98 protein-coding genes are annotated in these 115,343 nt (G+C 71.7%); 32 read left to right on the top strand and 66 right to left on the bottom strand.

What is annotated here, in order from left to right:
* The first annotated feature begins 16 nt into the window (after positions 1 to 16).
* Entirely contained in the window at positions 17 to 904 is an 888-nt protein-coding gene (thyX, locus tag IVW53_04485) for an FAD-dependent thymidylate synthase (GenBank protein MBF6604823.1), read from the top strand.
* A 31-nt stretch (positions 905 to 935) separates the two neighbouring features.
* Here the strand turns inward: thyX and IVW53_04480 are convergent, their stop codons facing one another.
* Together IVW53_04480 and moaA are read right to left on the bottom strand one after the other, a co-directional pair.
* Positions 936 to 1,826 (bottom strand): purine-nucleoside phosphorylase, encoded by an 891-nt coding sequence (locus IVW53_04480; protein ID MBF6604822.1) that lies wholly within the window; start codon positions 1,824 to 1,826, stop codon positions 936 to 938.
* Between the two features lie 366 nt (positions 1,827 to 2,192).
* A complete protein-coding gene (gene moaA, locus IVW53_04475) occupies positions 2,193 to 3,245 on the bottom strand; it encodes a GTP 3',8-cyclase MoaA (GenBank protein MBF6604821.1) in 1,053 nt (350 codons plus the stop codon).
* A gap of 161 nt (positions 3,246 to 3,406) precedes the next feature.
* On the opposite strand from moaA, the gene IVW53_04470 reads away from it, so the two are divergent.
* The gene (locus tag IVW53_04470) at positions 3,407 to 4,837 is read left to right on the top strand and encodes a hypothetical protein (protein ID MBF6604820.1); all 1,431 of its coding nucleotides are present in this window, start codon (positions 3,407 to 3,409) and stop codon (positions 4,835 to 4,837) included.
* Between the two features lie 9 nt (positions 4,838 to 4,846).
* Complete coding sequence (locus IVW53_04465; GenBank protein ID MBF6604819.1) at positions 4,847 to 6,085, top strand: AAA family ATPase; 1,239 nt, start codon at positions 4,847 to 4,849, stop codon at positions 6,083 to 6,085.
* Between the two features lie 33 nt (positions 6,086 to 6,118).
* On the opposite strand, the gene IVW53_04460 is transcribed toward IVW53_04465, so the two are convergent.
* The 6 genes from IVW53_04460 to IVW53_04435 form a co-directional block, all read right to left on the bottom strand.
* Complete coding sequence (locus IVW53_04460) at positions 6,119 to 6,778, bottom strand: hypothetical protein (GenBank protein ID MBF6604818.1); 660 nt, start codon at positions 6,776 to 6,778, stop codon at positions 6,119 to 6,121.
* A gap of 166 nt (positions 6,779 to 6,944) precedes the next feature.
* Positions 6,945 to 7,907 carry a mechanosensitive ion channel family protein gene (locus IVW53_04455; protein ID MBF6604817.1) on the bottom strand — a complete coding sequence of 321 codons (963 nt, stop codon included), beginning with the start codon at positions 7,905 to 7,907 and terminating at the stop codon, positions 6,945 to 6,947.
* Between the two features lie 38 nt (positions 7,908 to 7,945).
* Positions 7,946 to 8,716 carry an IclR family transcriptional regulator gene (locus IVW53_04450; protein ID MBF6604816.1) on the bottom strand — a complete coding sequence of 257 codons (771 nt, stop codon included), beginning with the start codon at positions 8,714 to 8,716 and terminating at the stop codon, positions 7,946 to 7,948.
* Positions 8,717 to 8,733: 17 nt separating this feature from the next.
* Positions 8,734 to 10,101: an aspartate aminotransferase family protein gene (locus IVW53_04445; protein MBF6604815.1), complete on the bottom strand. Its 1,368-nt coding sequence runs from the start codon at positions 10,099 to 10,101 to the stop codon at positions 8,734 to 8,736.
* Positions 10,102 to 10,333: 232 nt separating this feature from the next.
* Positions 10,334 to 12,016, bottom strand: a complete 1,683-nt coding sequence (locus tag IVW53_04440) for a DUF885 domain-containing protein (protein MBF6604814.1) — start codon at positions 12,014 to 12,016, stop codon at positions 10,334 to 10,336.
* Between the two features lie 97 nt (positions 12,017 to 12,113).
* On the bottom strand, positions 12,114 to 14,951 hold the full coding sequence (locus IVW53_04435; protein ID MBF6604813.1) for a hypothetical protein: 2,838 nt from the start codon (positions 14,949 to 14,951) through the stop codon (positions 12,114 to 12,116).
* 154 nt (positions 14,952 to 15,105) lie between these two features.
* Here IVW53_04435 and IVW53_04430 point away from each other — a divergent pair, with 154 nt between their 5' ends.
* Genes IVW53_04430 through IVW53_04420 form a run of 3 tightly spaced genes read left to right on the top strand, consistent with a single transcriptional unit; the run spans position 15,106 to position 18,825 of the window.
* Positions 15,106 to 16,080, top strand: a complete 975-nt coding sequence (locus tag IVW53_04430) for a MoxR family ATPase (GenBank protein ID MBF6604812.1) — start codon at positions 15,106 to 15,108, stop codon at positions 16,078 to 16,080.
* Positions 16,081 to 16,117: 37 nt separating this feature from the next.
* Positions 16,118 to 17,338 carry a DUF58 domain-containing protein gene (locus tag IVW53_04425; GenBank protein ID MBF6604811.1) on the top strand — a complete coding sequence of 407 codons (1,221 nt, stop codon included), beginning with the start codon at positions 16,118 to 16,120 and terminating at the stop codon, positions 17,336 to 17,338.
* Positions 17,335 to 18,825, top strand: a complete 1,491-nt coding sequence (locus IVW53_04420) for a DUF4129 domain-containing protein (protein ID MBF6604810.1) — start codon at positions 17,335 to 17,337, stop codon at positions 18,823 to 18,825. The genes IVW53_04425 and IVW53_04420 overlap by 4 nt, the downstream gene beginning before the upstream one ends.
* Before the next feature lie 3 nt (positions 18,826 to 18,828).
* On the opposite strand, the gene IVW53_04415 is transcribed toward IVW53_04420, so the two are convergent.
* From IVW53_04415 to IVW53_04395, 5 genes are all read right to left on the bottom strand, one after another.
* Positions 18,829 to 19,686 carry a tetratricopeptide repeat protein gene (locus IVW53_04415; protein ID MBF6604809.1) on the bottom strand — a complete coding sequence of 286 codons (858 nt, stop codon included), beginning with the start codon at positions 19,684 to 19,686 and terminating at the stop codon, positions 18,829 to 18,831.
* 464 nt (positions 19,687 to 20,150) lie between these two features.
* The gene (locus IVW53_04410; GenBank protein ID MBF6604808.1) at positions 20,151 to 20,990 is read right to left on the bottom strand and encodes a hypothetical protein; all 840 of its coding nucleotides are present in this window, start codon (positions 20,988 to 20,990) and stop codon (positions 20,151 to 20,153) included.
* Positions 20,962 to 22,854 carry a DNA polymerase/3'-5' exonuclease PolX gene (gene polX / locus IVW53_04405; protein ID MBF6604807.1) on the bottom strand — a complete coding sequence of 631 codons (1,893 nt, stop codon included), beginning with the start codon at positions 22,852 to 22,854 and terminating at the stop codon, positions 20,962 to 20,964. The genes IVW53_04410 and polX overlap by 29 nt, the downstream gene beginning before the upstream one ends.
* A gap of 28 nt (positions 22,855 to 22,882) precedes the next feature.
* On the bottom strand, positions 22,883 to 24,256 hold the full coding sequence (locus tag IVW53_04400) for a GGDEF domain-containing protein (GenBank protein MBF6604806.1): 1,374 nt from the start codon (positions 24,254 to 24,256) through the stop codon (positions 22,883 to 22,885).
* Positions 24,257 to 24,342: 86 nt separating this feature from the next.
* Complete coding sequence (locus IVW53_04395; protein MBF6604805.1) at positions 24,343 to 26,601, bottom strand: diguanylate cyclase; 2,259 nt, start codon at positions 26,599 to 26,601, stop codon at positions 24,343 to 24,345.
* A 545-nt stretch (positions 26,602 to 27,146) separates the two neighbouring features.
* Here IVW53_04395 and IVW53_04390 point away from each other — a divergent pair.
* Positions 27,147 to 28,418, top strand: coding sequence for a CBS domain-containing protein (locus IVW53_04390; protein ID MBF6604804.1), 1,272 nt, complete (start codon positions 27,147 to 27,149; stop codon positions 28,416 to 28,418).
* Positions 28,415 to 29,788 (top strand): Nramp family divalent metal transporter, encoded by a 1,374-nt coding sequence (locus tag IVW53_04385; protein ID MBF6604803.1) that lies wholly within the window; start codon positions 28,415 to 28,417, stop codon positions 29,786 to 29,788. The genes IVW53_04390 and IVW53_04385 overlap by 4 nt, the downstream gene beginning before the upstream one ends.
* 46 nt (positions 29,789 to 29,834) lie before the next feature.
* On the opposite strand, the gene IVW53_04380 is transcribed toward IVW53_04385, so the two are convergent.
* Positions 29,835 to 31,484: a hypothetical protein gene (locus tag IVW53_04380; GenBank protein MBF6604802.1), complete on the bottom strand. Its 1,650-nt coding sequence runs from the start codon at positions 31,482 to 31,484 to the stop codon at positions 29,835 to 29,837.
* Between the two features lie 172 nt (positions 31,485 to 31,656).
* On the opposite strand from IVW53_04380, the gene IVW53_04375 reads away from it, so the two are divergent.
* The 7 genes from IVW53_04375 (at position 31,657) to IVW53_04345 (ending at position 39,805) form a co-directional block, all read left to right on the top strand.
* Positions 31,657 to 33,369 carry a hypothetical protein gene (locus IVW53_04375; protein ID MBF6604801.1) on the top strand — a complete coding sequence of 571 codons (1,713 nt, stop codon included), beginning with the start codon at positions 31,657 to 31,659 and terminating at the stop codon, positions 33,367 to 33,369.
* A 435-nt stretch (positions 33,370 to 33,804) separates the two neighbouring features.
* Positions 33,805 to 35,667, top strand: coding sequence for an HlyD family efflux transporter periplasmic adaptor subunit (locus IVW53_04370; GenBank protein MBF6604800.1), 1,863 nt, complete (start codon positions 33,805 to 33,807; stop codon positions 35,665 to 35,667).
* A gap of 2 nt (positions 35,668 to 35,669) precedes the next feature.
* Positions 35,670 to 36,344, top strand: coding sequence for an ABC transporter ATP-binding protein (locus IVW53_04365; protein ID MBF6604799.1), 675 nt, complete (start codon positions 35,670 to 35,672; stop codon positions 36,342 to 36,344).
* Positions 36,341 to 37,552, top strand: a complete 1,212-nt coding sequence (locus IVW53_04360) for an ABC transporter permease (GenBank protein MBF6604798.1) — start codon at positions 36,341 to 36,343, stop codon at positions 37,550 to 37,552. Before IVW53_04365 ends, IVW53_04360 begins: the two co-directional genes overlap by 4 nt.
* Positions 37,553 to 37,564: 12 nt before the next feature.
* Positions 37,565 to 37,876 (top strand): hypothetical protein, encoded by a 312-nt coding sequence (locus tag IVW53_04355; protein MBF6604797.1) that lies wholly within the window; start codon positions 37,565 to 37,567, stop codon positions 37,874 to 37,876.
* Entirely contained in the window at positions 37,866 to 38,582 is a 717-nt protein-coding gene (locus IVW53_04350; GenBank protein MBF6604796.1) for an RNA polymerase sigma factor, read from the top strand. Before IVW53_04355 ends, IVW53_04350 begins: the two co-directional genes overlap by 11 nt.
* Positions 38,579 to 39,805 carry a hypothetical protein gene (locus tag IVW53_04345; GenBank protein MBF6604795.1) on the top strand — a complete coding sequence of 409 codons (1,227 nt, stop codon included), beginning with the start codon at positions 38,579 to 38,581 and terminating at the stop codon, positions 39,803 to 39,805. The genes IVW53_04350 and IVW53_04345 overlap by 4 nt, the downstream gene beginning before the upstream one ends.
* A gap of 337 nt (positions 39,806 to 40,142) precedes the next feature.
* Here the strand turns inward: IVW53_04345 and IVW53_04340 are convergent, their stop codons facing one another.
* The 6 genes from IVW53_04340 to IVW53_04315 form a co-directional block, all read right to left on the bottom strand.
* On the bottom strand, positions 40,143 to 40,805 hold the full coding sequence (locus IVW53_04340) for a Fic family protein (protein ID MBF6604794.1): 663 nt from the start codon (positions 40,803 to 40,805) through the stop codon (positions 40,143 to 40,145).
* Positions 40,802 to 41,140 (bottom strand): hypothetical protein, encoded by a 339-nt coding sequence (locus tag IVW53_04335; protein ID MBF6604793.1) that lies wholly within the window; start codon positions 41,138 to 41,140, stop codon positions 40,802 to 40,804. Before IVW53_04335 ends, IVW53_04340 begins: the two co-directional genes overlap by 4 nt.
* Before the next feature lie 395 nt (positions 41,141 to 41,535).
* Entirely contained in the window at positions 41,536 to 41,838 is a 303-nt protein-coding gene (locus tag IVW53_04330) for a DUF2283 domain-containing protein (GenBank protein ID MBF6604792.1), read from the bottom strand.
* 24 nt (positions 41,839 to 41,862) lie between these two features.
* On the bottom strand, positions 41,863 to 42,135 hold the full coding sequence (locus IVW53_04325; GenBank protein MBF6604791.1) for a DUF433 domain-containing protein: 273 nt from the start codon (positions 42,133 to 42,135) through the stop codon (positions 41,863 to 41,865).
* A 288-nt stretch (positions 42,136 to 42,423) separates the two neighbouring features.
* The gene (locus tag IVW53_04320) at positions 42,424 to 44,790 is read right to left on the bottom strand and encodes an EAL domain-containing protein (protein ID MBF6604790.1); all 2,367 of its coding nucleotides are present in this window, start codon (positions 44,788 to 44,790) and stop codon (positions 42,424 to 42,426) included.
* Between the two features lie 210 nt (positions 44,791 to 45,000).
* Positions 45,001 to 45,357, bottom strand: coding sequence for a hypothetical protein (locus IVW53_04315; protein ID MBF6604789.1), 357 nt, complete (start codon positions 45,355 to 45,357; stop codon positions 45,001 to 45,003).
* A gap of 195 nt (positions 45,358 to 45,552) precedes the next feature.
* Between IVW53_04315 and IVW53_04310 the strand changes: the two genes are divergently transcribed.
* Positions 45,553 to 46,137: a hypothetical protein gene (locus IVW53_04310; GenBank protein MBF6604788.1), complete on the top strand. Its 585-nt coding sequence runs from the start codon at positions 45,553 to 45,555 to the stop codon at positions 46,135 to 46,137.
* 233 nt (positions 46,138 to 46,370) lie between these two features.
* Positions 46,371 to 46,541, top strand: coding sequence for a Flp family type IVb pilin (locus IVW53_04305; protein ID MBF6604787.1), 171 nt, complete (start codon positions 46,371 to 46,373; stop codon positions 46,539 to 46,541).
* Positions 46,542 to 46,881: 340 nt separating this feature from the next.
* On the opposite strand, the gene IVW53_04300 is transcribed toward IVW53_04305, so the two are convergent.
* Positions 46,882 to 47,673: a polysaccharide deacetylase family protein gene (locus IVW53_04300; protein ID MBF6604786.1), complete on the bottom strand. Its 792-nt coding sequence runs from the start codon at positions 47,671 to 47,673 to the stop codon at positions 46,882 to 46,884.
* A gap of 692 nt (positions 47,674 to 48,365) precedes the next feature.
* On the opposite strand from IVW53_04300, the gene IVW53_04295 reads away from it, so the two are divergent.
* Positions 48,366 to 48,782, top strand: a complete 417-nt coding sequence (locus tag IVW53_04295; GenBank protein MBF6604785.1) for a hypothetical protein — start codon at positions 48,366 to 48,368, stop codon at positions 48,780 to 48,782.
* Between the two features lie 301 nt (positions 48,783 to 49,083).
* On the opposite strand, the gene IVW53_04290 is transcribed toward IVW53_04295, so the two are convergent.
* From IVW53_04290 to IVW53_04275, 4 genes are all read right to left on the bottom strand, one after another.
* The gene (locus tag IVW53_04290) at positions 49,084 to 51,465 is read right to left on the bottom strand and encodes a hypothetical protein (protein MBF6604784.1); all 2,382 of its coding nucleotides are present in this window, start codon (positions 51,463 to 51,465) and stop codon (positions 49,084 to 49,086) included.
* Positions 51,466 to 51,665: 200 nt separating this feature from the next.
* A complete protein-coding gene (locus tag IVW53_04285; GenBank protein MBF6604783.1) occupies positions 51,666 to 53,279 on the bottom strand; it encodes an Ig-like domain-containing protein in 1,614 nt (537 codons plus the stop codon).
* Between the two features lie 104 nt (positions 53,280 to 53,383).
* Positions 53,384 to 55,924, bottom strand: coding sequence for a hypothetical protein (locus IVW53_04280; protein ID MBF6604782.1), 2,541 nt, complete (start codon positions 55,922 to 55,924; stop codon positions 53,384 to 53,386).
* A gap of 179 nt (positions 55,925 to 56,103) precedes the next feature.
* Complete coding sequence (locus IVW53_04275) at positions 56,104 to 56,892, bottom strand: zf-HC2 domain-containing protein (GenBank protein ID MBF6604781.1); 789 nt, start codon at positions 56,890 to 56,892, stop codon at positions 56,104 to 56,106.
* Between the two features lie 201 nt (positions 56,893 to 57,093).
* Between IVW53_04275 and IVW53_04270 the strand changes: the two genes are divergently transcribed.
* The gene (locus tag IVW53_04270) at positions 57,094 to 58,506 is read left to right on the top strand and encodes an ATP-binding protein (GenBank protein ID MBF6604780.1); all 1,413 of its coding nucleotides are present in this window, start codon (positions 57,094 to 57,096) and stop codon (positions 58,504 to 58,506) included.
* A 143-nt stretch (positions 58,507 to 58,649) separates the two neighbouring features.
* Here the strand turns inward: IVW53_04270 and IVW53_04265 are convergent, their stop codons facing one another.
* The 5 genes from IVW53_04265 to IVW53_04245 form a co-directional block, all read right to left on the bottom strand.
* Positions 58,650 to 59,285 (bottom strand): DUF5615 family PIN-like protein, encoded by a 636-nt coding sequence (locus IVW53_04265; GenBank protein ID MBF6604779.1) that lies wholly within the window; start codon positions 59,283 to 59,285, stop codon positions 58,650 to 58,652.
* Positions 59,286 to 59,289: 4 nt separating this feature from the next.
* Positions 59,290 to 59,508, bottom strand: coding sequence for a DUF433 domain-containing protein (locus IVW53_04260; protein ID MBF6604778.1), 219 nt, complete (start codon positions 59,506 to 59,508; stop codon positions 59,290 to 59,292).
* A 174-nt stretch (positions 59,509 to 59,682) separates the two neighbouring features.
* Complete coding sequence (locus tag IVW53_04255) at positions 59,683 to 60,384, bottom strand: nucleotidyl transferase AbiEii/AbiGii toxin family protein (protein ID MBF6604777.1); 702 nt, start codon at positions 60,382 to 60,384, stop codon at positions 59,683 to 59,685.
* Entirely contained in the window at positions 60,381 to 60,842 is a 462-nt protein-coding gene (locus tag IVW53_04250; protein ID MBF6604776.1) for a hypothetical protein, read from the bottom strand. The genes IVW53_04255 and IVW53_04250 overlap by 4 nt, the downstream gene beginning before the upstream one ends.
* A 207-nt stretch (positions 60,843 to 61,049) precedes the next feature.
* The gene (locus tag IVW53_04245; GenBank protein ID MBF6604775.1) at positions 61,050 to 61,781 is read right to left on the bottom strand and encodes a sigma-70 family RNA polymerase sigma factor; all 732 of its coding nucleotides are present in this window, start codon (positions 61,779 to 61,781) and stop codon (positions 61,050 to 61,052) included.
* Positions 61,782 to 62,077: 296 nt separating this feature from the next.
* Between IVW53_04245 and IVW53_04240 the strand changes: the two genes are divergently transcribed.
* Positions 62,078 to 63,055 (top strand): helix-turn-helix transcriptional regulator, encoded by a 978-nt coding sequence (locus IVW53_04240; protein MBF6604774.1) that lies wholly within the window; start codon positions 62,078 to 62,080, stop codon positions 63,053 to 63,055.
* A 367-nt stretch (positions 63,056 to 63,422) separates the two neighbouring features.
* On the opposite strand, the gene fabG is transcribed toward IVW53_04240, so the two are convergent.
* The 16 genes from fabG to IVW53_04160 form a co-directional block, all read right to left on the bottom strand.
* The gene (fabG, locus tag IVW53_04235) at positions 63,423 to 64,169 is read right to left on the bottom strand and encodes a 3-oxoacyl-[acyl-carrier-protein] reductase (GenBank protein MBF6604773.1); all 747 of its coding nucleotides are present in this window, start codon (positions 64,167 to 64,169) and stop codon (positions 63,423 to 63,425) included.
* A gap of 65 nt (positions 64,170 to 64,234) precedes the next feature.
* Entirely contained in the window at positions 64,235 to 65,554 is a 1,320-nt protein-coding gene (locus IVW53_04230) for a DUF1501 domain-containing protein (GenBank protein ID MBF6604772.1), read from the bottom strand.
* A gap of 26 nt (positions 65,555 to 65,580) precedes the next feature.
* On the bottom strand, positions 65,581 to 66,798 hold the full coding sequence (locus tag IVW53_04225) for a DUF1800 domain-containing protein (protein MBF6604771.1): 1,218 nt from the start codon (positions 66,796 to 66,798) through the stop codon (positions 65,581 to 65,583).
* Between the two features lie 100 nt (positions 66,799 to 66,898).
* Positions 66,899 to 68,113 carry a ketoacyl-ACP synthase III gene (locus IVW53_04220; GenBank protein ID MBF6604770.1) on the bottom strand — a complete coding sequence of 405 codons (1,215 nt, stop codon included), beginning with the start codon at positions 68,111 to 68,113 and terminating at the stop codon, positions 66,899 to 66,901.
* On the bottom strand, positions 68,110 to 68,718 hold the full coding sequence (locus IVW53_04215; protein ID MBF6604769.1) for an acetyl-CoA carboxylase biotin carboxyl carrier protein: 609 nt from the start codon (positions 68,716 to 68,718) through the stop codon (positions 68,110 to 68,112). Before IVW53_04215 ends, IVW53_04220 begins: the two co-directional genes overlap by 4 nt.
* Positions 68,715 to 69,977 (bottom strand): beta-ketoacyl-ACP synthase II, encoded by a 1,263-nt coding sequence (gene fabF / locus IVW53_04210; GenBank protein MBF6604768.1) that lies wholly within the window; start codon positions 69,975 to 69,977, stop codon positions 68,715 to 68,717. Before fabF ends, IVW53_04215 begins: the two co-directional genes overlap by 4 nt.
* A 25-nt stretch (positions 69,978 to 70,002) precedes the next feature.
* Entirely contained in the window at positions 70,003 to 70,749 is a 747-nt protein-coding gene (locus tag IVW53_04205; protein ID MBF6604767.1) for a metallophosphoesterase family protein, read from the bottom strand.
* On the bottom strand, positions 70,746 to 71,189 hold the full coding sequence (gene fabZ / locus IVW53_04200) for a 3-hydroxyacyl-ACP dehydratase FabZ (GenBank protein MBF6604766.1): 444 nt from the start codon (positions 71,187 to 71,189) through the stop codon (positions 70,746 to 70,748). Before fabZ ends, IVW53_04205 begins: the two co-directional genes overlap by 4 nt.
* Positions 71,190 to 71,361: 172 nt before the next feature.
* Positions 71,362 to 72,735: an acetyl-CoA carboxylase biotin carboxylase subunit gene (gene accC, locus IVW53_04195; GenBank protein MBF6604765.1), complete on the bottom strand. Its 1,374-nt coding sequence runs from the start codon at positions 72,733 to 72,735 to the stop codon at positions 71,362 to 71,364.
* Entirely contained in the window at positions 72,735 to 73,367 is a 633-nt protein-coding gene (locus IVW53_04190; GenBank protein ID MBF6604764.1) for a hypothetical protein, read from the bottom strand. Before IVW53_04190 ends, accC begins: the two co-directional genes overlap by 1 nt.
* Positions 73,368 to 74,342, bottom strand: a complete 975-nt coding sequence (locus IVW53_04185) for an acetyl-CoA carboxylase carboxyltransferase subunit alpha (protein MBF6604763.1) — start codon at positions 74,340 to 74,342, stop codon at positions 73,368 to 73,370.
* Positions 74,343 to 74,346: 4 nt separating this feature from the next.
* Entirely contained in the window at positions 74,347 to 75,393 is a 1,047-nt protein-coding gene (locus tag IVW53_04180; protein ID MBF6604762.1) for an acetyl-CoA carboxylase carboxyltransferase subunit beta, read from the bottom strand.
* Positions 75,393 to 75,833, bottom strand: coding sequence for a hypothetical protein (locus tag IVW53_04175; GenBank protein MBF6604761.1), 441 nt, complete (start codon positions 75,831 to 75,833; stop codon positions 75,393 to 75,395). The genes IVW53_04180 and IVW53_04175 overlap by 1 nt, the downstream gene beginning before the upstream one ends.
* Positions 75,830 to 76,489, bottom strand: a complete 660-nt coding sequence (locus tag IVW53_04170) for a sigma-70 family RNA polymerase sigma factor (protein MBF6604760.1) — start codon at positions 76,487 to 76,489, stop codon at positions 75,830 to 75,832. Before IVW53_04170 ends, IVW53_04175 begins: the two co-directional genes overlap by 4 nt.
* A gap of 4 nt (positions 76,490 to 76,493) precedes the next feature.
* Positions 76,494 to 77,450: a biotin--[acetyl-CoA-carboxylase] ligase gene (locus tag IVW53_04165; GenBank protein ID MBF6604759.1), complete on the bottom strand. Its 957-nt coding sequence runs from the start codon at positions 77,448 to 77,450 to the stop codon at positions 76,494 to 76,496.
* Positions 77,447 to 78,712: an aspartate kinase gene (locus IVW53_04160; protein MBF6604758.1), complete on the bottom strand. Its 1,266-nt coding sequence runs from the start codon at positions 78,710 to 78,712 to the stop codon at positions 77,447 to 77,449. The genes IVW53_04165 and IVW53_04160 overlap by 4 nt, the downstream gene beginning before the upstream one ends.
* A 624-nt stretch (positions 78,713 to 79,336) precedes the next feature.
* On the opposite strand from IVW53_04160, the gene IVW53_04155 reads away from it, so the two are divergent.
* Complete coding sequence (locus IVW53_04155; protein MBF6604757.1) at positions 79,337 to 80,131, top strand: dienelactone hydrolase family protein; 795 nt, start codon at positions 79,337 to 79,339, stop codon at positions 80,129 to 80,131.
* Here IVW53_04155 and IVW53_04150 read toward each other — a convergent pair.
* The 4 genes from IVW53_04150 to IVW53_04135 form a co-directional block, all read right to left on the bottom strand.
* Positions 80,095 to 81,147 carry a DUF4349 domain-containing protein gene (locus tag IVW53_04150; GenBank protein ID MBF6604756.1) on the bottom strand — a complete coding sequence of 351 codons (1,053 nt, stop codon included), beginning with the start codon at positions 81,145 to 81,147 and terminating at the stop codon, positions 80,095 to 80,097. The two genes, IVW53_04155 and IVW53_04150, sit on opposite strands and share 37 nt — an antisense overlap.
* Before the next feature lie 158 nt (positions 81,148 to 81,305).
* Entirely contained in the window at positions 81,306 to 82,277 is a 972-nt protein-coding gene (thrB, locus tag IVW53_04145; GenBank protein MBF6604755.1) for a homoserine kinase, read from the bottom strand.
* Positions 82,274 to 83,341 (bottom strand): threonine synthase, encoded by a 1,068-nt coding sequence (locus IVW53_04140; GenBank protein ID MBF6604754.1) that lies wholly within the window; start codon positions 83,339 to 83,341, stop codon positions 82,274 to 82,276. Before IVW53_04140 ends, thrB begins: the two co-directional genes overlap by 4 nt.
* An 88-nt stretch (positions 83,342 to 83,429) precedes the next feature.
* Positions 83,430 to 84,767, bottom strand: coding sequence for a homoserine dehydrogenase (locus tag IVW53_04135; GenBank protein ID MBF6604753.1), 1,338 nt, complete (start codon positions 84,765 to 84,767; stop codon positions 83,430 to 83,432).
* Between the two features lie 82 nt (positions 84,768 to 84,849).
* Between IVW53_04135 and trpS the strand changes: the two genes are divergently transcribed.
* The 3 genes from trpS to surE all read left to right on the top strand — a co-directional run bounded on the left by trpS (position 84,850) and on the right by surE (position 88,143).
* Positions 84,850 to 85,869: a tryptophan--tRNA ligase gene (gene trpS / locus IVW53_04130; GenBank protein MBF6604752.1), complete on the top strand. Its 1,020-nt coding sequence runs from the start codon at positions 84,850 to 84,852 to the stop codon at positions 85,867 to 85,869.
* A gap of 118 nt (positions 85,870 to 85,987) precedes the next feature.
* Positions 85,988 to 87,175 (top strand): AI-2E family transporter, encoded by a 1,188-nt coding sequence (locus IVW53_04125; GenBank protein MBF6604751.1) that lies wholly within the window; start codon positions 85,988 to 85,990, stop codon positions 87,173 to 87,175.
* A gap of 182 nt (positions 87,176 to 87,357) precedes the next feature.
* Positions 87,358 to 88,143, top strand: a complete 786-nt coding sequence (gene surE, locus IVW53_04120) for a 5'/3'-nucleotidase SurE (GenBank protein ID MBF6604750.1) — start codon at positions 87,358 to 87,360, stop codon at positions 88,141 to 88,143.
* 208 nt (positions 88,144 to 88,351) lie between these two features.
* Here surE and IVW53_04115 read toward each other — a convergent pair whose 3' ends face one another.
* A complete protein-coding gene (locus tag IVW53_04115) occupies positions 88,352 to 89,992 on the bottom strand; it encodes an NAD(P)/FAD-dependent oxidoreductase (GenBank protein MBF6604749.1) in 1,641 nt (546 codons plus the stop codon).
* Positions 89,992 to 91,593 (bottom strand): NAD(P)/FAD-dependent oxidoreductase, encoded by a 1,602-nt coding sequence (locus IVW53_04110; GenBank protein ID MBF6604748.1) that lies wholly within the window; start codon positions 91,591 to 91,593, stop codon positions 89,992 to 89,994. Before IVW53_04110 ends, IVW53_04115 begins: the two co-directional genes overlap by 1 nt.
* 149 nt (positions 91,594 to 91,742) lie before the next feature.
* On the opposite strand from IVW53_04110, the gene IVW53_04105 reads away from it, so the two are divergent.
* The 3 genes from IVW53_04105 (at position 91,743) to IVW53_04095 (ending at position 93,625) form a co-directional block, all read left to right on the top strand.
* Positions 91,743 to 91,991 carry a hypothetical protein gene (locus IVW53_04105; GenBank protein MBF6604747.1) on the top strand — a complete coding sequence of 83 codons (249 nt, stop codon included), beginning with the start codon at positions 91,743 to 91,745 and terminating at the stop codon, positions 91,989 to 91,991.
* Complete coding sequence (locus IVW53_04100) at positions 91,988 to 92,365, top strand: PIN domain-containing protein (protein ID MBF6604746.1); 378 nt, start codon at positions 91,988 to 91,990, stop codon at positions 92,363 to 92,365. Before IVW53_04105 ends, IVW53_04100 begins: the two co-directional genes overlap by 4 nt.
* 66 nt (positions 92,366 to 92,431) lie before the next feature.
* On the top strand, positions 92,432 to 93,625 hold the full coding sequence (locus IVW53_04095; protein ID MBF6604745.1) for an aminomethyl transferase family protein: 1,194 nt from the start codon (positions 92,432 to 92,434) through the stop codon (positions 93,623 to 93,625).
* A gap of 21 nt (positions 93,626 to 93,646) precedes the next feature.
* Here IVW53_04095 and IVW53_04090 read toward each other — a convergent pair whose 3' ends face one another.
* A complete protein-coding gene (locus IVW53_04090; protein MBF6604744.1) occupies positions 93,647 to 94,351 on the bottom strand; it encodes a hypothetical protein in 705 nt (234 codons plus the stop codon).
* Positions 94,352 to 94,527: 176 nt separating this feature from the next.
* Here IVW53_04090 and IVW53_04085 point away from each other — a divergent pair, with 176 nt between their 5' ends.
* From IVW53_04085 to IVW53_04075, 3 genes are read left to right on the top strand one after another with little or no spacing between them, the layout of a single operon-like run.
* Complete coding sequence (locus IVW53_04085; GenBank protein ID MBF6604743.1) at positions 94,528 to 95,286, top strand: hypothetical protein; 759 nt, start codon at positions 94,528 to 94,530, stop codon at positions 95,284 to 95,286.
* Positions 95,287 to 95,296: 10 nt separating this feature from the next.
* On the top strand, positions 95,297 to 96,238 hold the full coding sequence (locus IVW53_04080; GenBank protein MBF6604742.1) for a hypothetical protein: 942 nt from the start codon (positions 95,297 to 95,299) through the stop codon (positions 96,236 to 96,238).
* Positions 96,235 to 97,263, top strand: a complete 1,029-nt coding sequence (locus tag IVW53_04075) for a hypothetical protein (protein ID MBF6604741.1) — start codon at positions 96,235 to 96,237, stop codon at positions 97,261 to 97,263. The genes IVW53_04080 and IVW53_04075 overlap by 4 nt, the downstream gene beginning before the upstream one ends.
* 18 nt (positions 97,264 to 97,281) lie before the next feature.
* Here IVW53_04075 and IVW53_04070 read toward each other — a convergent pair whose 3' ends face one another.
* From IVW53_04070 to IVW53_04050, 5 genes are all read right to left on the bottom strand, one after another.
* Positions 97,282 to 97,563 (bottom strand): hypothetical protein, encoded by a 282-nt coding sequence (locus IVW53_04070; GenBank protein MBF6604740.1) that lies wholly within the window; start codon positions 97,561 to 97,563, stop codon positions 97,282 to 97,284.
* Between the two features lie 173 nt (positions 97,564 to 97,736).
* Complete coding sequence (locus tag IVW53_04065) at positions 97,737 to 98,129, bottom strand: cupin domain-containing protein (GenBank protein ID MBF6604739.1); 393 nt, start codon at positions 98,127 to 98,129, stop codon at positions 97,737 to 97,739.
* Entirely contained in the window at positions 98,126 to 99,607 is a 1,482-nt protein-coding gene (locus IVW53_04060) for a phosphoglucomutase/phosphomannomutase family protein (GenBank protein MBF6604738.1), read from the bottom strand. Before IVW53_04060 ends, IVW53_04065 begins: the two co-directional genes overlap by 4 nt.
* Entirely contained in the window at positions 99,604 to 100,680 is a 1,077-nt protein-coding gene (locus IVW53_04055; GenBank protein MBF6604737.1) for an NTP transferase domain-containing protein, read from the bottom strand. Before IVW53_04055 ends, IVW53_04060 begins: the two co-directional genes overlap by 4 nt.
* Before the next feature lie 85 nt (positions 100,681 to 100,765).
* On the bottom strand, positions 100,766 to 102,004 hold the full coding sequence (locus tag IVW53_04050; protein MBF6604736.1) for a methionine adenosyltransferase: 1,239 nt from the start codon (positions 102,002 to 102,004) through the stop codon (positions 100,766 to 100,768).
* Positions 102,005 to 102,108: 104 nt separating this feature from the next.
* On the opposite strand from IVW53_04050, the gene kynU reads away from it, so the two are divergent.
* Positions 102,109 to 103,326 (top strand): kynureninase, encoded by a 1,218-nt coding sequence (gene kynU, locus IVW53_04045; GenBank protein MBF6604735.1) that lies wholly within the window; start codon positions 102,109 to 102,111, stop codon positions 103,324 to 103,326.
* A 138-nt stretch (positions 103,327 to 103,464) separates the two neighbouring features.
* The gene (locus tag IVW53_04040; GenBank protein ID MBF6604734.1) at positions 103,465 to 103,650 is read left to right on the top strand and encodes a hypothetical protein; all 186 of its coding nucleotides are present in this window, start codon (positions 103,465 to 103,467) and stop codon (positions 103,648 to 103,650) included.
* Positions 103,651 to 103,785: 135 nt separating this feature from the next.
* Here IVW53_04040 and IVW53_04035 read toward each other — a convergent pair whose 3' ends face one another.
* The 8 genes from IVW53_04035 to IVW53_04000 all read right to left on the bottom strand — a co-directional run bounded on the left by IVW53_04035 (position 103,786) and on the right by IVW53_04000 (position 115,250).
* A complete protein-coding gene (locus IVW53_04035; protein ID MBF6604733.1) occupies positions 103,786 to 105,075 on the bottom strand; it encodes an adenosylhomocysteinase in 1,290 nt (429 codons plus the stop codon).
* Positions 105,072 to 105,890 carry a GNAT family N-acetyltransferase gene (locus tag IVW53_04030; protein ID MBF6604732.1) on the bottom strand — a complete coding sequence of 273 codons (819 nt, stop codon included), beginning with the start codon at positions 105,888 to 105,890 and terminating at the stop codon, positions 105,072 to 105,074. Before IVW53_04030 ends, IVW53_04035 begins: the two co-directional genes overlap by 4 nt.
* Before the next feature lie 56 nt (positions 105,891 to 105,946).
* Entirely contained in the window at positions 105,947 to 107,101 is a 1,155-nt protein-coding gene (gene mtnA / locus IVW53_04025) for an S-methyl-5-thioribose-1-phosphate isomerase (protein ID MBF6604731.1), read from the bottom strand.
* A gap of 352 nt (positions 107,102 to 107,453) precedes the next feature.
* Positions 107,454 to 107,975 (bottom strand): adenine phosphoribosyltransferase, encoded by a 522-nt coding sequence (locus IVW53_04020; protein MBF6604730.1) that lies wholly within the window; start codon positions 107,973 to 107,975, stop codon positions 107,454 to 107,456.
* Positions 107,976 to 108,051: 76 nt separating this feature from the next.
* Complete coding sequence (locus IVW53_04015; protein MBF6604729.1) at positions 108,052 to 109,503, bottom strand: MFS transporter; 1,452 nt, start codon at positions 109,501 to 109,503, stop codon at positions 108,052 to 108,054.
* Positions 109,504 to 109,540: 37 nt separating this feature from the next.
* The gene (locus IVW53_04010; protein ID MBF6604728.1) at positions 109,541 to 110,542 is read right to left on the bottom strand and encodes an LLM class F420-dependent oxidoreductase; all 1,002 of its coding nucleotides are present in this window, start codon (positions 110,540 to 110,542) and stop codon (positions 109,541 to 109,543) included.
* A gap of 338 nt (positions 110,543 to 110,880) precedes the next feature.
* Positions 110,881 to 114,567 (bottom strand): transcription-repair coupling factor, encoded by a 3,687-nt coding sequence (mfd, locus tag IVW53_04005; protein MBF6604727.1) that lies wholly within the window; start codon positions 114,565 to 114,567, stop codon positions 110,881 to 110,883.
* Complete coding sequence (locus IVW53_04000) at positions 114,564 to 115,250, bottom strand: aminoacyl-tRNA hydrolase (protein ID MBF6604726.1); 687 nt, start codon at positions 115,248 to 115,250, stop codon at positions 114,564 to 114,566. Before IVW53_04000 ends, mfd begins: the two co-directional genes overlap by 4 nt.
* Positions 115,251 to 115,343 lie beyond the last annotated feature (93 nt).

Below are 115,343 nucleotides of genomic sequence, written 5' to 3'. Positions count from 1 at the left end.
GTAGACTCACCGGACGATGACCTCGCGCGCCGCCGACCCGCCTGTTCCCACGCCGCCTGCAGGGGGGCAGCGCGCGAAGACGGCGATCCCTCGCAATCCCGGCCGCCGCGAGCTCGGCATGAAGGCGACCCTCCTCTTCCCGGACCGCGAGATCGTCGAGCGGTACTACGTCCCGCTCATCTACACCGCCTGCCGGACGTGCTACTCGGAGATGGAGCCCGATGAGATCTTCCGCCGCGCCGCCTCCGGCGATATCGAGGCCGCGAAGCAGGAGCGGCTCATCAAGGGGGTGATCGAGTCCGGACACGGCTCGACGATCGAACACATCGTGTTCACGTTCGGCATCAGCGGGGTGTCGAGGACGCTGTCGCATCAGCTGGTCCGCCATCGCGCCGGAGTGGCATTCGACCAGCAGAGCCAGCGGTACGTGAAGTTCAAGGGTGCCTCGACGATGTTGCCGGCGACACTCGAGGACGCCGACCCGGAGCTCCGCGAACGGTACGAGGGCCAGATCGAGGGGTCACTCGAGTTGTACGGCGATCTCGTCGCGGCCGGCATCCCCGGCGAGGACGCCCGATTCGTCTTTCCGAATGCCACCCGGACCAACCTCGTCATGACGGCGAACCTGCGGGCCCTCATCCATATGAGCGGCCTCCGCCTCTGCACGATGGCGCAGTGGGAGATCCGGCGACTCTTCCAGCTCATCCGCCACGAGGTCTTCGCGGTGAGCCCGTTCCTCGGCAGCTTCCTCGCCCCGAAATGCGTGCCACTCGGCTACTGCGACGAGATGGGCAACCGCGACGAGCACTGCCCCATCCGGCCGCACAAGGACCGAGTGCTCGGAGCGTGGGCAGCGTCGGCGCGCGCGGCGCGCACGAGCGGTCGGGAGTTGCCCGTCCGCTGATCCGGCGGGGTCCCCGGGGTGAGGCCGGGGGTCAGTCCGCCGCGCCGAGCTCGCGCACGAACCGTCGGATCACCCTGGCGAGGCGGGGCCCAGCTTCGGCTCCCGCCGCGAGGACCTCCTCATGGCTCAGGGGCAGGCCCGAATAGCCGGCCCCGGAATTCGTCACGAGCGAGACGCCGCATACCTCGAGGCCGGCCCAGCGAGCGGCGATCGCCTCGAGCACCGTCGACATGCCGACCGCATCGCCACCCCACGCTCGGAGCATCCGCACCTCTGCCGGTGTCTCATAGCTCGGCCCGAGGAGGCCGACGTACACGCCCTCCCGCAGCCCCACTCCCTCGGCGCGACCCGCCGCGTGGAGACGGCCGCGAAGCGCCGGACTCCACACGTCCGTCAGATCCGGGAAGCGCGGGCCGATCGCATCCGCGTTCTGTCCGAGGAGCGGCGTTCGGCCGGTCATGTTGATGTGATCGGCGATGACCATGAGGGTGCCGGCACCGAACGTGGGGTCGAGTCCGCCGGCCGCGTTCGTGAGGAGCACGGTGCTGGCGCCGAGTCTGCCCATGAGGAGGATCGGCTGCACGACGAGACCCGCATCGTTGCCTTCGTAGAGATGCAACCGACCCTGGAGCATGACGACCGGCGTCGCGTCGAGCCGACCGAGGAGCAGACGCCCGACGTGTCCGGGCGCTGTGGCCGCGGGCCAGCCTGGCAGCTCGTGGAAGGGGATGGACGTCGCTTCCTGCAGGTCGTCCGCCAGCCCGCCAAGCCCGGAACCGAGGACGATCCCGACCCGCGGCACGAGCGCCGTCCGCGCGCGCACGGCGGCCACGAGGGCGTCGAGCCGGACGGGTTGATCCGCGGGCTGGATCGGCGCGGGAAAGTCGGCGGACAGGGGCGCTCCGGCTGGCCGGTCGGTCATCGATGCAGCGTAGCCCACGGCGGCGCACGGAGGGTGTCGTCCGGGAGCCTCGTCGGCCCGACGGGAGTATCGACACCGGGATGCCGATCGCGTCCCGCCGGGCTGCCACACGCGGGTCGGCGGTGAAGCCGGCGCACACGCGGACAAACGAAGCGCCCGAAGCGACCGCGCTGGCCAGAGGTCCTTGATGTGATCTCGGGGTCTCCGGTCTCGCTGGCCCCTTCGGGCAAGACCAACAGTAGGGCCGACCGGTGGGCCGGGTCAACGCGCTTATCCACGACTTGCGCCGGGCCTCGGCGCAGGTTTCCACGAAGTCGCGGCGACTGTGGACAACTCGTGGATATCGGCGGCCACGTCAGTCCCGGCTCAGCCGCCGAGGGCGAACATCTCCGGGCGCGGCGTGTCCGTCGTCGCAGCGGTCCGCAACTCCGAGTATCGATCGCTCCGGTCGCCCCAGACGGCCGCGATCGCATCGCGCAGATCGTCGTCCGATCCGCCGGCGCGGAGCGGCGCGCGGAGGTCGTGCCCGACAGTGCCGAACAGGCACGTGTAGAGCTTTCCGTCGGCGGACAGCCGGGCGCGGGTACAGGTGCCGCAGAACGGTCGGGTGACGGACGCGATGACGCCGACCTCCGCCGATCCGTCGGCATACCGCCAGCGGTCGGCGACCTCGCCCCGGTAATTCGGCGGCATCGCCTCGAGGGGCATCTCCGCGGCGATCGCGGCAAGGATCTCCGCGGCCGGCACGACATCGTCGAGGCGCCAGCCGTTCGTGTGGCCGACGTCCATGTACTCGATGAAGCGGAGGATGACGCCCGCCGACCGCGCCCAGCGGGCCATCGGCACGATGCTCGACTCGTTGAGCCCGCGCCGGACGACCATGTTGATCTTGATTGGGGTCAGGCCCGCCTCGCGGGCCGCGGCGATCCCCTCGAGCACCCGATCGACCGGGAAATCCACGTCGTTCATCATCCGGAACGTCGCGTCGTCGAGCGAGTCCAGGCTCACCGTCACGCGCCGCAGGCCCGCGTCCGCGAGCTCGGCGGCGAGCCTCGCCAGCGCCGATCCGTTCGTCGTCAGCGTCAGGTCCACCGATCCCCCGTCCGGCGTCCGGATCGTCGCGAGGCGCTCGACGAGGACCGCCAGGTCGCGCCGCACGAGCGGTTCTCCGCCGGTGATCCGGAGCTTCGCCGCGCCGAGGCCCACGAAGACGCGGGCCAGCCGTTCGATCTCCTCGAACGTGAGGACCTGATCGCGCGGCAGGAACGCGAAGTCCCGCCCGAAGACCTCCTTGGGCATGCAGTACACGCAGCGAAAGTTGCAGCGGTCCGTCACCGAGATCCGCAGGTCGTGGATCGGCCGTCCGAGGCGATCGACCGGCCGACGAAGCGCCTCGAGCGGGACGAGGACTCGATCCATCGGGCCATGGTACGCCGGACCGCGGAACCGGCCTGGCGGTACCACTGGACCGGGACCGTGGTACCTCTAGCGGACTGCCCCGGACCACCTCTGCTCCATACGATGCGGCCACGCCCCTGATGACCAGCGGCACCGTCCAAACGTGGAGGCGACCTCCTACCATGGCGACCACCGACCAGCGGGCCGGCTTCCGGCTCCCCTGGACCTCGGAACAGCGATCGACCGCCGACGATGGCGGCTTCGACGGATCCGGCGCGGCCGACGCCGACGGACCTGAAGCTGCCGAGCGTCCAGCCGCGGACGCGATCCCGGTCGCTCTCGAGGAGACCGTCGGATCCGTGCCGCCGGCAAGCGCGACCGCTCCGGCCCCCGTCGGACGGCCTGCCAACCGGCTCCTGGCCGACCTGACCAGGGCGATGCAGGCGGCCGCCGAGACGGCGCGGACCCAGACACTCGGCCAGTTCGCAACCGAGGCGAAGACGTTCGTCGAGGAGATCCACGGTCGCTCCGCGAGCCAGGTGTCGGAGCTCCGCAAGCGTACCGACGACGACGTTGCCTCGATCCGCGAATGGTCCAAGGCGGAGATCGCCCGAGTCCGCGAGGAGACCGAGGTGCGGATCGGCGGACGCAAGACCGAACTCGAACACCACCTCGAGCTTCATGCGGCCGTCATCGAACGCGAGATCGAGCGCATCCACGGTCAAGTGGCCGCGTTCGAGACCGATATGGAGCGCTTCTTCGAGCGACTCCGCGCCGAGGAGGACCCGACCCGGATCGCGACGATGGCCGGAAACCTGCCGGAGCCGCCCACCTTCCTCGCCTCGGCCGTCGATGTCGACGAGATCGTCGCCGGGACCGTCCCGCCGGCCCTCGTTGCCGACGCGCCCGACCGGCAGGCCGAAGCCACCCTCGGCGCCGCTGCGATGGAGCTCGTGGATGCGGGAGACGGACCGGAGACCGCGGTCGTCGACGACGCCCGGGAAGACTCCGAACCTGCGCCCGTGGATGCCGCCGGCGAGGCCGCGGAGGTCGCCGCCCAGATCGCGGTCGGGGCCGCCGAGGTCGCTGTCGACGCATCCGAGGGATCCGTCACGGACAGTGGCGCAGACGCCGGCTGGGACCGCGATCCGCGGCTCGAGGCCCTCGGAGCGTCCGCCCCCGACGCCGCGGAGGCAGAGGCGGCGACAGCCGTCGGCGACAACGGCGACTACGCCGTCATCGACGACGACGCCCTGAGTGCGCGGCTGGCCGATCTCGTCCCGGAGCGCCAGCATCCAGCGGCCGAGCGCCCCGCGGCCGAACGCCAGGCGACCGCCACAATGCCGGTCGAGTCGACCCAGATCGTCGTCGTCGGACTCGTCAGTGTCTCGAGCATCGCGGGCTTCAAGCGTCACCTCACCCGCCTGCCCGGAGTCCGCTCGGTCGGCGTGTCGTCCGGGCCCGACGGCGACTTCCTGTTCGCGGTGAACCACGATCCCGCCCTTCGACTCGGCGACGCGATCCCGAGCCTGCCCGGGTTCGGTGCGCGGATCACGAACAGCGGGGACGGCGTCCTCAACGTCTCCGCCCGCGATCCCGAGTCGGAAGGCTGATCGCCGGCCGTGACACGTCACGCCATCGCGGTCGTCCTGCCACCGGACGAACGTACGCCCGTCACCGCCTACCTCACCGACGCGGGATTCGACGCCGTCGCGGTCGACGGCCCCGAAGGGCTCGAGGCCCTCCTGTCCTCCCGCCGGGACGTCGCGGTCGCGATCATCGACGGCGAGCGCGACTTCGACGCCGCCCTGGACGCTTACGCGGTCCTCCATGACGCCGGTCGCGCCGTCCCGGCCCTCATGGTCGTCGCCCCCGCATCGCTCGGGTCGTCTCGCCTCACCGTCGCGAAGGCCGACGCGGACGAGTACTTCACCCGTCCGTACTCTGTCGAGGCGCTCCGCTGGCGCATCGAGGCGATGCTCATCCGCTCGCAGACGGTCGACGATGGCAGCGGCGGGATCATCGAGTCCGGACCGATCGACAGCGCCGCGTGGAACCGTCGGGCGCAGGTCCTCGCGATCTTCAATCCGAAGGGCGGCGTGGGGAAGACGACGATCGCGACCAACCTCTCGGCCGCCATCCAGGTGAACTGCGGCCTCAAGGTCCTCCTCGTCGACGCGGACACCGTGACCGGCCATGTATCGACGTCGCTCTCCCTCGAGAACGTCCGCACGGTCGTCGACAGCTGGCGCGACGAGGCCGAAGGATCACATGCCGAGTCGCTCGTCGAGCTCGCCGCGTCGCACCCGAACGGGATGCGCGTGGTGTCGCTCACGAACTCCCCGCTCCACACGGAGATCCTCGAGCCCGGCCGCGTCGGCGATGCGATCGCGGCGAGCCGCCGGGGATTCGACTACGTCATCGTCGACCTGCATCCCAGCTACTCGGACCTCAACCGGGCGATCTTCGAGCGCGCCGACCGGATCCTCGTCCCGGTGACGCCGGATGTTCCGGCCATCCGGGCCGCCGTCCAGCTGCGCGACGCGGCCACCGAACTCGGCATCCACGAACGCCTCGCGATGATCGTCAACCGGGCGAACAGCGGTGTCTCCGTCGCGGACATGGAACGGACGGTCGGGATGCCCGCCCTCGCCACGATCCGCTCCGGCGGGATGTATTTCGTGCGAGCCGCGAACGAAGGTCGAACGGTCGTCGAACGCTTCCCCCGCGAGAAGGTGAGCGAGGACTTCGCCGACCTGGCGACACGCCTCGTGAACCCCGCGGGCACGACGGACGGGGGCGTGGCGAAGGCGGCGCTCCGGACGCTCTTCGGGCGGCAGAAGGAAGTCGTCAGGGCCTGACGCTCGCCGCCGCGCGATCCGCGTTGCTCGCCGTCAGCTCGCGCCCCCGAGCGGGAGGCCCGGCAGCGGCACGGCAGCCTGCTTCGTCCGCTTGTCGATCTGCGCCGCGCCGCGAAGGTAGAAGCGATTGACGAGGACGACATCCACGTCCGCGTCGCCCACCTCCCGATCGCCGAGCAGCGCCTGGGCACTCGTCACCGGGAGGAACATCTCGCTGGCGCGATCGAGGAGCCGGTCGGGATCCGAGCCCGGGTAGAGGTAGACCGTCCCGAGGACGCGGAACGGCGGCACCTCGAGCGCGACGTCGTAGGGGATCTTGTGGATCCGATGGGCGACCTTCTCGTCGTCGGACAGGTCCGGCAGCGTCCCCTCGCCGGCGAGCACGATGATGAGATCGTACGGGTCGATGCTCTTGAGCCCGGGCACCGGCGAGAACCCCTCCGACCCGTCGATCGGGGCCCACGACACATCGCTGATCGCGATCGCCTCGCGCCGATTCAGCACGTCCGACAGCCGGCCCTCGACGTGCATGAGCCCGATGAGCCGCCACTCCTCGGTGAGGCCGTCGAAGGCGATGCCACTGGACGCCCGGCTCGCCTCGGACGCTCGCGGAGGAGTGGCGATCGAGCCGCGCGCGGGCGCGGGCGCTGGCTCGGTCGGCTGGATGGGTTTCCGGCGGAACGGGAACGGCACGTCAGTCCTCCGTTCGGCCGGCGGCCCACGGGTCCGACGCGGACCACTCGACGCTCACCGCTGACCTCCTGCCTGCCACGGGCGCATTCTACGCGGCTGACGATGGCCGGCGGCAGGCGGCACGGGCCGCCGGACCGGGATCGCGCGGCGGACGTGGTCGGTCCGCTCAGTCCCCCGTGGGTGCGTCCCCGCCCGGCTCGACCGGGAGGTCCGGCGGCGGATCGGCGGGACGAGTCATTCCGCCGGGGCCGGTGGTCGGGTCGGCGGAGAGAACGACCCGCTGCGGACGCGGGATCTCGATGCCATGGGTTCGAAATGCGACGAGGAGGCGCTTGCGCAGCTCGCCCGGGGCATCCCAGCGCGCCTCCGCCCGAACTGCGCCGAGGACCTTGAGGGTGATTCCGTACTCACCAAGGCCCTGGACGCGTTCGACGCGCGGCGGCTCGAGGACCCGTTCCGCCCAGAGCGGATCGGCGGCCATCTCGCGACCCACCTCGTTGACGATCTCCGTCGCCCGCTCGATGTTCGTGCCATAGGCGACCACGACATCCTCGTTGATGCGAGCCCACAGTCGGGTCAGGTTCGAGGCGACCGTGATCTCCCCATTCGGCACGGAGTGGACGACCCCGTCGATGTCCCGGACGGTCGTCCGGCGGAGGGTGAAGTCCTCCACAACGCCGCTCACGCCGGCGATCTGGACCGCGTCGCCCCGGGCGAACTGGTTCTCGACGAGGATGAGGACACCGTTGAGGTAGTCCTTGACGAGGCTCTGCGCCCCGAAGCCGACGGCGATCCCGACGATGCCGAGGCCGGCGATCGCTGGCCCGATGTTCACGTCGAAGTTGCCGAGGACCGAGATCATCGCGATCGTCACGACGAGGACACGGACGACCGCGACGGCGAGCGACGAGACGGTGTCAATCCGCCGTTCGATCTCGACCGCTGAGAGCTCGCGCGCGGTGCCCTCGCGCCGCTCGCGGTCCATGAGTCGCCGCACCAGGGCCCCGAGATACCGCTCGGCGAGCCACAGGAAGATCCAGGCGACGACGATGACGATGACGATCGGGACGAGCGTCCGCGTGGCGAACGACCCGAGCGCCGGCCACGGGGCGCGATTGAAGTCCGGCATGGCGCTAGCCTACCGTGGACCGCCGACCGCGCGGACGCTCAGGCCGCAGCGCCACCGAGCCGGATCGAGATCGCCGCGGCGGCGGCGCGGGCCTGGGCCGCGATCTCCGGCACCCGGGCCGGGACGACCCGGCAGGCTTCTCCCCACACCCCCACCGCGGCGGCGACCCCACCCCGAGCGTCGTGGACCGGCGCGGAGACCGCGTTCATCCCCGCCTCGAACTCGCCGAACGCCGTGGCGAAGCCGCGACGGCGGACGCGGGCGAGCTCCTCGAGGAGCGGCTCGAGGCGGGTGATCGTCCGTTCCGTGCGCGCCTCGAGGCCGCGTCGGGCGATCCGCAGGACCTCGCGCTCGGCGAGGGCGGCGAGGAGCACCTTGCCGGTCGCGACGCAGTGGAGCGGGCTCGTCCGGCCGGTCCAGTCACCGTCGGGCGCGACACTCGAGCCGTTCGCCTGGGCGATCGTGAGACAGCCGTCGGCGTGGAGGACCGCGAGGCCGACCATCTCCCGAGTGACCCGCGCGAGGCGCTCGAGCTCGGCCATCGCGATGCTCCGCAGGTCGCGCGTCCGCTCGGCGCGTTCGGCGAGACGGATGACAGCGAGTCCGAGGCGGTACTTTCCCGTATCGTCGTCCTGTTCGACGAGGTCGCGACGCTCGAGCGTCGCGAGGAGCCGCGATGCCGTGGACTTGTGGAGGCCGAGCCGTCGGGCGAGTTCCGTGACACCCACCTCACCCGGCGACTCGCCGAGGGCGAGGAGGAGGGTCGCGGCCCGATCCACGGACCGCACGGCGTTGCCGTCGAGGACCACGTGCCGGGCCCCCGGACTCAGCGTGCCACGGCGAGCACATCGTGCGCCCGAGCCGTGAGCGCCGCCTCGAGCGACCCCTCGAAGGCCTCGAGTGCCTTCGCCTCGTCCGCGTCGTCATGGGCGGCGCAGAGGAACCATGGCTCGCGGCTGTCCGGCTCCGGCATCGCCCCGCGAGCGTGCATCCCGGCGGCGATCGCGTCGTAGAGCTCGTGGTCCGTGTCCGCCCAGTCGCGGTACTCGCGGATCTCCTTCTCGGCGAAGACGATCCCGAACATCGCCGGGACCCCGGTGAACGTGTGGGCGAGACCCTTCGCGCGAAGGATGCGGCCCAGCTCCGCCTGGATGCTGCGGCCGCGGGCCCGGATCGATTCGAGGACCGTCCCGTCGCGGAGGATCCCCAGGGTCGCCACCGTGGCCGCCGCGGCGACCCGGTTGCCGGCGTACGTGCCGCCGTGGCTCACCCGATCCGGCAGAACGCTCATCACCTCGGCAGTCCCGCCGAAGGCGGCCGCCGGATAGCCGTTGCCCATCGCCTTGGCATACGTGGCGAGGTCCGGGGTGACCCCGAAGAACTCGGCCGCGCCGCCGAGGGCCAGGCGGAACCCGGTCTTCACCTCGTCGAAGATGAGCAGTGCGCCGAACTCCTTCGTGAGCGCCCGGACGCCCTCGTGGAACCCCTCCCTCGGGAGGATCGCCTGGGCGTTGCCGAGGATCGGCTCGACGATGACCGCAGCGATGTCGTCGCCGTCGCGCTCGAACACCCGGCGCAGCGTCTCGAGATCGTTGAACGGCACGGGGATGACCGTCTCCGCGATCTCCTTCGGGATGCCGCGACCCCAGGCAAGGCGGACCGGGTTGTCACGGTCGCCGAGCTCGCTCATGTCGTTCGGGCCGACGCTGATGAGGGCGTAGTCGTGGACGCCGTGGTACTGGCCTTCGAACTTGACGATCTTCGTCCGACCGGTATATCCGCGGGCGACGCGCATCGCATGCATCGTCGCCTCCGTCCCGGAGACGGTGAGGCGGGCCATCTCCACCCAGCCGGTCATCTCGCAGATGAGCTCGATCGCGCGGACCTCGTCCTCGCTCGTGAGACTGAAGCTCACCCCGCGGCGCATCCGCTCGTTGACGTGGTCGTCCACGCGCGGGTCGCCATGGCCGAGGATGACCGGCCCGTATCCCATCCGGAGGTCGACGTACTCGTTGCCGTCGATGTCCCAGACCCGGCCGCCGCTGCCCCGATCGACGTAGATCGTCTCCTCTCCCCAGGCCCGGAAGTTCGAGTCCGTGCCTCCCGGCAGGACACGGCATGCACGCTCGTACATCGCGTGCTGGCGGGATCGGTCGAGCACGGGGCTCGTGCGGGCGGCGGGGTGGGTGGCCATGATCGCTCCACGATGCGGCGGCGGGACGCGCCGGGATCCGGCGCGGCGCGCCCGCCACGCCGGCAGCGGTGGGTGCGCAGGGTGGGACGCGCCGCCTCGCATGGTGGCACACGTTCCGCCGGTGCGTCAACGCGATATTCGTGGTCCGTGCGCCTGCCAGCACCGGAATCCGTCGGTCGCGCGATGAATGCGACAGGAATGCGTCGGAACCACTCCCGACGGCCGGACGCCCTCAGACGGACTCGGCCACCCAGCGAGGAAGCTCCCGCCGGAGCGTTGCGAGGGGCAGCGAACCGTGACCCAGGACCTCGTCGTGGAAGACGCGGATGTCGAACCGCGAGCCGTCTCGGGCGGTGAGCTCACGGCGGAGCTCCTCGATCACTCGCTGACCGAGCTTGTACGTGAGCGCCTGGGCCGGCCAGACGATGTAGCGGTCCGTCTCGATCGTGGCGTCCGTCATCGACAGCCCGGCCGCGAGGAGCGCCTCGACGGACTGCTCGCGGGACCAGCGGAGCGCATGCATCCCCGTGTCGACCACGAGGCGCGCGGCGCGCCAGGCCTGCGCATCGAGCATCCCGAACCGTTCGGCCTCCGAGCGGAACAGGCCCATCTCGTCGGCGAGCCGCTCGCTGTAGAGGCCCCAGCCCTCGACGTACGCGCCGCCGACCATCCGCGAGCCGAGCTGCCGGAAGCGATTCAGCTGCGGGTTCTCCATCTCGAGGGCGATCTGGAAGTGGTGACCCGGGACCGCCTCGTGGTAGGTCGTCGTGGCGAGCCTGGAGAACGAGCGGCTCGGCAGATCGTAGCCATTGGCGTAATAGATCCCGGTGCGCGATCCGTCAGCCGCCGGCGGGTAGTAGTAGGCGAACGGCGAGTCCGCCTCCTTGAACTCCTCGACCGGCCGAACCTCACAGGCCGTGCGCGGCAGCCTCCCGAAGAAGCGCGGTGCCGCCACCATCGCCCGATCGATGTCCTCCCGCGCCCGGACGAGCATCTCGTCCTTCGTCCGCGGGGTGTTCGACGCGTCGGCGTCGAGGGCCGCCCGGTAGGCGGCCGTGTCGTCGCCGAAGCCGGCCGCCCGGGCGATGACCCGCCGTTCGATCTCGATCGACTCGAGCTCCTCGAGCCCGATCCGGTGGATCTCGCGGGCCGGCATGTCCACGGTCGTCCAGGCCCGGATCGCGGTGCGGTAGAGCGCGTCGCCATCGGGTGCCGACCAGAGGCCCGGTTCCATCCGCGTCGCGCCGAGATACGGGCCGCGGAGGGCCGCGAGATACGCCGCGTCCGCCGGCCGGACCACGTCCCGGACGAGGTCGGCGACGATCGTCCGATCCGCTTCCGAGGCGACCTGGGCGTAGGTGACGATCGGCGACTCCTCGACCGGCGAGGCGAGGACGCGCTCGAGCTGGGCGATCGTCCGCTCCGCCACGATCCTCGTCGCCGTGAGGCCGAGTTCGAGACCCTCGGCGAGGAGGTCGATGGTGGCGGCGATGAACGCCGGATACGCCCGCAGGCGGGCGGCGTAGGCGGCGAAGCGATCCGGCGTGTCCGCTCGCTGGAACTGGGCGACGACCGCGAGGAGCGTCTGCGGACCGTTGATCTGGTCGACCGCGGCGAGGATGTCCGTGCGCTGCTCGTGCTGCTCGAGCCCGAGATCACAGACGACGCCGATCATGTCGAGCGTGATCCGCTCCTCCACGGACCATCCGCGGTCGTCGAGCGTCGCGATCTCGCGGCGGGTCCGCTGCCAGAGGTCCACCGCCCGCGCGCGGCCGGTCGCACTCGGATCCTCGAGCCGATCGGCGTAGCGCTCGTCGCCGTAGACCGTGGCGGTCGTCGGCTGGAGCTCGAGGATCGAGTCCCAGAATCGATCGGCGAAGGCGTCGACGGCGCTGAGGGGCTGGTCGTCGGTCACGATTCGGCACTCCATCGGTGGACGACCGCGGTCGATGGCGGCGAATCCCTCCGCTGCGCCGGTCGTTCGCGGAGTATCGCCTACCGGGGCGGTCCCGTCAGGAGGATGGGCCGCCGAAGAGCGGGAGCTGCTCGCCCGTCCGTTCGACCGCCGGGTCGAGACCGACGAGGGGTTCGAGATCCGCGATGGCCGCTTCGTCGCGGGCGGCCCACGTTCGGAGGTGGTTCGCCTTCAGCACGTGCCAGTTGTCCGCCTCGATCGCCTCGCGGAGGAGCGGCGACCGCTCGAGCTTGTAGCGAACGAGCTCGGTCCGCTCCGGGACCGTGACGAGGAAGCGGACCATGGCCTCCGTCGAGGGGATCCTGGCGTGGCGGCGGAGGAGCGGCTCGCCGAGCATCGCGGTCCATTCGACCTCGAACAGGAAGGCGCCCCGCGAGCGGACGTACCAGACGCAGTCGATCTGCTCGATCTCCTCGGCCGGTCCACGGACGATGAGCGGGAGGTAGGCATTGCGCTCGCGGTCGTCGAGCCAGTCGCCCACGGTCCGGCCGGCGATCCGGCGACCCTGCTCCCGGGCTCCGAGCCAGACGCGGTAGCCGAGCCGATGGCCCAGCTCGGCGAGGACCGTGAGGAGCTCCGTGTGCTCCTGGCTGCGTCGGAGGAGGTCCTCCGACGTGACGAGGCGGTCCGGTGTCGAGGCGAGACTCCGGTACGAGGAGAGGCAGGCACGGACGAGGCCCTCGTCCGGCAGGTCATGACCGCTGAACAGCGCCGCGATCCGGCCGAAGAACGCGGACTCGGACAGGCGGCCCCCGGTAGAGAGCAGGCTGAAGACCGCCCATTCGACCCGATCGGCGAGCGGAAGCGCCGCCCCGGCGACGTCCGCCGGATCGGCCAGCCACCAGCGCCCCGGCTCGATCTCGCGGAGGCGCCGCTGGTCGGGCCGCGACAGCTCGTTGCGGATGAGCGACAGGATGGCCTCGACCTGATCGTTCCCGGCGATCGTCGCCGGTTCGCGCCGCTCGTCGCGCCGGGGCCGGGTCGTGGGCAGCCGCCGCACATCGAAGCCACCGCCGCGCGGGTCCGGCTCGGCCACACCCGTCGCCCCCTCGGAGGAGCGGCCGACCCGCCCCTCCTCGCCGCGACCGACATCGTGCCGGCCGCCGCGGTCCGGGACGTCGACGCGGTCCGCAGCCTCCGTCCCGGCATCCGCGGCGACGAGCCGCCGGAGCATGCCCGCCCGGTCGAGGCCGACGAGGACGTCGCCGAGGATCCGCTCGGCGCGAGCCGGCTCGCCGCGCGCCTGGAGGATCTCGATCGCCGTGGCCGTCACGGTCGCGGCCGCCTCGCTCGAGGAGAAGGCCCGGCGGTCGAAGCGCTCCGGCGGCGAGAAGAGGCCCCGACCCGGGACGACGTCCGGATCCCCCGACCCGCCGGGCGTGTGGGGCAGCTCGACGTTCGCCCGCGTCCGGGGCGACGGAGCGAGTGTTGCCCCGGGCGGCACGAACTCGACGGATCCGCCGGCTTCATCGTCCGGTTCGCCGGTCCGCGCCGCGACGAGGCGATAGCCGGCACGGACGCCGCCGAGTGCGGCCGTCACGAGCGCCTCGGGCCCGCCCGACTCGAGCAGGAGGACCACCCGTCCATCCCGGCTGAACCACGGCGCCACCGCCTCGAGCGATCGCCCGAGCGCGGCGGCCTGCCAGCCCCACGGAGCGCGACCACCGGGTCCGAAGAGCGCCTCGAGCGGGAGGAGCGCCGCGGCCTCCCGGCCGAGGAGCCAGGCGGTGGCCGCATAGGTGGCGGAGAGGCGATCCTGGTTCGGGCGGGCCGGCGGCTGGCCCAGGACGAGCCGGACGCGGGGACGCGCCTGGCCGGCCGCAGCGGGTTCATGCGCCTCCGCCTCGAGCGCCCGGAAGGCGGACGGCGTGCCGAGGCGGACGACCGCCGTCGCCGCTCCCTCGCCGAGACTCCGCACATCGTCGCCGAGCCGGACGTGGGCCGGTCCGCTGGGGCTCCCTTCGAGGCGCTGGATGAAGCCGCGGACGACCCGGTACCCGTCCTCGAAGGCCAGCCACGGATTCCGTTCCCGCCACTGCTCGCCGGACGGGAGCTTCACGCGACCGCCATGGATCCGGATGTTCGCGATCCGACCGGGGAATCCGTTGAGGCGGCTCGCCGGCAGGATCGCATGCAGGAGGGAGAGCCGGAGCGCCGCCTCGACGGACGCCGATCGGAGGTCCGCGTCGATCCGTTCGAGGACCGCATGGAGGCCCTCGAGCTGTCGCGGCGTATGGAGGTCGAGGATCTCGTCGACGAGCGCATCGTGCCCGTCGAGGGTCGGGAAGCGGTCGCGGAGGAGACGGCGGGCGAGCAGGCTCGGCTCCGTCGCCGCCGCCCGGGCGAGATCGTCGTCGTCCACCGGGGCGTGGCGCTGCTCGCCGCCGCCGATCTGATCGCGACAGATCGCGCAGCGATAGTGCTTGCGGACCAGCCGCCCGGCGGTGCCCTCGCCGTCGGGTGACGCCTCCCAGATGAACTCGTCCACGACGGCGGGTCGGCCGCACGTGGGGCAGCGGGTGGCGAAACGCTCGCTGATCGAGACCTTGAGGCTGGACTGGAGGCGGGGCGCGGCGGCGATCGCCTGGAACGCCGCGTCGAGGTGACGGACGTCCGGCGGGCGGAGGACGACTTCCGCGAGGAGCCGCGTGAGCGGGTTCGACTCCAGGGTGACCGCACGGCGCTGGCGGTCGACCGCGGACCGGGCGACCCAGCCGCCTCGGCCGTGGAGGTCCACGACGATGTCGCCGGGGGCAGAGTGCGCCTCGATCGCCGCCTCGACGAGCTCGGGCGGCGGCGGCGGCCCGCTGAGCCGCTCGAACGCCGGCAGCGAGATCGCGGGATCGGCACGGGCGAGCGGGTCGTGGCCGGGCATCGTCGGAGCATTGTGCCACCCCCGCCACGGCGCCGGCCGCCGAGCGTACCATCCGGGCGCGGGCCACCCGGGCGGACGGCCACCCGGGCGGACGGCTACTCGGGCGGATGGCAACCCGGCGGACGGCCACGCGCGGTCCACACGGAGGAACGGCATGGTCGACGGATCGGCGGACACGGTCGAGGCGACGCGGGACGGCCTTCGGACGTGGAGCGCGATCCGCGACGCCGTCTCGGTCGCCGTCGTGGGCGCCGAACCGGCGCTCCGGCTGCTCCTCGTCGCCCTGCTCGCCGATGGTCACGTCCTCCTCGAGGACGTGCCGGGAGTCGGCAAGACGCTGCTCGCCCGCGCCTTCGCGCGCGCCCTCGGCCTCTCGTTCGCACGGGTCCAGGGCACGCCGGACCTCCTGCCCGGCGACATCACCGGGAGCGGCGTCCTCGACGGCGCGGCGTTCCGCTTCCTGCCCGGGCCCGTCTTCCACAACGTGCTCCTCGTGGACGAGGTGAACCGGGCCACGCCGCGGACCCAGTCGGCACTCCTCGAGGCGATGCAGGAGCACCAGGTCTCGGTCGAGGGCGAGACTCGTCCCCTTCCCGACCCGTTCATCGTCCTCGCGACCGACAACCCCATCGAGTACGAGGGGACGTTCGCCCTCCCGGAGGCCCAGCTCGATCGGTTCCTCGTCCGCGTCCGCATCGGCTATCCGGACGAGGCGGGCGAGGCTCGGATCGCCCGCCGCCACCTCACCGCCGCGGAGCCGCTCGACGGGGTCCGCGAGGTCGTGCCGGGGGCCCGGATCGTGGCCATCCGCGAGGCAGTGCGCCGGACCCACGTCGGCGACGAGGTGACGGCCTACGTCGTCGCCCTCGTCCGATCGACCCGGGTCCACCCCGACCTCTCACTCGGCGGCTCGCCCCGGGCGACCGTGGGGCTGTTCCGGGCGGCCCAGGTCTGGGCGTTCCTCGACGGCCGCGCCTTCGTGCTTCCGGACGATGTCCAGGCCGTCGCGCCGGCCGTCCTTGCGCATCGGCTTCGCCTGGACATCGATCGCGAGCTGCGCGGTGCGTCGCTCGCGGCGGTCGTGGGCGACGTGCTCGGGACGACACCCGTCCCGCCGCCCCGCGACTGACGCGGGCGGACTCACCGACCGGCCGTCCGGGACGTCGATGTCCGTCCTCGTCGCGCTCGTCGTCGTGCTCGGCGGAGCGATCCTCGCGATCCCCGGCGTCGTCGCCATCGGCGTCGCGGCCCTCGGCCTCTCGATCACCCGGACGGCGTGGCTTCGATATGGCGCGCGGACGGTGACCTATCGCCGCCGTCTCGCCACCGACCGGGCGGTCGTGGGCGACGAGATCGAACTCGAGATCGCCGTCCGCAACGGCGGCCCCCTGCCGCTCCCGTGGGTCCGGACGGTCGACGGGCTGGGACGCGGGGTCAGCGTGGCCGGACCGCCCGAGGCGGCCGGGAGTGCCGTGCACGGCGAGCTCGTCAACGGCTGGACGCTCGGGCCGTTCGAACTCGTGAGCCGGCGGTTCCGCATCCTCGCGACCCGCCGCGGCGTGTTCGAGCTGGGACCGCTCACGATCGCCGCCGGCGACCTCCTCGGCCGTTCCCTCCCGATCGAGGAAGCGAGCCTTCGGACGCGCTACCTCGTCCGGCCGCGGATGGTCGCGGTCCACGGCCTCGATGACACGCGCGACCGCGGTGGCGAGCGCCGTGCCCGGACGGGCCTCGCGGAGGACCCGAGCCGCTTCGCCGGCGTGAGGCCATACCGGCCGGGCGATCCGCTCCGGCACCTCCATCGACGCGCCACGGCGCGCACGGGCAGGCCCCTGACGAAGCGCTTCGATCCATCGCGACGACGCGACGTCGTGCTCGTCCTCGACCTGCGGGCTCCCGGCGGCCCGGGCGTCGGAGCGACGGAGCGGGATGAGGCCACGGAGGGCCTCATCGTCGCCGCGATGTCGCTCGCCAGATCGCTCCACGGTGACGGTGCGGCGGTGGGACTCGCGGTGGCCGGGTTTGCCGGGGGCGCCCGCCACATCCTCCTCCCACCGAACGGGACGGCGGCAGCCCTCGGCCTCCTCGCCGACCTCCTCGCCCGCCTCGACGCGATCCCGTCGCTGTCGTTCAGCCAGCTCCTCGACGACGTCTCGCGGCGGCTATCGCCGGGCACCACGATCGTGACGATGAGCGCCGTGGATCCGGGCCCCGCGCTCGTGGCGCTGCGACGCCTCTCGCGATCGGGATTCGGCGTCATCCACATCGCGTTCGGTCGAGACGCGCCGGCCCTCGCCTCCCGGGCCACCGCCGTCGGGATCGCGGCGCGGGCGGCCAGACTCGACGGACCATGGGCGACGAGCACTCGCCTCGAGTTCGTGGCGTGACGACGGCATCCCGCCGCTCCCTGCCGGCGTCCTCCCTCCCGGCGCTCGTCGGGCCGACCCTCATCGCCGTCGCGGAGGGAGCGTGGATCGCCGCCCTGTACGACGTTCTCGAGGTCGCCAGCGGCGGGGACCGCACGCTCGGACTCGCCTGGTTCATCGTCGCGGCGACACTCGGCCTCGCGGTCGGCAGCCGGACCCGAGCCGGCCACGACCGCGATAGGACGGTTGGCGCCGGGCTGGTCGTCATCGCCGTGCTCGGCTGGCTCGCTGCGCCCGGTGCGATCGCCAGGGTCGTCGCCGGCGATCCGGGACTGGCCGTGGCGAGTCATCCGGGCGGGTTCCTCCTCGGCGTCGCGGCGTTCCGGGGGGTCCTTCGCGGGCGATCGCTGGCGGACATCGGCACGAGCGACGCCGGGCTCGGCGGTCCGGCCATCTGTCTCGCCGGCGGCTGGCTCTTCGCCGGGGCGCTTGCCGACCCGGGACGGTCGGTCGTCGTCCACGCCATCGTCGGGCCGACGATCCTCTTCCTCATCGCCGGGCCGGGCGGGACGGCCATGAACCGCGTCGCGATGCTCGGCCGGGCGACGGGCTTCGGCTGGACCGCGAACCGGGCGTGGATCGCATCGCTGTGGGCCGGCCTCCTCTTCGTGGGAGGCGTCGCGGCGATCGCCGCGGCGGATGCGGGGGTCGCGATCCGCGATGTCGCGCCGGCGCTCCTCGTGCTGGCCGCCGTCGTCGTCGTGGCGCGGGCCCCATCGCCCGTGGCCCGCCAGGACTCCCGCCGGCGGACCGTCCTCGGCTGGCTCCTCATCCTCGGCGCGCTGTCCCTCGTCCTGTTCCTGCCGCAGTTCACGACCCAGCCTCGACCGACCGACGCCACAGCGGCGACGACCCAGTCGCAGGCAGACACGACCGGGCGGAGCGGTGGGGCGATCCTCGTCCTCGTCGGGCTCGGGATCGCCCTCGCCGTCGCGGCCGTCGTCCTGCGGCGTCGCTGGATCGCGGCCCCGACCGCCCGATCCGGGACGACCGAAAGGCGGCTCGTGGCGGTCGACTGGCACCGCCTCCGCGGAGGCTGGCGCGTCGCGCTCCGGCGGTCAGAGCGCCCGGAGCCGCCCGCCGACGCGGTCGGCGCGTATCTCGCCGCGCTCGCCACGCTCGGCGCCGAGCCGACGACCCGCCGGGCACGCGGCGAGACACCGGCCGACCATGCGCGCCGATTGCGCGCCGACGGTGCGGGCGGTCGCGCGCTCGACCTGCTGGCGGCGGACTATGCGCTCATCCGGTTCGGAGGGCGGGGATTGTCCGCCGTGGAGCACCGCCGGGCGCTCGGACGGTGGCGCCGCATCGCGGCCGAGACCGAGGAGCGGGCGCGACGGGACCTCGCGGCGCGGGCGGCGACGAGCGCTGCCGATGGCGGGGACGGAGCGGCGGGCCGGACGGAGGCCCGCGACGCGGCGACGGCGGCCCGGGAGGGCCGCGTCTGAGCCCTACGGCTCGTCGAGCTCGTCGGGCTCCTCTTCGAACGCCTCGTCCGTCGTCACGTCGGCGGGGAGGACGCGATCGAGATCCTCGATCTCCTCGTCCTCGACGTCATCCTCGAGGTCGTCCTCGAGGTCCATCTCCTCACGGATGAGGGTGCCCTTCGTGTACGGCCGGAGGTCGGTCGACTTGGCCGCGGCCGGGAAACTCACCTTGCCGTAGTTCTGCGGATCCTGGAACGTCTCGCGAATGATGATCCGGACATCCTTGTCGCCGAGCGAGGTGACGCCGGCGGCGTACTTGTTGCCGTCGGCGAGGAGCTTGAGGAGACGGGCCGCGACGCGCGGCTCGACGATGCCGATGCCCACGCCGTTGCTCACCGCGATGAGCCGGTTGCCCTCGGGATGGAGCTCCACGCTGTCGCCCGGGTTCACCTGGGCGAGCTTGCGCGGATCGGGGAGGTCGGTGAGGAACGCGAAGCCGGTCTTGCCGGTCTCCTCGACGAAGATGCTGACCGGCGCCTTGCTCCCGTCCATGGCCGGGACGGTCCGCTCACCGGCGTCCACGAGCAGCGTCCGGAGCCGGTCGATGTTCCGTTCCGCGATCCGGTTCGTCGGGTCCAGGGCGAGCGCGGTCTGATAGTGCTCGCGCGCCTCGCCGAGCTCGCCGAGCTCCCAGAGCGCCTTGGCGAGCCGGTTCTGCGTCTGCACGTCCGGGCCCATCTCGAGGATCCGGCGGTTCGTCTCCGCCGCATCCCGCCACTGGGCGGCGGTCGCCTGGGCGACCGCCTGCTCAGCGAGCTGGCGCTTCAGGCGGACCTGGTTCGTCGCGGTCGTCTTGCTGGTGTCGAGATCGGGGAAGGTCACGGCGGGGATCGTCCTTTCGGGCGGGTTGGCGTGGCGCGCCGGTGGGTGACGCGTCAGGCGTGGCGGGTGGGCGGGCATCCGCCAGGCAGTGGAGCATGGCAGCCGAGCCGCGGCTGGCGGCGACAGCACGACCGCTACTTGTAGCATCAGCCGCCCGAATCGTCAACGCAAGGATCGTCCGGTTGATGGGCGGTGTCGATGGGCGGGGGGACGCGCCTGGACGTCCGCGAGCCCCGGACGGTCTCATCTGCTCACCACGGGAACGTTGGAGGCGCAGCCGGGGTCCATTGCGTCTCCCGTGCTCTCCGGGTGGACGGTTGAGACGGATCGGGGCATCCAGACCCTGATTCTCCTTTCGAACGCTCCGGGGATGAGCGGATGAGAATCCACAGACCGCGCGCGAGGAGGCGACCGGAGGGCCCGCGATTCTAGGCGGCTGTGGAGCCGGCGAGCGCCGATCCCAGTCACGAGCCGCGCAGCCCCAGGTTCCAGGCGACGACGGCGATCGCGAGGAGCGCGAGCAGGCCCGATTGCCACAGGAACCGCGGGTCGCGACGGAGGGACGGGGCGGTGCCGCGGAGCGTGTCCCAGAGGTAGAACACGAGTGTCAGGAGTGCCGGGAAGACGAGGCGCGGGATGGCGATCGCCCGGAGGAGCCCGGCGCCGATGGCGATGGCGGCGGCATAGGTGAGGGCGGCCCACAGCGCATCACGGCGTCCGGCAAGTCGTTCGGCGGAGAACCGGAAGCCGAGGAGACCGGCCACGATCCCGTCCGCCAGGGCGATGATGGCGATGCCGGCCTCGCTCACCGCGAGCCCGCCGCCGGGAGCCCCGCCGCCCGGAGCCCCGCCGCCCGATGGTTCGGCGAGGCCGCCCACGACCATGGAGGCGGCACCGACGAAGGCGAGGAACGCGGCGACGAGCGCGACGGCGAGGAGGATGGACCGGTCGGCGGCCGACATGCCCGTCGGGCGATCGTGGACGCGCGCCTCGGCGTCGAGCGCGAGGTGGATGAGCCAGCCGGCGACGGCGATGGCGGGGAGCACCGCGAGCCCGAGCGGGACGAGGCGGATGGCGCCGAGCGAACCCGCCGCGGCGATCGCAGGGATGATGGACGCCTCGAGCGGGATCGGCGCATAGCCGAGGCTCCCCTCCCCGATGACCTGGCGCGAGCCGAGCCAGACGGCCGCGAACAGGAGTCCGGCGACGAGCCACACGAGCGGCCCGTCGAGGAGCCGCGAGAGGCCGACGATCGTCGCCGCGAGGACGACGAGTTCACGCTGGTGGCGGTGTCGCTGATCCATCCGTTGCGATGGTACGGGATGGCCGCCGCCGGACCCGCTCGGGCTTGCCCGCCGCCCAGGCGAGGAGGTCGGCGCGCGAGCGCGTGTTCACGACGCTCGACGGCTCCACCCAGGCCCGCCGCGCCTGGCCGACACCCCAGCGGAGGAATCCGAGCTCCTCGATGCGGTGGGCATCCGAATCGATGGCGATGAAGCAGCCGGCGGCCACCGCGAGCCTCGCCCGTTCGGCCGAGAGGTCGAGCCGATGGTCCGAGCCGTTCATCTCGAGCGCGGTCCCCGTCGCGGCCGCGGCGGCGAAGACCGCCTCGCAGTCGAGGTCGAGATCGTCCCGGCCCTCGAGCATCCGGCCCGCCGGGTGCGCGATGACATCGACGTGCGGGCTCGAGATGGCGCCGATCACCCGCGCCGTGAGCTCCGCCCGGGATTGCCGGCGGGCGACATGGAGCGACGCGACGACGAGGTCGAACGTGGCGAGGAGCTCGTCGTCGTAGTCGAGACGGCCGTCCGCCCGGATCTCGAGCTCGCAGCCGTGGAGGAGACGGAAGCCATCCGGCGAGGCGCCCTCCGGGAGCCGCCCCTCCGTCTCCTCGCGCTCGAACCGGGCGTTGAGTTCGGCGATGACCCGACGCTCCATGGCGACTCGCTCCGGGGTGAGCCCGTGGGCGATGGCGAGCGACCGGCTGTGGTCCGCGAGCACCTGGTAGGCATGGCCTCGCCGACGGGCCGCCTCCGCCATCGCCTCGATCGGATGGACGCCGTCCGACCAGTCGGAATGGCTGTGCAGATCGCCCCGCAGATCGGCCAGGCGGATGAGGACCGGCAGGCGCCCCGCGAGCGCCGCCTCGATCTCGCCGTCGTCCTCGCGGAGCTCGGGCTCGATGAAGGGCAGGCCGAGGAACGCGTACGCCTCGGCCTCCGTCCCGAACGTCCGGAGCGCCGCGTCCTCGCCGCTGGCCGCCTCGCCGTCCGCTCCGAGGCGGAGGAAACCCTTCTCGGACAGGCTCCAGCCGAGGTCGCGGGCCCGCTCGCGGAGCCGGATGTTGTGGTCGCGGCTCCCGGTGAAGTGGATGCGGTACGTCCCCGCCTCGCCGGGCGGCATGATCATGAGGTCCACCTGCGGCCCGTCCAGCAGGCGGATCGCCGCCTTGTAGCTCCCCCGGTTGAGGATCCGCTCGACGCTCCCGAGCGTCGCGAAGCGCTCGACGAGCGCCGCCGCCTCCGTGGTCTCGGCAAGCAGGTCCAGGTCGCCGATCGTCTCACGACAGCGGCGGAACGAACCGGCCGGCTCGACCGAGCGGACCCCCGGCGCCGCCTCGAGCTCGCCGACGAGCCGGCGGACGATCTCCGCCGCCTCGCCGAGGAGCATCCGGTCCGAGCGGCGTGACAGACCGGCGATCCCTGCGAGGATCGTCTCCTCCGTCTTTGCCGAGAGCCCGCGGATCGTCCGCAGGCGCCCCGCCTCCGCCGCCGCGCGGAGCTCGTCCAGCGTCGCGATCCCCAGCGACTCGTGGATGAGACGGACGGTACGGGGACCGAGCCCCGGGAGCCGGAGCAACTCGACGAGCGTCGGCGGGACTTCGTCGCGCAGCCGGTCGAGGAATCGCAGCCGGCCGGTCGCGACGATCTCGGCGATCTTGTCGCCGATCGCGGACCCCACCCCGGCGATCCGCGGCGGTGTGCCACGCCGGTACCCGCCCGCGACGTCGACCGGGCTGTGATCGAGCGCGTCCGCGGCGCGGTGATAGGCCACGGTCTTGAAGACGAGCTCGCCCTTCAGCTCGAGGAGGTCGCCGATCTCATGGAAGATCCGGGCGAGGTCGCCGTTGGTCGGCGATCCGAGCGGCGGGTCCGGGTCGCGGGGCACGCCGAGATGGTAGCCGGCGCGGGTGGGGTCAGAGCGGCCCGACGACCACCCGATTCCGGCCGGCGCGCTTCGCCGCGTAGAGCGCCCGATCGGCGGCGGCGATGACCTCGTCGATCGGTTCGGCCGGCGCGACGGAGACCGCGACGCCCACCGAGACCGTGACCCGTGAGCCGTGGAGGAGATCGAGGTCGAGCTCGGCGACCGCTGTCCGTACCCGTTCACCCACCTCCGCCGCGATCGACGGGCTCGGGTCCCGGAGGAGGATGGCGAATTCCTCGCCGCCGAAGCGGGCCGGCACGTCGTCCGTCCGGACAGCGGCCGCGATGGCCCCCGCGACGGACCGCAGGACCTCGTCGCCCGTAGCATGCCCGTACGTGTCGTTGAGACGCTTGAAGTGGTCGATGTCGATCATGAGGACGCCGAGTACGTCGTCCGCACGGCGCCGGCGTGCGAGCAGGCCGCAGAACTCATCGAAGTAGCGCCGATTCGGCAGCCCCGTCAGCGCGTCGGTGGACGCGCGCGCCTCCGCCGCCCGGTGCGAGTACGCCCGCTCGAGGGCGGCCGACGCCTCGACCGCGGCCCCGGCCAGGATCCGCCCGGCCGATCCCGTCCAGGGGTCCTCCGAACGCCTCGAGAGGACGATAGCGCCGACCGTTCCGGAGGACGTCACGAGCGGAGCCTCGATCGTGTGCCTGAGGCCGTACACGTCGCGGACGCGACGGGCGATGCGGGCCGCGATCCGCGCCTCAGGTCCGTCCCATGCGCCGCTCGCCGATGGCGGGACGGTCGTCGCCCCGAAGGCCCGGATGGCCGCCACGGCTCCGAGGACCCCCACAATCCCCGGCGGCGCGGCAGGTCTCCCGACGCCCACCGGCTGCAGCGTCCCCACCGGGATCGCGACCGGAAGGCGCTCGAGTCGGATCGGGTTCGCCCCCGGATCCTCGAGATCGGATCGCGGAAGGATCGTGGTCGAACTCGGGACACCGGGGCGCCGGCTGACGAGCGTCGCCTCGAGGGCGTCGGATTCCGGTCGGAGCCGAACGACGACCGTGTGGTCCGCATTCGTCCCCACGCCGAGCTCCTCCACGATCGCGTCGACGATGGCGTCCGGCGAGATGGATCGTGAAAGGCCGCGAAACACCCGGGCGAAGCTCTCCGCCTCCGATCGACGCTCGGCCTCGAGCGAGCCCACGGCCGATCGGTGCATCGCCACGGCGAACCCGGCCACCAGGACGAGGAGGCCGACGAACCAGTCGACCGGACGGGGAGTCCCGGCGAAGAGCCGGATGACGGTGACCAGCCCGAGGATGAGGAACGAACCGGAGAGGAGCCAGGAGGAGCGACGGATCGCCCGATCCTCGACGACATGATCGGACGGACGGCTCGTGGAGGCCTCGCTCACGGATCACAGCATGCGAGGTCCGGGGGCGAGGGTCCAGACGGCGAGGGGGGTACCTTTGGCGGCCCCGCATGGTACGAAGGTACCGCTCAGGCGGCGTCGCCCCGGGGGGCGGCCCGCGCCGGCTCCACGTTTCGACCGCTGTCCTTGGCCCGGTAGAGCGCCGCATCGGCGACCGCGATGAGGTCCTGACCGGTCCGTCCGGCCGCCGGGAAGGTTGCCATCCCGATGGACGCGGCGACCGGGACGGACCCCCGCGACGCGGATTCGAACGCCTGCTCACGGAACGCGGTCCGGATCCGATCGGCGACCGCTGCGGCGGCGGAGGAGTCCGTGTCCGGGAGGATGACCGCGAATTCGTCGCCCCCGTAGCGGGCCGGCACGTCCGATGCGCGAAGGGACGAGCGGATGATGTCGGCCGCCCACACGAGGACCCGGTCCCCGAAGAGGTGGCCGAAGTTGTCGTTCACGAGCTTGAAGTCGTCGAGGTCGATCATGAGGAGGCTGAGCGAGGTTCGCCCTCGCTGGGCGCGGACGATCTCTTCGCCGACCCGCTCGTGGAGAAAGCGGTGGTTGACGAACCCGGTCAGCTGGTCGTGATCGGCGAGCCGACGCGCGGTTTCGTAGAGCTTGGCGTTCTCGAGTGCCATCGCCCCCTCGTTCGCCATCGTCCGCACGAGCGCGAGGCGCCCCGGATCGAATGAAACCGCCTTCGTCGACGTGAGCTCGACGAGGCCGATGGACTCGCCCTTCGCGACGAGCGGGATCATGACGAGCGAGCGCCGGCCCTCGTCGCGGAGGATCGCGACCTCCGCCTGGTCGGCGGCTGGATCGTCGACGTCGACGAACATCGTCTCCTGGCGCTCGAGTACGCGTCGCGTGGCGGGGAATCCCACCAGCGTGTACTCCGTCTCCGGTGCGCCAACCCCGTCGCGGCTGAACGAGCCGGAGGTGAGGATCCGTTCGCCGGGCCGATCCCAGTAGCTGATCGTGCACTCGTCGACATCGAGCGCCTCCACGAGGTGCATGGCGATGAGATGGGCGACGGTCCCGGGATCGAGGCTTCGGGCGAGCTCGCTGCTCATGTCGAGGAGCCGGCGAAGCTCGCCGGCCAGGCCCTGCGTCCGGACGAGGAGCCGCGCGGATTCGACGGCCGTCGCCGCCTGATCGGCGAGGATCGTGAGGAGCTGCAGGTCCTCCTCGCCGAACTGTTCCAGTCCGAGCTTCGAGAGGGTGACCGCGCCGATGACCCGATCGTCGTAGCGCATCGGCACGACGAGCATCGATTCGTCGACATCGTCCGTGCCGGCGATCGTCACGCCCCGAGCATCGGCGTTGGCATCGCCGATGAGCAGCGCCTCTCCATGCTCCGCCACCCAGCCGGTGAAGCCCTCACCGAGGCGGGTCCGAAGGACCTCCATGTCGACCTTCTCGTACTCGCCCACCGAGCCGGCGAAGGCGATCGGGACGAGCAGATCCGGTGGCTCGAGGAGGTAGACCCGGGCGTTGTGGTAGTCGATGATCCCGCGCGTCTCCTCGACCAGGGCACGGCCCACGGACTCCACGGTGTTCTCGCGGTTCAACCGAGCCGAGGCGGCCTGGAGGACCGCCATCCGGCCGGCGCGGGCCTCCGCGCGCTGGAAGAGCTTGGCGTTCTGGATGGCGATCGAGGCGTGCGTGGCGAGCATGGAGACGAACTCCACGTCGGCGGCAGGCCAGTGGTAGGGCTCGTCCCGCACGACGCTGATGGCCCCGATCACTCGACCGTTGCCGACGAGGGGCACCACGAGATCGGCAGCGAACGGGTGCACGTCGACGTACCGGCGGTAGAGCTCCGCGGCGGGTCCGACGGCGGCGGGTCCGGCGGCGGAGACCGTGCGCACGTCGTCGCAGACCCATGGCCGTCCGCTTCGAACGACCTCGCCGAACCAGCCCTCGTTCGCAGCGATGATCGGCAGGCGGCGCGCGACGTGCGGCGCCAGCCCGGCCGTCGCGACCACCTCGAGCCTGTCGCCGTGGAGCATTCGGATCGCCACTCCGTCGCCGCCGAGCACGCGAAGGGTCTCGTCGACCACCGTCTGGATGATCTCGGTCTGATCGAATGTCCGGGTGAGCCGCCCGGCGATGTCGAGCACCGCCTCGATCCGATCACTGATGCCCTCCGCCACGGGAGCGATCGGCGGCGCGGTCGGCGCGGGGGCGGCAGCGGCGTCGGTCGGTGCGGGAGCGACGGCGGTCGGCACCTCCACGATCGCCGACCCCGGGGCGTCGGGTCGCGCGTGCGGCGGCGCGAGGAGACCGCCGAGGGCCCGGAACCCGGCTCGGACCGGATCGAGATGCGCGCTCATGTGGATCGCAGCGTGTCACCTCTGTGGTGCGCCTACGCCTCCGCTGATGTACCACACTGGTGGGTCCGAACGTACCCCGCTTCACGGCGCGTCGCAAGCCGGCGCGCGGCGGGCAGGGGACGTTCGCGGGAGCGGCCGCTCGCAGGCCCGGCGGGCAGGGACCCGCCAGGTGAAGAGTTGTTCATCCGTGAATGGTTCACCGATGCACGATCCTGCGACCCCTCGCAAGCTCGGCGCGCCACCGAGGTGCGGCTACCTTGCGAGCCTCCGGTGCTCGCGGCTACACTCGACGCGGCTCCCGTCGAGCGCGGCTCGCTCCGCCGCGTGCCGTTCGTCGGAGTCGCCCACGTCGTTCGGAGGACCCTCTGCCGGTGGAGACCGGACCCAGTACCGGACCCGAGAGCCCCCGCGTCAACGCTCGAGCCCGCGCGCCATGGACACCCACCCGATCCGTCCACGCTGACGGCTGAACCGCCACCCGGCCCGATCCCGGCCGGCGGCGGACCGGCCACCCCGGCGGGACGGACCCGCCCGCGAGGTGGCACATGCTGTATCTGAGCCAGGCCATCGGCCGGCCCGTCCAGGATCGGCAGGACGAGCCGATGGGCCGCATCGCCGATCTCATCGTCGCCGTCGGCGACCGCTATCCGCCGGTCACCGGCCTCGTCGTGCAGACGGACCGTCGCCGCATCTTCGTGCCGTGGTCGTCCGTCGCCCGGCTCGACGCGTCCGGCGCCCAGCTCCGGACCCGCACGATCGACATCGACAAGTTCCGCCAGCGCCCGAACGAGATCCTCCTCCGGGCGGACCTCATGGACAAGCAGATCGTCGACATCGACGGCCGGAAGGTCGTCCGGGTCAACGATCTCCGCCTCGACGAGGTCGGTGGGGCGTGGCACCTCGTCGCGGTGGACGTCGGCGGGGCCGGACTCCTTCGCCGCCTCGGCATCGAGGGCCCGTTCCGGACGATCGCCCGCAACCTGAGCCGACCGGTCCCCGAGAAGTACATCGACTGGGAGGACGTGGACCCGGTCGAGACCTCGATTGCCTCGATCAAGCTCCGCGTCCCGCACCAGGGCCTCGCCGAGCTCCACCCGGCGGACCTCGCGACGATCCTCGACCAGCTCGCCCCGCGCGACCGGGCCGGCGTCCTCGCCTCCCTCGACGATGAGGCGGCCGCCGACGCGATCGAGGAGATGGAGCCGGAGAGCCAGGTCGAGGTCCTCGAGGACCTGAGCCCCGAGCGGGCGGCGGACATCCTCGAGGAGATGAGCCCGGACGACGCCGCCGATCTCGTGGCGGATCTCGACGAGATCACCCGCGATCGCATCCTCGCCCACATGGAATCCGACGAGAAGGCCGAGGTCGAGGAGCTCCTCGGCTATGCCGAGGACACGGCCGGCGGGCTCATGACGACCGAGTTCGTCTCGGTTCCGGCGACCCTCACCGCGGCCGAGACGATCGACCGCCTGCGCGAGCTCGAGCCGGACGCCGAGACGATCTACTACGTCTACGTGGCGGACGAGGAGGGACGGCTCGTTGGCGTCCTCTCCCTGCGCGACCTCATCGTCGCTCGCCCGGAGGCACAAATCGCTGATGTCATGATCCGCGAGCCGGCCGCAGTGCGGACGTCGGACGATCGGGAGCACGTCGCCGAGATCGTCTCGCGGTACAACCTCCTCGCCGTCCCCGTGGTCGATCCCGACGAGCGTCTGGTGGGGATCGTCACGGTGGACGACGTCATCGAAGCGGTGGTCCCCGACTCCCGAACGCGGCTGCCCCTCCGGCCCGGCAGTCGTGGCGGAGGGACGGCGTGACCGGCGCCGAGCCGAACGGCGGCTCCGAGCTGACCGGCGCCGAGCCCGGTCCGGGTGGGTCCCACCTCGGGCGCATCGGCCCGAACGTCGATTCGGCACGTCGCCGCGTCCTGCCCGCGTTCCGGCGGACGCCGGCATGGCGGATCCGGTTCGCGGCCGTCCTCGGCGTTCTCGGTCCGGGGCTCGTCAGCGGTTTCGCCGACAACGACGCGGGCGGCATCGCGACGTATTCGCTCGCCGGGATCCAGTTCGGCTACGCCCTCCTGTGGGTCATCCTCGCGAGCCAGATCGCTCTCTTCTTCACCCAGGAAGTGGGGGCCCGGCTCGGCCTCGCGACCGGTCAGGGCCTGACCGGCCTCACGCGCGAGCGGTTCGGCGTTCGCTGGGCGACGTTCTTCGTCATCACCATGCTCGTCGCGAACCTCGGCACGATCATCGCCGAGTTCGCCGGCATCGGCGCCGCCCTCGGCCTCTTCGGCGTGCCGATCCCGGTGAGCGCGGCCCTCGCCTCGGTCGCCGTGGTGGCCCTCATCTCGCGCGGCAGCTACGGCCGGGTCCAGTGGGCCTTCGTCGGGATCGGGGTGGCGGTCTCAGTCGCGTATATCGTCTCGGCCATCCTGTCGCGACCGGACTGGGGCGCCGCCGCGTCGGCGCTCGTCGTCCCGCACCTCTCCGCGGCCCCGGCCTACTGGCTCGCCGTCGTCGGCACGGTCGGGACGACCATCACGCCGTGGGGCCAGGCGTTCATCCAGGCGTATGTCGTGGACAAGCGCCTCGGTCCCGAGGACATCAACACGACCCGCCTCGATGTCGGCCTCGGCTCGCTCATCACGAACGTCGTCGCCGGGTTCATCGTGGTGGCCTGTGCGGCGACGCTGTGGGCGTCCGGCCAGACGGGCATCACAGACGTCGCCCAGGCCGCCCGGGCGCTCGGGCCGCTGGCCGGCGACGCCGCGACGGTCCTCTTCGCCGTCGGCCTCCTCGCCGCCTCACTGCTCGGCCTCGGGGTCGTGCCACTCGCCAGCGCCTACACGGCGTGCGAGGCGTTCGGCTGGGAGACCGGCGTGGACTGGCGCTGGCGCGAGGCGCCGGCGTTCTACGGCCTGCTCGCCTTCTTCATTGGGTTCGCGGCCCTCTTCATCCTCATCCCGGGGCTCCCGCTCATCCAGGTCCTCTACCTCTCGCAGGTCCTCAACGGCCTGCTCCTGCCGTTCATCCTCGTGTTCGTCATGCTCCTCGCGTCCGACCGGCGCATCCTCGGCGACCTCGCCAGTGGCCGCTGGCTCCTCGGGATCGGCTGGTCGATCACGGTGGTCATCGCGGTCATGTCCGTCGTCCTCGTCTGGGCGACGGTCAGCGGGACCGCCTGACGAGCGACTGACCGCGATCGCCTGACGACCGATCGACCGCGGCCGCCTACGGGCCGAACACCCCGAGCGTCACCCACCGGCCCGCGACGGCCGCGAGCGCGGGGGGCAACGCGGTCCGGACGGCACCCCAGGCGTGGCCGAGGTTGGTCGGCAGGAGCAGGTAGGGGTAGCCGTTCGCCCGCAGCGCCGCCCCGAACGCGTCGAACTGCGAGCCGTAGAACGGCTCTGCCGAATCGCCCGAGGCGACGAAGTAGAGCGACCGTCGGGTGGTCTGCGGCAGCATCGAGAGGAGCTGGATCGGGGAGTGGTCGGCGATCGCCGCCGCGTCACCGCCGTACGGCCGCCAGGCGTTGAGTGTGGGCCCGGACGAGATCGCGGCCTGGTAGTAGCCGCTGAAGGAGATCGCCTGACCGAACACGTCCGGGTGGCGGAGGAGGAGCATCGGGGCGCAGAAGGCGCCGCTCGAGAATCCGAACAGCGCCCGGGCGGCCGCTCTCGGGATCGTCCGGAAGGTCGAATCCATGTAGCGAACGACGGTCGACGAGAGGTAGGTCTCGATCTGTTGACGCCCGTCCGACGAGTTCACGCACTCCGTGTCGGGTATCGGCGCGCCGTTCGTCGCCGCGAAGGCGACGATGACCGGCGGGATCCGACCCTCGGCGATGAGGGTGTCGAGCATTCCCGCGAACTGGATCGAGCGGTTCCACAGCTCGAACGACCACGGAACCTCGTAGATGACGGGGTAGGAGCGGGTCGAGGCGTCATAGCCCGGTGGCAGGTAGACCGTGAGCGTGGCGTACGGATCGGCACCGCTCGTCCACGGCGGCGGCAGATGGATCTTCGCGATGAGGCGGCCGCTGCCAGACGGGAGACTCGCCAGCCACGGCCGGGCGGAGCTCGTCGCGCCGGGGCCGCTCGAGACCGGCGGCAGGAGGCCGGAGGGCAAGGACGTTGGGGCCGCCGACGCGGTCGCGCCGGGTCCGCCCGCGCTCGCCGACGGACCGACGTTCGCCGAGGGGCCGACGCTTGGGTACGGCGAGCCGGGGAGATACCCGCCCCCGGTCGCGCCGCCGGGAGCCGCCGAGGGCGCTGGCGAGCCTCCCGCGCCACCCGCTCCCCCACCGAACAGCCCGATCGCCGGTGGTCCGCCGACCCGCATGTCCGCATCCGGGGCGTAGTTGAACATGTCGCCGAGCACCGGCACCGCGACCGCCACGACGATGCCGAGGACGAGGGTGAGGAACGGTCGCCAGATCCCGACGCCGCGGACGGTGCGGGCACGGACCGCCGCGACGGCGACGGAGACCGAGGCGGCCACGGCGGCCCGAACCTCGCCCGCGACGACCGCGGCCGCCCACGAGGCCGCGAGCCCACCGAGGACGAGGGCGAGCAGCGTGAGCGACCAGCCGACGGGCGAGAAGTGCCCCTGGTCGCCACCGGACGCCATCGCCGCCCGAGTCTCGGTGAGGAACGTCTGGCTGAAGAGGGCCGCCGCGGCGGCCAGGCCGAGCAAGGTCGCGGCGAGCCGTCGATCCACGACAAGGGTCCCGACGGCCGCGCCGATCGCTCCGGCGAGGAGTGCCGTGATCAACTCCGCCCGATCCGGGTCGAACCCCATGATGACGAGCGTGTCGTGGGTGCCGAGGAGGGCCCCGGTCGCCGCCATGAGGGCGACCATCGCGGCACCGACGGCCACCGTCACGAGCGGCAGGAGGGGGATGAGGCGGGAAAGGCTGGCGCGCAGCGTTCGTGCTCCTGGCGTCGCCGCCGGTCCGCGAGGCGGTCGCTCGAGTCGACCGACGGGCTCGAACGATACACCGGCTCCCCGAATCGATGGTCCGGCCGTTCCCCCGCTATGCTGCCGCGCGATGCACCCCCCGTCGACCCGAACGCCTCGCCGCCGCACGCTCGCCGGCCTCGCCGCCGTCGCGATCGCCATCGGCGCGCTCGTCGGCACGGTCGGGGTCCTCACCCGGACCGAGCAGGCCACGCCCGCGGGACCGCCGACCTTCCCGCCGATCCCGTCGTTCCCGTCGGTCGCCGTCCTCCCGCCCGGCGCCACCCCCGGCCTCGCGGCGACGATCCCGCTCGATCGTCCCGTCTTCCCGTACGTCGGCGACGCGCCGTGGCAGCTGCACCAGCTCCAGGGTGGTGGCCGCGTGGTCGAAGGGTTCGCCTCGCGACCGTCATATCTGCCCGGCGAAACGCTGCGCCTCGCGGTGAGCACGACCGCTTCCACGTACGCCGTGACGATCTTCCGCGTGTCGGGCACCGCTTCGGCCGAGAACCCGTTCGTGGAGGTCGTCCGCCTCGCGTCCCAGCCGGGCGGCCGCCAGGGGGCGCCGATCGTCGACCCGGTGACGAGGATGGTGAGTGCACGGTGGTCGTTCACGACGACCTTCGTCATCCCGTCCGACTGGCCGTCCGGGATGTACCTCGCCCGGCTCGAGAGCGGCGAGAACGTCCAGTCGTACGTCCCGTTCGTCGTCCGGAGCCGCGTGGCGACCCGCTACCTGCTCGTCTCGAGCGCCCTGAACTGGCAGGCCTACAACCCGTGGGGCGGCTCGGACCTCTACCGGACGAAGGTCGGCCAGCCCATCCCGGGCGTCAACCGGGCGCTCGCCGTCTCGTTCGATCGACCGTACGCCGCCGACGGCGGCGCCGGCCAGCTCTTCTTCCTCGAGCTGCCGATGGTCGCGTGGATGGAGCGGCAGGGACTCGACGTGAGCTTCACGACGGACTACGACCTGTCCGTCGCGCCCGAAGCCCAGCCGCTGCCGCGCGCGGTCCTCTTTAACGGCCACAGCGAGTACTGGGGCGTGCCGCTCCGCCTCTGGCTCGAGCGCCATGTGCTCCAGGCCGGTGACATGGGGCTCGGCGTTTTCGCCGCCGACACCGGCTACTGGCCTGTCGCCCTCATCGGGACGAGCGCCGACGGTCCACGGACCGTGACCTGCTACAAGAACGGGCCGCTGCCGGGCGGACTCGCGGACGGCGGGCCGACAGTGGGCGGGCCGACGGACGGCGGCACGGGGGCGAGCGAGCCGGCCGCGGCGAGTCCGGAGGGATCGAACCCGCCGGGCATCGAGAACGAGGGGGCGGCCGGCGCCGCGATCGCGTCGTTTCCACCGAATGGCCCCTACCTCGGGCCGTACGTGGGCCGGTTCCAGGCGCGTTCGCTCTTCGGGGTCGCCTACCAGCATGTGACGACGGCGATGGCGGCGTACACCCTGACCGACCCAGTTCCCGAGCCTGCCCTGCTTGCCGGCACCGGGATCGCGCCGGGATCGCCACTCGGCTTCTTCGCCGGCGGCGAGGTGGATGCGACCGGCGGCGCGGCCGGCGGCGCGAACGGCTCGAACGCGGCGATCGTCGCCGGCGCGTACGGCATCCCGTCGCGAGGCGGCGTCACCTCCTCGGCGGAGGCCGTCTACCGCGTCCTGCCCAACGGCGCCCGGATCTTCGCCAGCGGCACGTTCTACTGGGGCTGGGCGCTCGACCCCCGCTTCGCCGCCGGCCACAACGTCGTATCCGGCTTCGGTCGACTGACCCAGAACATCCTCGAACTCCTCGCCCGGTAGCCGCCGCCCGCGCTGTCGCGGCCGCTGAAGGCACCGGGCGCGGTTGCCGGAACGCAGGATCATCAATGCCACGATTATCCGGGGCCTGGGCCTCCGGATAGGGGGCCGGGCGGCCGGGCGGGGTCACGGGGATGGGCATCGAGGCGCAGCGAGCTCGGAGCGCCGTGCGTCCGCCATGCGCAACTGACCACGAACGTCGTCGCGGGCAGGCTGCTTAGTGCACCTGAGCGTTTCGGCTAATCGTCGGGCCGATATCGATGCACTCGTCGCCACCACTCGCGTGCCGGACCCCCGCCGCGCGGCCGCCGCGCGGCCGCCGCCCGCATCCTCGCGGATTCACGAGCCATTCATCGTCCGTTGCCTAGGCTGCGAACAACGCGCCCGGGATGGATCCCGGTCAGGCCGATGTTCGAGCACCTTGGAGCGGGTCCCAAAATGAAGCTGAAAGCCGCAATTGCGGTCGTCCTCCTCGCGATAGCGGTCGCGGCCGTCGGGTCGGTGTTCGCATCGCCCTTCGGTCCGGCGCCCGCCCAGTACCTGACCGCGGCGGTCGTGAAGACGACGGTCGCCCAGCAGATCGTCGCGAGCGGATCCGTCCGCTCCGCCGCGACCTACGACCTCGCCTTCGGGGCGAGCCCGGTCCTTGAGCTCGGCGCTCCCGCCGCCGGTGGAGCGGGCGGCGCCGTGTGGCTCGTGAGCACGGTCGTCGTGAAGACCGGCGACCGCGTGACCCGGGGTGCCGTCCTCGCCACCGCCGACACTGCCGCGGCGACTGCCTCCGTGCAACTGGCGAAGGCCGGCCTCGCCGCCGCGAAGGCGCGCCTCGCGGTCGACGGCGCCGGGCCGACCGCCGCGGATCGGGCAGCCGCCTACGACGCGATCCTCCAGGCACAGCAGCAACTCGATCTCGCCCGCCAGACGGGCACGGTGACGAGCCAGCAGAGCTCCCTCCAGGTGCGGCAGGCGGAGGCGGCTCTCGTGGCGGCCAGGGCGAAGCTCGCCGCCGATCAGACGGCCGGCCCGGTCACCTCGACGATCCAGGCCGACCAGGCCGCGGTCCTCGCCGCCCAGCAGCAGGTCGACACCCTCACGCTCGAGAACCGCGCAGCGGCCACCCAGGCAGGCGGTGCAGCGCAGGCGAGTGCCCTCAAGGTCAGCCAGGCACAGGCCGCCCTCCAGGCAGCGGCGGCCCAGCTTGCCGCCGACCAGGCCGCCCACGCGTCGGCGGCCACGATCGCCACCGATCGTGCGGCCGTCGCCCAGGCCCAGACGGCACTCGACGCAGCCAATCTCGATCTCTCCACCGCGAGCGCGTCGTCCAGCCAGGCCGCCCAGCTCAGTGCGCTCAAGCTGACCCAGGCCCAGCAGGCGCTCCAGGCCGCCCAGGCCAGGCTCGCCGCGGACCAGGCCGCCGGCCCGCCGGTCGCGACGATCCAGTCCGACCAGGCGGCGATCGCCACCGCCCAGGCACAGCTCGATAGCCTCAGGCTCTCCATCAAGTCATCCGCCACCCAGGCCAGCGGCCAGATCTCGTCCGCCGCGCTGTCCCTCTCGATCGCCCAGAACGGCTACGCGAGCAAGGTCGTCGGCGCGACCGCGGCCACGATCAGCACCGACCAGTCGGCCGTCGCCGGCGCCCAGGAGACGCTCCGCCTCGCCCAGCTCACCCTCGACGGAGCGACCCTCCGGAGCCCGGTGGACGGGATCGTCGTGGCGGTCAATGTCGTCGCCGGTGCGGCCGCGCCGGCGGGCCTCGACGTCGCCGTCTCCGCCGCGTCGCTCCAGGTCACGGCCACCGTCACGGAGACGGACCTGCCCTCGCTCAAGCTCGGCCAGAAGGCGGACGTCTCGCTCACCGCGCTCGGTACCACCGCGACCGCCACCGTCCTGTCCATCTCGCCGACCGGCTCGATCCCCGGGTCCGGTGGCGTCGTCACCTACCCCATCGTGCTCGCTCTCGCCACGCCGCCAGCGGGCACATTCTCCGGGATGAGCGCCCAGGTCACGATCATCACGGCCCAGGCGACGAACGTCCTCGCCGTGCCGTCCATCGCCCTCAACGGCGGGACCGGCCAGTACACGGTCCAGGTGCTCGACGCATCCGGGAAGCCACAGAATCGGCCGGTCCAGGTGGGGCTCATCACCGGGACCCTGGCGGAGATCACGTCCGGCCTGGCGGTCGGCGACCTCGTCGTCACCGGGACCGTCGCTCCGCTCTCGGGCACGAACACCTCCGGTGGCGGACTGCCGGGGCTCCTCCCCGCGGCTCCTGCCGGCGGCGGCCAGGGGGGTGGCTGACGATGAGCGCGCCGATCATCACCATCGATGGCATCAGCCGGATCTATCGGACCGGGCGGATCGACGTGGCGGCCATCCGCCGCATCGACCTCGTCATCCGCGAGGGCGAGTTCGTCGCCATCGTGGGGCCGTCGGGCTCAGGCAAGACCACCCTCATGAACATCCTCGGCTGTCTCGACCGCCCCACCACCGGCCGCTACGTCCTCGCCGGCACGGCCGTGGCGGACCTCGACGACGACGGGCTCGCCGCCCTCCGCAGCCGCGAGATCGGGTTCGTCTTCCAGTCCTACAACCTGCTGCCCCGGATGTCCGCGCTGGACAACGTCGCGGCGCCGCTCATCTATCAGGGTGTGCGGCGTCATGAACGCGAGGCCCGGGCACGAGCCGCCCTCGAACGACTCGGCCTCGGCGATCGCCTCGATCACGAGTCCACGGAGCTGTCCGGCGGACAGCAGCAGCGGGTGGCGATCGCCCGGGCCATCGTCACCGAGCCGGCGATCGTCCTCGCGGACGAGCCGACCGGCAACCTCGACGGCGCGAGCGGCGCCGAGGTCATCGACCTCCTCCATGAGCTCCACCGATCGGGCCGGACGATCATCCTCATCACCCACGAGGCGGAGATCGCCGCGGCAGCCGAACGCCAGGTTCACGTCCGCGACGGGCGGCTGGTCGCATGAATTCGCTCGATCTCGTCCGCCTCGCGCTTTCGCGGCTCCGATCCAACCGCCTGCGAGCCGTCCTCACGATGCTCGGCGTCATCATCGGCGTCGCCTCCGTCGTCTCCCTCGTCGCCGTCGGCGACGGCACCACCCGCGGCATCACGACCCAGCTCCAGAGCCTCGGCACGAACCTCCTCACGATCAACCCGGGCCGGGCCATCAGCGGAGCGAACGCCGGCGAGCCCGGATCGTCCACCTCGCTCACCCTCGCCGATGCGGCGGCGGTGGGCCAGATCCCGGGCGTGGTGGCGGTCGCCCCGGAGATCGCCACGACGCTGCCGGCGATCGCCGGCACGAAGAACACGACGACGACGATCGTCGGCACGACGCCGTCCTACGCCCTCGTCCGCAACCAGAGCGTCTGGCTGGGATCCTTCCTCAGCCCGGTGACCCAGTCGCTCTCGCTGCGGGTGGCGGTCGTCGGGGCGACGACGGCCACGAACCTGGGGCTCGGGGCGAACTCCGTCGGGACGGACATCAAGATCGGCGGCATCCCGTTCCGCGTGATCGGCATCCTCCAGCCCAAGGGCGGCTCCTCCGCCCTCAACCAGGACGACCAGATCGTCGTCCCGCTGTCCACCGTGCGATCCGAGTTCGTCGGTGGGATCAGCGTCCGCACGATCGGCGTCAGCGTTGCTTCCGTGGGCCAGATGGATGCGGTGACCGCAGCGATCACGACGATGCTCCAGGGCCGGCACGGGATCCTGCCTGGCCACCCGCTCGACTTCGCCATCGCCAACCAGGCGCAGCTCCTCGGTGCCGTCTCCTCCGTCTCGACGCTGCTGGCCGTCCTCCTCGCCGGGATCGCCTCCATCTCGCTCGTCGTCGGCGGCATCGGGATCATGAACATCATGCTCGTCTCCGTCCGCGAACGGACCCGCGAGATCGGGATCCGCAAGGCGATCGGCGCCCGGAGCCGGGACATCCTTCTCCAGTTCCTCATCGAGGCGCTCACGCTCTCGGTCCTCGGTGGCGCGATCGGGATCGTCCTCGGCCTCGTCATCTCGGCCGTGATCGGCCAGATCGCCGGCTGGGGGTTCGTCTTCAGCCCACTCATCCTCATCGTCGCGGCCGCCTTCAGCGCGGTCGTCGGCGTCGTCTTCGGGGTCTGGCCGGCGCGCCAGGCCGCCCTTCTCGACCCCATAGCCGCACTTCGATACGAGTAGGAGGCCCAACCCATGTCAGGTCCGTTCGAACCCAGTGCCAGCGTCCCCACCGAGCCGGTCGTCGCGACCGAGCCGGTCACGCCCGACGAACCCATCCTCCCGGCCAGACCCGCCCCGCGGCGGCGGAGCCGGATCGATCTCGTCCTTGCCCTCGCGGGGATCCTCGCCCTCGGCGGGATCGCCTTCGCCGGCGGACGGTACACCGCACCGGCGGCCGCGACAGCGGCTGACCAGAACTGCGGTGCGGGAGGCGGCGGCCCCGCGGCGTCCGGTGCCCCCGCAGTGCCGGACAACGGCGGCCAGCCGGCCGGCGGTGGCGGCTGAGACCCTGACCGGCGGGTCCGGGGCGGCTGTCATCCGCACCATGGCGCTCGAGATCGGCGGTCCGGCCGGCCGGACCGCCGAAGCGGCCGTCCCGCGGCTGGCCGAAGCGGCCGCCGTGCAACTCGCCGGCAGACCGCTCGGAGGCCTCGTGGACCATCGGTGGGATGAGCGTGAGCTGGTCCGACGATGCGCGGAAGGCTCCGCGTCGGCGTACGGCGAGGTCATCCGCACCCACCGACCGCGCCTCTACCTCATGGCCTACCACCTGACCGGCGCTCGGGGGACCGCGGAGGACGTCGTGGAGCAGGCGTTCGTCGTCGCCTTCCGCTCACTCGAGCGCAGCGATCCGCGACCGTCTCTCGAGCTCTGGCTCAACACGATCGTCCTGCGGACCGCGTCCCGGACGGTCGCCCACCGCGACGGGGCGGCCGCGACGCTGCCGAGCGCCGACCTCGCTGGCGCCCTGGTCGAGCTGCCGTTCAAGTATCGTGTAGCCGTCGTCCTGCGCCACATCGTCGGCCTTCCGAGCGCCGAGGCCGCGCGCGAGCTCGACCTGTCGCTCGAAGCCTTCGGGAGACACCTCCTTCACGGGACCTGGCTCATTCAGACCGCCATGGCCGACCGTCTTGGGCCAGCGGACAGCGATGACCTCGAGATCGCGCCTCCCCACGACGAAACCGGAATCAGATCGAAGGTGAACGGATGATCGCCACGCACCACGCCCCCTCTGTGCTGCTCACGGACGAGCCGACCCGTCCGGACGAGGTGCGCCCGCGTCCAGCGCGACGGGGGCGCCTTCGGATGGCTGGTCCGCTCGTCGCGACTCTCCTCGCGGTCGCGGCCTGCGGCAGTCCCGCAGCTGGGACGCCGTCCGCGGGTGTGGGCGGGTCGGCTGCCAGGTCGGGGAGCCCGAGCAGCGTCATCGGCGGCCTCATCGGCAGTTCGCCGGGCACAGGCGCCGGTGCGGGCGCATCGGGGGCGGGCGCATCGGGCCCCGTCGCCACGCCGATCCCACTCGGCGTCACGAGCGTCGCCGCGCCCTTCGCCGCCTCGCTCCTCATCGCCGATCGGGGGAATGGTCGCCTCCTCGTCATCTCGAACAGCGGCCGGATCCTCTGGAAATTCCCGGTCGCCGGGAGCCTCCCGAAGGGCCAGGCGTTCGCCGCGGACGACGCGTTCATCTCGCCGGACGGCAAGACGATCGTCACCAACGACGAGGATCACCAGGTGATCAACCGGATCGACATCGCCACCCGGAAGGTGATCTGGCAGTACGGCACGTACAACCGGGCGGGTTCGGGGAAGGGCCAGCTCCACACGCCGGATGACGCGTATCCCCTCGCCAACGGGGACATCATGGTCGCCGACATCGGCAACTGCCGGATCCTCCAGATCGCACCGGACAAGACGATCCGCCGGATGTGGGGCCGGACCGGCGTCTGCGTCGCGAACGCCCCGCATACCTACGGCGCACCGAACGGCGCGACCCCGCTCCCGGACGGCGGCGTCCTCATCACCCAGATCCGGGGGGCGCGGGTCACCCGGTTGAACGCCGCCGGCAAGGTCATCTTCGACATCCACGTGCCGCTCTTCTACCCCTCCGACGCGCAGCTCGACGCGAACGGCAACGTCGTCGTCGCCGACTATCACAGCCCGGGTGCGGTCATCGGCATCAGCCCCAAGGGCAAACTCCTCTGGCGCTATGCCCCCACGAGCGGGCCCGGACGGCTCGACCATCCGAGCCTCGCCACGCCGCTGCCGAACGGCCTCGTCTCCATCAACGACGACGACCGCCAGCGGATTGTGGTCATCGATCCACGGACCCTCCGAATCGTCTGGCAGTACGGGCACACGGGTCGGACCGGCACCGCGCCGGGCTATCTCAGCGACCCGGACGGTCACCAGCCGATGCCACCCGGCCTCTTCTGAGAGGGGTCCGCGCGGCGCGGGCGGGCGGACGCGGCCCCCAGGTCATCAGCACCACGACTAACCCGAACTTCCAACGCCCGGCGGGCAGACGCCTCGCCGGAGCGATGCCGATGCACCCGGCCGGTGCCGATCCCGTCCGCGGAAGACCGACCTCGGGGCGCGACCGCCTGCGCCGGCCCCTCGAGTTGGCGCGTCGGCGTTGGGTCGCTCGACTGACGTCCCGGATCCCGCTCGGACCTGCCGCTCTCGTCGAGAGCTTGCCGGTTCGCGGCAGTTTTCGAGCCGGTTAATCGTGGGGCTGATGTTCGCGTCGATCGCGCGAACGGCGGGTACGCGGTCATGGCCGACGCATCGCAGCTCGGAGGGCATCGTCGAGCATCGCGACGAACATCGCTTCCGTCGGGCGATGGTCGCCGCGCATCGACATCTCCGTCGCGCCGGCGAACAGAACGTCATCCGGTCGCGGCTTGATCCGAACGAACGGCGGAAGCCCGTAGCGAACGGCGATCCAGTTCGCCCATATGCGGGCCGTGCGTCCATTGCCGTCAGCGAACGGATGGATTCGGATCCATTCGCCATGAGCGTACGCGCACAGGCGCACGATCGCCGCGACGACCGGGGGAGCCGAAGGAACTCGGGCCGGCGGGACGGCGGCGTCAAGCGCCATCACCACGGCCGAGGTCGCGCTGACGAAGGCGTCGAGGGCCGCCGGGACGTCCCGGGCCCGCACAGCGCGACTGCTCCCGACGGCGACTTCGTAGTCGATCAGGCATGGGAAGAGCGGATCGCTGTCGCGTACCTGGCCGACGTAGTCCGGATGCGGCACGGCGACGCCGTCGTAGATCCGACGGTGCCACTCGAGCGCGGTCGCGACGGACGGTTTCGGTCGGGTGCTGGAGTCGGCCTCGATCAGAGGCCACAGGCTCTGGAGATTGGCGATGATCCTCGGCAGATCTGCGGGGCGGTCTTCGTTCCACGCTGGACACGACGCCAGAGTCAAACGCCGCGCTCGAAGGTACGGGCGACCCCGAAGGGATCCTCGTCAGACCGCACACGGAGGGCGGCGACGGGCTCAGGCAGGCCTTCAGCATCGGCGAATGCGGCCCACGCCTCCGCTCGCCCTTCGCGGCGATAGGAACGGAGCAGCTCGATCGTCCTCGAGAGGCCGCTCTCGAGGCCCAATGCGAGCACGTGCAGCTCGCGCTCGATCATTTCTTCCGCAAGCTGGTTCATCGACGTGTGCTGTCGCTCGGCCACGACCCGCAACATCTCGCGGGTACGCTCGTTTTCGAAGCGCAGCGGGAAGGCGGATCTCGTGCGGCGGACGGTCGTCATGTCTCGGAGCTTAGCTCTGCGACATCAGATGTCAAGGAATGACATCACACCCCCGGGATGGGCCAAGGCCGCTTCCGGAGAGGCCGGCGCCGGACTATCGGCACCACGATTAACCTGCCCACTGCCGGCCGGACCGTCGCACTGAGGGGAGCCGGGGCGTTACCGACCCCTCCGAAACGTCGTCGATCCCGTCCGAACGGTGCCGATTCCGTCCGCGGGGGCCGCGATCGGGGCTCCGGCCGCTCCCGTCGGCTCCTGGAACACCCCCGACTTCGCTCGGTCGCCAGGCGGACGATCGGTCTGCCCAGGCGCCCGGGAGAGCCCCTCAGCCTGCTCCGGCGACGCATCGGCCACGCGGGCGTAAAAACGGCCTTACGCGAGTCTCGTGATGCAGGTCAGCGAGCGCCTTCGAGCACTCGGAAGCTCACGGAGGGCATGACGCGCGCCACATCCTCGCGGAATGGCAGCCCGTCAAGGAGGACGCCCTTCCGCTTCGGTGACAGGATCTCGATTCCGATCACGGAGCCGTCTGCGGCATAGTTGATCCCTCGCGCGTCATCAAGACGCACCCGGTGATCCCACGGCTCATCGCTGACCGTCAGATACGCGGCATCGATTGACGCGTCGTACTCGAGCAGCAGATCCCTCATGGTTTCAACCCCTTGCGCCAGTTCGACACCACGCGGCCACCATGTCATCGGGATCCTCGTACGTTTGTCTGATCAGTCCTCTTGTTGAAGAGTAGGGGGCCGCGGGCCCGGAGTCGACTGGATAGGCGGGAACGCCGCTTCATCCGTCCGGCGCCTCGCGGCCTCCAGGACGGCCACCGCCCGCTTGCGCGTTACGGTCGGAAACTGTCGCAGGAACTCGTCCAGCGTGTCCCCTGCCTCGAGGTGCTCGAACAGGGCGTCGACCGGAACGCGGGTGCCGGCGAACACGGCGGCCCCCCACGCTCGATCGCCCGACCGGGTGACCAGGGGCTTTGGCTCAGCCATCGTGTCACCTCCTTTCGACTGCGGCCTCGTCGCTTGTCCACGTACAGTAGGCCGACGTCCAATCCTGAGTCCACCGCCTACGCCGCACCCGCCAGTCTGTCCGCCGGGCGGCCAGACTGGAAGTCTGCGGCCGGTCGGAGCGGCCCGCGGCCTGCTGTTCGTACCTCCTGCGCACCTCACGCGTGGTAAGCGCAGGCCGACGGGAAGTGTGGCGCGGCGGCAGGTCCGCCACGCTCGAACGCTCGATGCGTCGCCTCGGATCCGTCCGGATCCTGGCGACGGCGCTCTCTACGACGCACCGGGTGCGTAGGCGGAACGACGGGCCGGAACCCGAGGACGGCGCGTCGCTGCCACCTGGGCGGAGAGCAGCTCGGTCACCGCTGACGGATCGGCCGGGAAGCCCATGAGGAAGCCCTGCCCGAGGCGGCAGCCAAGCCCGACGAGCGCCTCGCGCTGCGCCGATACCTCGATCCCCTCGGCGATCGCTTCGACGCCCATCGAGCTCGCGATCTGGAGGAGGTTCTCGACGAGGGCGGCGGATCGGCCGCCCGTCTCGAGGGGCGCGATGAAGGACTGGTCGATCTTCATGATGTCGAGGGGCACCTTGACGAGGTTCGTGATCGTCGAGTAGCCGGTCCCGAAATCATCGAGGGCGACCCGCACTCCGCGCGCTCGCAGGCGCGCGAGGATCGGCAGGCTCCGCTCGATGTCGAGGACGACGGATTCGGTGATCTCGACGACGAGATCGGCGGCGGCGATCCCGGCCTCGCCGATCGCCCGTTCGATATCGTCTGCCGTCGCCGGATCACGGAGCTGGAGCGGCGACAGGTTGACCGAAACGTAGAGCGGCTGGGTGGGGTAGCGCCGCTTCCAGACACCGAGCTGGCGACACGCCTCCTTGACCACCCAGCGGCCGACCGGGACGATGCGGCCCTGCTCTTCGAGCATCGCGAGGAAGTCGGCCGGGTTGAGTCGCCCGCGCTCCGGGTGATCCCAGCGGAGGAGCGCCTCGACGCCGACCATCGAGCCCGACGCGAGGTCGACGATCGGCTGGTAGACGAGGGCGAACTGGCCGGCTGCGAGGGCGTGTTCGAGGTCGGTCCGGAGCTGGAGGCGCCGGACCACGTCGACGTGCGCGCCCTCCTCATAGGACTCGACGCGGTTCTTGCCGCGCTCCTTCGCGAGGTACATAGCGATGTCGGCGTTGCGCATGAGCGAGCCGGTGTCCGCTGCCTCCCGCGCCTCGGCGACGCCGATGCTCGCCGTGACCGTGAACTCGCGTCCGAGGACGGTGATCGGCGCCGCGATCTCGAGGAGGAGACGGTCCGCGATCGCGCGGGCCGCGTCCGGCGTGGCGCAATCCGGGAGGATGACGCCGAACTCGTCGCCGCCGAGCCGGGCGGCGAGATCGGACGGCCGGAGCGCCCGTTCGATCCGACTCGCGAGCTCGGCGAGGACGACGTCGCCCGCCGCGTGACCTGCCGTGTCGTTGATGCGCTTGAAGTCGTCGACGTCAATGAAGAGCGCAGCGAGCCGCTCGTCGCCGATCGCGAGCATGTCGGCGAGCCGATCGTGGAACACGCGCCGGTTCCACAGACCCACGAGCGGGTCGTGATCGGCGGCATGGCGCAGCCGGCCCTCGAGGCGGCGGCGCTCGATGATCGAGGCGTTGATGTCGCCGAACAGGTGCGCGATCCTGAAGAGGACGAAGACTGTCAACGCCGTCGAGGTCACCGCGACGCCGTAGAGCTTCTCCGGTGACGTCGCGACCCCGGGCAGCCACAGCAGGACCGGCGGGATGAGCATGGCGGCGCCGAGGCCGACGAGGCGTGCGCTCGACCGCCGCACGTCGGCGAGCCGAGGAGGCCGGAGCGCGCTCTGGACCATCCGCGGGTGGAGAGCGGCGGCGCCCCAGAGGACGTAGCCGATCGCCCAGCCGGGGTCGACGAGGCCCCCGAACGTACCACTCCCCTCGAGCGTCGCGAACGTGTAGGCGAAGTCGCTCGCGAGATAGGCAATGGTGCCGACGACGAGGAAGAGCCGGCCGATGCCCATGCCGGCCGGTGCGAGGACGATCCGCACGGCGATCGCGAGGAGCACGAAGTCCATGAACGGATGGACAAGGGCGACCGCATCGCCGGGGTTGAGCCCGCCATCGGTGATCGTCCCGCTGAGGAAGGCGACCCAGGCGACGACGCCGGCCGAGGCGGCGACGATGAGCGCATCGAGCATGGCCGCGATGTCGCGGCCGCCGCGCCGGCCACCGACGAGACCGGCGAGTCCGAGGGCGAGGACGCCATAGCCGACGAGGTAGATGGCGTCGGCGATCGGCGGCAACGGTGCCGCCCCTGCCCTGGCCTGCTCGAGCACGGAGTACGTCAGGTCGCCGAGTGCGAGGAGGGCGATCCCGCCCCCGACCCCGATCCAGCGGCCCGCGTTCGTCGGCCGGTGGAGGAACACGCCGACGAACACCGCGCCGGATGCTCCGATTCCGAACAGCGGGAAGAGCCAGCGATGGTCCAGGTTCGGGATGGCCGCGTACAGAGCCGCTGCCGCGAGACCGAGGGCGAGGTAGACGATCCAGGCGACTCGGCGGGCGGCCGGAAGGCGTCCGACCCGGGAGGGTTGATCGAACGTCGGTGCGTCAGGCCTCATCGGCGGGCCCCGACGTCGGGCTGCTTCGCTGGGTCATACCGCCACTGTGCGGCTGCGCAGGGCGACTGCCAAGGGTGACCCTTGGGACCTTGTGGTGCACTTCGGTTCCTGCACCAACCACGGCGAGCGCGCCGCCTCGACGAGGTCGCGGACCGTCGCCAGCGCCTCGTTCGCCGGATGCCGCCCCCCGCGCCTGCCGAGGCCGCGAGCTCAGCGGCTGAGGACATTCGAGACCGCGCCGAGGCACCCGGCGAGGATCCCGAAGGCGATGACGAGCTCGCCGAGGCGCGGGTTGCGCCGCTGGAGGTTCGCCGCGCAGGCCGCGGCGAGGGCCCAGACGGTCAGCTTGGCGACGATGAGCGGGCCCAGCTGATGACCCTCGACGAACGCCACGGCGATCGGGTTCCGCTCTGCCCCGATGCCGTGTTGCCCGATCATGGCGAGGAACGTGACGAGGTCGGCGAGCTGTGCCAGGCCGAACAGGGTGAGCCCGAACGGGGAGAGCAACGGGGACGTGGGGAGGGCCGGCGGGTCACTCGTCGCGCGCCGCGGCATCGTCAAGCGCATCCCCCGATGGTAGCGACGGTCACCCCCGCCCGTCGGTAGCGGTCGAGCCGATCCGCCGCAGCGTGAGAGCCTTCTCATCCACCCTTCATCGCTGCCATACGTCGGCGGGGCGAGGATGCGGTCGTGCCCGTCGAACGAACGCGCCGTCCCCCTGATTCACGTCTCGTTCATGTGCCGCAGCGAGGATCGACTCCCATGAACGCACTCGAGACGCGCAGCCTGTCCGCCGCGCCCGGAGCCACGGGCACCGACGAGCGGGTCGAGATCATCACCAACCACCTGCGGGCGGCGGGCACGGTCGCCATGGGGCGGTTCCCGCGCCTGTCCGACCTCATGAACCTCGGGGCCGGCTTCTTCGTCCTGCACGACGCCGTCCTGCTCGATCGGACCGGCCGGCCGACGTCGTCGGACACCGCCCCGGAGCTGTGGATCGACCGCGACGAGATCGCCTTCATGGGCGAGCCGACCGTGGCGCCCTGGGCCCGCCGCGAGGAATCGCTCCTCGTGCGCAAGGCACCCCGGCGGATGCTCTTCATCACCGGCGGCCACCTCGTCCGGGGCGATGCGTATCTCCACGAGGAGGCGTGCCTGCCGGCGTTCGTCGAGTCGGCCGAGTCGCGCTTCATCCCGCTCACCGGCGTGATCGTCCGCCAGCTGAGCGACCGGCGCCTCATCGCCCGCTACCCGTTCGGTCTCGTGAACCTCACCGCCGTCGTCGGCGTCAGCGAGCTGCGGCCGGCCCCCGGCGCGATCGGATCCTCGCAGGACTCTCGGAGCTGATCGTCGGGCTGCTCACCATGGGTGGCGCCCCGAGGTCGTGTACTGGAAGGGCGTGCTGAAGTGGCTCGACGGCCTCGCAGTGGCCGCGAGCGGATGGCGACACTCCCGTACCCGTGCTGGACGCCGATCGGGTCATCGAGGAGGGGTACCATCGGACTGTGGCGACGGAGACCGGCCGCGCGCATCGTAGCGAAGCCCTCGATCGAGGGTGGCAATCATCCAGGAGGCCATCCATGGCACTCTTCAACGCACTCATCGCATCCTTCCATCGTGACGAGGAAGGCCAGGGTCTCGCCGAGTACGCACTCATCCTCGCGCTCATCGCGGTCATCGCGATCATCGCCCTCATCTTCCTCGGCGGCCAGGTCAAGACGATCCTCAGCAACGTTGGCAAGTCCATCTAGGCGCGTCTCGCGACCAACGAGAAGCCGGGCCGCGGAGGGCCCGGCTTCTTCGATTCCGGGGCCGGACAGGCGGTCGTCGGGGAGGAGGCCGCGGGCGCGCCGCAGCTGCGTGTGGGCCAAGACGCGACCTCGGCGCCGAGAAACATCCTGCCGGCGAAACCAACGCACGCCGACCAGCGTCGGCTACCGACGACGGGCTCCCGGACCGTCCGTTCCCGGGGATCCCTCGCCAGACCGAGGTGCTCGGTGGTGAGCCCCCGTGTCGCCGGACACGCTGAGATCTGCCGTCGGGCCTGCGGCACGGGGCCGATGAGCGTCGCCGTTGGTCGCGGGTCGGCCCCTACCGGGCCCGCGGCAGGACAGAGATCGGCGGCTTGGGCTCGGGCGGGCGCGGCGTCGGCCAGCCGAGCAGCTCGGGCACCGTCACGAAGCGAAAGCCAGCCTCCCGGTAGAGGGCGATGACCGTGGGCAGGATGAGGGGGGTGAGCGCGGGCCCCCCGTGGGCGAGCAGCACGGAGCCGTTGGTGCCGTCCATGGCCGCCGCCACGAGCTGGGCCGGGGTGGCCCACCGCGAGGTGTCGGCGGCGCTCGTGTCCCACAGCAGCGTGGTCGGGAAGCCCGCTACCCTCGCGACCTCGAGGAGCGCCGCGTCATACGCTCCGTAGGGCGGCCGGAAGACCGGCAGCATCGCCACCCCGGTCATCGACTGCAGGATGGCCCGCGCCTCGCTGAGCTCGGCGGCCTGGGCCGGCGGTGCGAGGCGGGTCATCCAGGGATGGCTGCGGGTGTGGTTCGCGTAGGGGTAGCCGGCCGCCGTGATGGCCCGCCACAGCCCTGGATCGCCGAGCGTGGCATTGGCGTAGGGGAAGAAGGTCGCCGCCACCGACGAGCGGGCGAGGACCTCGAAGATGGCGCCGGTGCGCAGCGCCGACCAGTCGTCATCGATGGTGAGCGCGATCACCCGGGCGTCGCGTGGCCCGTGGAAGAGCGGGGCGAGCGCCGCGGCGCGCACGGAGGGCGCGGCGGCGCTGACAAGCACGAGCTGCCCAGCCAGCGCGAGGAACGCGCGCCGCGAGATGCCGCCCATCTGCCGATGCCGTCCTCCGTGCGAGACGACCGCCGAGAGTGCCATCGTAGGCGGGCCTGCGGGCCCCGACCATGGCCCGTTTGGCTCCATCCGTCCGCCGGCCGGCGGGCAGGCCCCGCCACGATCGGCTCATTCCGGCGCCGACGAGTTCCGCTGCACGATCCCGGGCCAGGCCGAAGCCGGGATGAACGCACTCGCGAACCTCGACTGACTCGGGCCCCGAACCGACGGCCATCGTCCCACGGGTCCATGAGCGGACCGTGAATCTCGGGTGACCACGGCGCGCCTGGGAATGTTAGGGAACCTGGTCGCGTCCACAGCGCCGCTCGGTGAGCAAGTCACCCTCCCGCGGTACCCGAAACCGAGCGCCCAGGCCTGGACCTGAACGGACCTCGCCGGGAGGGCGGGGTCCGTTGCGGTTACGGGAGGGGGCGGGAGGGAGGTACCGCCCCGGATGGGGTCAGTAGAGCCAGCGGGCCTGGTACTGCTTGGAGGCGACACCGCTGCTGTCCGTGCGGATGCTCGTGTGGGGCGAGAGGGCGCTCCAAGGTTCCGTCCACCTTCATCGCGATCCACACCACGCTCGTTGGACCCATCCTTGCCGCTCTCCACGCTCGACCGCGGCACACAGGTGATCGGCGTATCCTCCCCGAGGAAGTTTGGCGGGCCGACCGTCGGGGAGGCTCCCGCCGACGAGGTCAGGCACCATAGAGACGGTCGAGACGAAGGGAGCGCTGATGTCAGAGATGCCCGAGAGGCAGGACGTGCAGCTCGTCATCCACAGCGGGGCGCTTTTCAGCGGGGTGATGAAGGGGTTCGGACTCATCTTCACGGAGGACCGGGTCATCGGCTCCAAGGACTTCACGGAAGACCACTTCATTGAAGCTGCCCCGCTGAGCGATGACGGCTTGAAGAAGGTGGTGAGCCTCCTGAAGCACAAGCAGTTCGAGGTGCTCTATTCGGATCTGCAATCGGTCGAGGTGAAGTCTCCCGGGAAGTTCAAGCCTGGAGCGTTCGTCTTCCACGCCACCTCGGGTGACGAGCAAGTGAAGATCGGCGGCACGTTCGGCTCGCGCTTCAGCGGCGTGAAGGACATCGGCGAGATCGTCTCCGACGTGCTGGAGAAGTTCGTACCCGGCAAGGTGACGCGCTGAACTCTCGGGCCGTCCGCCGCGTCGATTGACGGGCATCCGGGCTCCTCAGCCAGAGCCTGGGCAGCCGGCGCCGGTCCGGTTCCGCTCCGTTGACGATCGATCTCGACTCGAGAGCTGCCTCTTCGCCGGACCCGCCCCGGGCCTTCCGAGGTCGCGAGCTCAGGGCCAGATCCCGATCCGACGGCCGGAACCCGCGACCGGACCTCCCGCGGGCCGGCGGACATGAACGGACCCCGCCGGGAGGGCGAGGTCCGTTGCGGTTACGGGAGGGGGCGGGAGGGAGGTTCCGCCCCGGATGGGATCAGTAGAGCCAGCGCGCCTGGGTACCGGAGGACGAGCTCGGCGCGTACGTCGAGTCGCCGAGGAACTTGACGAGGAACGACTCCCAGACCTTGGATCCGGCCTGGTACTGGTAGTAGGCGACACCGCTGCTGTCGGTGAAGATGCTCGTGTGCGGTGAGAACGCGCTCCACAGCCCGTTCGATCCCTTCACCGCGATCCAGACGCCGAGCCTTCGACCGGCCATGGCCGGGCTCGTCTGGAAGCGGACGGTGATCCACGAGCCCACCGCGACGATCTTCGTCGCGTGGCTGAAGCTGAAGCTGGACTGCGTCTGCCCGACGGCCGTGTCACTCGGGATCGTCACCGACGTCCGGACGCTGGTGCTCCCGATGAGGAACCCGCTCGTCGTGGCGGCCATCCAGGCCGGATTGCTCGTGGCGGAGAGGGTGTAGTAGCTCGCCGAGGCGAGGTTGATCGAGCAGCCGGAGAACGTCGCGACGCCGGCCACAACGGTCCGGCTGAGGCCGCTCGTGCAGTACAGGGTCCCACCGGCCGGGTTGCTCGCGATGGCGAGCGTGACGACCGTCGAGTAGTCGCTCGTCACGACCTGGTTGAGCGAGTTCTGGACACTCACGACCGGCTGCTGGAGCCAGATCGCGCCGGCCCCGCCGCCACCCGGCTGGGTGCTGAAGGCGAGATGCTGGGTGCTTCCGATGAGGAACGAGCCACTCGTGGCGGCGGTCCACACCGGGGTGCTCGTGGCACTCAGGGTGTAGTAGCTCGCCGAGGCGAGGTTGATCGAGCAGCCCGAGAATGTCGCCACGCCGGCCACCACGGTGCGGCTGAGACCGCTCGTGCAGGTGAGCGTGCCGCCCGCGGGGTTCGTCGCGATGGCGAGCGTGACGACCGTCGAATAATCCGTGGTGACGACCGCGTTGGACGCGTTCTGCACCGCGACGACCGGCTGCTGGAGCCAGATCGCGCCGGCGCCGCCGCCGCCCGGCTGGGTCGTGAAGGCGAGGTGCTGCGTGCTGCCGATGAGGAAGGCGCTGCTCGTCGCGGCTGTCCACGTCGGCGAGCTCGTGGCGGAGAGCGTGTACGTGTACGGCGAGGCGAAGTTGATCGAGCAGCCGTAGAACGTCGCATAGCCGTTCACCGCGGTGCGGCTGAGACCGCTCGTGCAGGTGAGCGTCCCGCCGGCCGGGTTCGTCGCGATGGCGAGCGTGACAATCGTCGAGTTATCGCTCGTGACGACCGCGTTGAGCGAGTTCTGAACGGCGACGACCGGCTGCTGCGCCCAGATCGCGCCGGGCCCGCCGCCACCCGGCTGGGTGGTGAAGGCGAGGTGCTGGTTCAGGGTGATATTGAACGCGGTGCTGGTCGCGAGAGTGAGGGAACCACTCGTCGCTTGCAGGGTGTATCCGACGCCCGGGTTATTGATCGACAGGCTGCCGAACGTCGCGATCCCGTTGACCGCGCTGACTGGGTTCGTGCCCGAGAGCGCGCCGCCACCCGGGTTCGTCGCGATGGCAAGCGTGACGCTGGCCGTGCTGTTGGTGACGACCTGGTTGTTGGCGTCGAGGATCTGGACCGTCACGACCGGGGAGATCGGCGCGTTGGCGGACGTGTTGGACGGCTGGGTGCCGAAGGCGAGATGCGTCGGGGTGCCGACGATCGTGAAGCCGGCGCTCGTCGCGGTGGTGAGCACGCCGCTCGTGGCCACGAGCGTCTTGCCGACGCCGGAGTTGCTCATCGTGAGGTTGCTGAATGTCGCGACGCCGCTGGCCGCCGCCACGGTGAGCGTTCCGCCGAGCGTCCCGCCGCCCGGGTTCGCACCGATCGCAACGGTGACATTTGCCGAGCTTGTGGTGACGACCTGACCGTTGACATCCTGGACCGCCACCGTGACGGGCGGCGAGATCGAAACGCCGACCTGGGTCGTGCTCGGCTGAGTGGTGAAGGCGAGTTTGTTCGCGGCACCAACGATCGTGAATGCGCTGCTGGTCGCGCCGGAGAGTGAGCCCCCTGAAGCAAAGAGCGTGTAGCCGACACCGGCGTTGTTGATCGAGAGCGTGCTGAACGTGGCGACACCGCTGCTTGCCGTGGCGGTGAGTGTTCCAGTGAGCGTCCCGCAGGACGGGGAGCAGGGGTTGTTCGCGATCGCGACGGTGACGACGGTTGAACTGTCGGTCGTGACAGTCGCGTTGCTCGCGTCCTGGATCGCCACGGTGACGCTCGCCATGGTCGCGCCGGCGGCGGTCGTGCTCGGTTGTGCGACGAACGCCAGGTGCGTCGCGGGACCTGCCGCGCTGGCCACCCCCGGCAGCAGCGATGCGAGGAGCGCCGCGGTGGCGATGGCCCCGAAGAATCCACGTCGAGTTGGTCGAGTCGGTTGTTGCATGACGAATACCTCCAGGGCGAATGATGGGCGCCGGCGGCCGATCCGTCGAACGGCACCCGTCGGTCCGCGGCCAACCCCGAGCGTATCGAGGCCGCAGGCCTCTTCATAGGATGGAAACCCGCCCGGGGCTACGGCGAGATCACGCCGATCATCCCATCGGCGTGTGAATGGACCGTGAATCCTGGCCGAACCGCCTGCGATCAGCGGACGGCGACGCGGACCACCGGGCTCATATTCGTCGCGTACGACGCGGTGCCGGTCACGACGGCCCGCCAGTACCAGCTCCCCGATCGCGGCAGCCAGTCGAAGACGGCCACGCCGGACGCCGACGTCAGGCGGCCCCAGCTCCCCGCGTACTCGTACGTCCGGCGAAAGGGGTCGTAGCGGTACAGCCGGAACGAGACGCCCACGGCGCCAGCCGGCGAGACGGACGCCGTCACCCGAACCGCGCGACCGGCAACGACGGACGATGGCGCCGAGACCTTGATGCCCCGGCGCACAGAGACGAGCACGTCCGCGGAGGACGCTCCGAGCGCGCTCGTCCCGGCGTACGCCAGCCGGTATGTCGTCGTCGACGATGGGGCGACCGACACGGACCCCTGGCCGTCCGTCAGCGAGATGGACCCGATCGACGTGAAGGCCGTCGCTCCGCGCGGCATGGACAGGACCTCCACCGTGACGCTCGGCGCGCCGCCGAGCGTCACGGTCAGTCGCGCGGAGGCCCCCGCGAAGACCGTCGTCGGCGTCGCGGACACGGTCATCGAGGTCGCCGCGACATCCGTGAAGACCCACGATCCGAGGGGAGCCGGCGCGTTGCCGGCGATGTCCGTCACCATCCCGAGCGTCGCGATGTACAGGGCGCCCGCGGTGAGCGGTGCCGACGGGACGAACGAACCCGTCCACGTCGTGGCGTCATAGGTATACGTCCCCGCAATGAGGCTGCCGTCCGCGGCCTGGACGATCATCCCGCCGGCTATCCACGAGGCGGGATCCATCGGCTCGTTGAAGCGGATCGTGAGCGTGGGTCTGGGACCCCCGACCTGCCCACTCGGGGGCGGCTGGATCTCAACCGCCAGCGGAGCGACCGTGTCGATGACGATCGAGGCGCTCACGGCCGGCGAGACGAGGCCCACCCCATTCTGGACGCGGGCCCACAGCGTTCGGGGACCGTCGCCGGGCTGGAACGTCCACGCGGTCTGCGTCTGATACGGGGTCCAGTTCGTCCACGCGACGCCGTCCAGGCTGAACGACATCGCGACGACGCCCGAGAGGTCGTCCGCGCCCTGCACCTGGACCGGGACAATGAGCTGGTTCGTCGCGGGGCGCCCGCCGGCCAGGCTCATCGAGACGGTGGGTGGGGTGTTGTCCGGGACCTGCTGGACGACGAGACGGAACGTCCCCTCCACGTTGGACGCACCGTTGAGATCGAGGTAGTACGTCCCGCCGAGCGGGGACGCGACGGAGAGGGATTCCGTGCTCGTGGGACCGGTGGACTTCGCGACGAGGCCCGTGGTGCCGTAGACGGTGGTGGCCGTCGCATCGAAGAGATAGAGGTCAAAGTCCGTGCCGCTCGTCCCCGTCAGGCTGACGAGGATGATCCGGCCGGGCTGGACATACAGGCGGTAGACGACGTCGTAGATCGGACCGCCGAGCGTGCCGCTGACGAGCGGTCCCGGCAACGGCGTCCCTGGGATGTTCGACGAGCTGTCGGCGAGCACCGGCACGGGGACGGCAACGAGCAACGATGCCCCCAGTACCACCGAGGCGAGGGTGACGATGAGGCGATGGCCGACGGTCGAGCGCTGCATGGTCAACGGAGGATACCCCTGAGATGCCGAACGGCCGGGGCGGAAGCCCCGGCCGTTCGATCTGTCTCAGCGATGACCCGGAGGGCCATCACCGAGGGAGTGCTCGAAGGTTATCGCCAGCGAGCCTGGACGGCCGCCGACCAGGTTCCCGTCGTCGCGCTGTAGGCGCGAACGGAGACCCAGGCCGGGGTCGAGGACTTCCACCAGAAGTTCGCGACTCCGGCGGAGTTGGCGAGTCGGGAGGTGAGGAGGGTGAACGCACCCCAACCACCGGCCGAGTTCTTCCTGGCGAACCAGATCTGGATGAGCTTGCCAGCCTGGCTGGAGCCGCCATTGAACTGCCACGTGACGTACTGGCCACGGACCGGAAGCTTGGTCGCGGTCGACCACGGGCCCTGGTTCGGCGGAATGCCGAGGGCGTTCGCGGCAGAGATCGGGGCCGGGCTGCCGATGGTGGCGTTGGAGACGGTCGAGAGGAAGTCCTGCGTCGTACCGCCAAGGTGAATGTCTTGTCCGGAGACACGGACGAGGACGGTGCCCAGGTGGGCGTCGGCCGTCGTCGTGTAGTGGATGTTGCTGATCACAAGCGTGCCGTTGCCGCCTGTGGACTGCTGGAGGACGGTGAAGCTGAACGACGTCGAATACCTCGTCAGCACTTCGCCCGTCGCGCGGCACGGCGTGAACACGTCCACCGGGCCGATGACGAGGCCGCTCCCGGACGCGGTGACGACCGGGACACTGGCGATGTCAGAGGCCTCGAGGAACGTGTCCTGGATCAGCTGCGCCGCGGAGCGTGGCAGGATCTCGACGCAGATGACCTCGTTGGCCTTCAGCTGGCCGATGCCGGTCTCCGCGATGGAGATGCTGCCGGCGGCGGCACTGGTGGTTCCGGGCGCGATGGCCGGCTGCGACAGCGCGGTCACCACGACCTGGTTGCGATAGACCGCCGTCGCGAACTGTACGGTCGCGGCGAGCGTGAGCGAGCTGACGAAGGACGACGAGCCGATGTACAGGCCGGCGGCAACGCCGCCGGGGGCCTGATCGGAGGTCACGTTGATGAGCGCGCCGGTCGCCGCGCTCGGCGCAGCGCCGATGACGATCGTCGACGCGGTGGTGCTGGCGGTCCAGACGGTCCACATGTAGCAACCGCCGCCGATGTTGGTGCCAACGACGATATTGGTGGTCGAGGCTGCGGCGCCATCCCGGAGGATGAGGTTGCCGCCGCCCGTGCCACCGACGACCATCGCGACTGGGGCCAGCGTGAAGGCGTAGGTCACGCCGACCGGGCAGATCTCGAAGGTGTTGGTCGCCGTGCCGATACCGTCCGTGAAGAAGCCCGCGGCGGCTTCCTTGAACGTGATCAGGCCGGCGGTCTGGTTGTTCTCGCCGATGTAGACCGTCGGGCTCGGCGCCGAGGCGGCGATCCCACGGAAGACGACGGCATTCGTGTTGGTCGGCGGGAGAACGGCCTGCGCCGCGCTCGTCGTGAGGCCGACGGAGATGAACGTGCCGGGAGCGACGCTCGAGGCGACGTCATAGAGGATCGGGGGGACCGAGAAACCGGTCGACCCAAGGGTGATCGTGGCGGCAGTGCCCGTGGACGCTGTATTCACCGTGACGGTCGCGGTGGTTCGGCTCGCCGAGATGACGGGTGCCGACAGCGTCATCGCGCCGTTGTTGTCGCTGACCACGGGTGCTGTCGAGAAGACGACGCCCGGCGTCAGGATCGTGAAGGTGAAGGTCGAACCGGCCAGCAGGAAGCCCGCGGAAGGCTCGGTGAAGAACAGGTTGCTGGCGAACTGGCTGCTCTCACCCGGGTAGACCGTGGCGTTACCGGACGAGCCGTAGCTGACGGCGGCGACGACGGTGCCGGGGGATGCGAGCGTGGTCGACACCGCGCAGCCGTTCGATTCGCTCACGACCTCATTGGCACCGTGGACGTTGGCCGTCGCGCCGATGGTGAGGGTCTGCTGGCCCGCAGCCGGCGTGTTCGCCGCGCTGGCCGTCGTCAGGGCGACGGACTCAGGGCTCGTGGCGAAGGTGAGGGTGCCGGCGCTGCTGAAGAGGCAGCCCGGGCTGGTGTTGTTGACGATGACGGAGGTTGCGCCGGAACCGATGCCGACCGAAATGGTGCCGGTCGCAGTGCCGCCGCCCGAGAAGGCAGCCGCTGCGGCGCCGGCGTTCGCGAACTGGGGCGCGGTGGCCGCGGTGATCGACGCCCTGATGGGGCCGAGGGTGGTGCCAGGTGCGGCCGAGATCTTCAGGCCGCTGATGAAGATCGACTCGATGTTGTTCACATCGGAGCCGGAGATGCCGATGGTCAGCGCATTGCCGGCGATGCTCGCGTACGCGCCGAGCGAACCGGTGGATCCGGCGGTGCTCGGGGTGCCGACGAAGCTCACGCTGCCCGCTCCGGGGAGGGCGGGAAGGATCGTGACGGTGAACGTGCCCGGATTGTTCGAGAGCGAGGCGATCGCCTGCTCGGTGAACGTGAAGCTCACGTTGGCTGCTGACGTGCCGCCGACCGGCACGTTGCCGGCGTTGCCGACGGTGATCGCCGCCAGCGCGGTCGGCGCGACCGCTGTTGCGAAGAGTGAGGCGATCAGCCCGGCACTCATGCCGATGCTCAACGCCTTCTTCTTGATACTCAAGTGGTGTTCCTCCAGTGAGGGTTACGTTTGACGATTCCTGGGTGATCCGGAAGCCGCGCTCCCGGGTTCGGATCGGCCCCTCTGCTCCTTTCGTCAGTCCCCGATCCGGCTGTGGTTTCCTGCTACCGATGCCTTCCGGAAGGCCCGGAACGGCATGACGCGCCCTGCGCGCCCTGCAGTTACGGCGATGTGCTGGACGACGCGCCCTGCGTCGCTGCGGGTGAGGCCGACGGAGGCGGCGTGCGACGCGGCTTGACCGTCGGCGAGGGGGTGGGTGTTGGCGTGGGGGTGGCCGTCGCGGTCGGCGTCGGCGAGGGCCCGATGGTCGGGCTCGGCGTCGGCGTGGGAGTCGGCGTCGGGCTCGGCGTGGGCGTGGCGCTCGGGGACGGCGACGCGCTCGGCGTCGGCGTGGGTGCCGGGCTCGCGGTGGGAGCGGCGGGGACCGGGGTCGCCGAAGCCGCCGGAGTCACGCGCGGTGTCGTGATCGGTGCCGGCGTGCTCTGGGCAGTCTGAGTCGGTGTGAGCGTCGGCGTCGCCACGGGCCGGATGGTATCACTCGACGCGAAGCGCGGAAGGTTGGAGCCGACCCACGTGGCCGCGAACACGAATGCGCCGCCGAGGAGGGCGACGGTCACGATGGTCACGACGACGGTGCCGGTGGTCCGCATCGCGCCGCGAAGGACCTGCGTGCGGAGATCCGAGAGCCACGACCGGTGCTCGTGCCGGCGGGCCCGATCGGCGAGCGCGGCGACGAGGATCCGCTCATCCAGGTCCGGCGTGGGCCGCGGCGTGGAGAGGGTCGCGAGGAGGGCGAGGACCCGGGTGCTGCCACCGAGCTCCGCCGCGCACGCGGGGCAGCCGTGGAGGTGGGCGGCGAGGCGGGTCGCGCCGGCGGCGTCGAGATCGTCGACGAGATAGGCGTCGATGAGGCGGCGCGCGGCGACGTGGTCGATCGGATGCTCGGTCACACCATGTACATGACCGCCGGGTGCGAAAAAGTTGCACGGGTGGGCGTAAACGGGCGCGCCGCTGTGCGCTTGACGGTGCGGATTCCGTCGCCATGATCGTGCCTATTGGCAAACGAGATACCCTGGTTGCCGACATGACGGCAAAAGAGATACCCTGTTTGCCGACATGACGGCCAGAACCATACCCTCGCTGGCGGACCTGTGAACGACGCACAACTCTTCGCCCGGCTTTCCGAGAAGTGCACCTGGTGGCGCGATCCGGCCGGCTGGGAGCGGGACGATCCAGACCTTAAGGCGGTCCGTGCAGTCTCCATCGTGTACGAGCCGGCGCCTCTTGCCGACATCCGGCCCAACGGGCTGTACCTGCTGCTCGGCCCACGGCGCGTTGGCAAGAGCGTCGAGCTGAAGCGAGCCATCGCGGCGGCCGTGTCAGGGGCCGCCAACCCGCGCTCCATCCTCTACTTCTCATGTGACGGGCTCCGGGGTGTTGACCTCCGGCGGATGCTCCACCTCGGGCGGAGCCGCTTTCCCGCCATCGCAGGGCCGCGCCACTGGTTCATCGACGAGATCACCGCGATCGACGACTGGCACGCGATCGTCAAGGACGAGCGGGACACGACGGCCTTCCGCGAGGACTGTGTCGTCCTCACCGGCTCTTCGTCGGCCGGGATCCAGGACGGAGTCGCCAACCTGGCCGGCCGCCACGGCGAGCCGGCCGATGCGGGCGAGCGCCTCCTGCTCCCGATGTCGTTCCGCTCCTTCTGCGCCGTGACGGGCGCGGACGCCAACGTCCCCCCGATCCCAGCCTTGCGTCCGCGAGACGTGTTCTCCGACGCGCCACCGCTCCTCGAGGAGCTTCAGGTGTTCATCCCCCAACTCGCCGACGCCTGGGAGAACTACCTTCACGTCGGCGGGTACCCGAAGGTCGTCTCCTCGTTCATGGACACCGGCGACATCGCCCCGGCCTTCGTCCGCGACCTCTGGAATGTCGTCCGAGGCGAAGCGTTTCGGTCGATGCGGACCACGCCACCGGAAGCTCTCGCCTTCATCGAGCGATTGGCACTCTCACTCTCAGGCCCGATCAACCTCTCCGACCTGGCCCGCGACGTGGGCTTCACTGACAACGAGCAGGCCGACGCACGCATCACCGAGCTCGTCACCGCATTCCTCGGCTTCCGCTGTTACAAGGACAACGACGGCCGGCCGAACATGAAGGCACAGCGGAAGTTCTACTTCACGGACCCGCTCCTGGCGCGTCTGCCCCACCTCGTGGATCCAAGCGCGGTCGAGCCAGTGGTCCCCAACGTCAGCGAGCAGCAGATGGCGCTCGCCCTGCATCGCTCGATTGAGCGCGAGATGCATGGCGCGTTCGTGGGGATGGCCGAGGTGCGGTACTGGGTGAACCCGAACTCGAAGACCGAGATCGACTTCGTCGGCTCACGGCTGGGGCTCGGCTTCGAGTCGAAGTACGTGGACACGGGCTGGCGCGGTGCGAGTCGGGCGATCGCGGCTCGGGGTGTCGGTGGTGTTGTCGCTACCCGCCGCGCGTTCGCGCTCGACGAGGACATGCTCGCCGTCCCGTCCGCGCTGCTTGCATGGCTGCTCGGGTCGTAGAGGCAGCAGCGAGGGAGCGCCGCATCTTGTTGGAATCCACCGGTCGCGTCCTGTGCAAGCCAGCATTGCGGGCGTGGGTCACGTCGGCCCGGTCACGAGGCGCTCGCCGTCTCGGTCTACAGCTCACGCATACTCCTCTGTAGTCAACATCCATGTGGAGTGGGCGCATGACGATGCTGCGGATCAGCGAGCGGACGAAGGCGGCGTTGCGCAGCCTGGCGGAGGAGCGCGGCGAGCCGATGAGCCGAGTGGTCGAGGAGCTCGTGGAGGCGGCCCGGACCGAGCGGTTCTTCGCGGACGCTGACGCGGCCTACCAGCACGTTCGCAGCGATCCCGACGCCTGGGTTGCCGAGCTCAGCGAGCGCGCCACCTGGGAGGCGACTGAGGCCGACGGTCTCGGCGATCTTTAGCGCTAGTCGTGGGGCTGATGACGACGTGGGCCCGATGACGACAGCGGGCCCGATCTGCAGGGCCTCACTCAGCCGTCCGTCGAGGACTGCCCACGCTTCGGCCTGGATCAGGGGCGTGATCAGCTCGACGACGAGCCGCCGCGGATGGATGAGCACGATGGCGAGATCGAACTTGCCGAGGTTCGGCTGGTGCCCGACGTTGGTGTCGCCAGTGACGAGGATGTCGCAGTTGGCAGAGAGCGCGGCGAGCAGGACGCCGTTCTTCGTGCCCTTCAGCCCGATATCCTCGACATGGTCTACGAGAAGCCCGGGTCGCGCGAAGAGCGGGGTCAACTCTTTCGGGATGTCCTCGTCGATAACGACGCGCATCCGCCTACGCCGTCGTCTCGAGAAGCGCCTCGACCTCGTCAAGCGCGGCAATGGCCTGCTCGCGAGAGACCGACGGGTAGTGCTTCACGAAATCGTCCACCGATTGGCCATCCTCGAGGTAGTCGAAGAGCACCTTGACGGCGATCCGCGTCCCGCTGAAAACGGGCGCGCCGCTGTGCGTCTCGGGATCGCGCGTGATCGCTGGCTTCCCCTTGCGGTCCATCGAGCCTGACCTCCGCCGCAAGACTACCCTCGGTCAGCCTTGGAGTCCACCGGTCGCGTCCTGTGCAAGCCGGCACTGCGGGCGTGGGTCACGTCGGCCCGGTCACGGAGGCGCTCGCCGTTGTTGGGACTCACCTGACTGCCGTGCGGTGGCCGCGGCAAAACGTGCACGGGGCTACGGCAGAATCGAGGCCGAGTACGGCTCGAACACCGCGATCGGCTCCCGCTCGGTGCGCGCGACCGCCGCTTCGAGCTCCCGTTGCAGCTCCTCCGGAACCTCCGGCGCGGTGCCTTCGTTGAAGTAGACGAGCGATCGCAGGAACGCCGCGGCCGGGAACTCGAACTGCGGATCGAAGATCGTCGTCGCATAGCCGATGATGTCGGCCAGCGTCTGGTCGTGGCGGAGGAGGGTCGCGATGTCGACGTAGTCCTTCCACTCGGATCGATCGAGGAGGGCCTTCGCCTTCGTTCCGGCGAGGTCGAAGACCGAGGCGACGACGAGCCCGTTCTCCTCGACGATCGACGGCTCCGCGACACACTGGAGGCTCATCCCACCGAGGAACGAGAACCGGACATCACTCGCGGTCGTGAACTCCAGGTTGTTCGGAGACGAGCGGTTGATGGTCACCCTCCCGAGCCAGGCAAGGTCGGCAAGCAGTTCCGTCGGGCTGAAGGACCAGGCCGAGAAGAAGTCGAAGTCCACCGACGCGCGGTGACCGAAACGCAAGGCCAGAGCCGTGCCGCCATACAGGACGAAGTGGTCCGGAGTATCTCCGAGCTTCGGCCATAGTCCTGCCTGGGGCCCGGAAAGGATCCCGGCTTCCGGATCGAGAACGGGCAGGTGCGAGAAGCGCTCCAACCGGCGCTCGCGACTCACGGCACATGCCTCACAGGGAGCGGCGTCGTCCGCTCGAGACCAAGAACGAGCAACCAGTAGCTCCACGAACGCCGATCGAAGACGCCCGCCGGCGCCTTGACCACGGCCTCGCGGAGCACTGCTCGACCGAAGTGATGCTCGACGTCCCGGACCTCGTCCAGCGAGCCGGATGCCATGACACGAGCAACGAACTCGAGCCTGCGTTCAAGCGTCGTCTCCGGCTTCTGCCACCACACGATGCGCCGCGCGATCTCCGCGATGCGATCGTCAGTCGGCTTCGGCGAGCGACGGCCGGCCGCATACTGCTCGATGTCGGACGCCAGCCAGACTCGTCCGCTCGACAGGGTCGCCAATGGCGACGGAAAGTCGAGTCGCGAGGCCCAATCGCGAACGAAGTTCGGCGGCAGGACGCCAAGGTAACGCGCCGCTTCACGAGTCCCCATCAGCCGGTCGGCCACGCGGAGAACGGTTCCGTCGTCGCGCTTGAATGCGCTGATCGCACCGTCGGCTGTCTCTACGGACCAGCCGAACCTGGCGAGCCGACGGATGCGGCATCCATTCCCCATATGGTCATGATAACATCATTATCAGACGGTCCAGCCGGTCGGTGCGTGGGCTGTGGATGCGTGGGCCGTCGATGCGTGGGCACCGCCGACGGATTCCCCTCAGCGGCGGTCGGCGCTCCCGGCGAGGCCGGCCCCCACTTTGGCGGGACCCGTCTTGGCGGACCTCGCGAGCGGGAGGGCCTCGTCGGTCGGCCCGAGTCGATCCGCGAGATCCTCGCGGAGCAGGCGCGTCCCGCGGAGGAGGTGGCTCTTGTACGTATTGAGCGGGATGTCCAGCTCGCGGGCGGCCTCCGCGTAGTCGAGGTCCATGACGTGGCGGAGGACCACGGCGGCGCGGTACTTGTACGGCAGGCGGTCCACGGCGGCCGCGAGATCGCCGCGCAGCTCGGCGGCTTCGGCGGCTTCCTGGGGGTCGCCAAAGGCGATCAAGCCCGCGATCGAGCCGGCGATCCCGGGGGCGAGACCTGCGCCGTTGGAGCTCATCGATGCCCCGAGGCCGGTCTCGTGGAGGGACTCGTGCAGTGAGAGTTCGTCGATGGAGGACTTCGGGCGCGCGCGCTGGCGCGAGGCGGCACGACCGGCGATGCGGAGGACGATCGTGTTGAGCCACGGATCGAGCGACGGGCGCGGATCCACCTTCTCGATCGACCGGAAGGCGGCGAGGAACGTCTCCTGGACTACATCCTCGGCAGTCTCGCGGTCACCGACGAGCCGATGGGCCAGGACGTACAGGCGCGGCCGGTGTCGGCGCACGAGCTCGGCATATGCCGACTCGGAGCCCTCCCTGCACCGCCGGACGAGCTCTCGCTCGTCCCTGCCTGGTTCGTTCACGATCCCTCCGCGCGGGCCGCCGGTGCGGCGACACCTCCCCGGTTCACGTGGTCGCCTCGACGCGTCGACGCGTCGACGCCGGTTGGCGCCGGTACGCCTGGTTGGCGCCGGCACGCTGGTTCTCACTGGTACGCCGGTTCTCGCCGGCACGCCGAACGGGCCCCGACCGCAGTCTGCCACACGCGACGGCGGATGGCCACCTCGCCCGATGGTCCCACGCACGCTGCCAAGGGGTGTAGCCCGGTCGCCGGGCGAGTCGGCGGTGAGTCGCGCGATGGGCGGCTGTAGAGTCGGCGGTGAGCGCGGGCGCCCAGGATGCGCTCGTGGACGATCGGCGGGTGGGCGCCCTCATTCGGGCGGTCCGAGTCCAACGCGGCTGGCGGCAGCGGGATCTCGCGGCGGCGGCCGGCCAGTCCACGTCCACCGTCTCGCGCGCCGAGCTCGGGCGCCTCGACGAAGTGTCGGTGCCTGCGATCCGCGCCCTCGGCGCCGCCCTGGACATCCGCCTCGAGTTCGCGCCGTGGTGGCGCGGCGGCGACCTGGACCGGGTCGTCAATGCCGGTCACACGGCGATGCACGAGGTGGTTGCCGCGCGACTCGCTCGGCTGTCCGGCTGGACCACGGAGGCGGAGGTGACGTTTTCGATCTACGGCGAGCGTGGGTCCATCGACCTCCTCGCGTTCCACGCGGCGTCCGGTTCGCTGCTCGTGGTCGAGCTCAAGACGGAGATCCCGGATCCCGCCGGCCTGGTCGCGCAGGTGGATCGGTACGTGCGGCTCGCGAGGACCGTCGCGGCGGAGCGAGGGTGGGTAGCGGGTGGCGGTCCGCTGGTCCGCGGGGCGGGTGGCAGCGGGGCAGGTGGCAGCGGGGCAGCGGTGAGCCGGGCGGCTGGCGGCGGGGCAGTGGTGAGCCGGTGGGTGGTCGTCGCCGAATCCTCCATGAACCGGCGCCAGGTCACCCGGCACCGGGCCCTCCTCCGGAACGCGTTCCCGACCGACGGCCGCGCCATCGACGGCTGGCTCGCCGATCCCCGTGCCCCGATCGCGTGCATGTCATTCATCGGTCCGGATCCGGGCGCCCCGACGCAGACCGACCCCGTCCCCGCAGCCCGATCCGGCTCGCAAGGCGCGCGGGCGGCGTCGTCGGGATCGCGACCGCTCGCCGCCGTCCGCCGGGTCCGGCCTCGACGAGGGCGCAGCTCGGCCCGCGGCGAGGGGTTGGGCGGCGCGGGGTTGGGCGGATCGGGGTCGGGCGGCGGCGGGGCGACATCGTGACCCGAGACGGGGCCACCTGGCCGTCGCGCGGCGGGCGGCGGCCCCGAATGTGGGCGAACTCCCGGGCAGTGGGACGTATCCGAGTGTCGGGCGGACGAAGCGGTCGCCGTCGCCCCGCAACGGTCGATCCCCGATCGATCCATGGCCGATTCGGCGTCGCTTTCGAGCTAACGCCCGCTCAACGGTCGTTAGCCGACTACCGGCCATCGTCAGGCCGGCCCGAGACGACGCGGACCCGGATAACGCCCGCGAGATGGGAAATGGGCGATGTTGGAGCTCGTCGGAGGCGGGGCCGGAGCCGGCGGGGCGGAGTCGGCGGGGCCGGCGGCGGGCGGAGTCGGCGGGACCGCCGAATGCCCCGCCCACATCACATCATGACGAGGCCGCCGTCCACGGCGAGGACCTGGCCGGTGATGAACGCGGCCTCGTCCGAGGCGAGGAAGGCGACGGCCGCGGCGATCTCATCGGTCGTGCCGAAGCGGCCGAGGGGAGTCCGCGCGGTGATCTCCGCGGTGAGCGCCTCTGGCAGCCCGGAGGTCAGCTCGGTGAGCACGAACCCGGGCGCGACGGCGTTCGCGGTGATCCCGCGCGATGCGAGCTCTCGGGCCGTGGCCTTCGTCAGGCCGATGAGCCCGGCCTTCGCCGCCGAGTAGTTCGCCTGGCCGGTCTGGCCCGCCTGCCCGGACACGCTCGTGATGTTGACGATCCGGCCCCGCCGCGCCCTGAGCATCGGTCGGGTCACCGCCTTCGTCGTGTAGAACGCGCCGAAGAGATTCGTCTCGAGGACCTCGCGCCAGGCCTCCACGCTCATCCGCATGATGAGGTCGTCACGAGTGATCCCGGCGTTGTTGACGAGGATGTCGATGGTCCCGAACGCTGCGAGTGCCGCCGCGACCACCGATTCCGCGGCCACCGGGTCCGAGACATCGCCCTGGATCGCGAGCGCACGACGGCCCATCGACTCCACCGCCGCGGCAGTCTCCTGGGCGGCAGCCTGGTTGCCGCGATAGCTGAAGGCGACGTCCGCGCCCTGGGTCGCGAGGCGAAGGACGATCGCCCGGCCGATACCGCGCGATCCGCCGGTGACGACGGCGTGCTTCCCGGACAGATCGATCACGGCAGGGCTCCTCGGGCGTGGACTCGGCAGGTCACGCGTACCTTACCGCCCGGCCTCGCCGGTCAGCTCGCCACGATCCCCGTGAGCGGCGTGGCCGAGCCCGCGACCACCTCCGATGCCGGAACGCCGAACCAGCCTTCGGCGATCGTCGCGTAGTACTGGGCCATCGTGACCTGGGCCACCAGGTCGTTGTTCCGATCGAGCGCGTCGAGCCGGGGATACGCGCCGTAGAGCCCGGGCGTCACCGGGCCGCTGAAGAGGGCGAACGAGGCCGCGCCGTGATCGAGACCGTCCGACGCGTTGTCCGGCATCCGTCGTCCGAACTCGGAGGTTGTCGCGACGAGCACCCGGTCCGCGATGCCGCGCCGCTGGAGATCCGAGAGGAACGCGTCCAGCCCGTCGTCCAGCTGGGTCATGAGCGCCGCGTGCCGGGCGAGGTGATCCTGGTGCGTGTCGAAATCGCCGAGGAACGGCACGTGGAGCACCCGGACGCCGTTGTCCTGGGCGAGGATCCGGGCCGCCAGCGAGAGCTGCGCGCCGAGCTCGGTCGTCGGGAAACCGGGATCGGCCGCCGGGAAGCCCTTCGCCACGTCGCTGAACCGGACCGCATAGGCGGCGCCCTTGCGGGCCGAACAGAAGGGCACCGGATCGGACGGGCCGTACTCGGCCATCGACTTCCAGGCGGTCGTCCAGACGTCCGCAGCGGCGAGCTGGTGCGGCGCCGGGAAGCCGCCCGTGCCGTACGGGTCCATGGACACTGTCGAGACCTTCGCAGAGACGAGGGCCGGCGTGGGACCGTAGCCGAGGGAGACGCCGACCGCCGTGGCCGAGGCGTCGCCGATGGCGTCGCAGAGGCGCCCGAGGAAGCCGGTCAGGGTGTCCGTCGTGCTGTCCATGTCGCCGGCGTACCAGCGCCGGAGCATCTCGAAATGGGACAGGTCCGGCGTGGGAACCCCCACCCCCTGGACGATGGCGAGGCCCCGGCCGTGGAGCCTGGTGAGCGACGGATGGAGCGCCACCTGCGCCGTCAGCGGCAGGACCGTTGCCGGATCCAGGGAGGTCCGCGGGCGCAGCTTCGCGTAGAGCGGGTTGCCGATGGGCGGGACCATCGAGACCCCGTCGTTGCCGCCGGCCATGTCGATGACGACGAGACGGCGGACCGAGACGTCCGCGGCCCGGATGGCCGGAGCCGTGCCGAAGCTCGGATGGAGGGCCGCTTGGGACGGAGCCAGCCCGGACGGAGCCGGTCCACCGGCGACCGCGGCGCCGTTCCGTCCGAGCGCCTCCACGAGCCCGCCCGCACCCACCGTCGCGGCGCCCGCGAGGAGGCCGTAGCCGAGGAACTGGCGACGACTCAGGAGCTTCATTCTCGGGGTGCGCATCGGTTGCCTCCGTCGTGTCCGATCCGTCAGGCGAGCGCGAATTCGGGCGAGCCCACGGCCAGGCCGAGCAGGATGGCCGCCCGCTCGTGCGGGTCGGACAGGGCGGTCGCGCTCGTCTCGAGGGCCTGCTGCGTGGCCGGCGTGACCTCCTCGATGGAGCACCGGTGGAGGGTCGCCGCGACAGGATCCGCCGCGCCGGCCACCTCCGCGATGCCGCTGGCGCGCGCACCGAGCGCGGCCCGCACGAGCGCGAAGCTCGGCGCGAGCCAGCGCAGACCCACGGGCCAGCCGGCGACGTTCGGCGGAAAGAACGGGACCTGACCCATGCGGACGCACAGCTGGGCGGCGAGCGACGGCTGCTGGAGCCCGAGGGCGCCCATGGCGGCGGTCAGCCATTCGACCGGATACCGCGGTCGCGTCTGGCGGGCGAGGAGGAAGGCCGGATCCTTGAGGATCCCCTCCACGAGCGGCCGGATCTGGAGACCGACGGCCTGGAACAGGTCGCCGTACTGCTGGCGCTGCGGCGGCGTGGGATCCGTGCCCATGAGGTAGGCGAAGAGCTCGCCGGCGATGAACGGCGGGCAGGCCGGCTGATCGCAGACGGTGTTGACCACGTCCGCGGCGGTCTGCACCGCGCGACCGAGGAGGGTGACCGGCGCGGACAGACCGCGGGACGCCACGAACCGCGACCCGCCGGGTGCCCGCGGGTCCAGCCGCCAGCCGGAGAGAGCCATGGCCGCCGCGTGAACGTCAGTCTGGGTGTAGTTGCCGCGGCCGAGCGTGAAGAGCTCCATGAGCTCGCGTCCGTAGTTCTCGTTCGGGGCCGCCGCCTCGGAGCCGCTCCCGTCCAGGTAGCGCAGCATCGCCGGGTCCGTGGTGACGCTCTGGACCATGGTCCGAAAGTCGCCGAGCGCGTCGGTCGCGAGGAGCTGGTGCTGTCGCCACATCGCGCCCCAGTCGCGGACCTTGGCCTGGCTGGAGGTCAGGTGGCCGTGCCAGAACCAGGTGAGCTTCTCGGTCAGGCCGGCGTTCGGGTCGCCCATCCGGGCGAGCCACCATCCGATCGGTGCGCGGTTCGGGAGCGGGGACAGGTCCGGGGCCGGGCCGATCGGCAGCGGCGAGGCGGAGAGGACTGTCTCGATCGCCGCCGCGATGCCGCCTGGCGCGAGCGCGTCCACCTGGCCCGGGAGCGGACCGAACGAGACCCGCCGGAGGAGATGCGCGATGAGTGCGCGATCGGTCACCACGGCCGGAGCATGCGGACCTGCCGACCGGGCGACAACGGCCGACCGGACGGCGTCCGTAAGCGCTGCGTAAGGCGCGGACGACCGCCGCGCGCTGCGATCAGCCGGTCCGGGCCGTCTCCGCGGCCGCGGGATCGGCCGCCTCGACCACCGGGGGTTCGCCCGGCACGACGTCCGAGAGGTCGATCTGGCGGCCGGCGACCGGCGTCGCCATGATCGAGGCGAGCGCCGCCGGGATCGGGTCCACCGCGTCCCAGTCGACCGGCAGCCGGACGGCGATGTCCTCCGGCCGGATCCGCTCATCGACGCCGACGCCCCGCGCCGGATCGGCGGTCCATTCGATCGCCACCGCGCCGCTCGTGAAGCCGGCCCCGAAGGCGACGATGACGATCCGGTCGCCGATCTTCACCCGCCCGGCGTCGACGGCCTCGGCGAGGGCGATCGGGATGGACGCCGCGGACGTGTTCCCGTAGCGCTCCACGTTGACGAACATCCGCTCCATCGGCAGGCCGAGACCCCTGGCCACCGCCTCGATGATCCGGATGTTCGCCTGGTGCGGGATGATGAGGTCGATCTCCTCCGGCTTGAGCCCGGCCCGCTCGATCGCGGCGAGGGCCGTGGAGGCGAGCGTCCGGGTGGCGAAGCGGTACGTCTCCTTGCCCTCCATCCGCATGTAGTGCTCGCGCCGGGCGACCGTTCCCGTCGACGGCGGTGCCTTCGCCCCGCCCGCCGGCAGCCAGATCATGTACGCCCCGGAGGGCTCCGTCGTCAGCTCGATGCCGAGCCCGCCGCCCGGCTCCTCCGACGCCGAGAGGACGATCGCCCCGGCCCCGTCGCCGAAGAGGATGCACGTGTTGCGGTCCGTGTAATCGAGGAACCGGGTGAGCGTCTCCGAGCCGATGACGAGGACGTGCTTCGCCATCCCGCTCAGGATGTGGGCGTGGGCGCTCGCGTACGCGTAGACGAAGCCGCTGCACGCCGCCGAGACGTCCATGGCCGCAGCCCGCGTGTTGCCGATCGCCTCCTTGACGAGCGCGGCGGTGGACGGCATCCAGTAGTCCGGGGTGAGGGTGGCGAGGAGGATGAGGTCGATGTCATTCGGCGCGAGGCCGGCGACCTCGATCGCCCGGCGACCCGCCACGGCCCCCATCGAGGCGGTGGTCTCGTTGGCCGCCGCGACCCGCCGCTCGCGGATGCCCGTCCGCGAGCGGATCCACTCGTCCGATGTCTCGACCATCCGCTCGAGGTCGGCATTCGTGAGGACCTGCGACGGGGCATAACGGCCCCAGCCGGTGACGTGGGCCTTGATGGTCACAGCGGCTCGACCTCGATGAGCGGGTGCTTCGCCTTGACGAGCGCGCCATTCTCCGCGACCACCCGGACGACTCGACCGGCGAGATCGCTCTTGATCTCGTTGAAGAGCTTCATCGCCTCGATGAGGCCGATGACGGTGCCCACGGCGACCTCGCTGCCGACGTTCACGAACGGCGCGGAGCCGGGCGCCGGGGCGTTGTAGAAGATGCCGGTGAGCGGCGCCTTGACGGACGGTGGCCCGGATCCGGCAGTGGCCGCGAGACCGTCGCGACTCGCGGATCCGGCCGTGGTCGCGGGCGTCGAACCAGCGGCAGTCGGGGTCTCGTGCCCACCGGGCGCGACGACCGCGGCGACGGCGAGCGCCGAAGGCTTGCGGAGGACGAGGCCCGTCCCGCCCGCCTGGACCTCCAGCTCGTCCAGGTCGCTCCGCTCGAGGAGGCCGGCGAGCCGGTCGATGAGGGCGAGGAGCGACGCGTCGCCGGGCGCGAGCGGGGAGATCTCGGGCGCGGACGAGGCGTCGCCGGGCGTCGGCTCCCCCGCCGCCTCCCCCGTCGGGTCGCTCGTCGGGTCGCTCGTCGGGTCGTCGTGCGATCGCTCGTCCGTCATCGGGCCCACCGCCGGAAGACGAGGGCGCTGTTCTGGCCCCCGAAGCCGAACGAGTTGCTCAACGCCGCCTCGATCGCGACCGATCGGCCCACGTTCGGGGTGAGGTCGAGGCCGGCCGCCGCCGGATCCGGGTCGACGAGGTTGATCGTGGGTGGGACGCGGGAGGTCCGGATCGCCATGATCGTTGCGATCGCCTCGATCGCCCCGGCCGCCCCGAGGGTGTGGCCGATCATGCTCTTGTTGGCCGTCACGGCGACCCGCGCCGCGTGCTCGCCGAAGATCGTGCGGATCGCCTCGATCTCGGCCCTGTCCCCCTCCACCGTGGACGTCGCGTGGGCGTTGAGGTGCTGGATCTCGTTCGCCGCGAGGCCGGCCTTCGCGAGTGCCCGCCGGGCGGCCCGGACCGCTCCGATCCCGCCGGGCGCGGGGAGCGTGAGGTGGGAGGCGTCCGCGGTGGCCCCGTAGCCGACGAGCTCGGCGAGCGGTTCGGCGCCGCGCGCATCGGCATGCTCGAGCGACTCCAGGACGAGCATGCCGGCGCCCTCGCCGATGACGAAGCCGTCACGGCCGGCATCGAACGGACGCGACGCCGCGGCGGGATCGTCGTTCCGCGTCGAGAGCGCACGCATGGCGCAGAAGCCACCGACGAGCTCCTCGTGGATCCCCGCCTCCGTTCCGCCGGCGAGCATGACCGCGGCGTCCCCGCGACGGATCGTCTCCCACGCCTCGCCGATCGCGTGACCGCCCGTCGCGCAGGCCGACGCGATCGCGAAGTTCGGGCCACTGGCGCCGGTCGAGATGGCGACCTGGCCAGCTCCCACGTTCGGGATGCCCATCGGGATGAAGAACGGGCTGATCCGATCCGGGCCGCGCTCCACGCTCGTGGTCACGTTGTCGATGACCGTCCCGATGCCGCCGAGCCCGGTGCCGAGGATGACGCCGGTCTCCTCGGCGAGTGCGCCCTCGAGACGCGCCGGCAGGCCCGCCGCATCCATCGCCTCGCGCGTCGCGACCAGGCCGAGGGCGATGTAGCGGTCCGTCCGGCGGAGCTCCTTGCGGTCGAGGACATGGCTCGCGTCGAGATCGCGGACCTCACCGGCGATCCGCGACGTGAGTCGCGCCGGATCGAATGCCTCGATGGTCCGGATGCCGCTGCGGCCGGCCACCATACCTGCCCACGTGGAGGCGACGTCATTGCCGAGGGCGCTCACCGCCCCCATGCCGGTGACGACCACCCGTCGCACCGGTGCGACGCTCACGCTCACGATGCGCGCCTCGCGATCCTCACCGGACGAGCTTCCCCGTCCGGACCGTGGCTGCCCGATAGATGTCGCCAGGGAGGCCGCGGGCGGTGAGGGCGTTGCTCACGGCGAGCGCGTCGAACTCGGTCCGCCGGATCTCCGCCTGAATCTCGTCGCCGTGAACCTCGAGGAGCGCCCACGACGCCGTGGGGTCCCCGTCGAAGACGTAGCCGGCCGAGCCGCCATTGACGAGCTGGCGCCAGCCGAAGTCGCGGATCTCCGGCACGTGGGTGTGGCCGCAGCAGACGATCCGGGCGTCCGTCCGGGCCAGGCGCTCGATCGTGACGGACGGGTCCAGGTCGCGGTCGAAGCCGGCCGTCTGGGAGCCCGGCGAGGCGTGGGTGACGAGGACGAGCGTCTCGTCGAGGCGGATGCGCCGCTCGGCGGGCAACCGGCGGAGCCAGTCCAGGCGCTCCTCGCCGAGCGCCTCGTGGGCCCATTCCGCGGCCCGCACGATCGTCTCCGGCACGTCGTCCGTGTACCACGGGAAGGCCGCCCCATAATCGAAGTCGGCGACGGCGATGTCTGTGTTGCCCTGGATGATGAGCGCCCCGTCCGCCTCCATCTCGCGGAGGCCGTCCACGACGGCCGCCGGGTCCGGACCGTTGAGCACGTGATCCCCGGCGACCGCGATGGCGTCCGGCTTCGCCGCCTTCACCGCCTTGCGGACCGCGGCGAGGGCGACGGCGTTGCCGTGGACGTCCGAGAAGACGGCGATCCGGGCGGTCATCGGAGCACCGAGGCGTCCGGGATGATGAAGCTCAGGACCGCCTCGCAGGCGACCTCGCCGTCCACCGTGGCGACCGCCCTCCCCCGCCCGAAGCGCCGGCCGAGCTTCTCCATCGTCACCTCGAGCCGGAGCGTGTCGCCCGGAGCGACGACCCGCTTGAAGCGGCACTCCTCGATGCCGGCGAAGAGGCCGATCCGATCGCCGAAGCCCGGCTGCTTGCCGACGTAGACCGCCATCGTCTGGGCGAGCGCCTCCACCTGGAGGACCCCCGGCATGACCGGCAGCCCGGGGAAGTGGCCCTGGAAGTACCACTCGGTCGCGGTCACCGCCTTGAGGCCGACGATCCGCCGCGCCGCCGCGTCGTATTCGACGATCCGGTCGACGAGGAGGAACGGCCAGCGATGCGGGATGAGGGCCTCGATCTCGCGGGTCGTGTGCACGGGCCCGGCGCCCGATGTCGCGGGCGGGATGGCGGCGGGGATGGCGGTGGGGGTCTCGGTCACGGGCGCCTCTTCTCCATTCCTGGGGTGCGTTCAGTGTGCCCGGCAGACGGCCGGAGGAACGGCCGGATGCGTGCAGTCGTGCATGACGTTGCGCGCGCCTGCCGCCCCGTCACGAGGACCGGCTGCCGGCGGCGAGGAACGCCGCCGCGCCGACCCGGTCGAGGAGGTTCGTCGTCATCCGGCCCTCGAGGAAGATCTCGTTCGCCAGGAGCGCCTGGTGGATGGGGATGTTGGTCGCGAGACCTTCGATGACGAGCTCGTCGAGGGCGACCCGCGAGCGGGCGATCGCCGTCGGCCGGTCCGGACCCCAGACGATGAGCTTGCCGAGGAGCGAGTCGTAGTACGGCGGAACGTCGTAGCCGACGAAAAGGTGGGAGTCCATCCGGACGCCCGGTCCGCCGGGCACGAGATACCGCTCGATGCGTCCGGCTTCCGGCCGGAAGTCCGCCGCCGGGTCCTCGGCATTGATGCGGAACTCGATGGCGTGGCCGCGGAGCACGACGTCCGACTGGGCGAACTCGAGCGGCTCGCCGGCGGCGATCCGGATCTGGGTCGTCACGAGGTCGATGCCGGTGAGCATCTCCGTCACCGGGTGTTCGACCTGGATCCGGCAGTTGATCTCGATGAACCAGGCGTCGCCCCGACCGTCGACGAGGAACTCGAGCGTGCCGACGTTCTCGTAGCCGGCGGCGATCGCGGCCCGGACGGCCCGCTCCGCAAGCTCCTCGCGCGCGATCGCGGAGAGGGCCGGCGTCGGCGACTCCTCGATGATCTTCTGGTGGCGGCGCTGGACGGAGCAGTCGCGCTCGCCGAGGTGGACTCCGCTGCCATGCCGATCCACCGCGATCTGGATCTCGACGTGCCGATTGTCCTCGAGCCATTTCTCGAGGTAGAGCGAATCGTCGCCGAAGGCGGCCCGCGCCTCCGAGCGGCAGACCCGGAGCGCCGTCTCGAGCTCGCGGGGGGTGCGGACCATCCGCATCCCCTTGCCGCCCCCGCCGGCGGATGGCTTGATGAGGACCGGGAACCCGATCCGATCCGCCTCGTCGAGGGCGTGGGCGTCGTCGCGCAGCATGCCGTTCGATCCCGGGATCGTCGGCAGGCCGTGGGCACCGAGGAGGCGGCGCGTCGCCTCCTTGGAGGCGAACCGCTCGAGGACGCTCGGCGGCGGCCCGATGAAGGTGAGCTCGTGGGCCCGGACGACCTCGGCGAAACCCTCGTCCTCGGACAGGAAGCCGTAGCCCGGATGGATCGCGTCGCAGCCGGTGATGAGGGCGGCGCTGATGATGGAGGGCGCGGACAGGTAGCTCCGCTTCGCATCCGCCGGCCCGATGCAGATCGCCTCGTCGGCGAGCTGGACCGGGAGGCTCTCGCGATCGGCCTCGCTGTAGACGACGACGGATCCCACGCCGAGCGCGCGGCAGGCGCGGAGGATGCGGAGGGCGATCTCGCCGCGGTTTGCGATGAGGATCTTGCTGAACATCACGCGCCCACCTCGACGTGGATGAGCTCCTGGCCGTACTCGACCGCGTCGCCGGCATCGACGAGGGTCCCGCCGACCATCCCGTCGACGGGGCTCACGACCTCCTGGAGGACGCCGAGGACATCGACGTCGCCGAGGCGGTCGCCGGCCCGGACCCGCATCCCGGGCCGCACGTCCGGACGCGGCTGGAAGACGCCGACGGCGGGCGAGGTCGCGACGGCCCGGCGCGACACGTCGGACGCTTCACCGGCCGGGCGCGGGTGGCCAGGTCCGACCGGGGTCAGTGGCGCGAACCCGTCGCGGGCACCGGGCGGCGGTCCGGCAGTCGGAGTGGACGAGCCGGTCGCCCCGTGGCCGGACGAGAGCCGGGATGCGCGGTCGAGGGTGCGACGGTCGCGTGCGCCGGACGGCGTCCCGGAGCCGGAGGCCGTCCCGGACCCGGATAGGTGCCCGGTCCCGGCCGGAGCCCGGAGGCGGACCTTCCATGGGCCCTCGCGGACCTCGATCTCGCCGAGGCGGCTTGCTGCGAGCTTGGCGACGAGCGCGGGGAGCAGCTCGTCCGCGAGTCGATCGATCGCCGCGTGATCCCGGGCTCGGCTCGTCTCGTTGCGGTGGTCGTCGGCGGGCGCCACTTACGAGTCCTCGCGCCCGGACGTGTCGCCCGGCAGGCCGAAGAACCCGCGCAGTCGCTCGGTGAACCCGGGCCGTTCCGCCGGGCGCGGTGCCACGCGCTCCACGACCGTGTAGGCGCCGAAGGTGCGGTAGCGCCGGTAGCGGGCGTCGACGAGCTCGTCGAGCGGGATCGCCGCGAGCGCATCGAGGTGCTCGACGATGGTGGCCCGAAGCCGTCGCGCCGTCTCCGCGTGATCGTTCTGGGCGCCGCCCGGCGGTTCGGGCACCACGACGTCCACGACGTCGAGGGCGAGCTGGTCCGCCGCCGTCATCTTCATCGCCACGGCGGCATCGGCGGCGCGATCCGGCGTCCGCCACAGGATGGACGCGCAGCCCTCCGGGCTGATCACGCTGTAGACGGCGTTCTCGAGGGCGATGACGACGTCGCCGACGGCGATGGCGAGCGCCCCACCCGAACCACCCTCCCCGGTGATGACCGCGACGATCGGCGTTCGCAGGCGGGCCATGAGGCCGATCGAGCGGGCGATCGCCTCGGCGATGCCGCGCTCCTCCGATTCGGGTCCCGGGTGGGCGCCCGGCACGTCGACGAGGCTGACGACCGGCATGCCGAAGCGTTCTGCGAGCTCCATGAGCCGCATCGCCTTACGGTAGCCCTCCGGGTGGGGCATCCCGAAGTTGCGGCGGATGTTCTCCTCGGTCTCGGCGCCCTTCTGCTGGCCGAGGACGACGATCCGCCGCTCCCCGATCCGGGCGAACCCGCCGACGAGCGCGGCGTCGTCGCCGAAGTGGCGGTCCCCGTGAAGCTCGATGAAGTCGTCCGTGATCCCGGCGATGAGCTCGAGCGCATGCGGGCGCCGCACGTTCCGTGCGTGCTGGACGCGGGCCCAGACCGCCTCGCGTTCCTCGGTCGGCCCGAGCGCGACGGGCGCGCTCGCCGCCGATCCGGCTTCTTCGAGGCCGAGGCGCGTCCGGATCCGGTCAACCACGACCGGCCTCGCGCTCCACGGGCGGCGGGGCGGTCACGACGGGCGCGGTGGCCGTCGTTCCAGGGGCCGGGGCGGTCACGACGGGCGCGGTGGTCGTCGTTCCGTTCGGCGGTTCCGAGTCCGGGATCACCCGCTCCGCGAGCGCGGAGAGGAACGACAGCGGACGGAAGCCCGGCAGGCCGAGCGTGTCGGATGGTGGCGTCTCGAACGTCGCCGGGACGAGATACCGGAGGAGCGCCGAGACCTCCGCCCGAAGCTCCATCCGCGGCACGACCCGGTCGAGGAACCCGTGCTCGAAGAGGAACTCGCTCCGCTGGAAGCCCGGCGGCAGCTCCGTGGCGATCGTGCCCGCCTGGACCCGGGCGCCGGCGAACCCGATGAGCGCGTTCGGCTCGGCGAGGTTGACGTCACCGAGGACCGCGAAGGAGGCGAAGACGCCTCCGGTCGTCGGGTCCGTGAGGATCGAGACGTACGGCACGCCCTCGGCGCGGAGTCGTTCGAGCGCCGCGACCGTCTTCACGAGCTGCATGAGGGCGAGCGTCCCTTCCTGCATCCGGGCGCCGCCGGACGCCGAGACGACGATGAGGGGGATCCGCGCCTCGAGGGCGGCTTCCGCGGAGCGGGTCACCTTCTCGCCGACGACCGCCCCCATGGACCCGCCCATGAACGCGAAGTCCATGACGCAGATGGCGACGGCCCGGCCCCCGATCGCCCCGAGGCCCCAGATGGCCGCGTCGCGCATACCGGTCGCGACCTGTGCCGCGGCGACCCGATCCGGGTACGCCTTCTGGTCCACGAACCCGAGCGGGTCGACGGACTGGAGCCCCTCGTCGCGTTCCTCGAACGAGCCCGGGTCGAGGAGAAGCCCGATCCGCGCGCTCGCCGACAGCCGGAAATGGTGGCCGCAGTTCGGGCAGACCCGGTGCTGCTTGTCGAGCTGCTTGTTGAAGAGGAGCTCCTCGCACGATGGACACTTCGTCCACAGGTCCGGCGGGTAGCTGTCGCGGCGCTGGCGGAACGAGGGCAGCTTGATCGGCATCAGCCGAGTCCCCGGCTGGGACGGGTGTGCCGCCAGGCGAAGAAGGCGGCACCGGCGAGCGACAGCGCGGCGGAGGTGAGGGCACCGCCGATGAGGAGCGGACGAACACGCCGGGCGGCCTCCGAGCCCACCGCCGGTCGCTCCTCGAGGTCGGGCCACGGGACGACGGCCGCGGCGCCCGCGGAGGTGACACCGACGCGTGCGGAAGTGACGCCGACGCTCGCCAGCCGCGTCGCGAGGCGCTCCTCGAAGCGGAACGATGGGTGGACCCGGCCGAGCTCCGCGACGAGCTGTCGGGCCGCGATCCGGATGGCCGGGTCGAGGTCGCTCGGCGCCGGGACGTCGATCGCATGCCGATCGCCGGCGGCGAGGAGCGCGTCGAGGTAGCGCTCCGTCCGCAACGCCTCGGCGGCCGGTCGCGGCAGTGGGAACGGGCTCACCGGCCCCGGCCGCCGAGGTCGCGGTGACCGAGGTCGCGCCCGCCGAGGTCGCGGGCGACGCTCCGCAGGGCGCGATGGATGAGCACGCGGACCGCGCCCTCCGAGCGGCCGAGGATGCCGGCGATCTCGGCCGTGGACATCTCCTCGACGAACCGCAGGACGAGGGCCCGACGGCGGTCGGCCGGCAGCCGCCCCACGGCGCGCCACGCGGCCGCGGCCTCGGCACGATCCGTCACCCGTCCCTCGAGATCGAGCGGATCGGCGACGGCGGTCGCCGCATCGAGTGTCGTCGTGGGGTGTCGACGGCGAGCGCGGCGCTGGTTCGCGACGACGTTGCGAGCGACCCGGAAGAGCCAGACCCGGAACGTCGAGGCGCCCTCACCATCCGCCGGCCGGGCACGCTCCTCGAAGCGCCCGAGATGGGTGAATGCGAGGAGGAACGTCCGCTCGGTGGCGTCCTCGGCATCGTGATGGTCGCCGAGCTCGTAGTACGCGTAGGAATACACCTGGGCAAGGTACCTGCGATAGAGGGGTTCGAACGCGGAGGCGTCGCGACGGGCCGCCTCCACGAGCGCGCGGTCGCGATCGAGATGGCGCACCCGCGAGCGTCCCGCCTCCTCCGCGGCGCTCACCCTTCCAAACACCAGGCGGGCCATCCCGTTACACCGGTCCGGCGAGACGAAGGTTGACGATCTCGCCGCTCATCACGTGCCGCTCGCCGTGGGGGGCGTCCGGATCCGCGACGACGAGCGCCCCGGAGCGGGGGTCCACGCCGAGGGCGCGGACCACCTCATCGCGATCCACCGTGCCATCCACCGCGCGGGTGGCCGTGCCATTCACCGCGCCGCCGACGAGCCGGACGTCCCGTCCGGTCGTCACCTGCCGGGTCACCCAGTCGCCGGCGTCGAAGCGCCCGCTCCGGAGGGCGAGGACGCGGGGCTCGACTCGCGCCGTGAACGCGTCGAGGAGGAAGGCGAGGTCGATCGGGCGGCCGCCGGAGACCTCGGCGAGGCTCGTCATCGTCGGGGCGAGGTCCGCCGGGAAGGCGTCCGGCCGCCAGCCGGCGTTCACGCCGATGCCCACGATCGCCCGGGGATCGCTGGTCCCGAGACCGCCTGTCTCACCGAGCACGCCGGCGAGCTTGCGGAGCGCGCCCGCGCGTGGATCGGCCGGCCCGCCGTCCTCGACGACGAGGTCGTTCGGCCACTTGAGGCGGATCGATCGATCGCGGAGGACGGCCACCTCCTCCGCCGCGTCCGCCATGGCCAGCGCGACGACGGCCGCCAGCTGCCAGGTCCGCTCCGGGGGGAGCCACGTGGGACGGAAGCCGAGCGAGAGGAGCAGCGCCGCGCCGTCGGGAGCCCGCCACGTTCGGCCGGAACGACCGCGGCCCGCGGTCTGCTCGTCCGCGATCGCGAGGCAGACCTCGGGGCTCCCGGTCGCGAGCCAGTCGCGGACGACGTCGTTCGTGGAGCCCACGACCGCGAAGCGCTCGGCCCGGCTGAAGAACTGCGCCTCGGACGGCGTACCCTCGGTCGGCGTCGCCGTGGGCGAGGCCCCCTCGGGGGACGTGGCCGGGCTCACGGCGTCGACGGTGTCGGCGGCGTGGGCGATCACGCGGTCGCCGGGACCGCGCCGATGGCGTCCGGCTGTTCGAGCTCGAATGCCGCGTGGAGCGCGCGGACCGCCGTCTCCACGTCCTCCTCGGCGATCATGCACGTGATCCGGATCTCCGATGTCGAGATCATCTCGATGTTCACACCGGCGTCGGCGAGGGCCCCGAACATCCGGGCCGCGTAGCCCGGGGCGTTCTGGATCCCGGCTCCCACGATGGACACCTTGGCGACGGACGGATCCACCGTCAGCTCCCGGAATCCGAGCTCCCCCACGGTGGGTTCGAGGAGCCGGCGCGTCCTGGCCAGCTCGATCCGGGGCACGGTGAACGAGAGGTCCGTCGCTCCGTCGTGGCCAACGTTCTGGACGATCATGTCCACATTGATGCCGGCGTCCGCGAGCGGCCCGAAGACGGCAGCGGCGACGCCCGGCCGATCCGGGACCGCGACGAGGGTGACCTTGGCCACGTTCCGATCGTGGGCGAGTCCCCTGACCTTGTTCCGTTGTTCCACGAGCGGATCCTCCGCGATGAGCGTCCCCGGGGCGTCCTCGAAGGAGCTGAGGACCTCGATGATGACGCCGTTCACCCAGCCGAGCTCGACGGCTCTCGTCTGCATGACCTGGGCGCCCTGGTGGGCGAGCTCGAGCATCTCCTCGTAGCCGATGCGGTCGAGCTGGCGGGCGTGCGGGACGATCCGCGGGTCCGCCGTGTAGATGCCCCGGACGTCCGTGAAGATCTGGCAGCGATCGGCGGCGAGCCGCGCGGCGAGGGCGACGGCCGTCGTGTCCGAGCCGCCGCGCCCGAGCGTCGTCGTCTCACCCGCCTCGCCGGCGGGCTGGCTCAGTCCCTGGAAGCCGGCGACGATGACCACCTTGCCGGCATCGATCTCCTGTCGGACCCGGGTGGGTTCGACTCCGGCGATCCGGGCCTTGCCGTACCGTCCGTCCGTCGTGATCCCGGCCTGGGCGCCCGTCAGGCTGATCGCCGGGACGCCGATGGCGTGGAGTGCCATGGAGACGAGCGTTGCGCTCTGGTGCTCGCCCGTCGCGAGGAGGACGTCGAGCTCCCGGGAGTCCGGCTCGTCCGTGATGGCGGCAGCGAGCTCGAGGAGCTCGTCCGTCGTGTCGCCCATCGCCGAGACCACGACGACGAGCTCGGAGCCGGCCGCGCGCTCGCTGGCGATCCGCCGCGCGACCCGGCGGATGCGGTCCGCATCGGCGAGCGACGAACCGCCGAATTTCTGGACGACGAGGGGGGCTGGCATCGCGGGGATTCTAGCAGCGGGCTCCGAAGGCACCCCACGGGGCGGCGGCAGTGCGGGCGCGAGGCGGGGCCAAGAGGCGGGGCGTCGGTCGCGAGGCGCTGCCTCCCTCCGATCCTGCCATCTGCTCACCAGGCGGTCGCTCGTCCGTCCAATCCTGCCGGATGCCCGCCACATGAGCAGGTGACGGTTCGCCGGTCCGAGAGGTGGGCCGGGTCACGCACGACGCACCCGGACCGGGTTCTCCCGGACAATGCACCCGCCGACCAACGCCCGCGTGGAGACCATTTGACAGCTTCCGGCCGGGCGAGGGGTTCCGGCCGGGCGAGGGGTTCGGCCGGGCGAGGGGTTCCGGCCATCCGACCGGGTACGGGTCATCCGACCGGGTACGGGTCATCCGACCGGGTACGGGTCATCCGGCCGGGCGAGGGGTTCCGGCCATCCGACCGGGTACGGGCGCACCGCTCTGGGCCGCTCCGACGTATGCTCGCCCGACCGCGACGCCGATCCGCGGCACATCGATCCGTCACGGCCGAACCGCGACGCCGATCCGCGGTGCCACGCGATCCGTCACGCCCATCCGCGACGCCGCCCCCTGCTCCCGCGACTCCCCAGGAGGGTCCGACCATGTGCTTCCCTGACGGGGCCGTTCCGCCGATCGCCCGGATCGCCGGCGGCGCACTCGATTCGTCGACATTCGTCCTCACGACGAGCGACGGCGCCCGCCTCGACGCGTTCGCGGCACGGCCCGCGAACCCCACCGGCGCGGCGATCGTCATCATCCCGGACATCCGGGGCCTCAGTCCCTTCTACGAGGAGCTCGCCCTCCGGTTCGCCGAATCCGGCGTGCATGCGGTCGCGTTCGACTTCTACGGCCGGACCGCAGGGCCCGTCGCCGAGCGAGGGTCGGACTTCAACGGCATGGAGCACGCCGGGCAGACCACCTGGCTCGGCATCCGGGCGGACCTCGATGCCACGATCGAGCGCCTCCGATCGGCGAAGGACCGAGCGCCGCGGTCCGTCTTCGTGGTCGGCTTCTGTTTCGGTGGCCGGTTGGCATTCGACGCCGCCTCGCTCGATATCGGCATCGCCGGCGCGATCGGCTTCTATGGCCTGCCGACCGGCTCCGGCCGCAATGACGCCCCGGTCCCGGTCGAGGTCGCCGATCGAATGCGCTGCCCGATCCTCGGGCTCTTCGGTGGGGCGGATCGGGCGATCGGTCCGGACGCCGTCGCCGCGTTCGAGGCTGCCCTCGCCCAGGGCGGCGTCGAGCACGAGATCGTGACGTACCCGGATGCGCCGCATTCATTCTTCGACCGGACGTTCGAGGAGCACGCCGGGGCATCGGCGGACGCCTGGGCCCGGACGCTTGCCTTCATCCGGGCTCACACGGCGCCGGCCGGAGCGGGTGGGCCGGCCTGATCCGGCGGTCCCGCGGGACCGACCGGCGGCGACGACCGCCAGGTGATCCGGCGGACGAGGAACGCGAGGACGAGGAGCACGAGCAGAAGTCCGATCAGGATCGGCAGGCCGACGACGGCGATCCAGATCCCCACCGTCGCGAGGCCCTGACCGAGGCCGAGGAGCTGAGCGGCCGCCCGGTCGAACTCGGCACCTGGATCCCAGCCCTTCGAGGTCTCCTTCACGGCGGCCGGCGGCGGCGCCTGGAAGAGGACGGTGAGGCTCGACATCGCCGCCTGATCCTTGAGGTGCGCCTGCTGCGTGGACAGCTCCTCGATCTGGCCCTGGACGGCGGTGAGCTGGTTCTGCACGTCGAGGATGTCCTGGATCTTCGTCGCCTTCGCCATGATCGCCTGGAGCGCAGATTCGGTGACCCGGAGGTTGTCGAGCCGGGCACCGAGATCGAGCACCTGGCCGGTGACCTCGGACGAATCGGTCTTCAGGTCGTCGACCTTGGTGGCGATGCCGCGGAGGGCATCGAGCGCGTTCTCCCAGCGATCGGCCGGGATACGGTACGTGACCGACGCCATCGCCCGGTCGCCGGAGTTCGACTCGACGGAACCGCTGACGTAACCGCCGAGGCCGAGGATCGCGGTCCGCGCCCGGAGGAGCGCATCGCCCACAACGGGGACCTCGATCGTCAGGGAGCCAGTCCTGACAATGTATGTCGTGTTCGTGACGACGCCCGGGCTGGTCGTCCCGGCGCCCGTGCCCGTCCCTCCGTTCGAGACGGCGGCCCCGGCAGCCGCCGTGGCCGCGGCACCTGCGGCCGGGACCGCGACAGGTCCGCCCGCGGGTCCGGTGATCCCGGTACCACCGTCCGCCGAGCCGGTGGTGCCGCCGCTCGCGAGGCTGCGGAACACCGGGGCGGCGGCGCTCGAACAGGCGGCGACGACGGCCATGACGACGAGGATCGACGCGACCCCGATGCCCCGGACGAGGGTGCGCCGGGATCGGGTGCGGGAAGTGGACGGCATCGAGAGGACCTCCGAGTCGCCGGCGGAGCCGTCGGCGGTGGGTCCCGGACGCGCGGGCCGGGGGACCGGTTCCGAAGGGCGGACCGGAGCCTGCCCGGAGTGGGCGGACCGAGCGCGGGCCCGGCGCGAGCCGACCGGCGCCGGCGCGGACGAGGCCCTCAGGTGCGGCTGAGGATCCGCGCCCCGGTGTTCCGCGGGCTCACGACCTCCACGCGCCCGACGAGATCGCGGTCCGCCGCGAGCGCCGCGAGCGCGCCTTCGATCCGGCTCAGGGTGGAGACGGAGTCGGCAAAGGCGATGACGGTGGACCCGGCGCCGGATAGGCACGCCCCGATCGCCCCGGCCTCCAGGGCCGCCGCGATGAGGAGTGGCAGCTCGGGATAGGCGGCCGCGCGATATGGCTCGTGAAGCCGATCGACCGTCAGTGCGGCGAGGAGATCCGTGCGACCCGTCGCGAGGCCGGCGACGCCGACCGCGACGCGCCCGATGTTCGCGACCGCGTCGGCGAGCGGTACGACCGCCGGGAGGGCTTGCCGCATCTCAGCGGTGGACAGGCGGAGCTCCGGGATGAAGAGGACGGCGCGGAGGTCGCGCGGCGAGTCGAAGCGGAGCGCCTCGATGCGCGGCGAGGGACCGTCGTCCATTGGCGCGGCGACCGTGAAGCCGCCGAGGAGGACCGCGGCGGCGTTGTCCGGGTGCCCTTCGATCGCCGAGGCGATGCGGAGAAGGTCGGGCGCGGTGAGGGGCTCACCGAGCAGTGCGTTGCCGGCGAGCACGCCGCCGACCGTCGCGGCGGCGGACGACCCGAGCCCGCGCGAGAGCGGGATCCGGTTGTGCATCTCGATCCGCCAGCCGATCCCCTCGGGGAGCGGTCCGCGGACCTCCTCGAGGACCGCCTCGAGTCCGCGGACGAAGCGGTTCGTACGATCGGACGGCAACTCGCCGACGCCTTCACCGTGGACGACGAGATCGATCGCGCCGCGGCTCCAGCCGCGGACCTCGAGGTCGATCCGGTCGACCTTCGCGAGGGCGAGGCCGAGGCAGTCGTATCCGGCACCGAGATTGGCCGACGAGGCCGGCACCTCCACGGAGATCCGCCGGCCGTCGAGCTCGGCAAGCCAGTGGATCACCACCCGAGGGCACCGGCGATCGCGGCGACGCTCGGTCCGGCCTCGAGGATGGGCGAGACGATCGATTCGGCGGTGTGCGGATCCTTGAGGCCGTTGCCGGTGAGGACACAGACGATGAGCGCGTCGCGGTCCAGTCGACCTGCCCGCGCGAGCTTCGCGATGCCGGCGACCGACGCCGCGGATGACGGCTCGCAGAACACGCCCTCGGTCCGCACCAGGCCGCGGTACGCGGCGAGGATCTCCTCATCGGTGACCGCCTCGATGAGGCCGCCGGACTCGTCGCGGGCGGCCGTCGCCTTCGTCCAGGAAGCGGGGTTGCCGATCCGGATCGCCGTCGCGATCGTCTCCGGGCGTTCGATCGGGTGGCCAGCCACGATCGGCGCTGCGCCGGCGGCCTGGAACCCGAACATCCGCGGCACGGCGACGACGATGCCGGCCTCGCGATAGGCGCGGAACCCGGCCCAGTAGGCACTGATGTTGCCGGCGTTGCCGACCGGGATGGCGAGGATGTCCGGCGCCCGGCCCAGGTCGTCGCAGACCTCAAAGGCGGCCGTCTTCTGGCCCTCGAGGCGGTACGGGTTCACCGAATTAACGAGCGTGATCGGATGATCGCCCTGCTCGGCGAGGGTGCGGACCGCCGCGAGGGCCTCGTCGAAATTCCCGTCGATGGCGACCACTCGCGCTCCGGCCACGAGCGCCTGGAGGAGCTTGCCAAGGGCGATCTGGCCCTTCGGCAGGACAACGACGACCTCGAGATCCGCGGCCGCGCCATAGGCGGCGGCGGAGGCCGACGTGTTGCCGGTCGAGGCGCAGATGATCCCCCGCGCCCCCGCCTCGAGCGCCTTGGCGACGGCGACGACCATGCCCCGATCCTTGAACGAACCGGTCGGGTTCTGCCCCTCCACCTTGACGTGGAGGCGGTCGAGCCCGAGCTCCGCCCCGAGACGACGGAGATGGACGAGCGGCGTGCCACCCTCGCCGAGGGTGAGCGCCGGCGTGGCGTCGGTGACCGGGAGGAAGCGCCGGTAGCGTTCGACGAGGCGAGGGCGAGCGGGCCCGAGCAGGCCGGCGGAAGTCGGGGTCACACGGTGGATTGTACGGGCGACGCGCCGACGAGCGACGGGCGGCGGGCAGCGGCCCGCCGGGCGGCGGTCAGGAGCGGGGCGCGGGCTCGTCGGCCGGGAGGATCGCCTCGTTCGGTGGGACGCCCGCGCCGGCGAGCGACGCTCGGACGACCTCCAGGGCGACGCGCGGGACGTGGATCGCGGTGCCCCCGTCAAGGGCGACCACGCGGACGCCGGCCATCGCCGCCACACCGTCGCCGGCCATCGCCGCCAGGTCGGCCGGCGCGGCTCCGGGAACGACCGCGAACCAGCCGCGATCCGGGGCCGCGTCCGGTGGCCCGACGAGGACGCCGTCCTGGGCCCGGGATGCGGGCGCGAGGCCGGCCCACGTGCTTCCCGCGCCCCGGGCGACGGCGATGAGGTCGCCGAGCACCGCGCTCGAGGTCGCGGCGCCGCCCGCGCCGGGTCCACTCATCGCGACGCTCCCGATCGGGTCCGCCCGGACTTCGATCCGGTTCATCGCCCCGGCCGTCCGGCCGAGTGGGTCGGCGAGGGGAACGAGCGTCGGCAGGACGGATGCCGCGATCCGCCCGTCGTCCAGCCGCCGGGCATCGGCCACGAGCCTGATCGCCGATCCGAGCGCGGCCGCCGCGGCGATGTCGATCGCCCGTATGCCGGTGATCCCGGGTCGCCCGGGCACGCCACCCGGGGCGGGGCCGGTGCCCGCGCCGACGACCGGCGGACGGCGCACGATCGCGGTCGGATCGACCCACACCCCGAAGGCGAGCCGGATGAGGATGACGAGCTTGTTGACCGCGTCGGTGCCCTCGACGTCCGCGGAGGGGTCGGCCTCGAGGAAGCCGGCCGCCTGGGCCTCCGCGAGGATGTCCGCGTAGGCGCCTCCGTCCGACGCCATCCGGCTCAGGATGAGGTTCGTCGACCCGTTGACGATGCCGCGGACCCTGCTCACCCGGTTGGCCGCGAGGTCCGCCGCGAGCGGTCCGAGGATCGGGATCCCGCCCCCGACCGCCGCCTCGAAGCGGAAGGTCGCCCCCGTCGATCGGGCGATCGCCTCGAGCTCGGCGCCGTGATGGGCGATGACGTGCTTGTTGGCCGTCACCACCGGCTTGCCGGCCGCGAGGGCCGCAGCGATGAGGGTGCGAGCCGGTTCGTCGCCACCCATCACCTCAACGACGACGTCCGTGTCGGGCGCCGCGACCAGGTGCGCGGGAGCGTCAGTGAGCAGCTCGGGAGGGAGGCCGGAGCGACGGGCTCGATCGAGGTCGCGGACGGCGATGCCGGCGAGGGCGAGGCGTGGTCCGCCGTGCACGGCGAGCCGGTCGGGGAACGACTCGAACGCCCGGGCGACTTCGCGCCCGACGGTCCCGGCCCCGAGCAGGGCGACCCGCAGCGCGGTCCGAGTCACGGGACGGGCGGGAGCGGGGGAGACTGGGCCATGCCCGCGATGGTAGCCGAGCGACGGTCCGCCTCGGGTACACTCGCCGACCATGGCCATCGACCACGCTCCGGCTCCCGCTCCCCTCGCCGGGACGTCCGCCCGGCCGCGGATCTTCAGCGGCATCCAGCCGTCCGGGATCGTCCACCTCGGCAACGACCTCGGCGCGATCCGGAACTACGTGACGCTCCAGTGGGAGTACGAGGCGATCTACTGCATCGTCGACTACCACGCGCTCACGAGCAGCCACGATCCGGACCTTCTGCGCCGCCGCACGATCGAGATGGCGGCCTCGCTCCTCGCCCTCGGCCTGGACCCGGACCGCTGCACCCTCTTCGTGCAGAGTCATCGCCCCGAGCACACCGAGCTCGCGTGGCTCCTCTGCACGGTCACGCCGGTGAGCTGGCTCGAGCGGACCCCGACGTACAAGGAGAAGAAGGCGAACCAGCCGGATGACATCAACCACGGCCTGTTGACGTACCCGGTCCTGCAGGCCGCCGACATCGTCATCTACAAGGCGTCGCTCGTCCCCGTCGGGCGCGACCAGGCCGCTCACCTGGAGCTGTCGCGGGAGATCGTCCGCGCCTTCAACGCCCGCTACGGCCAGACGTTCCCCGAGCCGCAGGCCGTCTTCACGGAGGCGCCCGTCGTCATCGGCACGGACGGCGTGAGGAAGATGAGCAAGTCACTCGGCAACACGATCGACATCTTCGCCGAGCCGGCGGTCGTGCGGAAGCAGGTCATGTCCATGGTCACGGACACGCAGCGGATCCTGCGGACGGACCCCGGCAGGCCGGAGGTCTGCAACGTCTGCCAGCTGCAGCGCCATTTCGGCGACGACTACGACGAGCTCTGGGACGGCGAGCGGACGGCACGGACCGGCTGCGTGGACATGAAGCGGCTGCTCGGCGACCGGATCGTCGCCCGCTACGCCGCGGCCCGCGAGCGCTATCGCGAGCTCATGGAGCATCGGGGAGAGGTCGCCGGAGTCCTCGAGGCCGGCGCCGACCGGCTCCGGCCGATGGCCGAGGCGACGATGGCCGAGGTCCGCGAGAAGATGGGCCTGCGCTGACCTCGTGCGGCGGCGAGCGGCCGTCGATCGGGGCGGTCTACCATCACGGCATGGGGAGGGGCCCGCCACTCCCCCACGGATACTGGCACTCCCCGCGGACAGAGGCACGGCCCGACCGATGTCGACGACCCTGACGGACAGAGAGCGGCGCTGGCTCGACACGCTCCTCGTGCTCGCCACCGTCGCCGCGGCGTTCATCGTCGCCACGTTCGCCGCGAACCTCTTCTTCTTCTTCGGCGACATCGTCCTCGTCTTCTTCCTCGCCTGGCTCCTCGCCTTCATCCTGAGCCCGCTCGTCGGCGCGATCGCCCGGCGGATTCCCGCCCTGCCCCGGGTCGTCGCGGTCGTCCTCGTCTACGCCCTCCTCCTCGGCGCCATCTCGATCCTCGTCATCGTCGTGGCCCAGGCCCTCGCCGGCTCGATCAGCGAGTTCATCGCCGGCGTGCCACAGCTCAAGCACGACCTGCCGACGGTCCTCGGGCCGTGGCAGAGCCGGCTCTCCGCCGTGGGACTCGGCCAGATCGACCTCGTCGCTCAGGCCGAGGCCTTCCTCGCCAACCTCAAGGACTACGCCGCCCAGCTCGTCGGGCCGCTCCAGCAGCTCGCCGTGGCGAGCCTCGGCGCCTTCGGCAGCCTCCTCCTCGTCCTCGTCCTCTCGCTGTACATGGTGGTCGATCGTGACCACATCCTGTCATTCCTCTTCCGGGTCGTTCCGCCGGCCTACACGGACGAGGCCCGCCTCCTCGAGACGAGCGTCGCCCGTTCGTTCGGCGGCTTCCTCCGCGGCCAGGCCCTCCTGGGGCTCTCGTACGCGGTCGTGGCCGCCGGGACGAGCGCCGTCTTCGGCCTCGGCTTCCTCGCCGTGACGACGACCGCCTCCGGGATCCTCATGGCCATCCCGTTCTTCGGTCCGTTCGTCTCGTGGCTTCCGCCGGTCCTCGTTGCCATCGTCCTCAAGCCGGACGCGGTCCTGCCGACGATCCTCGTGATGGCCGTCGGCTGGTTCATCGTCATGAACGTCCTCCAGCCCAGACTCATGCAGGAGGCGGTCGGCATCCACCCGATCGTGGTCGTCGGCTCCGCCCTCATCGGAAGCAAGGTCGGCGGGATCGGCGGAGCGATCTTCGGCATCCCGATCGTCGCCGTCATCAGTGCGTTCTTCTTCCACTACCTGTCACGGGCACGGAGTGGCACCTCGGTCGCCCACCGCGCTGCGGCCCGCCTCGAGGCGCGCGAGGGCCGCAGTGTCCGGGTGCCGCGCGAGCCGTCGCCGGGCGCCGATCCGGACGTGGAATCGGCTCCGTGACGGAGGGCCGCGATCGCGACCGGGCGGCCGATCCGGACGGCACCCGTGAACGGGCCCGCGGCGAGCGTCGCGACGTCGACAAGGAGCGCGGCGAACCGCTCGCCGGCGGGGCCCCGCGGAACGCGCCCCGGGCGCTCCTCGCGAGAGCGCGTCCTCTCCGCGACTGGACGAGCCGTCCGCGGATCCTCGTGACGAACGACGACGGCATCGAATCACGCGGGCTCTTTGCCCTCAAGGAGGCCCTCGACCGGATCGGCGACACGACGGTCGTGGCGCCGGACACGAACCAGAGTGCGGTGGGCCACCAGAAGACCCTCATGCGGCCACTGCGGGTCCGCGAGCGGACCCTCACCGACGGGTCGGTCGGCTGGTCGATCGACGGCTCGCCGACGGACGCGGTGAGCATCGCCTTCCTCGGCTTCTTTGGGCACGGCTTCGATCTCGTCGCGTCCGGCATCAACTACGGAGCGAACCTCGGCGACGACATCACCTACAGCGGCACCGTCAGCGCGGCGATGGAGGCCGTGATCAACGGCTGCCCGGCGTTCGCGATCAGCCAGGAGTATTACGAGCATCCGGACTTCGCCCTCGCCGCACAGGCGGCGGCGACCGTCGCCCGGAACATCCTGGAGCACGGCCTGTCGCATGGCGAGCTCGTCAACGTCAACGTCCCTGCCGTCGCGCCCGGGGAGTGCGACGGCTTCGAGGTGACCCGCCTCGGCAAGCGGGTCTACCAGGACGAGCTCGTCGAGCGCCGCGACCCGCGCGGCATCCCGTACTACTGGATCGGTGGCCAGCCGCCGTCCGGGGTCGCCGTCGAGGGGACGGACTTCCACGCCGTGGTCAACCGCCGGATCGCCGTGACGCCCATCCACCTCGATCTCACCGGCCGGCGCCTGCTCCGTCGGCTCCGGACGTGGAGCTGGGACCTGACGGACGGTTCCGAGGCCGGACCATCCGCCGAGTGAGACCGTCAGGCGAGACCCGCCGAGTGAGACCGTCAGGCGAGACCCGCCGAGTGAGACCCGCCGAGTGAGACCCGCCGAGTGAGACCCGCCGAGTGAGACCGCCAAGCGAAGATCGTTACAGCGATGAACCATTCATGGATGAACGATTTCTGGCGGCGCGGGGCCTGTCAGCCTGGCTGCGGGGGGACTGGTCAGCCTGGCTGCGCCCCTAACCGCGCCTGCGGCGCCGCCCGTCGGCGAGGATCTCCCGGGCGGCGTTCGCCCCGGGCGCTCCCGTGACGCCACCGCCCGGGTGCGCGCCGGAGCCGGCAAGGTAGAGCCCCTCAAGCGGCATCCGGTAGCGGGCATGGCCGAGGAGCGGCCGCCAGAGGAACCACTGGTCGAGGCCCGGCTCGCCGTGGAACGGGTGGCCACCGCTGAGCCCATGGTCGCGTTCGAGGTCGAGGGGTGTGACGACCTGGCGGGCGACGACCTGCCGCCCCAGTCCGGGTGCGTACCGCTCGAGCTCCCGCACGACGAGGTCGCCGAGCTCGTCGCGACGACTGTCCCAGTCGCCCTCGCGGAGGGAGAAGGGGAACCACTGAGCGATCACGCTCATGACATGCGGCGGGCCCTTCCGTCGCCCCAGCGAGGCCTCCGCGACGAGCGAGGGATCGACGAGTGACGGGACCGTCGCCTCGAGATACGGGTGCTCGCTCATCGCGCCGTATTTGCTCGCATCGAAGGCACGCTCGAGCGCGTCGATGCCGGGCGCCATGACGATCCGGCCCCGGAGGAGGCGCGGCCCGTCGTCCCCGGCGGCGACGAAGCGCGGCAGGCCGGCGAGGGCGAGGTTCACCTTCGCGACCGTCCCGGGGGTCCGGATGTTGGCGGCTCGCCAGCCGAGCGTCGGGCCGACGACGACCGGATCGACGAGACGGCTGAGGAGCCGTTTCGGATCGATCCCGGCGACGACGATCGGGGCGCGGATCTCCTCGCCGCCGGCGAGCGTGACGCCCGTCACCTGCCCGTCGCGATCGGTCACCGCGACGACCTCCGCGCCGGTGCGGATCGTGCCACCGTTCGCCCGGATCGATCCGCCGAGCGCGTCCGCGAGAGCGCCAGGACCACCCCGAGCGAAGACGGACTGGCCGGCCGCCCCGCCGTCGTTGCCGGCCGAATCGGCGAGGAGCACGGCGGCTGAGCCAGCGGACCACGGCCCCATCGCCGTGTACTGGATGCCGCGGGCAGCGATGGCCGCCCGCAGCGCGTCCGTCTCGAATGCCTCGGCGACGAAGTCGGCGACGGCCATCGGGAGGACCCGCAGGACCGCCTGCGCGTCATGCCGGCCGAGACCCCGGAACGAGCGGCCGAGCCGCAGGCCGGCGACCGCGTCGCCGAGCGACGGCGCCTTCATGTCCGGCGGCGTCATGGTCGCGAGCTGCGCGATGAACCGGCCGAGCGACCGGACGAGGCGGTCGAACTCGGGATACGCCGTGGCATCGTGGCCCGATCGCGCCCGCAGGCCGTTCGCGGTCCGGGCAGCATCGGCCCACAGTGCGATGGCGCTCCCGTCGGGCGCGGGGGCGAAGGCTCGGACCTCCGGCGTGACGAGCGACAGCCCGTGATCGCGGAGCCGCAGATCCCGGACGACCGAGGGCCCCAGCCGTCCGACCGTGTGGGCGAGCGTCGGGACCCGGAAGCCGGCACCGAGCGTCGACGTCACGGCCGAACCGCCGATCCCCTCGCACCGCTCGAGGACGAGGACCCGCCAGCCGGCGCGAGCGAGATAGGCAGCCGCGACGAGGCCGTTGTGCCCGCCGCCTACGACGATCGCGTCGAGATCGCCGATCGTCCGGGCGCCCACCATCAGGCCGCGGTCCGGCGACGCGTCCGGAGGAGCTCGAGCGCGGCGAGTCGACCGTTCGCGCCCATGATCCCGCCACCCGGGTGGGTGGCAGAGCCGCACAGCCAGAGGTCGCGGATCGGCGTCCGGTAGCGGGCGTGGCCGGGGACCGGGCGGTTGAAGAACAGCTGCTCGAGGCTCAGCTCGCCCTGGAAGATGTTGCCCTCCGTGAGCCCGAAGCGACGCTCGATGTCGAGCGGGGTGAGGACCTGGCGATGGAGGACGATGTCCCGGATGTTCGGGGCGACCTCGGCGATCCGGTCGATGACGGCGTCGCCGAACGCCTCGCGATTGTCGTCCCATGTCCCGAGGCTCGGATTGAGGTGGTATGGGGCGTACTGCACGAAGCAGCTGATGACGTGCCTGCCAGGCGGCGCCATGGACGGGTCGACGAGGGTCGGGATGATCATGTCGATGTACGGTCGGCGGCTCCAGCGGCCGTACTTCGCGTCGTCGTAGGCGCGTTCCATGTCGTCCACGCTCGCGCTGAAGCTGATCGCGCCGCGGAGGTGCTCGCCATCGCCGGGCAGGCACGTGAAGTCCGGCAGCCGGTCCACGGCGAGGTTCACCTTGCCGGAGCTGCCGCGGAACCGGACGCGGCGGATCTCCGCCTCGAACTCCGGGTCGAGGGAGCCGGGCTCGAGGAGGCCAAGGAAGGTGAGCCGAGCGTCCACCGAGCTCAGCACCGCGTCCGTCCGGATCTCCTCTCCAGACTCGAGGACGACTCCCACGGCGCGCCCGTCACGGACGAGGACCCGGGCGACCGGCGCCTCCAGGCGGATCTCCGCGCCGAGCGCACGGGCCGCACTCCCGATCGCCTCCGAGACGCTGCCGGTGCCGCCCTTCGGGATGCCCCAGGCACGGAACGCGCCGTCGATCTCGCCCATGTAGTGGTGGAGGAGGACATACGCCGTACCGGGGCTCCGGACACCCTGGAATGTGCCGATGATCCCGGACGCGGACATCGTCGCAATGAGCGGCTCGATGGTGAACCACTGGCGGAGGAAGTCGGCCGCGCTCATCGTCATGAGCTGGACGAACACCTGCTGCTGGAGCTCAGGGAGGCGCTGGAACGCGCGGAGGAGGCCCCCGAGCGGGGCGAACTGGCGAGGGTCGAGGCCGGTCGGGTCGGGCGGGACGATGGACAGGATCGGCTTGATGAAGCGGGCCATCTCCACCATGAGCCGGCCGTACTCCTCGTACGCCTCGGCGTCGATCGGATTCCAGCGGCGAAGCTCGCGCATCGTCCGGCCGTGATCGTTCACCCGCCAGAGGTGGTCGCCATCGAGCGGGGTGAACGTCCCGTCGAGCGGCAGGATGTCGAGCCCGTGGCGTGGCAGGTCCAGGTCGCGGATGATCTCCGGCCGGAGGAGGCTGACGACGTAGCTCGCGACCGAGAACCGGAAGCCGGGGAAGACCTCCTCCGTCACGGCCGCCCCGCCGAGGACGTGGCGCCGCTCGAGGACGAGGACCCGCAGGCCGGCCCGGGCGAGGTACGCGGCACTGACGAGGCCGTTGTGGCCGCCGCCGATGATCACCGCGTCGTAGCGCTCGGCCACCCGGATCCTCCATGCGCGGCCGACGCGTCGCGCCCCGGTCCGATGCCCTGACTGTACCCGACACCCTGCTCCGCCCGCCGACGGTTCGGGCCCTCTGCGTGTGTCGCATCGTATACTATGGTACCCACATCATCTCGCACACGGAGGTGCCCGCCATGGTCATGGTAAGGACGAACATCACCCTTCCGCAGGAGCTCCTCGCGCAGATCGATGCCGTGGCGGGACCGCGCCACCGGAGCTCGTATGTGGCCTCGATCATCGAGAAGCAGGTCCGGCGCGACCTCCAGAAGAAGGTCTTCGAGGAGACCGCCGGGGCGATGATCGGCAAGCCCGGCTGGATGAACCCGGATGAGGCGCTCGCCTTTGCCAAGGAGCTCCGGGCGAGCTGGGACCACCCCGAGTGAGATACATCCTCGATACGTGTCTCCTGATCGACCATGCGGACGGACTCCGCCCCGCGGTGGAGCTCGTCGCCCGCCTGTTCGAGGAACCGAACGACCTCTTCACCTGCGACGCGATCACCGCTGAGGCGTTGTCGCGAGGGACGGACGAACACCTTCGATCGGTCCGCTCGATGTTGGGTGTCCTCGAGTACGTCGCGACGACACCGGATGCCGCCCGATGGGCGGGCGAAAGCCGCCGGCGGCGCGGTCAGACGAGCCATCGGACACTCGGCGACGCGCTCATCGGCAGCGTCGCCTGGCTCATCGGGGCCACCGTCATCACCCGCAACCCGGACGACTTCATCTCCCAGGAGATCCCGGTCCTCACCTACTGACGCTCCCCTGCTGACGCGCCCGTTCGGCGATACTGACGGTCCCGCAGTTCGGAGGAGTTCGCCGTCGTGAGCATCGGCACGCCGTTCCACCCGCGGACCGCGCCGCTCAACGGGAAGCTGCAGTGGCGCGAGTGGGCCGGCTACCTGGCCTCGAGCTCGTACGCGGACGCGCCGGACATCGAGTACGCGGCGATCCGCGGGGCCGCCGCGCTCATCGACGTGAGTCCGCTTTTCAAGTACGAGGTGCACGGCCCCGACGCGCTGCGACTCGTCGACCGGGTCATCACCCGCGACGCCACGAATCTCGCCGTGGGACAGGTGTACTACACGCCGTGGTGCGACGAGGCCGGCAAGGTCATCGACGATGGGACGGTCCATCGGCTCGCGGAGGATCGCTTCCGCTGGACCGCGGCGGACCCGCAGCTTCGCTGGCTCGATCAGAACGCCCGCGGCCTCGATGTCTCGATCGAGGAGACGACCGAACGGACGGCCGCCCTCGCCCTCCAGGGGCCGCGCTCGCGGGACGTCCTCGAGGCAGCGGCCGGCGCGTCGTTCACGGACCTGCGGTACTTCCGGCGACGCCCGGCCACGATCGCCGGCATCGCCGTGGACGTCAGCCGGACGGGGTACACGGGCGACCTCGGATTCGAGCTGTGGGTGCCGGCCGAGCGGGCAGTGGAGGTCTGGGACACCGTCGTCGACGCCGGACGGTCGCATGGGCTCAGGCCAGCCGGAATGCTCGCCCTCGACATCGTCCGTCTCGAGGCGGGACTCATCCTCCTCGAGGTCGACTACACGAGCGCCCGGCACGCCATGAACGCCGAGCAGGCCTATTCGCCGGCGGAGATCGGTCTCGGGCGTCTCGTCGACCTCGACAAGGCGGAGTTCGTCGGCCGTCGCGCGCTCCGAGCGGAGGCTCGCGCCGGCGGCCCGCCGCGACGCCTCGTCGGCATCGAGCTCGACTGGGCGGGGATCGAGGCGCTCCACGCGGCCCAGGACCTGCCGCCCGCTGCGCCGGGGATCGTCTCCCGCACGCCGGTCCCGGTCTTCGACGGCTCCGGACGGCGGATCGGCCGGGCGACGAGCGTCGGCTGGAGCCCGATCCTCAAGCGTGCCATCGCCCTCGCATCGGTCCCTGCGGCGTTCGAGGCGCCGGGCACGCGGCTGGCGATCGAGTGGACCGTCGAGGGGATCCGAGGCCGGGTGGACGCCTCTGTTGTTCGGCTCCCGTTCCTCGAGCTGCCGCGCCGGCGCGCCTGACGCTCAGGCGGCGACCAACGCTCAGGCGGCGACCAACGCGAGGGCCGCGCAGAGCGCGCTGAACGTCGCCTGGTCGAGGCCGGTCCCGCGTGCCGTCCACGACGGGTTCGAACCCGCATCGACGTAGAGGACGAAGCCACCGCCGAGTGAGCCGAGCTCCCCCTGCCGGTCGCCGAAGGCGGACGGGCCGACGAAGAGGTCGTGCGGCGAGCAGGCGCTGGCGCCGTCCGTGCACCAGTGGCCCTCCTTGAGCTCGAACGTCCATCCGGACTGGTTGCGGTACTCCACGTTCATCTGGCCGCCGTTCGCCAGCCGGTACGACCCGGAGACGATGGACCAGCCGGTGGGCATGACCGCGCAGTAGACCGGCCACTGGACGGCCTGGGCGATCGCGACGAAGAAATCCTTCGTCGCGGCGCTGCCGGAGCAGGCCGCGGCCGCAGAATCCGCTCCGCTCGGGACCGGCGATCCCGACGCCGTGGGTGGCGGCGATCCCGACCCGGATGGGCCCGCCGATCCGCTGCCGGGCCCGGGCGACGCCGTGTCGCCGGGCAGAGCCGGGCTCGCCGAGGCGACGCCGGCAGGCGTGGCCGACGGGTTCGTCGAGACGGACGGCGGGGCGGTCACCGATCCGCAGGCGGCGGCGACGAGCACGACCGCCGCAAGGATCGGCAGCGATCGGACCCGGCGATGCCCGACAGGGATCCCGGTGGGCGCGCGGTTCACCCCCTGAGACTAGCGGCCGCGGCGGTCGAGGGTCAACGCGCGATGCGTGCGAGGTCCCCGCGGCCTGGTAAGTCCGAGTGAAGCGACGCCTGCGACGATCACCGCCTCGCCCTCCCTCCGCCGCTCCCACCACCCTCCGCCGCTCCCACCACATCCGCCGGAGGAGGTCATGGATCGTGTCGCACGAACGACGGTGGCGACGATGGCTCTCGGCAATCCTGCCCGCGCTCGTCCTCACCGCACTGCTGGCGGGCCCGGCCCGCGCCGCGTATCAGGCGTCGGCGGATTCGAACCAGACGGCATTCAGGCCCCCCTGCGTGGGGTTCACGGACTCGTTGCCGGGCAAGATGCTGACGGCGGCGAAAGCCGCGTACAGCGGCCTCGGCTATGCGACCGGGGCGTTCAGCGGGACCTCGTTCACGAAACGACACACGCTCGCACGGACCATCGACGACTGGGGTTACTACGTCCATTCGCACGGCGACTACTACTACAACCCGGACGGGCGGCGGTACTCCGGATTCCGCGAGGACGCCGGTTCGTGCAGCCAGGCGATCGTCTATTCGAAGGACATCGCCGCGAAGCGGGCCGGCCGCGAGTCGAACCTCGTCGTGATCTCGACCTGCCACAACGGGGACTCGAACACGACGCTGCCGGCCGCCTTCGGGATCGAGAAGGTCAAGGCGACCGGGTCGGCGTGGAACGGCCCGGAGTTCTTCCTCGGCTACCTCGGAACGGCATACGACAACGACGAGTGGATGTTCGAGCAGCGGTTCTGGGATGCCCTCGCGTCCCACCACCGGGTCGGCGAGGCGTTCGACATCGCCTATCTCGGATCGTTCACGCACCGCGACTTCCGGGCCGACTGGTGGGGCAGCTACAACGGCTACGGGCTCCCCGGCCCGTACAACCCACCCTGCCCGAACTGCCTGTAGAGGAGTCGACATGCGTCGCTGTTCCTTCTTCGCTCGTCCCGTCCTTCGTCGCCGCACCCGCCGGGCAGCCCTCGGCGGGGCGCTCGGTCTCGCCACGATGACGGTCCTCGCCACCGGAACGCCGGGATCGGCGGCCGACTCGTTCAGGGCCGGCACACCTGGTGTCGAGGCCCGTGCGTTGGCCGGCACGCTCGCAGGCCCGACCATCGCCCTCGCGACCCGGTCGGCGGAGGCTCTCGGGTTGCCGCCGGCCGTCACGCGGACCGTGAGCCACGTGACGGATCGGTTCGCCTCGACGGAATACGACGAGGTCGCCGAGGCCGACGCGACCGGTCGGCTCACCGCGTTGCAGCGCTTCGATCGCGGCGGCAGGCTCCTCGCCGCGGTCCGCTTCGGCTGGACCGGCGACGGCGGACAGCCCCTTCGCGGTGAGGGGGCGGTTCGGCAGCGGGGCGATCAGCTCGCCAGCGCCGCGTTCGGTGCCGTGCCCGATGGAAGGGCCCGGATCCTCCGCGGCCCGTCCGGCTCCGGCTGGACCGTCAGCTGGGAGCGCTCGGCCGGCGGGATCCCCGTCCGCGGTGACGGCGTCCGGATCCAGCTCTGGCCGGACGGATCCACCCACAGCGTGAGCCGGACGGCACGGGAGCTCGCTCCGGCGCCCGCGACGGCCATCGCCAGGGCGGCGGCCCGGGCCATCGTGGAGGCCCAGCTCGATCGATGGTTCGCCGGGACGGACCGATCGGGTGTTGCGATCACCGCCCTCAGCCTCGCCTGGACGGCACCGAACGACACGTTCGCGCCGGAACGACCGGACGCGCCCGGGTCCATCCTCCGGCTCGCCTGGGTTGCGACCGTCGGGACGCGCGGCGCACTCGCGCAGCGACTCGGCGGGCTCGAGCTCGCCATCGACGCCGGCGACGGCTCCCTCATCGCAGGCGACGTCATCCGATGAGCACCCACCCGCCGAACCGCCGTCACGCCACGAGAGCGACCGCGCCCCTCGCGGTCGCTCTCGTGCTCGCCGCTGCCGCGGCCTGCGGCGGCCCCCTGCCCCCATCGCCGACGGGCGGCTCGGGAGGCGCGAGCCACTCGACGTCGCCATCGCCCGTCCCAGCGACTCAGCGGATCGGCCTCTGGTGTCTCTGCGGGAACGCGGACGCGATCGAGCTGCACCAGCCCTTCGATCGAGCGACGTCCGTCGCCCTTCCGGCGACGCCGAGCGGGCCGGTGTGGGCGTCGGGCGATGCTGCGGAAGGCTTCGTCCTCACGTTCGGTCGCGGAGCAGGGTTCCTCGACGCCGGGGCGATCTCCGGCACGGCCCCGCCACGATGGAGGGCCGTGGGCCTCACCGGCCCCACGGCGACGGACGCGGCGCGAGCGTGGACGTTCGGGACGGTCTCACCGGACGGGCGGCAGGTCGCGGCGATCTTCGGTCGGCCCGGCACCGGCGCCCGGGACGCCCGCCTGCTCGTCGCGGACCGGACGTCCGGCCGGGCACGAACGATCGCACTCGGCTTCGAGGAGGACGGGCGGGCGGCGCTCTGGCTCGATCGTCGGACGGTCGCCGTCCCGGTCCGCGACGCCGAGGACCGACCGGCCCTCGCGATCGTCGACCTGTCGACGGACCGGATCACGACGCTCGCGACCGGCGCCGGGGCGATCTCCGCCGCTGGCGACGTCGGCGTCGTCGCCTATCAGTCGCGCGACGACGGGCGGATCCGGATCGGGCCGCTCGCGGCGTTCCGCGCTGGGGAATCGCTCGCCGAACTGCCGGTCGGCGACGGGTCAGGCCGGACCGCCGGCCAGATGCTCCTCGATCGGACGGGCGTGCGCCTCGCGGTGACCTGGCTGGACGAGGCGGGAGATCCTGAATCCATCGTCGTCTACCGCTGGTCGGCGGACGGGTGGTCCCGCAGCGGCGAGGTGCCGCTGCGGGCTGGCACGACCCGCGCGGTCCTCGCCGGGTTCGACCCGTGAGGTTTCGTCAGTCGAGCGTCAGACCGCGGCGAGCTCGGGCGAGGCCGCGGCGAAGATGGAGACCTGCGCCTCCTCGGGCAGCATGATCCCGAAGATCTTCTGGAGGGCGAGGAGATGGACGCACGATCCGAAACTCGCGAAGTAGTGGCAGGTGCAATGCCACGTACCGGCGTCGAGAGTCACGGCGTGCGTGTCGTTGTCGCCGCGGAAGGTGAGTGACAGACGGTCGATGCTGATGCGGTCCAGCTCGCGCGCGTAGCGATTCGCCTTCTCGACCTTGCCGATGAGGGAACTGTGCACGTGGTGACCCTCCGTGCCCCGGGTCGCCCGATCCGGGACGCTGACGAGGCCGCCGTCCGGTCCTTGCACCATCGACCGGTGATGGCGGTCGCACCACGGAGCCTACACCCTCCGGCGGCCCCGGTCATCCCCCGATCCGGTCACTGCCCGACCGGACCTCCGGTCGCCGCGGTTCAGGGCGCCGTCGTCGCCTCGCGGCCGTAGTCGTCCTCGAGTCGAACGACGTCGTCGAGCTCCGGGGTGGAGACCTCCATGAGCTCGACGTCCTCCATCGCCTCGTAGCGGTGGACCCGACCGGGCGGGACGTGGCGCCTGTCGCCCGGCCCGAGCTCGGTCGTCCGGACGATCCCCGCCTCGTCCGCGAGATGGAGCCGCATGCGGCCACGGACGACGAGGATCGATTCGTCCTTCACCTCGTGGTACTGCAGCGAGAGCCGGCGGCCGGCCAGGATGACGAGGATCTTGCCGACGTAGCGATCCGTCTCCGCCCAGATGATCTCGTGGCCCCACGGCTTGTCCACGCGACGGCCCGCCTCCGATCCGGCCACGCCCGGTGCGTCGGTCACGAGCCGCGGACCAGTCGCTCCCCGGCCTCGACCAGCGCGTCGCGGACCCCGGCGGACGTCGCCTCCGTGTAGACCCGGACGAGCGGCTCGGTCCCGCTCGTGCGAACGAGCAGCCATGAACCGTCGGCGAGGAAGAACTTGGAGCCGTCCTTCGTCTCAAGCGCCTGGCTCCGGACCACCGGCCGCCCGGCGAGCTCGGTCGGCGGCGTGTCGCCGAGGACCTCGACCAGCCGTTGCTTGACGGCGGCGTAGGCCGCCTGCTCGACGTGGACGTCGATCCGCCGATAGAACGACGGCCCGGCGAGCTCATGGAAGTGCTCGATGGCCCGCGAGACCGGCCACCGGCCGGCCGCTCGCTCGCGCAGGAAGAGGTCGAGGAGGAGGAGGTCCGCGTAGATCCCGTCGCGCTCCGGCAGGTGCATCCCGAATCCGAACCCGCCCGACTCCTCGGCCCCCATCATCGCCCCGGTCGCGATCATCTTCGGTCCGATGAACTTGAACCCGACGGAGGTCTCGTGGACCGGGATCCCGTAGTGGACGCCGAGGCGCCCGGCCATCGATGTGTTGTTGACGCTCACGACCACCGGCTGTCGGAGCCCGCGGTGCTCGGCGAGGTAGTACATGAGCAGGCCCGTGACCTGGAGCTGGTGGATGAACGTGCCGCGCTCGTCCGCCGCTCCGGCGCGATCGGCGTCGCCGTCGAGGAAGAGACCCAGGTCGTAGCCGCCGGCGGCGAGCATCCCGAGCGCCTCGTCGACGTTCGGTCGGATCGGCTCAGGGTTCACCCCGCCGAAGTACGGGTTCCGCTCCTGGTGGATCTCCGTGATCCGGATCCGGCCCCCGCCGAGGATCCGGCTGATCCATCCCGCTCCGGCGCCCCACATGGGCTCGACGAGGATGTGCGCATCCGCGGCCTTGAGGGCATCGATGTCCACGGTCCGCCGGACGTATCGCTCGTACCCGTCGTACGGATCGAAGCGCTCGACGAGTCCGGCGGCCTCGGCGTCCGCGAGCGGGCGACGGGCGATCGCCGTCCCGCCGTTCGCCGCGATCCGACCCTCGAGGACGGCGATGATCTCGGGGCCGGCGGCCGATCCCGTCGGCGCCTTGACCTTGAACCCGTTGTCCGTCCACGGGTTGTGGCTCGCGGTGATCATGATGCCGGCGGCCGCGCCGCGCTCCACGACCTCGTACGACGTCATCTGGGTCGGCACCGCGTGGGCGGCGATCGATACCGGGATGTCGTGGGCGAGGACGACCTCCGCGGCGGCGGCGGCGAAATGCTCGGAGGCGAAGCGGCGGTCATAGGCGATGACGACGCCCTTGGCCTGCTCACCCCGACCGACGACATAGGCCGCGACGCCGTCCGCGCAGCGACGCACGCTCTCGAACGTGAACTCATCCGCCACGCGGGCCCGCCAGCCATCCGTGCCGAAGACGATCGTCGTGGGGCGGGGAGCCTCGGCGATCGTCGTCATCCGCTGACCTCCTGGGCTGAGACGCGTTCGATCAGGGCGTCGACGATCGACCGGTCCGGCGCGGCACCGGCGAGGAGCGCGGTGGGTGCCGTGCTGATGCTACCGCGCGGGCCGTCGACCACGGCGAGCCTGCGGTCCCGGCGCTCGATGAGGAGGTCGTGCGGGCCGAGCGCCACCGCCTCGCCGGGCGGCACGACGCGGCCCGTGGCCCGGCCCCCGAGCGCGGCGAGCAGGGACGACCAGCCACCGAGGTCGCTCCAGCCGACGTCCATCGCCGCCATGACGACGCGATCGTCCCGGGCGGCGCCCTCCATGACCGCGTAGTCGATCGAGATCGGGGTGAGACGGTCGTACGCGGCAGCGAGGGCGACGGGCGAGCGCACGGCGGGCGCGATCGCGGTGAGCAGGGCCGTGTACCGCTCGAGCGCAAGGCGGATCGACGAGCGGCGCCAGAGGAAGATCCCGGCGTTCCAGGCGACGCCGGGCTGGGTGAGCAGCTCCTGGGCGCGCGGTGGCCGCGGCTTCTCCTCGAACGCCGCGAGCGGGCAGGCGCGAAGGCCCTCGATCGTGGCGCCCCGCTCGAGGTCGGGGATGAGGTAGCCGTACTCGGTCGCCGGGCGATCGACCGCGATACCGAGCGTGACGAGTGGCGCATCGATGCCGAAGGCCTCGCCGGCAAGGCCGGTCTCGGCGGCCGCCAGCACGCCGCGGAAGACGTCGTCGCGCTGCGGGTCGATCCCGTGGTCCGCCGGCAGGACGAGCATGACCTCCTCCTCCGGCCGGTCGATGGCGGCGACGGCGAGTGCGATCGCGGCGGCCGTATTGCGCCCGGTGGGCTCGGCGAGGATGCGGAAAGCCGGCAGTTGCGCCCGGACCAGGCCGACGTACCGCCGATCCGTCACGACCGTGACGTCCGTCACGACCCCCTCGTCGACGAGCGGCGACAGCCGATCGACCGTCCGCTGGAGGAGCGAGCGTTCGCCGAGGAGCGGAAGGAACGGCTTCGGGCGGTCCGGGGTGCTCAGCGGCCAGAGGCGCGTCCCGCCACCGCCGGCGAGGATAACGGCGTACATCGGTGGATTCTACGGGCCGCGCCGGGGCCGACGGTCAGCGGGCGATGCAGGTGCCCGTGCGCCGGGCCGCCGGGCCGTCCGTGGGTCAGCCGGCGCCGACTCCGACCGCGTCGGCGGACGGTTCCCGCAGGCCCGCGTCCGCCGCGAGGAGGGCCGCCTTGTCGGTCCGTTCCCACGGCAGATCGAGTTCCGGGCGGCCGAAATGCCCGTACGACGCCGTCTGCCGGTAGATGGGCCGGCGGAGGTCGAGGGCGGCGATGATCGACGCCGGGCGGAGGTCGAAGTGGTGTTCGATGATCGCCTGGATCCGCTCGTCCGGGATCCTTCCGGTGCCGAAGGACTCGACCGAGAAGCTCACCGGCCGGGCGATCCCGATGCCGTAGGCGATCTCCACCTCGAAGCGGTCCGCCAGACCCGCCGCCACGACGTTCTTGGCGACCCACCGCGCGGCGTAGCTCGCCGATCGGTCCACCTTCGTCGGGTCCTTGCCCGAGAAGGCGCCGCCGCCGTGACGGGCCATCCCGCCGTAGCTGTCGACGATGATCTTGCGCCCGGTCAGGCCGGCGTCGCCCATCGGGCCGCCGGTGACGAAGCGGCCGGTCGGGTTGACGTGCATGATCGGATCCGTGTCGCGGAGCTCGCGCGGGATCGTGGGCAGGATGACCGTCTCCTCGATGTCCCGGCGCAGCCGCTCGATCCGGGCGTCGGGGTCGTGCTGCGCGGCGACGACGACCGTCCGGACCCGCTTCGGGACACCGCGCTCGTATTCGACGGTGACCTGGGTCTTGCCGTCCGGCCGCAGGTACTGGAGCTGTCCGCTCTTGCGGACTTCGGCGAGCCGGCGTGCCATCCGATGGGCGAGGGCGATCGGCAGCGGCATGAGCTCCGGGGTCTCGCGGCAGGCGTAGCCGAACATCATCCCCTGGTCGCCGGCCCCGAGCTCCCTGGCGGACGCCCCGTCCTCGCGGGTCTCGAGCGCGGCGTCCACGCCCATCGCGATGTCCGCCGACTGTTCCTTGACGCTCACGAGGGTGCCGCAGGTGAGGTAGTCGAAGCCGTATTCGGCCCGCGTGTAGCCGATGTCGCGGACCGTCTCGCGGACGACCGCCTGGAAGTCCACGTACGTCTTCGTCGTGACCTCGCCGAGGACCAGGACGAGCCCGGTCGTGGTCGCCGTCTCGCAGGCGACGCGAGCGTCCGGATCGCGGGCGATGATCTCGTCGAGGATCGCGTCGCTGATCTGATCGCACATCTTGTCGGGGTGACCCTCGGTCACCGACTCGGACGTGAAGAGGTAGTGGGCGGCGTCGACGATGCTCGTCATGGTCCCTCCAAGGATTGCGCGGAGCGTAGCACGAAGGACGCTCCGGGCCGATCCGCGTTCGTCCGGCCGGGCGTCCGGGCGGATCCGGCGCCTACACTGCCGCGATGGACACGACGCTCGAGCGCGCCGAAGCCCTCGACGCGGCCGATCCGCTCGCATCCTTCCGGGACCGCTTCGTCATCGACGATCCGGACCTCGTCTATCTCGACGGCAACTCGCTCGGACGGCTGCCGAAGGCGACGGCGGAGCGTCTGGCGACGGCCGTGCGCGAGGACTGGGGTGGCCGGCTCATCCGCGGGTGGGACGACTGGCTCGACCTGCCGGTCCGGGTCGGCGATCGCATCGGAACCGCGCTTCTCGGAGCTCGGCCGGGCGAGGTGATCGTCGCCGATTCCACGACGGTGAATTTCCACCGCCTCGCCGTCGCGGCCCTCGACGCACGCGGCGGACGCCGGGCGATCGTGACCGATCGCGATAACTTCCCGACCGATCGGTACGTCCTCGAAGGGCTCGCCGCAGCCCGCGGCCTCGCGGTCCGCTGGATCGATGGCGACCCCGTCGCCGGCGCGACGGCGGAGGACGTAGCCGCCGTCCTCGACGATGACGTCGCCCTCGTCGCCCTCAGCCACGTGAACTACCGCTCGGCGGCGATCGCGGACCTGGCGCGCATCAGCGCCCTCGCCCACGAGTCCGGGGCGCTCACGCTCTGGGATCTCTGCCACTCCGTCGGCTCGATCCCGGTCCAGGCGACGGCCGGCGGGATGGACCTCGCCGTGGGCTGCACCTACAAGTACCTGAGCGGCGGCCCCGGGGCGCCGGCCTTCCTCTACGTCCGTCGGGAACTCCAGCGCGAGCTGCGGAATCCGGTCCAGGGCTGGTTCGGGCGGGAGGATCAGTTCGCGATGGCGCAGGGCTATGCAGCGGCCCCGGGGATCCGCGCCTGGCTGACCGGCACAGCGGCCGTGCTCGGGATCGTCGCGGTCGAGGAGGGCGTGAGGATCGTCGCGGATGCCGGCATCGAGGGGATCCGGGCGAAGGGGATCGCCCTCACCGAGTACGCCATCGGCCTCCACGACGCGTGGCTCGCGCCGCTTGGGTGCGACCTGGGGTCGCCGCGCGACGCGCGCGATCGTGGCGCCCACGTGTCGATCCGCCATCCCCAGGCCCGGCGGCTCTGCGCCGCCCTCATCGCCGCCGGCATCGTCCCGGACTTCCGCGCGCCGGATTCGGTCCGGCTCGGATTCGCGCCGCTCTACACCCGCTTCGTCGATGTGCACGAGGGCCTCGATCGCCTGCGGCGCCTGATCGCCGGGGGCGCCTGATCGCCGGGGGCGCCTGATCGCCGGGGGCGCCTGATCGCCGAGGGCGGCAGCGACGCGTCAGCCAGGTCGCGTCATCGACCCCACGATTAGCGCGCGGCCGAACGACGTTTCGCAGGCGGGTGAGCGTGCGGTTTCGAGGTGGCCGGCGGCCTTCGCGGCCAGGACGTCGCCGCCGCGAGTCCGGCGTCCCTCATGTCGATCAGCGGTGTCGATCGATCGGTCACGAACCCCGCATACCTTCGGAGTGTCGGGCTCCACCCTCCGGCCGCGTTCGACAACGTCCGCCAGCGTGACGATCGCTCCCGCCAGCCGGACGCCGGCTAATCGTGGCACCGATGGCCGGACCGCTGCCGCCGGGCCGCGATTATCGTGGCACCGATGGCCGAGCCGCTTCCGCCGGGCCGCTTGGCCGAGCCGCTTTGGCCGCCCCGCTTCAGCCGCGACGCGCCACGCGGCCGGCTACGTACCGTGCTGCCAGGCGGCGATGTAGGCGACCTGCTCGGACGTCATCCCGTCGATCGCGACTCCGAGCGCGGCGAGCTTGAGCCGCGCGACCTCCGCGTCGATCGCCTCGGGGACGACATAGACCTGCGGCTCCAGCTCGCCATGATGAGCTGCGATGTACTCGGCCGAGAGGGCCTGGTTGGCGAAGCTCATGTCCATGACCGCCGCCGGATGGCCCTCCGCCGCGCCGAGGTTCACGAGCCGCCCCTCGGCGATGAGGTTGAGCCGCTTGCCGCCGATGTCGTATTCGACGAGCGAATCGCGGATCTGCCGCACGTGCCCCTCGGCCATCTCCCGCAGGGCCGGCAGGTCGAGCTCGGCGTCGAAATGCCCGCTGTTCGCCATGATCGCGCCGTCGCGCATCGCCGCGAAATGCTCGCGCCGGAACACGTTGACGTTGCCGGTCGCGGTGACGAACAGCTCGCCCCAGCCTGCCGCCTCGCCGACGGTCATGACCCGGAAGCCGTCCATCAGCGCCTCGAGCGCCCGGATTGGGTCCACCTCCACGATCGCGACGTGGGCGCCCATGCCGTTCATCCGCGAGGCGATCCCCCGCCCCACCCAGCCGTAGCCGGCCACGACGACGTTGCGCCCGGCAAGGAGGATGTTCGTCGCCCGCAGGATCCCGTCGACGGTGCTCTGGCCGGTGCCGTAGCGGTTGTCGAAGAGGTGCTTCGTCTGCGCCTCGTTCACCGCGATGACCGGGAACCTGAGGGCGCCGTCGGCGGCCATCGCCTTGAGCCGGATGACGCCCGTCGTGGTCTCCTCCGTGCCGGCGAACACCTCGCGGAGCTGGTCCGGGCGCTCCGTGTGGAGGAGCGAGACGAGGTCGCAGCCGTCGTCCATCGTGAGGACGGGGTGGGTATCGGCGACCGCGCCGAGGTGGGCGTAGTACGTGTCGCGGTCCTCGCCGCGACGGGCGTAGCAGCCGATGCCGTAGACGACGACGAGCGCGGCCGCGACGTCGTCCTTCGTCGAGAGCGGGTTCGACGCGCAGAGGACGATGTCCGCGCCGCCGGCGCGCAGCGTCCGCATGAGATTCGCCGTCTCGGTCGTCACGTGGAGGCAGGCGCCGACGCGGAGGCCGGCGAGCGGCCGCTCACGCTCGAAGCGCTCCCGGATGATCCGCAGGACGGGCATCTCCCGCTCGGCCCATTCGATCCGCCGGACGCCTTCGTCGGCGAGGCCGAGATCGGTGACATCGTGGGGTGGGAGTGCGGCAGTCGCGTGAGCGGTCGCGGTCATGAAGGGTGGGTCTCCTTGCGGGGGAAGAATCGGCGGAGTAGGCCGGGCATGGCCGGCCACGGCGCGCCGAGCCGATGCACGAGCCGCTCCTCGAACCGACAATGCTCCTGGTAGCCGAGGCGGCGGTACGCGTGGAGCGCGGGTGGATTGTCCGAACGGACATTGAGGACCACCTGGTCGCTCGTCCGGAGCAGCTCGGCGGTGACCGCGCCGGTGGTGGCGGTGGCGTAGCCACGACCGCGGTATGCCGTGTGGGTGAGGACGTTCCCGACGACGGCGAGCCGGGCGGTCGGACTGATGACGTGGGTGCCGGCCGCCGAGATGAGCTGGCCGCCGACCTTCATCCCGTAGTAGACGCCCTCGCCGATCGCCGAGGACGGGAGCCACGCGGCGAAGCCGAGCCCATAGAGCCGGTTGAGGTCGCCGATCTCGGCCAGCAGGAGCCGCCGGACGTCCGCCGGGAACGGCCGGAAGTGGGCGCGATCCACCCACATCCGGATCATCGGCACGCCCGGGTCGACGCGATAGTGGGCGGCGACGGCTCGGAGATGCTCCGGCTGCGCCGCGACGTAGGCGGCGCGCGGATGGATGACGTCGGCAAGGATCGCCTCGATCCCATCCGGTCGCCCGACCACGAAGAGCGGCTGGGGCGAGAGGCCGGCGTATTCGAGGGCGACCGCGATGAGCTCGTCCCGCTGCCACGCGGCGCCCCAGTGGCTCCGCGACCACTCGCGGTCCTCGAGGTCGCAGATGGCGTACGCGGCGAAGAGCCGATCGCGCTCGAGGAAGGCGCGCAGCGCGACGCGATCCGTCATCGGGCCGGTCACGATGCCGGACCGATGCTGGCGAGCGGTGAGCGCGACGGAGACCATCAGGCGGCATCCACGGCGTGGCGCCGTCCCACGGCTGAGGCGACGGCCTCCACGAGGGCCGACTCGAAGGGAGCCCGGAGGACGCCCGCCTCGGTGACGATGGCGGTGATGAGCTCCGCCGGGGTCACATCGAAGGCCGGATTCAGGGCCGGTGTGGCCGGCGGCGCGATCGGTACCCCGCGGATGATGGTCACCTCGTCGCTCGCGCGCTGTTCGATCTGGATCGCCGAGCCGTCCGGGGTCGCAAGGTCGATGCTCGAGGTCGGGGCGCAGACATAGAACGGGACGCCGTGGCGCCGGGCGAGCACGGCGAGCGGGTAGGTCCCGATCTTGTTGGCGGTGTCGCCGTTCGCGGCGATCCGATCCGCTCCCACGAGCACCGCGTCGATCTCGCGGGTCGCGAGGACCCATCCGGCCGCCGCGTCGGCGATGAGGGTGTGGGCGACGCCCGCCTGGCCGAGCTCCCAGGCCGTGAGGCGGGCCCCCTGGAGATACGGTCGCGTCTCGTCGACGAAGACGATGATGTCGCGGCCGGCGTGGACCGCCGCCTGGACGACGCCGAGCGCGGTCCCGAACTGGCCGCAGGCGAGCGGCCCGGTGTTGCAGTGGGTGAGGACCTGGAGCGGCCGGCCCCGGGGGATCGGCAGCTCGGCGAGACCGAGCGTCGCGAGGCGCTCGTGATCCGCCGCCGCCTCCGCGATGATCGCCTCCGCCTCGCGCCGGATCGTCTCCGCGACAAGGCCACCATCTTCGGAGAGGTCGCCGACGGCCTCCACCGCGGCGAGGCAGCGATCCGTCGCCCAGCGGACGTTGATCGCGGTCGGGCGGGCGTTCACGAGGGCCGTGGCACTCCCCCGGAGGGTCGCTCGACGGACGAACGGCGTGGAATCCGCCATCCGGGCCGCGGTGAGGGCGAGGCCCACGGCGGCTGCCTGGCCCATCGCCGGTGCGCCGCGGATGACCATCTCGCGGAGCGCCCAGGCCACCTCGGCCGCGGTCTGGCAGCTCACCTCGACGAGCTCGGTCGGGAGCTTCCGCTGATCGACCAGATAGAGGAGATCGCCGTCCCAGCGGAATGCGGTCCGGAATCCGGACGGCGTCGCGGGATCCGGGTTCGCATGATCGAGTGGGTCGCCGAGGGCGTCGCTGAACATCGCCGAAAGGCCGCCCGATCCGCCGGCTCCGGACCCCCCGAGGAGCGCGTTCGCCGCCTCGGCGGAGGTGCGCTGGAGCGCGCCGGCCATCCCGGCGAAGGTGGCCGCGGTGTGGACGACGTCAGTGGCGAACTGCCGGAAGAACCGTCGCCGGTCGAGGTCGGCTCCTGCGGGCTCGGCCCGCGCCGCGGGGGTCTGCTCGGGCGCGGGCGTGCCGGCGGCGGGCGTGCCAGCCACGGGCGTGGGTGTCGGCTCGGGCGTGGTCCGCTCGGGCGCGTCCGATCGCGCGGTCGGCTCGGTGACGTCCCCTGGACCCTGATCGGACACGGATCGGCCTCGACTCGAGCGGCTGTCAGTACTGGATGACGCTCGTCACGCGCCGGCCGGCGAGACGATCCCGACCCTTGAGGAAGTCGAGCTCGACGAGGAAGGCGAGCCCCACCACCTCGCCCTGGAGTCGCTCGACGAGCTCGATCGTCCCGCCCACGGTCCCGCCCGTCGCGAGGAGGTCATCGACGATGAGGACCCGCTGACCCGGCCGGATCGCGTCGCGGTGGATCTCCAGGGTGTTCGAGCCGTACTCCAGGGCGTATTCGACGGTCAGCGTCTCCGCCGGGAGCTTGCCGAGCTTGCGGACCGGCACGAGGCCGGCGCTCATCTGGTACGCCAAGGGCGCGCTGAAGATGAAGCCGCGGGACTCCATCCCGACGACCACGTCGATCCGCTCGTCGCGATACGGCTCGAGCATGAGGTCGATCGCCTCGCGATACGCGGCCGGGTCCTTGAGGAGGGTCGTGATGTCGTAGAACAGGATGCCGGGCTTCGGGAAGTCGGCGATCTCGCGGATCTTGGCGCGCAGGTCCTCAGCGGACATCGATGCGGGATCCTCCGGTGATCCTCGGGGGCTGATCGAGGCTCGACGGCGCGGCGGGCGCGCGGGCAGCCGAAGTCTACCGCACGGCCGGATCCGGTCGGCCGCCGAGCCTGCCGCCGGGGTCGGGTCGGCCGCCGAGCTCGGGTCGGCCACCGAGCCTTCCGCCGAGCCCGGCTCCCACGACCCCGACGAAGGCGGCGAGCGCGAAGGCGATCGCCAGGCCGACGGCGATGGACGTCCCGGCCCGGGCGGCCGCGGCGAGGATGGCCCCGGCGATGCCCGTCCCGAGCGCCGTGCCGAGCGTGTCGGAGAGCTGCAGCGCGGAGGTCGCCCCGCCCTCCGTTCCGGCGGCCGCTTCGGCGAGGACGACGAGGGACAGCGGCGAATAGGCGAGTCCCATCCCGAACCCGGCGATGGCGAACGCCGGGACCGCCCACAGGACCGGCACGGCCGGGAGGAGCACGAGGGCGGTCGCCCCGATCCCGACGACCGTCACTGCCAGTCCGGTTCGCACGAATCGTGCGGCGCCGAGCCGGCCGATCCATCGCGCCTGGATCCACGATCCGCCGGTCCAGCAGACGGTCGCGGCCGTGAGCGCGATCCCCGCCTCGGCCGGGCTGATGCCCCGCCAGCCGACGAGGAGGAGCGAGACGTACGCATCGACGGAGAAGAACGTGAACGTGGCCAGGCCGCGGACGAGGACCGCGGACGGCAGCCGACCGTGGGCGCGGAGCGTGCCGGCCGGGACGAGGGACCGGAAGGCGACGACGCCGGCGACGACCCCGGCCAGGATGAGTCCGCCGGAGAGGAGCGACGTCGGGTCGGTGAGGCCGGCGAGCGTGAGGCCGGCCGCAACGGCAAGGACGATCGCGCGGGGGAGGCGGCGGCGGGCATCGATCGCGACGAGGTGCTCCGCGGACGCCGCGGTCGGATCGGCGGGCGGGACGTCGCGCAGGCCGGCCACGGCGAGCGTGCCGGAGACGACGATGAGCGGGATAAGCCCGAGCAGGACGAATCGCCACGACGCGTGCTGGGCGACGATGCCGGCGATCGCCGGGCCCAGGACACCTGGCAGGACCCACGCGGTGGACAGTGTCGCGAACATCTGGGCGCGGAGGCCCTCCGGGAGGCTCCGTCCGATCGCCACGTACGCCGTGGGCGCGATCGCGCCGGCACCGAACCCCTGGAGGAGCCGCCCGGCGATGAGGACGGGCATGGACGGGGAGAGGCCGCCGATGGCGAGTCCGAGGCCGAACAGGGTGAGACCGCCCACGAACGGCCGGATGAGCCCGCCCCGATCGATGAGGCCGCCGACCACCACGATGCCGACCAGGTCGCCGAGGAAGAACGCCGAGAAGACCCAGCCGTACAGGTCGAGGCCGCCGAGCTCGCGGGCGACCACCGGCATGACCGTCGACACGGCGAGGGCCTCGAACGCCACGAGGGTGATGGTGAGGACGAGTCCGACGGTGAGCGCGCGCCGCGCCGGCGACCAGAGGCCGCCGGTCACGGGCGGGACAGCGGCCACGGGCGGGACAGCGGACGGTCCGGCGACGCCGAAGCGGTCAGTCAAGCAGGGCGAGCAGCTCGCCGGCGACGCCGATCGCCTCGGCGGTCGGCAGGAACGGGTTGTTAAACGTGAAGCCGCTGAACCCCGCGTCGAGGTATGGTCGGAGCGCCTCGGCCGCGTACTCGGGCGGGCCCGCCGTCACGTGTGCGCGCCGCTCCGGCGGCAGTCGGTCGAGGGCTAGGGCGGCCTGTCGCTCGTTCTCGACGACGAGGACCGGCGTGGCCATCATCCGCTGGATCGTCGCCGGGTCGCGGCCGATCGCTTCGCAATGGCGGGCCAGGACATCCGTCTTGTGACGGAGTGTCTCGAGCCCCAGCGGGAACCAGTGGGTCATGTCGGCGTGTTTCGCGGCGATCTTCAGGGTGCGCAACTCTCCACCCCCGCCGACGAGGATCTTCGGGCCGCCCGGCTGGATCGGCCGTGGGACGTTGAGCGCCCGGTCGATCCGGTAGTGGGCGCCGGCGAAGCTCGGACGGTCCTCGCTGAACATCGCCCGGGCGATCGCCAGCGCCTCGTCGAGCCGGTCCATCCGCTCCCGGATCGGTGGGAAGTCGATGCCGTAGCCGCGATGCTCGTCCTCGTTCCAGGCCGCGCCGAGGCCGAGGATCGCCCGTCCGCCGGACAGGATGTCGAGCGTCGTGACGGTCTTGGCAAGGATCGCGGGGTTGCGGTACGTCACGCCGGTGACGAGCGTCGCGAGGCGGACCCGGGACGTGTGCTGGGCGAGGGCGGCGAGCGTCGAGTACGATTCGAGCATCGGCTCGGTCTCCGGCCCGACACCCCGGATCTGGTAGAAGTGGTCCATGACGGTGACGAGCCCGAAGCCCGCCGCCTCGGCAGCCTTCGCGAGCTCCACCACCCGGCCGAACAGCCCTTCCGGCGGCGTGTCCGCGCCCTCCTCCCGCGCGTCGGCGCCCTCATGCCGCGCGTCGGCGCCCTCCTCCGGCGCGTCCGCGAAGGTGTAGTTCGGAAGGTGGAGGCCGAACAGCGGTCGCATCGAGTCACTCCCGGGCGCCCCGAACGGGATCGGCAGCGCGCCGAATCGCCGAGGGTCACTTCAGCCTATCGCGTCGTGCCGATCGCCGCCCGCTCGGCCTCTCGGCCCCTCGGCCTCTCGTCCTCTCGGCCGCCGTGGCCGTGTCCCGTCGAGCCGGGGGCGCGAGCCCCGCGTGAACGGAAGCTCCACGGGCCCCGCGCGCGCCGCAATCGTGCAGCGGTGAACCATTCACGAATGCACGAGTTTTCCGGGCGCCCGGAGCTCGGACGGGCCGATCCTGCCGCCCCGATCCCGCCGCCCGGCCGATCCAGCCGCCCGGGGCTCCGGCGGCCAAGGCCTCACTCGCTCGCCGCCAGCCGTGCGACGACGGCCTGGGTGAGTCCCCAGGCACGGGCGGGATCGCGCGGTATGCGGATCCGCACCTGGTTGCTCGCGAATGTGGTCTCGCCCGGCCGGACACCGGACAGGCCTGGCCCGGAGAGCATCCGCATCGCCATGGCCCGTGACAACCCGGCTCCGAACCGGATGACAAGCTGGCCATCCTCGCGGGAGATCGACGAGACGCCGGCGCGTTCGGCCGTGAGGCGGAGCTCCGCCACCTCGACGAGACGGAGGACGGCCGGCGGCGGCGGACCGAAGCGATCGGCCACCTCCTGCCGGAAGGCGGCGAGGTCGCCGGCAGTCCGGGCACGGGCGAGCCGCCGGTACAGCTCGAGCTTCTGGGCCTCGTCAGGTACGTAGCTGTCCGGGAGATGCGCCTCCACCGGCAGATCGACGACGGCGCCCTGGCGGACCACCACCGGCTCCCGTCCCTCGAACGTCGCCTTTCGTTCCTCAACGGCCTCGGCGAGCAGTCGCGAATACAGGTCGAACCCGACGGCCGCCATGTGTCCCGACTGCTCGGCGCCGAGGATGTCGCCGGCCCCCCGGATCTCGAGGTCCGACAGCGCGATCTGGAACCCGGCCCCGAGCTCGGACGCGTTGAAGATCGCCTGGAGCCGCTTCCGCGCCTCGTCGGAGAGCCGCTCGCGCCGGCGGTAGAGGAGATACGCATACGCCCGGCGGGACGATCGCCCGACCCGCCCGCGGAGCTGGTAGAGCTGGGCCAGGCCGAGCGTGTCCGCCCGGTCGATGACGATCGTGTTCGCGTTGGGGATGTCGAGCCCGGACTCGATGATCGTCGTGCAGACGAGCACGTCCGCGGCGCCGTCGGCGAACGTGATCATGACCTGCTCGAGGGCGCCCTCCCCCATCTGACCGTGACCGACGACGATCCGCACTCCTGGCAGCATCCGCCGCAGCTGATCGGCCTGGGCCTCGATCGTCTCGACCCGATTGTGGACGTAGAAGACCTGGCCGCCGCGGTCCAGCTCGCGGAGGATCGCATCGCGGACGAGGCCGGCGGACGCCTCGGCGACCCGCGTCTGGATCGGCAGCCGATCCTCCGGCGGAGTCTCGATGACGCTGAGGTCGCGGATGCCGGCGAGGGCGAGGTTGAGCGTGCGGGGGATGGGGGTCGCGCTGAGGGTGAGCACGTCCACCTCGCTCCGGAGGCGCTTGAGGCGTTCCTTGGCGGCGACCCCGAATCGCTGCTCCTCGTCGACGACCACGAGCCCGAGGTCCCGGAACCGGACGTCCTTCGAGAGCAGGCGGTGGGTCCCGATGACGAGATCCACCGAGCCGTCCGCGAGGCCGGCGATCGTCCGCGCCTGTCCGGCGGGCGCCACGAACCGCGAGAGGAGGTGGACGACGATCGGATAGGCCCCGAACCGCGAGCTGAACGTCGCGTGGTGTTGTGCCGCGAGAACGGTCGTCGGGACGAGGACGGCCACCTGGGTCCCATCCTGGATCGCCTTGAACGCGGCCCGCAGGGCGACCTCCGTCTTGCCGTAGCCGACGTCGCCGACGACGAGCCGATCCATCGGCCGGCCGGCCTCCATGTCCGCCTTGACCTCCTCGGTGGCGCGGAGCTGGTCCGCGGTCTCCTCGTACGGGAAGCTCGCCTCCATCTCCGCCTGCCACGGCGTGTCCGGAGCGAAGGCGTGCCCGCGGGCGGCGGCCCGTGTCGCGTACAGCGCGAGAAGCTCATCGGCGAGATCCGTGACGGCCCGCTTCACGCGCTGCTTCGTGCGCGCCCATTCGCTGCCGCCGAGCCGCGACAGCTGCGGTCGCTCGCCACCGGAATAGCGAGTCACGCGATCGATCTGCTCGAGCGGCACGAAGATCCGATCGCCACCCGCGAAGCTCAGCTCGAGGTAGTCGCGATCCTCGCCCGCGCCGCCGCGGCGGATCATCCGCTCGTACCGCGCGACGCCGTGATCCACGTGGACGACGAGGTCGCCGGGCGCGAGACGCTCGAGGATGTCGCGGGGCACCACCCGCCGCAGCGCCCTGGGACGGCGGATCCGAACGGTCCCGAACAGCTCCCGGTCCGTGACGAAGACGAGGCCTTCCGGCCCGCCGACGAAGCCGCCGTTGAGACTCCGCTCGACGATCGTCGTGGCGCCTGGCGGGGGTGGATCCGCGATGCGGGCGACGACCGCTACCGGCCGACCCGATTCGGCGAGGATCTCGGCGAGGCGGACGCCCTGGTCCGAGGCGAGGACGATCCGGGCGCGATCCGCCGCCCACCGATCGACCGCCTCGGCGAGCTGCCCGGCCCGGCCCGCTGGGAGGACGGGCTCGCGCCAGCCGAAGAGATCGCCGCTGCTGAGGCCGCCGCCGGCGATCGCCGACTCGGATGAGCTCTCGCTCTCCCAGGTGAGCTCGAGCGTCCGGGCCCCGAGGAGCCGGGACTTCCACGCGCGGGGTGGCAGGTACGTCGCCGGCCAGCCCGCCGGGAGCTCGCCGGATGCCTCCAGATCGGCCCTTCGCTCGTCCGCCTGACGCCAGAGGAACGCCGCCGCCTCCGCGATGTCGCCGGGCTCGTCGAGGATGAGGAGGGTCGACGGATCGAGGTGATCGAGGCCGGTCGCCTGGCAGAGCACCCCCGCCCATACCTCGGCGGCATCGCCGACATCGAGGGCGCGCGTGGGCCGACCGTCCGTCGAGGCGGAGGACGACGACGCGCCCGCCACTACTGCCGCCGACGACGGGATCGTGGCGGCCTCGAATCGGGCGAGATCGGACGCCAGGCGCTCCGGCAGCCGTCCCGCCATCCGCCCGAGTCGCGCGCGGATCCCCGCGCTGCCGTCCGCCGGGACGAGGATCTCGCTCGCTGGAAGGAGGGTCGCCGCGTCGATCGTCTCGACGGTGCGCTGGTCCGTCGGATCGAAGCGTCGCAGGGAGTCGATCTCGTCGCCGAAGAACTCGAGCCGGACGGGCAGCGGGCTCGATGGCGGGAACACGTCGACGATCCCGCCCCGCCGGGCGAACTCGCCCCGTCCGGCAACCTCCATGACCGGAACGTAGCCGAGGTCGAGGAGCTCGAGCAGCAGCACCTCGAGGCCGAGGCGCATCCCGACGCGGATGAGGCGCGGGTTCGCCGGGAGGTCCTCCGGGGCGATCGTCGGCTGGAGGAGCGCCTGGACGCTCGCCACGAGGACCGGGGCTGCACCGCTCCGCCACGCGGCGAGCGCCGCGACCCGGGCGGCCGTCTCGTCCGCAACGAGCTCGCTCCGCTCGTAGGCGAGCGCCGTCCGCGGCTCGAGGACGGCCACGGCACCGGGGTCGCCGAGCCACGCCCCGAGCTCCTCGGCGACGCGGTCCCCGATCTCCGAGTCGCGGGCGATCCAGCAGATCCGCTCGCCGGACGGCGCGAGGGCGAGGGCGGCGGCGAGGAACGTCTTGGCGCCGTGGGGCATGGCCGTGAGGCCGGCGTGGCGGCCGGTCTTCGGCAGGGGCCGATCCGGCGCGGGGGGTCGGTCCGCTGCCGGGGGCCGATCCGGCGCACCGAGCCGCTCGCGGAGCGCGGCGAATGAGCCGGTCGCCGCGAGGAGCGGCGGGAGCGCGGACAGGTCCGGTGGGCGATGACCGGCACGGTGGCCCGGAACCGCGCCCGTCGACGACCCCCCCGGGTCGCTCACTTCTCGGGTGTCGTGGGCCGGATGCGCCGCCAGCCGGTCCTTGTCCGGCGGATCCCGCCGGCGTCGGGCGGACCGTCCACCTCGCCCGGCGGAGCGGTCCGCGCGTCGTCGGCCGGTCGGAGCTCGAATGCGTTGAAGCGATTGGCGGCCCGGCTCGTCCCCTCGCGCGCCCAGTTCTCGACCGCGTCGGCAGCCGCGTTGAGCAGCTCGTCGAGCCGCGGTCGCTCGGTCGCCTCGAAACGCGACAGGACGTGGTCGACCGCGCCTGCCTCCGGTTCGCCGATCCCGATCCGCAGCCGGCTGAACTTCTCCGTCCCGAGCTCCACGACGATGGAATCGAGCCCGTTGTGCCCGCCTGCGCTGCCACCCTCGCGGAATCGCAACTTCCCGAACGGCAGGGCGAAGTCGTCGGCGACGACGAGGAGGTCCGGCAGCGGCGCCCGTTCCCGGGCGAGGAGCTTGCGGACGGCGATGCCCGAGTCGTTCATGAACGTCAGCGGCTTGGCGAGGAGGAGGTCGAGACTTCGGAATCGGCCGCTCACGATGGTCGATGCGTCGCGTTCACGGCCACGGCCCGCCCAACCCGCTCGGTCAGCGACCCGATCGAGCACCATCCAGCCGACGTTGTGACGCGTTTCGGCATAGCGGCCGCCCGGATTCCCGAGCCCGACGACGATCTTCACGAGGTCTCCATGGCAGCGCGGGTCATCGTTGCGTCCCCCGGGTCATCGTTGCGTCCCCCGGGTCATCGTTGCGTCCCCCGGGTCATCGTTGCG

Source organism: Chloroflexota bacterium (genome assembly GCA_015478725.1).
Classification (GTDB): Bacteria; Chloroflexota; Limnocylindria; order Limnocylindrales; family CSP1-4; genus C-114.
The sequence above is the reverse complement of the archived record's forward strand: the minus strand, read 5'-3'. Positions and strand labels throughout refer to the sequence as shown.

Coding starts and splice junctions, on each gene's coding strand:
- IVW53_04480 (MBF6604822.1), bottom strand. CDS start 1,826: ATGACCGACCGGCCAGCCGGAGCGCCCCTGTCCGCCGACTTTCCCGCG.
- IVW53_04295 (MBF6604785.1), top strand. CDS start 48,366: ATGTCAGAGATGCCCGAGAGGCAGGACGTGCAGCTCGTCATCCACAGC.
- IVW53_04020 (MBF6604730.1), bottom strand. CDS start 107,975: ATGTCCGCTGAGGACCTGCGCGCCAAGATCCGCGAGATCGCCGACTTC.
- IVW53_04300 (MBF6604786.1), bottom strand. CDS start 47,673: ATGGCACTCTCGGCGGTCGTCTCGCACGGAGGACGGCATCGGCAGATG.
- IVW53_04370 (MBF6604800.1), top strand. CDS start 33,805: ATGAAGCTGAAAGCCGCAATTGCGGTCGTCCTCCTCGCGATAGCGGTC.
- IVW53_04180 (MBF6604762.1), bottom strand. CDS start 75,393: ATGCCGATCAAGCTGCCCTCGTTCCGCCAGCGCCGCGACAGCTACCCG.
- IVW53_04290 (MBF6604784.1), bottom strand. CDS start 51,465: ATGCAACAACCGACTCGACCAACTCGACGTGGATTCTTCGGGGCCATC.
- IVW53_04315 (MBF6604789.1), bottom strand. CDS start 45,357: ATGCGCTTGACGATGCCGCGGCGCGCGACGAGTGACCCGCCGGCCCTC.
- IVW53_04030 (MBF6604732.1), bottom strand. CDS start 105,890: ATGACGGATCGCGTCGCGCTGCGCGCCTTCCTCGAGCGCGATCGGCTC.
- IVW53_04080 (MBF6604742.1), top strand. CDS start 95,297: ATGCGTCGCTGTTCCTTCTTCGCTCGTCCCGTCCTTCGTCGCCGCACC.
- IVW53_04470 (MBF6604820.1), top strand. CDS start 3,407: ATGGCGACCACCGACCAGCGGGCCGGCTTCCGGCTCCCCTGGACCTCG.
- IVW53_04330 (MBF6604792.1), bottom strand. CDS start 41,838: ATGACATGGTGGCCGCGTGGTGTCGAACTGGCGCAAGGGGTTGAAACC.
- IVW53_04365 (MBF6604799.1), top strand. CDS start 35,670: ATGAGCGCGCCGATCATCACCATCGATGGCATCAGCCGGATCTATCGG.
- trpS (MBF6604752.1), top strand. CDS start 84,850: ATGGCCATCGACCACGCTCCGGCTCCCGCTCCCCTCGCCGGGACGTCC.
- IVW53_04170 (MBF6604760.1), bottom strand. CDS start 76,489: ATGGCCCGCCTGGTGTTTGGAAGGGTGAGCGCCGCGGAGGAGGCGGGA.
- IVW53_04355 (MBF6604797.1), top strand. CDS start 37,565: ATGTCAGGTCCGTTCGAACCCAGTGCCAGCGTCCCCACCGAGCCGGTC.
- IVW53_04125 (MBF6604751.1), top strand. CDS start 85,988: ATGTCGACGACCCTGACGGACAGAGAGCGGCGCTGGCTCGACACGCTC.
- IVW53_04435 (MBF6604813.1), bottom strand. CDS start 14,951: ATGCCCGGCCACGACCCGCTCGCCCGTGCCGATCCCGCGATCTCGCTG.
- IVW53_04055 (MBF6604737.1), bottom strand. CDS start 100,680: ATGTACGCCGTTATCCTCGCCGGCGGTGGCGGGACGCGCCTCTGGCCG.
- IVW53_04375 (MBF6604801.1), top strand. CDS start 31,657: ATGCACCCCCCGTCGACCCGAACGCCTCGCCGCCGCACGCTCGCCGGC.
- IVW53_04150 (MBF6604756.1), bottom strand. CDS start 81,147: ATGCCGTCCACTTCCCGCACCCGATCCCGGCGCACCCTCGTCCGGGGC.
- IVW53_04205 (MBF6604767.1), bottom strand. CDS start 70,749: ATGACCGCCCGGATCGCCGTCTTCTCGGACGTCCACGGCAACGCCGTC.
- accC (MBF6604765.1), bottom strand. CDS start 72,735: ATGTTCAGCAAGATCCTCATCGCAAACCGCGGCGAGATCGCCCTCCGC.
- IVW53_04395 (MBF6604805.1), bottom strand. CDS start 26,601: ATGAGCGCGCATCTCGATCCGGTCCGAGCCGGGTTCCGGGCCCTCGGC.
- IVW53_04335 (MBF6604793.1), bottom strand. CDS start 41,140: ATGACGACCGTCCGCCGCACGAGATCCGCCTTCCCGCTGCGCTTCGAA.
- IVW53_04060 (MBF6604738.1), bottom strand. CDS start 99,607: ATGACGACGATCGCCGAGGCTCCCCGCCCCACGACGATCGTCTTCGGC.
- kynU (MBF6604735.1), top strand. CDS start 102,109: ATGGACACGACGCTCGAGCGCGCCGAAGCCCTCGACGCGGCCGATCCG.
- IVW53_04010 (MBF6604728.1), bottom strand. CDS start 110,542: ATGCGACCGCTGTTCGGCCTCCACCTTCCGAACTACACCTTCGCGGAC.
- IVW53_04425 (MBF6604811.1), top strand. CDS start 16,118: ATGTCCGTCCTCGTCGCGCTCGTCGTCGTGCTCGGCGGAGCGATCCTC.
- IVW53_04320 (MBF6604790.1), bottom strand. CDS start 44,790: ATGAGGCCTGACGCACCGACGTTCGATCAACCCTCCCGGGTCGGACGC.
- IVW53_04230 (MBF6604772.1), bottom strand. CDS start 65,554: ATGCGCACCCCGAGAATGAAGCTCCTGAGTCGTCGCCAGTTCCTCGGC.
- IVW53_04410 (MBF6604808.1), bottom strand. CDS start 20,990: ATGGATCAGCGACACCGCCACCAGCGTGAACTCGTCGTCCTCGCGGCG.
- IVW53_04430 (MBF6604812.1), top strand. CDS start 15,106: ATGGTCGACGGATCGGCGGACACGGTCGAGGCGACGCGGGACGGCCTT.
- IVW53_04105 (MBF6604747.1), top strand. CDS start 91,743: ATGGTCATGGTAAGGACGAACATCACCCTTCCGCAGGAGCTCCTCGCG.
- IVW53_04455 (MBF6604817.1), bottom strand. CDS start 7,907: ATGCCGGACTTCAATCGCGCCCCGTGGCCGGCGCTCGGGTCGTTCGCC.
- IVW53_04260 (MBF6604778.1), bottom strand. CDS start 59,508: ATGGACCGCAAGGGGAAGCCAGCGATCACGCGCGATCCCGAGACGCAC.
- IVW53_04445 (MBF6604815.1), bottom strand. CDS start 10,101: ATGGCCACCCACCCCGCCGCCCGCACGAGCCCCGTGCTCGACCGATCC.
- IVW53_04155 (MBF6604757.1), top strand. CDS start 79,337: ATGTGCTTCCCTGACGGGGCCGTTCCGCCGATCGCCCGGATCGCCGGC.
- IVW53_04265 (MBF6604779.1), bottom strand. CDS start 59,285: ATGCGCGTCGTTATCGACGAGGACATCCCGAAAGAGTTGACCCCGCTC.
- IVW53_04215 (MBF6604769.1), bottom strand. CDS start 68,718: ATGACGGACGAGCGATCGCACGACGACCCGACGAGCGACCCGACGAGC.
- IVW53_04050 (MBF6604736.1), bottom strand. CDS start 102,004: ATGACGAGCATCGTCGACGCCGCCCACTACCTCTTCACGTCCGAGTCG.
- moaA (MBF6604821.1), bottom strand. CDS start 3,245: ATGGATCGAGTCCTCGTCCCGCTCGAGGCGCTTCGTCGGCCGGTCGAT.
- IVW53_04305 (MBF6604787.1), top strand. CDS start 46,371: ATGGCACTCTTCAACGCACTCATCGCATCCTTCCATCGTGACGAGGAA.
- IVW53_04345 (MBF6604795.1), top strand. CDS start 38,579: ATGATCGCCACGCACCACGCCCCCTCTGTGCTGCTCACGGACGAGCCG.
- IVW53_04310 (MBF6604788.1), top strand. CDS start 45,553: ATGAACGCACTCGAGACGCGCAGCCTGTCCGCCGCGCCCGGAGCCACG.
- IVW53_04325 (MBF6604791.1), bottom strand. CDS start 42,135: ATGGCTGAGCCAAAGCCCCTGGTCACCCGGTCGGGCGATCGAGCGTGG.
- mtnA (MBF6604731.1), bottom strand. CDS start 107,101: ATGTTCAGCGACGCCCTCGGCGACCCACTCGATCATGCGAACCCGGAT.
- IVW53_04160 (MBF6604758.1), bottom strand. CDS start 78,712: ATGCCAGCCCCCCTCGTCGTCCAGAAATTCGGCGGTTCGTCGCTCGCC.
- IVW53_04390 (MBF6604804.1), top strand. CDS start 27,147: ATGCTGTATCTGAGCCAGGCCATCGGCCGGCCCGTCCAGGATCGGCAG.
- IVW53_04075 (MBF6604741.1), top strand. CDS start 96,235: ATGAGCACCCACCCGCCGAACCGCCGTCACGCCACGAGAGCGACCGCG.
- IVW53_04035 (MBF6604733.1), bottom strand. CDS start 105,075: ATGACCGCGACCGCTCACGCGACTGCCGCACTCCCACCCCACGATGTC.
- thyX (MBF6604823.1), top strand. CDS start 17: ATGACCTCGCGCGCCGCCGACCCGCCTGTTCCCACGCCGCCTGCAGGG.
- IVW53_04360 (MBF6604798.1), top strand. CDS start 36,341: ATGAATTCGCTCGATCTCGTCCGCCTCGCGCTTTCGCGGCTCCGATCC.
- IVW53_04115 (MBF6604749.1), bottom strand. CDS start 89,992: ATGGTGGGCGCCCGGACGATCGGCGATCTCGACGCGATCGTCGTAGGC.